Below are 112,273 nucleotides of genomic sequence, written 5' to 3'. Positions count from 1 at the left end.
GCTTCGGCCCGCGAGGTCGTTGACGTCGGGATATCTGTCCGGATCGTGTCGATGACCTCCCTGCTCGCCCGTCGCCTCCTGCTCGTCGCGGGCCTTGCCGCGGCGCTGCCCGCTTTCGCCGAAGATCCGATCGCCACCGATCGCCCGGACTTCGTCGAGTCCAGCTCGACGGTCGGGCATCACGTGCAACTCGAAACCAGCGTCGCGGCAACCGCCGACGAAGGCGTTCCGCTGGAGCGCTCGATGCCGACGTTGCTGCGTATCGGCATGGGCGATGCGTGGGAGCTTCGCATCGAGACCGAAGGTCGCGTCAGCGCGGCGGGCGAGTCGGATTGGAGCGACGTCGGCATCGGCGTCAAGCACCATCTGCAGGATCGCGAAGGCATGCCGTCGATGGCCTGGATCGCGGGCGCGGAGCTGCCGACCGGCGTGGGTGCACACGGTCGCGGCGTGCGGCCGTCGCTGGAGTTCGTCGCCGAGTGGGAACTCGCGCATGACATCGGCGTCGGCGTGATGCCCGGCCTCTCGTACGAACGTGGTGATGGCGACGAGGGTCTCGCGGGTCTGTTCGCGGTGGTGGTCGGCAAGTCGTTCGCCGATGGCCATGCGCGCGTGTTCGGCGAAGTCGCGGCGCAGCGCATTCCGATGCATGGCGACGACGGCCCGGAAACCACGCTCGATGCGGGCGCGAGCTGGCGCTTCGGCGAGGACACGCAGGTCGATGTCGCCTACAGCTACGGCTTGAGCGACGCGGCCGCAGATCGCGCGTGGACGGTCGGGCTTTCGCAGCGCTGGTAAGCGATAAGGCGCGCTGTCAGTACGGCGTGCCGTCGACGTGCGTGTAGCGCTCGCCGGTCCACCGCATGTCGATGTCGGGGTAGTGGCACATGCGCGTGGTCGGTTGGCCGATCGCGACGAATACGCAGTCCACGTCGCCGTCGTTGCGCAGGCAATGACCGTTGCCGTCGCCTTTCGGGAATGCGAGTACGTCGCCGGGTCGCAAGCGTGTTTCGCCCGCGTCGTCGACCAGCACCGCTTCGCCTGAAATCATCACGACGAGCTCGTCTTCGTCCTCGTGCCAGTGACGCTGCGCGGACCATGCACCGGGCTTGAGCACGACGTGGCTGGCGCCGAAGTCTGTCAGCCCCGCGACCGGCGCAAGGCGCCGACACCAGCGTCCTTGCACGTCCTGCGCGTAGGGCTGCGGATAACCGGTGGCGTTGACAGCTGGGATGGCTTCGAGATCGATGCGCGGCATCGCGGTGCTCCGTTGGCGTCGGCGTATTGAAGCGCGATGCGCGCTGCGGTGCACACCTGTCGTCGGGAGCGAGCGTTCCGCTCAGTCGATGTCTTCGTCGTCCAGCCAGGCCTCGTCGTCGGGCGGTGGCGGAATGTCGTCCGGGCCTGCGGGCTCGAGCAATGTGTAGTCGTCGGCGTCGCGACTGCGGATGGCACGCGAGACGGGATACGCGTCGAGTTCGGGCTGCCGCATCGTCGACAGAAAGCGTTGCGCGAACCACGGGCCGGCGATCCAGTCGGCGACCTTCGATGCCGGAGTGAACACCGGGCCGTCAGGCACGAGCGGCGCCGGGATCGCGTCGTTCGGCATCGTCAGCACGGTGAAGCTCAGCATCTCCGGCGCGTCGGCGGGCCAGCGATCCCACAGCCCCGCTGCGAACAGCACCTGCCCGTCGCGCGACTGGATGAAGTACGGGCGCGCGGGCTTCACCGTGCGGTCCCATTTGTAATAGCCCGTCATCGGGACGACACAGCGACGCTTTTCCCAGGCGCGCCGATAGATGCGGCTGGATGGCGCGCGGTCGAGGCGCGCGGTCACCGTCGTGTACTTGGTTTCCGGCGTCTTCGACCAGCTCGGGATCAGACCCCACGTCGCGTCGCCGACGTCGGGGCCTTCACCCACGTCGAGAATCACGGCGGCCGGCTTGCGCACCGCGATGTTGTAGCGCTCCGGCGAATCGGCGAGCGCGTCGGCGACGCGCCCCGGAAGCCCCGGTGGCAGCGCCTCGGGCAGGAAAGCCTGGGCGAATCGACGCATGGCGCGATGGCAGCGGAAAACGATGCTGATGCCATGCGGCGTGTCGCGATGATGTGCGCGCGGACCAAGCGGCGGTGGATGACGCGAGCGTTTGTCGTCGTCGTGCAACGAAAGCACGGCCGCGATCGACGTGATCGCGGCCGTGCGAAACGATCAGCGCGCGAGCTGGTACAGGTAGTCGACGAAGGACATCACGGCGCCGTCGTAGCCCTGCACTTTCGGGTTGCTGGACTCGATGACGTAGAACTCGTCAGGCGAATGCGCGCCGCCACCGGTGCCGAGCCCGAAATGGCCCGACGCCAGGCTCAACGGCGGGTCGGTGAACACGAAGCCGGGATACGAACCCGCACCACGCGGCCACAGCAACGGCTCGATGCCGAGCGACTTCAACGTCGCGACCTGCGCGCGGATCAGCGGCGCATTCGCATCGGTGCTGGTCGGGTTGTAGCCGCCGCTCACGTTGACCTCGATGTCGCCGAAGCCGTGCTTCGCCAGGTGCGACTTCAGCGCGGCGACTGCTCCGTCCTTCGTCATGCCCGGCACCAGTCGCATGTCGATCTTCGCGACTGCGCGATGCGGCAGCACGGTCTTGCCACCAACACCCGTGTAACCCGCGACCAGGCCTTCGATGTTGATGGTCGGCTGCGAGACCAGTCGCTCCTGCGCCGCCTGCCACGGAAGGTCGCCGATCCAGTGCTGCACACCGAGCTGCTTTTTCGCCGTCGCCTCGCCATCTGGCGACGCCTTGACCGCGGCGGTCACCATCGCGCGATGCTCGGCGCTGATCGCGGGCGGCTTCGGATAACCCTCGACCGTGATCGTGTTGCCGTCGTCGGACACCAGCGTGTCCAGCGCCTTGACCAGATGCCAGGCCGGGCTGTCGACCATCGCCTTCAGCGACGAATGCACGTCCTTCGATGGACCGCGTCCCCACTTCTCGCCGCTGCTGACCAGCTCGAGTTCGACCACGCCCTTTGCGCCGAGCGTGACCGTCACGGTGCCATCGGACTCCTGCTCCGCCGACGGCATGAATACACCGACGCTCTTCTTCAGCGCGGCCGCGACGTCCGGGCGACGAACAAGCTGCGCGATATGCGGCGAGCCGATCTCCTCCTCGCCTTCCGCGACGAGCACGAGGTTCACCGGCATTTTCTTGTTGGCGCCGCGGATGGCATGCAGCGCGGCAAGGAATGCCGACTCCGGCCCCTTCTGGTTCACCGCACCGCGGCCGACGATCGCCTTGCCGTAGTCGGGCTTGTCGACGATGCGGCCTTCGAGCGGCGGCGACGACCATTCGGCAGGGTCGAACTGCTTCACGTCGTACATGAAGTACAGGCCGACCGTTTTCGCGGCGCCGGCGTCGAGCGTGGCGAACACGCCGGGCTTGCCGTCGGTCTGCACCACTTCGACTTTCTGGAAGCCCGCATCGCGCGCGAGCTTCGCCATGTACTCCGCGCCCTCCTTCGAGTTGCGGCCCTCGGCCGCGATGGATGGCAACGCGATCCAGTCCTGCAGGCGTCTCACCGACTCATCGTGGCGACGCGTCACCTCGGCGTGGATGTCGGTGCGATCGTCCGCCGCAGCGGTTGCGGCGATCGATCCCAGCGCGAGGCCGAGTGCGAGCGCGAGGACATGGGGGGAACGACGGTCGGACATGGCGGGCTCCGCGATGGATGGCCGGCCGATCCTACGATGCTGCAGAGCCTGTCTTAGCGAGTGAGCCGACGTGCGGTCGGCTAGCGCTGCATTGCATGGCTTTGCGCGCGTGGGTGCATCGTTCCTGTGGCGGCGCAGCATGCGTTGCATGCGGTTGCGCGCGCGTACGTACGAGTTACCGAAGACGGCTGGACGAATGCGTCAGCCATCGAGGTGCGCGAGTTCTACGTACGTGGCTCGCCCGCAGGCTGCGCAAGATCGCCCGCCGTCCACTTCGTCTTCTCCATCACCGCCCACATCAGCGCGATGAAGATGACGAGTCCGCCGACCGCGACCGCCCACCACATCCATGCGCCGCGAACGCGCGCTGGCGAATAGCGACGACGCTCGCGTTCGCGCATGCGCACCGGGTCGCGACGCATGGCGTCGCCATAGCGCGACGCCGGGTCGTCATCGGGTGCCGTCACGACGCGTCAGCTAGACGCTGCGGCCGTCGGAACGTGGCCTAGCAGCGCGGCCAGGCGCTTGCCGAGATCCTCGACGCGGTAGGGCTTCGCGATGAAGTCGCAGCCGTCGGGAATCGTGGGCAGCTGTCCGCGTGCGTAACCGGATGCGAGCAGCACGCGCAGCTCCGGACGAATGCGCAGCGCTTCGCGGAACAGGTCTACGCCGCTCATGCCCTTCGGCATCACCACGTCCGTGAACAACACCTGGATTTCAGGATCGCGCGTCAGGATCTCCAGCGCGGCTGCGCCTTCGTCCGCGGTCAGCACCGAGTAGCCGAGGTAGCGCAGCGATTCCACCGCCATCGCCTGCACGTCCGCATCGTCCTCGACCAGCAGCACCTTGATCGGCGCGCCGCTGTCGCCGTCGCCGAGGTCGCCATCGCGATGGTCCTTGGTTACGGGCAGGTAGAAGCTGATCGTCGTGCCCTTGTCGACGTGGCTGTCGATCGCGATGTCACCGCCCGACTGCACGGCGAAGCCGTACACCTGGCTCAGACCGAGGCCGCTGCCCTTGCCGACGTCCTTCGTGGTGAAGAACGGTTCCATCGCGTGTTCGATGACCTCGGGCGACATGCCCGTGCCCGTGTCTTCCACGGTGACGAGCACGTAGCGCCCCGGATTGCGGCGACCTTCGCGCTCCCGTTGCAGGTGCTCGCGCGTGCCGATGGTGATGCGGCCGCCCTCGGGCATCGCGTCGCGCGCGTTGACGACGAGGTTGAGCAGCGCGGCTTCGAATTCCGGCGCGTCGACGTTGACGTCGCCCAGGCCGCGGCCCAGCGACAGCTCGATGTCGATGTTCTCGCCCACGCCACGTCGCAGCACCGACTCGCCGGCGTAGATGAGGCTGTTGAGGTCGTGTACTTCCGGCCGCAGCGTCTGCTTGCGCGAGTACGCGAGCAGCTGGCGCGTGAGCAGCGAACCACGCTCGGCGGCACGCTGCGCACCTGCGATCAGCCGGCGCGTGCGCTGCGGATCCGAACTGTCGACGCCCAGCAGATCAAGGCTGTTGGTGATGACGGTCAGCAGGTTGTTGAAGTCGTGCGCGACACCGTAGGTGAGCTGGCCGATCGCTTCCATGCGGTGCGCCTGCAGCATCGCCTGCTGCGCGACTTCCAGCGCGCGTTGCTGCTCGCGGCGTTCGGTGATGTCGCGCGTAATCTTGGCGAAGCCGATGTGCTTGCCGTCTTCGTCGTACACCGGATCGATGATGACGTTCGCCCAGAAGCGCGTGCCGTCCTTGCGCAGGCGCCAGCCTTCCTTCTCGTAGCGGCCTTCGGTGCGCGCGGTCTGCAGCGCACGCGCGGGCTCGCCCGAGTTGCGGTCGTCGTCGGTATAGAACTGCGAGAAGTGCTGGCCGATGATCTCCTCGGCCTTGTAGCCCTTGATGCGCTGCCCGCCGGCATTCCAGCTCGCGATCCGCCCGTCGATATCGAGCATGTAGATCGCGTAGTCGGTGACGCCCTGGACGAGGAGACGGAACTGGCGTTCGCTCTCGCCCAGGCCAGCCTGCCGATGCGGCACCTGTTGCACGCTGCTCTCGGCCGCGCCCTCTTGCATGGTCAACCCCTGATCACTGCGACTGCTTCATGCGGATTCTGGTGACGAATCCGTGAATGCCTCGCGACGGAGTTCATTATCGCGCACGCAGCGTGAGGCGCCCTTCAGCTGGGGTTGACCCTGCAGCTCAGTGCGGACGATCGATCGTCGCGCGCACGAAGCCCACGACTTCGCGGAGCTGCTCGGGCTTCTTGAGCACGGTGCAACCGTAGCGTTCGGTGAGGCGCTCGATCGAGGCGAGGTCGCCCAGCGAACTGAAGATGATGACCTCGGGGCGTTCGGGCATCTGCTCGACCGCGGCCAGGACCTGCCAGCCATCGACGTCCGGCATCATCAGGTCGCAGACGATCAGCCGCGGCTGCAGGCCGCCTTGAAGCAGTTGCAATGCCACCTGCCCCGTCTCCGCCTGGAAGACGACATGTCCATCGAGTTCGAGCAGGTCGGCCAGCATTTCGCGCACGCGCGCGTTGTCGTCGACGACGAGGATCCGCGTTTCCATCGGGGTCCGGGGTGGTGGTGACGGCCCTGTCTAACCGACCGGAGATTCAACCGGCGTGAGGCCGCGTCCGCCCGGAAGCCGATCGTCGGAAAAAACGCGGCGCCCAAACGACGACCGGCGCCACGTGGGCGCCGGTCGAAGTGCGATCGATTTAGCGATTACCAGATGCGGACGCGGTCTTCCGGAGCGATGTACATCGCGTCGCCCTTGCTGATGCCGAACGCGTCGTACCAGGCGTCGACGTTGCGCAGCGGCGCGAACGCGCGGATCTGGCCCGGCGAATGCGGGTCGCCCACGAGCTGCTGGCGAAGCGCGTCATCGCGCATCAGCGTGCGCCACACCTGGCCCCAGCCGAGGAAGACGCGCTGGTCGCCGGTGAAACCATCGATCACCGGTGCCGGCTTGCCGCCCAGCGAACGGTGATAGGCCTCGAGGCCGAGCGTGATGCCGCCGAGGTCGCCGATGTTCTCGCCCATCGACGCCTTGCCGTTGATGTGCACGCCGGGCAGCGACGCGAAGTCGTAGCCCTCGTACTGGCCGCCGAGCTTCGCCGCCTGCGTCTCGAATTTCGCCGCGTCGTCCTTCGTCCACCAGTCGCGCAGGAAGCCCTTGCCGTCCGACTTGCGGCCCTGGTCGTCGAAGCCGTGGGTGATCTCGTGGCCGATGACGCCGCCGATCGCGCCGTAGTTCACCGCCGGGTCGGCGTCGGGATCGAAGAACGGAGGCTGCAGGATCGCGGCCGGGAACACGATCTCGTTCTTGACCGACGAGTAGTACGCGTTGACGGTCTGCGGCGTCATGCCCCATTCGAGCTTGTCGGTGACCTTGCCGATGCGCGCGCGGTCGTAATCCCACTCGAACTGCTGCGAGCGCTGCGCGTTGCCGAACGTGTCGCCGGCGACGACCTTCAGCCCGCTGTAGTGGCGCCACTTTTCCGGGTAGCCGATCTTCAGGCCGAAGTTGTCGAGCTTGGTCAGTGCTTCGGCGCGCGTGGCATCGCTCATCCACGTGAGCTTGTTGAGTCGCGCGCGCATCGCTTCCTTGATGTTCGCGACCAGCGCGTCCATCTTCGCCTTCGAATCGGCGGGGAAATACTGCGTGACGTAGTCGCGACCGATCGCCTCGCCCATCGCGTCGTCGGCGAATGCGACGGCGCGCTTCCAGCGCTCACGCTGCTGCGGCTGGCCCGACATGAACTTCGAACGGAATTCGAAGTTGGCGTCCGCGAACGACTTCGACAGCAGCGGCGCGGCCTGGTCGGTGACCTGGAACGCTTCCCACGCCTTCAGCGTATCGAGATCGGTCTCGTTGAAGATCGCGGCGAGCTTCGGCAGCGCGGTGTCCTGGCGCACGACGCCGCGCTTCGTCGCATCGACGCCCGCAGCCTTGAAGAACGCCGCCCACGGGAAGCCCGGCGCCTTGGTGTCGAGATCGGCGAGTTCGACCGGGTTGTAGGTCTTGTCGCGGTCGCGGCTCTGCGCGCGCGTCCAGTGTGCGTTCGCGATCTTGGTTTCGAGCGCCATGATCGACGCAGCACGATCGGCGGGCTTGTCCCAACCGGCGAGCTGCAGCATCTGCGCGATGTACTTCTGGTAACGCTCACGCTGCGGCGCGAACTTCGGGTCGAGATACAGATCGCGATCGCCGAGGCCGAGGCCCGACTGGCCGAGGTAGAGCGCGTAATGCTCCGGATCGCGCGCGTCGTCGCCGACCGACAGGCCGACGAAGCTGCGACCGAAGCCGCCCATCGAACGGCCCATCACTTCGGCCATCTGCGTCTTGCTCGACACCTTGCGCAGCGCATCGATCTGCGGCTTCAGCGGCTTGCCGCCGAGCTTCTCGATGCTGGCCTCGTCGAGGAAGCCCTTGTAGAGCGCGCCGACCTTCGAGGCGTCGTCGCCCTTGGCCGGGTCGGCCGGATAACTCTCGACGAGCTTGTGCACGCGCGCCTCGGACAGGTCGCGCAGCACGGCGAAACCGCCGTAGCTGGAACGATCCGCCGGAATCTGCGTGGTCTTGGCCCAGTTGCCGTTGACGTAGCGGAAGAAGTCGTCGCCCGGCTTGACCGAACGGTCCATGCCGGCGAGGTCGATACCCCACGTGCCCTGGCGCGGCGCGACCGTCGCGTCGGCCGCAGCCGACGGCGCGGACGTGCCGCTGTCGACGGGCAGCAGCGCTTGCAGGCTGCAGGTGTCGTCGAGGCAATGCGCGTCCTGCGCGTGGAGCTGGGGGGCGATGGCGAGCGCGAGGGCCGCGGCGAGCGGGAGCAGCGTGGTCTTCAAACGGGATCTCCGGGTGGCACCGGGAAGCGCCGGTGCGTTGCGACTCCGGAGCATACGACCGCGCCGCGGGTGGCCTTCTAGGCCGAAAGTCCCGGTTGGCCTGCCGCGAAGGTGACCGCGTTCACCGTCGCGACATTAGACCGCGCGCGTGCCGAAGATGCGGTCGCCGGCGTCACCCAGCCCGGGAAGGATGTAGGCGCGCTCGTTGAGGCGCTCGTCCACCGACGCGGTGACGATGTCCACGTCCGGATGCTTGGCTTCGACCGCACGCAGGCCTTCCGGCGCCGCGACGAGGCACAGCGCCTTGATGCGCGTTGCGCCCGCGGCCTTGAGCAGGTCGATCGCCGCGATCAGCGAGCCGCCGGTAGCGAGCATGGGGTCGAGGATCAGCGCGATGCGGTCGGACATGCTGCCGACCAGCTTCTCGTAGTAGCCGATCGCCGCGTGCGTGTCCTCGTCGCGCTGCACGCCGACCACGCTGACCTTCGCCGCCGGCACCAGTTCGAGCACGCCGGGCAGCATGCCGAGCCCGGCGCGCAGGATCGGCACCAGCGTGACCTTACGGCCCTTGATGCGCTGCACCTGCACCGGGCCGGCCCAGCCGTCGACGGTGATGGTTTCCGTCGGCAGGTCGGCGGTCGCTTCGTAGGTCAGCAGCGTTGCGACTTCCGATGCGAGGTCGCGGAACTCCTTGGTGCTGAGGTCGGCGCGCCGCATCAGGCCGAGCTTGTGCTGCACGAGCGGATGGCGGACTTCGATGACCTTCATGGCGTTCCCGGTGCGTGGCGAAAGCGCGAGTGTGACCGATGCGCGAAGCCTGGCGCGACCACCGCATCACTTCGCGTTCGGCAGCATCGTCTCGATGACGAAATCCCTCTCGCTGCCCGCGACCAGTGAACTCACCGAGTCGGCCGACTACGCGTTCTCGTACGCGACGATGGAGCCGAAGCCGGAAACGCCGCAGTCGTTGCTCGTGCTGCTGCACGGCGTCGGCGGCGACGAGAAGCAACTAGTCGCGCTCGGCGAGCGCGCACCGCCGGGCACGCTCGTCGTGCTGCCGCGCGGCCATCGCTCGATCGCGGGCGGACGGCTCGGTTGGTATCGCATCGGCCTGAGCGAAGACGGCCTACAGATCGTGGAGAACGAGGAAGCCGAAGCACGAGGCCGCCTGCTCGACTTCATCGCGCAGCTGCAGTCGCACTACGACATCACACCGCAACACACATGGATCGGTGGCTTCAGCCAGGGCGGGATTCTTGCGGCGAGCGCGGCGTTGTCAGCGTCGGACCGTGTCGCCGGATTCTTCATGCTCGCCGGTAGCCTGCTGCCCGATGTCGAGCCGGATGACGCGAAACGCGTGCGCGGTCTCGAAGCGCTCGTCGTGCACGGTCGCGACGACGACACGTTGCCAGTCGACGATGCACGCGACGCTGCGTCCCGACTTGAAGGCTTCGGCATCGACACATCACTTGTCGTGCATAACGGCCCGCACGAGCTGACGGACACCATGGTCGACACCGCTTCGACGTGGCTCGACGCGCGTTTGCGTCGCCCATAAAAAACCCCGGACCCGAGAGAAGTCCGGGGCTCAAGCCCTCATTGGAGAGACGCGACCTCGACCCAGTTCGGACGCGCTGCGACCCATCCCGGGACGCACGCTGAATACATCAGGTTCGTCGTTTCGCCGTCGTGATGCGGATGTTCCGGATGCGTAGCCGGCGGCGTATGCCGATGAACGGGCGGCCGTGTATGCGGCTGCTGGCCGACCGGCTGCGCTGTCCGGCGGCCGTGGCTGGCGTATAACGATCGCCACTTCGATCCGCCACACGGGACCACGCCATGAATGCCCTGACTCGCGCCACGTTCGCCGCCGTCGCCACTCTCGCGCTCGCCTCGCCCGCTGCGGCGGCACTGAAGACCGGCGACAAGGCGCCCGACTTCAAGGCGCAGTCGTACCTCGCGGGCAAGCCGTTTACGTTCGAGCTGTCGAAGGCGCTGAAGAAGGGCCCGGTCGTCGTCTACTTCTTCCCCGCCGCGCATACGCCGGGCTGCAACATGGAAGCGCACCTGTTCTCTGAAGCCAGTGACAAGTTCAAGGCCGAAGGCGCGACGGTGATCGGCCTCAGCGCCGGCAATACCGACCAGCTGTCCGCGTTCTCGACCGAGACCGAGCATTGCGGAGGCAAGTTCGCTGTCGGTGCCGACCCGGGCGCGAAGATCGCGAAGACCTACGACGCCGTGCTCGACAAGAAGCCTGAATGGTCGAACCGCACGTCGTACGTGGTCGCGCCGAACGGCACGATCGCCGCGGTCTATTCGGACCTCAATCCGAACCAGCACGTGCAGGCGATGCTGGACGGCGTCAAGGCCGCGAAGGCCGCGCCGAAGAAGTAAGCATTACGCCGGACGCGAAACGCTCACCCACGGCAAATGGGTGAGCGTTTGCACATGTGCGGCCAGCGATGGATGTCGGAGCTTCGCGAGTCCGTAGAACGCAAGGTGATCGCAGAGCGCAACGAGATGCAGGCCGAGATAGTTCGGCCTGTCGCCGAACACCGAAGCACGCGCGTCCAGCCAGTCCAGCCCTGCTTCGATCACGCCGCGCATCTTGTCGAACCGCGGATGCGTGACGTCGAGTCCGGTACGCGCGGCGAGCACCAGCTCGACTTCGGTCGCCATCATTCCGTTCAACACCGCACGCGCGTTGAGCACGTCGGGATCGTTGGTCAGAACGTCGAAGCGATCATCCGGATCATGGCGACGCACGAGCCACGCGGCAATGTGGTCGGAATCGAATACGACCTGCGCGCCGTCGACCAGCGTCGGCACTTTCATCAATGGGTTCGGCCCGAAGATCGCGGGATCGACGTCGGCCACGTTGCCGACGTCGACCAGTTCCAGCGCGATGCCGAGGCCATCGGCGAGCAGACGCACCTTGCGCGAGAAGTGCGAGCGCGGCGTCATCAGCAGGCGTGGCGGTGTCATGGATGAACTCCGCGCGCCATGCAGATCAAACGCTGTGCATCAACCGATGACGGCGAGTTCCGACCACAGGCCCTGCAGGTAACGCGGCGGCACGCGATAGAACACGCCCGGCTCGACGCTCATGCGCAGGCGCACGCTCCACTGCGCGGGGTCGATGCTCGCAAGGCCGATCCAGTCGAGCTCGGTTTCGTTCGGCAGGCCGCCGGCGTGCAGGCGCAGCAGGTAATCGCCATGCGCGCTGACGAACACGTCCGCCAGCACCGGCGTCGAGCGACGACGTACGGGCGGCTGCACCGTTTCGATGACGGGCATCGGCCGCAGGTAACGCAGTGCTTCTTCCGCGCTCGACGGCTTGGCCAGGCGTGGACGATCGCGGAACTCGCTCGGCAACGTCCACGACTCGTACGCCGTCCAGAACACGAACGGGATGCGACGCGCTTCGAGTGCGGCCGCGACCGGGAACACGGTCTCGCCCGCCAGGTTGATGTCGAGGATCGCGCCGTCGATGTCGGGGTCGCTGTCGAACAGCGACATCGCAGCCGCAACGTTCGGCACCGGGCCGATCACGCTGGCGCCGAGCGCCTCGAGATCGCGACGCATTTCGTCGGCGATGAGGTACTCGTCCTCGACGACTAGCAGCCGTCCGGGAGCGCGGGATGTCGCGAGTGAAGATGTGACCATATGCCCAATCTATCGATGCTTTGCGCCTGTGTCGACCGGCCGCGCTCGCTTCACCCGACGTGCACAACAATGACTCGTTCAAGCTGACGGGCTCGACATCGATCCTGCATCGAATCGACACCGTGAAACCCCTGCGCTAAAGCACTTCATGCGGCGAATGCGCCGTGCACCTGCGCTTCGCCCAGCGCTAATGCGACCACGCCGAGCATCGATCGCGTTCCCCGGGGCTGCGCTGCGGAAGGACGTGGTGGAAGGCGGACCCGAGCGGGTCATCGCGCAGCCCCCGGGAACCCTCGACCACTTCGATCGACGCGACGTGTCCATGGGCGCGCCGGCGGTCGCCTCTACCCCGGAGACACCCCGATGGACCTCGACACCCAGACCCCGGCGCCGCGTGGCGGCTTCAACCGCATGGACCCGAACCGCCAGCGCGAGATCGCGTCGATGGGCGGCCGCGCCGCTCATGCCCGCGGCAACGCCCACGAGTTCAGCGCCAACGAAGCCCGCGACGCCGGCCGCAAGGGCGGCCAGGCGGTGAGCCGCAATCGCGACCACATGGCGGCGATCGGCCGCAAAGGCGGCCAGGCGGTGAGTGGCAACCGCGAGCACATGGCGGCGATCGGACGTCGCGGCGGCGAAGCGACCCGCGGCGTCATGCGCACCGCATCGACGGTGGCCGCGCAGTAGGCACGGACCGGCGTCGCACATGGGCGGTCGGCCCGAGTCCAAGCCGATCGGCCCGCCGGCGCCGGCCCCGATGCGACATCCCCCAACAGCGACATGGAGAGGCTTATGACCACACTCGGATACAAGAAAGCGATCACGGTCGCGCTGACGCTCGCACTGGGCGCGTGCGCGACGACGGGAAGCGATAACGGCACCACCGGCAGCAGCGGAACCTCGGGCGGCATGGCCGCGTCGTGGAGCCCGCAGTCGACGACGTCGGGCGGAACGAGCGGCACCAGCGGATCCGGCTCATCCAACTCGACGGCGGCATCGACCGGCGTATCGACCGCGGGTAACGGCGGCACGTCCGCTTGGAACGACACCGGGTCGTCGTCGACTGGCACGTCGTCCGGCACGTCATCCGGCTCGAACACGAGCATGTCGGATCGCTACTCGGGCACCCAGCTCGACACGGGCGATACCGGCGACATGGGCGGCAGTTCGTCGACGGGACAGTCGACCGGCAGCGGCACCTCGGGCCGCAACACGACCACCGGGGCGTCGTCGACCTCGACCGGCGGTTCGACCACCTCGTCGACGCGCGCAACGTCCTCGTCCGGCCGCAGCGCGTCGAGCGGCGCGTCGTCCACGACGGGTACGGGGTCGGCGAGCGCCTCGACCAGTGCGGGCGCAGCGCCCGTCGCGCATTCGCAGGCCGAGGCGCTGGCGATGGTGGCGGCGGTCGATGACCACGAAATCCGCGCCGCGCGGCAGGCGATCAGCAAGAACGTGAGCGGCGGTGCGCGTCAGTACGCCGACATGATGATCGCCGAGCACACGCCGCACCTGGCGGCCACGCGCAAGCTCATGGGTGGCACGTCGGGTAGCGGCACGTCGTTGCAGCAGCTGACGACGATGGCGCGACAGGGCGAGCAGCAGCTCGCGTCGCTGAGCGGACAGGCCTATGCGCGTGCCTACATCGAGCGCATGGTGATGGACCACCAGATGGCGCTGCAGATGCTCGATGCGTCGATGGGCGTGGTGCGCGACGCCGCGGTGCGCACGCACCTGACCGCAACGCGCGCGACGGTGCAGAAGCATCTGGACCACGCACGCCAGCTGCAGACGCAACTCGGCACCGGCTGATGCCACGCATCGATGACGGCCGCAGCGACATCGCGGCCGTCATCGCATCGGCGACCGCATCGCACGACATGGAGCCACCATGACCACCAATCGCGACGACAACCCGCCGGGCCGCGTCAGCCGGCCCGACCGACCCGATCGTTCGCCGCAGGCGCACGAACTCGAATCACAGACCGGCTACCGCAACGCCGAGCAGCTCAATCCGCGTAACGATCGCGGGCAAGGCCCCGAGCGCACGCAGCAGCAGGGCCGCGGCAACGACGACGACCGTCGCTGACGCGGCCTGCGCGTTACATCAGACGACGACGAGCTCGACGTCGATATTGCCGCGCGTGGCATTCGAATACGGACACACGCCGTGCGCCTTCTGCACGAGTTCCTCGGCCTGCTCACGCGGCATGCCGGGCACGTGCACGCGCAGCGTCGCGTTGATGCCGAAGCCCGCCGGAATCGGGCCGATGCCGACGCTGCCATCGACTCGCGTGTCTGCCGGCAACGCGATCTTCTGCTGGCCGGCGACGAACTTCATCGCGCCGAGGAAGCACGCCGAATAGCCGGCGGCGAACAGCTGTTCCGGGTTGGTCCCCTCGCCGCCCGCACCGCCGAGCTCGCGAGGCGTCGCGAGGCGGACGTCCAAGACGTTGTCCGACGAGGTGGCGCGGCCGTCGCGGCCACCGGTGGCGCTGGCGTGCGCGGTGTAGAGAACGTTTTCGAGCGACATGGCGGTTTCCATCGAAAGCGCGGGCTGCGCCGGATCGGTGCGCAGACTGCAGGCTGGAGCGGCTTGCGTCACGACATTTCTGTCGATTGCATCGATAGCCATCTTCTATGCGTCAAACGAAACCGCTTGTTTCAAGGCACTCTCGCGCATCGCACGTCGATAGGCACCGCCGGTGAAACGCAGCGTGCACGCCACCACGACTGTGGCGCCACGCCCGCGGCCCCAGTGTTCGTAGCCCGACGAATCATCCAGGCCTCGCATGTCTTCCTCTGCCGTCCAGCCCGCTCGCGACACGCAGGCACCGTCGCTGTTCGATCCGGTGCGCATCGGCGCGCTCGAGCTCGCCAACCGCATCGTCATGGCACCGCTCACGCGCAGCCGCGCGGTCGAAGGGCTGGTGCCCTCGCCGCTCGCAGTCGAGTACTACGGCCAGCGCGCAACCGCCGGGCTGATCATCACCGAGGCGACGCAGGTCAACCTGCTCGCGCAGGGCTACATCAGCACGCCCGGCGTGTTCACGCCCGAACAGATCGAAGGCTGGCGCAAGGTCACGGACGAAGTGCATCGCCGCGGCGGGCGCATCGTCGTGCAGCTGTGGCATGTCGGGCGCATCTCGCACACCAGCCTGCTGCCGGCGGGCGAAGTGCCGGTCGCGCCGAGTGCGGTGCGTGCGAACACGAAGACGTTCACGCCGGAAGGCTTCGTTGATGTCTCCGAACCGCGTGCGCTGCGCCTCGACGAGATTCCCGGCATCGTCGCCGACTTCGCCACCGCCGCACGCAACGCGATCGAAGCCGGCTTCGACGGCATCGAGATCCATGCTGCGAACGGGTATCTCGTCGATCAGTTCCTGCGCGACAAGACCAATCATCGCGACGACGAATACGGTGGCAGCATCGAGAACCGCACGCGCTTCCTCCACGAGGTGGTGAAGGCCACCGTCGATGCCATCGGCGCGGATCGCGTCGGTGTGCGCATCGCGCCAGTCACCCCATCGAACGACATCGCCGACTCGAATCCGCAGCCGTTGTTCGAGCGCGTGGTGGAGCGCCTCGATGCCTTGAACGTGGCGTACATCCATGTGGTGGAAGGCGCGACCGGCGGCCCACGCGATGCGCAGCCGTTCGACTACGACGCGCTGCGCTCGCGCTATCGCGGCGCGTGGATCGTGAACAACGGCTACGACCTCGACATGGCGCAGGCCGCCATTCGGGAAGGCCGTGCGGACGCGGTGGCGTTCGGTCGCCTGTACATCGCGAACCCCGACCTCGTGCGTCGCTTCCGCGAAGGCGCACCACTTGCCGAGCCCGACCGCGACACGCTGTACGCCGGTGGCGCCAAGGGCTACGCCGACTACCCGACGCTGGCGGACTGACCGCCGATCGGCACGCCGCGCACCGCGTCGTTGAGGCGCGGTGCGCGGCGTATGGTCGCGTCGTCCCTTCGGAGCGACGCGATGCCCGGGCACGACGCGAACTTCGCCACCGGCATCGCGGATATCTACGCGCGGCTTCTGGTGCCGATGCTGTTCGAACCGTTCGCGCGTGATCTCGCTGCGCGTGTCGATGCGTCGGCGCACGACGTACTGGAAACCGCGGCGGGCACCGGTGCGCTGACCCGCAAGCTCGCCGCGCGACTTCCGGACGCGCGAATCATCGCCACCGATCTCAACGCACCGATGCTCGAAGTCGCGGATCACGAACCGGGCACCGCTAACGTGCGCTGGCGCGTGGCGGACGCGCAGTCATTGCCCTTCGATGACGATGCGTTCGATGCCGTGCTCTGCCAATTTGGCGTGATGTTCTTTCCGGACCGCGTGCTGGGCTACACGGAAGCACGGCGCGTACTACGCGACGGCGGCGTGTTCCTGTTCAACGCCTGGGATGCGATCGAGGCCAATCCGATCACCGCGACGATTACCGATGCGCTGGCGCAGCGCTTTCCGGACGACCCGCCGACGTTCATGGCCCGTGTGCCGCATGGCTATCACGACGCCGCACGCATCGAAGCCGACGTGCGACGCGCGGGGTTCGTCGATATCCACATCAGGGCCGTCGACGCTACGGCCATCGCTTCGAGCGCCGAGGACGCGGCGACCGCGTTCTGCGCCGGCACGCCGCTGCGTCATGAGATCGAAGCACGAGATCCCGGCGGCGTGGACGATGCCATCGTGCACGTGACGTCCGCTCTTCGTAAGCGCTTCGGCGATGGCCACATCGAAGCGCCGATGCGCGCCTTGGTCGTCGAGGCACGCGGCTGACGCGATCAATCGCGTTTCGCTTTGTCGTCGCCGTCGTACATGCCATGGCGACGGTCCCAGTCCTCGAGCGACTCGTCCGGATACTCGTCGAAGTGCATGTCGTGCGCGCCGCTCGGCACGCGCACCCAGTTCGCCTTCGAGCCCAGCATCATGTGCACGCGATCCGGCGGCTCCGGTAGCGCCGTGTCGATCGCCGACGCATGCGGGTGCACCAGCTCGGGCCATTCGGGATCGAACAGCCACAGCGCACTGCCGCAGCCGGTGCAGAAATTGCGCTGTCCGCTGCTGGTGCGGATGCTGCCGTCGTCCTGCTGGATGCGCGCGTTGTAGACGCCGATGTGGTCGCGGCCTTCGACCTGCAGCGTATCCATGCGCGCGCCAAGGTTGATCGCGCCGCCGCTGCCGCCGGCCGTCTTGCGGCAGATCGAGCAATAGCAGATCTGATACGGCACGGGCGACGGTGCTTCGCACGAGAAACGCACGTTGCCGCAGTGACACGATCCTTCGATGCGCATGTCGATATCCATGAGTGAAAGCGGCATGGTCGTCCAGCGGCAATCAGCACGGCATCAACGCGTCAAGCGACGTATCCGCGCACGCTCGCTTATGCATCCGCTGCACGACTACGCGCTTACGGTCGCGACGCCGTCGACATTCACCGCGACGGTTACGGCCGTTGCGCGCATGCGCCCGCACGGCGGCCGACTTGAACAGGCCGGGCGCGAAGGAGTTCCATGCATGCGCGCCCTCGTCTACAACGGCCCGCGCGACGTAAGCGTCGTCGATCGGCCCGACCCGAAAATCGAAAAGCCGACGGACGTCATCGTCCGCATCACCACGACCAACATCTGCGGCTCCGACCTGCACATGTACGAGGGCCGCACCAGCGTCGAATCGGGCAAGGTGTTCGGGCACGAGAACCAGGGCGAAGTGATCGAAGCCGGCCCGTGCGTGACGCGCGTGAAAGTCGGTGACCGTGTCTGCTTGCCCTTCAACATCGGCTGCGGCTTCTGCGAGAACTGCGAGCGCGGCTACAGCGCGGCATGCCTGACCGCGAACCCCGGCAAGGCCGGCGCGGCGTACGGCTACGCGGAGATGGGCCCCTTACGACGGCGGCCAGGCCGAATACCTGCGCGTGCCGTTCGCCGACTACAACTGCCTTGTATTGCCGGAAGACGCGGCGGAACGAGAGAACGACTACGTCATGCTCTCGGACATCTTCCCGACCGGTTATCACGCGACCGAACTGGCAGGCGTGCAACCGGGCGAAAGCGTGGTGGTGTACGGCGCAGGCCCGGTCGGCCTGTTCGCGGCGTATTCCGCGATGATCCGCGGCGCGGCGCAGGTGATCGTCGTCGACTCCAATCGCGATCGACTGAAGTTGGCCGACCAGATCGGCGCGATCACCATCGACGACACTGAAGGCGACGGCGCGAAGCAGGTGGTCGAGCTCACCAAGGGCGGTGCGGATCGCGGCTGCGAATGTGTGGGCTATCAGTGCTTCAACTGCGCCGGCCACGAAGTGCCGGGCCTGACCATGAACAACCTCGTGCAGGCGGTGAAGCCGACCGGCAGCATCGGCGTGGTCGGCGTGTTCATGCCGAAGGATCCGGGCGGCGCGACCGAACTGGCCAAGAACGGACAGATCCCGTTCGACATGGGCGAGTTCTTCAACAAGGGCCTGCGCGTGGGCAGCGGCCAGTGCAGCGTCAAGAAGTACAACCGCAAGCTGATGAAGCTGATCGAGGCCGGCAAGGCCAAGCCGTCGTTCCTCGTCTCCCACGAGCTGCCGCTGGAGCAGGCGCCCGAGGGTTATCGCAACTTCGACGCGCGCAAGGAAGGCTGGACCAAGGTCGTGCTCAAGCCGGGAACCTGACCGGCGCTGACTCGCAACCTTCGCCTGTCGCTAATGCGGCCGGGACTAGCGTGGATGCGGCGTCGGGATTTCGCCCGGCGACCGCATCCGGAGGCTCCCCATGCGTGCGCAACGCCTGCTCCTTCCCGTCGTGCTCGCGGCACTGGCCGCCTGCGCGACCAACGAGACGACATCCGGCAACACGCCGCCCGCATCCAACCCCATGACCGGCGCCAACGCGCGACCGAATCCCAGCCCGCTCGCGGTCGGTGCCTACAGCGCGACCGGTACGTCGGACGACGTGCGTGGCCGGTCGAGTGGTGGCGGCGCGTCGATGCTGACGGGGCGCGCGAATCTGGCGGGTTCGGATTCGGGCACGTCCAGCACCTCGGACACGTCGGACACCTCGAGCGATGACAACTCGAGCAGTTCATCGTCCACAGGCGCTACGTCGGGCAAAGCACCGCCGCATCCCTGATCGAACCCCGTCGGGTTCGACGAGCTAACGCGTTGCGATGCAACGCGCGCAGCCGTCATGCCTGCGATCAAACAACCAAGACTGCTCGACGGAAGCGCTGAAACGCGTCGGTCGTGTTTCGGTTGACGCCGCGTTCGATCGCATTGCGCCCAGGCTTCAGCGCGTCGACCGCCGCCTGAACCGGCGGTACGCAGGCCCGTTTTGTTCAGTTTCGATAAGGCCGTCTTTGCGGAAGCTTCACCTGCGATCCCCGCACCGAGAGACCGAACGAGATGAGCAAGATCACCGCACTGGGCGCCGCACTGCTCTTCGCGACTGCATCCGCCGTCGCCTTGCCCGCTGCCGCGCAATATCACAACGACCGCGGCAACGACCGCTATACCTCGCACGACTACAACCGCGACAGCCGTGGCGACGATCGCGACCGTGGCCACGACCGCGATGACCGCGGCCGCGACGAACATCGCGGCGACGACCGTCGCTACACCCAGTCGTACCAGTACGACCGTCGCTACGACAACCGTTACAACAACCGCTACGTGCCGCAGCGCGTCTACCGCCCGAACGTCGTCTACGTGGCGCCGCGCGGTTACTCGGTGCAGCGCTGGCATGTGGGCACGCGGATGCCGCCGCCGTTCTACGTGAGCCAGTACTACGTCGATCCTTATGCGTACCAGCTGCGCCTGCCGCCGCGCGGTTACCGCTGGGTGCGCGTCGATGGCGATGCGTACATGGTGTCGATCGCGTCCGGCATCATCGCGGACGTGCTGTACGGCATCTTCCGCTGATCCAACGCGTGATCGCTTGACCCGAAGGGCCGGTTCCCCGGCCCTTCTTTTTTGGTCGATGCGGGCGGGATGCTGCGGCCCCGTGGCGTCGTCGCAACGTAACGCGCGGCAGCGTAACCTTCGGCGCTTCGTCCATCCCCCGGGATCGCCATGTCCGTCAAAGCCTACGGTGCCCACGCCGCCGACCAGCCGCTCGTCTCGCTCGATATCCAGCGCCGCGCGCCCGGCCCGCGCGATGTGCAGATCGAGATCGCCTACTGCGGCGTCTGCCATTCCGACCTGCACACGGTGAGGTCCGAATGGTCGGGGACGCTGTATCCCTGCGTGCCGGGCCACGAAATCGTCGGCACGGTCAGTGCGGTGGGCAGTGACGTCAACGGCTTCGCGGTTGGCGATACGGTCGGCGTCGGCTGCATGGTCGACAGCTGCCAGCACTGCCCGTCGTGCGCGGAAGGCCTCGAGCAGTACTGCGAGAACGGTTTCGTCGGTACCTATAACGGTCCAACACAGGATCCGCCGGGTCACACGCTCGGCGGCTACTCCGAGCGGATCACCGTCGACCAGCGCTTCGTGCTGCGCATCAACCATCCCAAGGATCAGCTCGCCGCGGTTGCGCCGCTGCTGTGCGCCGGCATCACCACCTACTCGCCGCTGCGCCACTGGAACGTCGGGCCGGGTAAGAAGGTCGGCATCGTCGGCATCGGCGGTCTCGGCCACATGGGCATCAAGATCGCGCACGCGATGGGCGCGCACGTCGTCGCGTTCACCACGTCCGAGAGCAAGCGCCAGGATGCGCATAACCTCGGCGCGGATGAAGTCGTGGTGTCGCGCGACGCCGCCGCCATGGCCGCGCACGCGCGCAGCTTCGACTTTATCCTCGACACCGTGGCGGCGACGCACGTGCTCGACGCCTTCACCACCCTGCTCAAGCGTGACGGCACGCTCTGCCTGGTCGGCGTGCCGGCCGATCCGCATCCGAGCCCGAACATCGGCGTGCTGATCTTCGGTCGACGCTCGATCGCGGGTTCGCTGATCGGCGGCATTCCGGAGACGCAGGAGATGCTCGACTTCTGCGCGGAGCACGGCATCGTGGCCGACATCGAGATGATCCGCGCGCAGCAGGTCAACGAGGCCTACGAGCGCATGCTGCGCAGCGACGTGAAGTACCGCTTCGTCATCGATATCGAATCGCTCAAGGCGTGAGCGACGCGGGTCGGCGGATAGAAATGTCCGCCGACCTTTTTTGTTGCGCGACCTAAACCGTCTCGGCCGCCCGCCTGCGGTCGCAGCGTCCACGCGTCGACAGCTCGCGACGCAGTTCGTCCAGCCCCAGCGCGCCGCCTGACAGCTTGATCAGCGCATAGCCTTCGAACGCGGCGTCCATGACGTCGCTGCCGAGCGCGGCGACCGTGTCGTCCAGCCGCGCGGCCAGTTGCTGCACGCGCTCCAGCACGGGACGCAATTGCTCGACGGCGCGAAGGTCCGCCTGCGCCGCTGCGACGTCGAAGCCCGGCGGCACGATCTTCGGGTTGTGTTCCAGCACGCGCAGCGCCTGCCGCGCGAATGCTTCCGACTTCGGCCCCATCGTCACCAGCAACCGGCGTTCGGCCGGGTCCAGTGCGATCAATGCGGGCAGTGCGTCCTCGATGCGGTCCAGTGCGGACCGCACGGCATGCAGGTAATCGTCGCCCAGTTCCATCGCGATCGGTTTCTGCGACACGTCCATCTCCTTATGCGTCCATGTGTGTACTTGCGCGGATCCGGCCCGCGCCTCCGTGCCCCGCCCGTCCGTGGCGGCCATCCTGCCGCACGCGGCCAGAGCGGGTCGGAGTGTGGCAGAGGTCGAGCACATTCACGCGCCGCCGGCCGGACGATCGACGGCGCGCAAGCGATCGAGCGCGACCGTCGCTGACCGCGTTCGACGTCGCGGGCACGCGCGCTGTGCGTCGATTCCCTGCAAGCGGACGGTCTGAAGCGTGCGATCGCAGGTCCGACTGAGCTAACGTCGCCGGGCCGGCGCGACACGACGCAGCCGATCGCGATGCCTTCAGGATTTCCATGCCGCACCGTACGCCGCTGTCCGAACACGACGATCCCGCCGCTTTTCCGCTGCTCGGCAACCTGCGCGCCACGAGCCGCGACATCCGCCGCGCGAAGATTCTGGTCGGTGTGCTGCTGGCCGCGTTCGTCGCGACTGCGCCGTTCGCCACGCGCCAGTGGCCGATCATCCCGGTGTTCCTGCCGACGTACGACGTCGCGGTCGCGTTCCTTTGCCTGTTCACCGCGGTGCTGGTGCACGCCCAGTACCGCGGCCTGCGCTCACCCGCCTACATCTGGCTCGCGGGCGCTTACGTCTTTGCAGCCGTCACCTCGCTGGCGCACGGCCTGAGCGTGCCGAACGCGTTCGTCACCGGCCCGTTGTTCGGCGGCGCGCAGACGTCCGCGTGGGTGTGGATGGCCTGGCACGGGATATTCCCGCTGCTCGTGCTGGGGTTCTTCTGGACGGCATCGCGCCCCACATCCCCACGCACGCCCGCTCGATGGACCGCGCCCGTCGCGTACGCGGCGATCGTTGCCGTCGCGGGCGCGATCATCGTGATCGCCGCAGACGAGTCCCGTTGGCTGCCACCCCTGGTCAGCGGCCAGCGCTACCGGCCGATCACGATGCAGATTCTCGGCGTGGCATGGTTGCTGCATCTGGTCGCGATCGCCTTCATGGCGCGCCGCACGCGCGAGCGGCGCCTGATCGACGTGTGGATCGCGGTCGCGCTCACCGCCGACGCGATCGAACTCGCGCTCAGCGGCCTGCTCGTCAGCGAACGCTTCCAGCTCGGCTTCTACGTCGGCCGAATGTACGGGCTGGTCACCGCGGTTTCGGTGCTGGCGCTGCTGTTGCTGCAGACGTTCGAGCTGCAGCGGCGCTTCGTGCAGGCGCGCGACGACCTGCGCATGCACGAGCGCCGCTACGGCGATCTGTTCCGAAGCATGTCCGAGGCGTTCTACGTGGTGAAGGCCGTGCGCGACGACGACCGCGTGGTCGACCTGCGCTACGTGGAGCGCAACCCGGCCGCGGAAAGCGTGGTGGCCGACGCTGCGCTCGGGCATACGGCACGCGACGTCGACTCGGACTTCGATGCGCGCTGGCTCGACGTGGTCGCCGAGGTGCTGGGCACCGGCGAGCCGCAGGAATTCGAGTGGCCCGCACCGCATACCGACCGCGTCCATGCGTATCGCGTGTTCCGCGCCGAGCACCATCACGATCTCGCGGGCGTGCTATTCAACGACGTCACCGACGCGCGCCACGCCGAGCACGCACTGGCCGAGAGCGAAGCGCGACAGCGCATCCTGGTGCAGGGCATTCCGCAGCTGCTTTGGCGCAACGACGCCAATGGCCAGACGACGTGGGTCGGCCCGCAATGGGTGACGTACACCGGGCAAAGCACCGATGACGCATTGGGTGCCGGATGGATGGACGTCGTGCATCCGGACGACCGCGACGCATCGCATGCGTCATGGCTCGCCGCGCGGGAAACCGGACGCCTCGACGTCGAGCATCGCCTGCGTGCGGCCGACGGCACCTATCGCTGGCACCACAGCCGTTCGGAACCGCATTTCGCCGCAGATGGAAAGCTCGAATCGTGGCTGGGTTCGAGCACCGACATCCACGAACTCAAGTCGTTGCAACATCGCCAAGCGGTCCTCGTCGCTGAGTTGCAGCACCGCACGCGCAACCTCCTCGCGGTGGTGCGCGCACTGGCCGACCGCACGTCGCGCGACAGCGAAGGCCTCACCGACTTCCGCGCGACGTTCCGCGACCGTCTCGATGCGCTCGCACGCGCACAGTCGCTGCTGTCGCGGCTCGACAACACCGATCGCGTGACGTTCGAGGAAATCATGCAGGCCGAAATGTTCGCGATCTCCGGCTTGCGCGCGGCGCAGGACGACGGCCGTGTCGTGCTCGACGGACCGCCGAACGTTCGGCTGCGTTCGAGCACCGTGCAGACGCTGGCGCTCGCATTGCACGAGCTCGCGACCAACGCGTTGAAGTACGGCGCATTGTCCGCCGCGAACGGCCGGCTCGACGTGCGCTGGGCGCTGCTGTCCGATGCCGACGGCACGCCGCGGCTCAACGTCGTCTGGAAGGAAAGCGGAATGCGCATCGACCCCGACGGGCCCGTGCAGGGCGGCGGCTATGGGCGTGAACTCATCGAACGCGCCCTGCCCTACCAGCTCGGTGCGAGCACGGTGTACGCGATCGAACCCGACGGCGTGCGCTGCGAGATCGTGATGCAGGTGTCGGCGCAGTCCCCGACGGACGTGGAGAGCGCGCCGGTCGCGTTGATGCAGGCACGCTAGCACCCGAAATTCACCACGCAATGCAGCAATTTCCGGCGGCCCTCAGCGCCGTGCTCGGCCGTGCCCGAAAGGGAATCGACCGGTTCACCAAGTATCAATGGCGTGGCCTCGGGGGCTGCGCGAGGCTTCCGCTGCGTCCACGGCCTCCGCCGCAGCCAGGCGCGACGCCGCTGCATACGCCTGCGGGCGTCGCACCGGGCGACGTCGACCGGCACCTGCCGGCAGGCCGTGCAGACACACCGCATCCCCGAACCAGCCAGAAGGGCACCGCCATGACTACCAGCAAGCGTTCGAAGTACGTGATGCTGATCACCGCACTCGTGGCCCTTCTGGCCGCATTGCCGGTGTTCGCATCGGGCCAGGAAAGCACCATCAAGGGCATGATCACCGCCGTGAACGGCAACACGATCACGGTGCGCGATTACAGCAAGGTCGACCACACGATCACGGTCACGCCGGCGACGAACTACAAGGAAAAGAAGGGCCTCACGGGCGTCATCCACAACAAGGTGACGCAGGGTTCGCTGATGCCCGGTCTGCCGATCACAGCGGACCTCGTCGCCGAGGGTTCCACGCAGCGCGCGACCGGCATCTCGTTCACCGCCGATGACCTCAAGACCGCGCAACAGGTTCGCGCCGGCACCGGCAAGAGCATGGAGTCGATGAACAACCGGATGAACGACTTCGGCACGTACGAAGCGCTCGCCACCGTCGACGTGCTGTTCGATAGCGGCAGCGCGAAGCTGTCGTCGAAGGCGCAGTCGGACCTTCTCGCGTTCGCGTCGAAGGCGAAGCAGACCAACGCCTACGAAGTCGTGATGCAGGGCTTCACCGATTCGACCGGCGACGCGAAGAAGAACCAGAAGCTCAGCACCGCGCGCGGCCATGCCGTCGCGAACTTCCTGCAGCAGAAAGGCGGCCTGATGCCGGGCCGCGTGCATGCGCCGGACGGGATGGGCGTGCACGCCGACGCGGGTTCGGGCAGCAATGCCAACGCTCGCAAGGTGCTGGTGAAGCTGGTAGTCGACAAGGGCACGCAGGGCGGCTCGAAGTAACGCGAGCGTCAGCGGGCAGATCTCGAAAAGCCCCGCTCCGGTGGGGCTTTTCGCTTTCGATTCGCGGCTTCAGCGATGCGCGAGCGCGTAGTCGAGCGCCGCACAGACGGCCACCGCCTGCGCATCGTTGCACTGCTGCGGCGTCGCGCGCGGGCTGTCGGGATACACCTCGGTGGTGGTGACGTACGGCGCGTCGGTGATGCCGGCGCACAGTCCCAGTTGCTTCAACGGATAGTTGATGACGCCATGACCCACGACCGGCGAGCCGATGATCTGGTCGTTACTGTCGGGCGGTGCGATGTGGGTGACGCGCGCAACGGCGTCGATGATCGCCTGCTGGAACTCGGGCTGCGGATTTGCCGTATCGCCGACGACGTAGAAGCCGTCCGGAACGCCTTCGGGCTCCGACGTCTTGCCGTCGCGAGCAGCAAGCGCCGGGCGGAATTCGGTCTCGTCGGTGTCCGTGGTCTCGTGCAGGTCGATGTGCACCAGCACGCGATCGCGGATCGGCGCGATGAGCCGCATCAGCGCCGCGGATTCCTCCGCCGGGCTGCCTTCACGGAACGAGCGGGTTCGGATCGGTCGCGTGCACGTTCCAGCGATGGATACGCTCGTAGGCCCACGGGCTGACGCAGGGCGCGACCAGCAGGTTGATGCGCCCGGCGTAGTCCTGGGCATGCCGGTCGACGAACTGCAATGCGCCATGCACGCCGCTGGTCTCGTAGCCATGCACGCCGCCGGTGATGAATGCGATCGGCAGTTCGTCGCGCCAGTCGCGGCTGCGAATCGCCAGAAGCGGGAAATGCTCGTCGTCGTAGTCGAGCGCGCCGTAGGCCTCGACGTCGAAGCGCGCCCGCAGCCCATCGATGACCGATACCACCTCGTCCGCATAGCTGCGCTTGCGCGTCTGCGCCGCACGCCATTGCGCGACTTCGGCCTCGCCCCACGGGCGCCCCGGGGTACCGATCGGATACGGCGAATTGCTCATGTCGACAGGGCTCCGGCGGCGTCGAATGGAAGGCGATCGACTCTAGCAGCCCGCGCCGCGCGGCTCATCCGGCGATCGTCGCGAATGCTGACGCTGTTCACTGCGCTGTTCGTGCTGGCGCCGTTCGCCCGTGCGCAGGACATTGAGCCCCGTGCGTATTCGAATGCTCCGATCGGCGTGAACTTCGTGATCGTCGGCAACGTGGTGACGCGTGGTGGACTCTCGTTCGACCCGTCCCTGCCAATCAGTGATGCGCATCTGGAAACCAACAGCCTCGTCGCGGCGTATGCGCGCGTGTTCGACTTCGGCGGACGCTCCGGCAAGTTCGACGCGATCGTTCCGTACACGCATCTGGAAGGCAGCGCGATCTACCAGCAGCAGCGGGTCGAACGCCGCGTGACGGGTTTCGCGCGGCCGGCGTTCCGCGTGTCGATCAATCTGCTGGGTGCGCCGGCGCTCGACACCGCGCAGTTCCGCACGTGGAAGCAAGACTTCATCCTCGGCGCGAGCGTGCAGGTCGCGCCGCCGTGGGGGCAGTACGACACGGCGCGCGTGGTCAACATCAGCAGCCATCGCTGGTCGATCAAGCCGGAGATCGGCCTCTCGAAAGCGTTGGGTCAATGGACGCTCGAGCTCCAGGCGTCGGGTACGTTCTACAGCGACAACGACGAATTCTTGGGCGACCGCACACGTTCGCAGCAGCCGGTGTACGCGCTGCAGGGCCACGTGATCTACGGCTTCGCGTCGGGCACGTGGATCTCGCTGGACGGCACCTTGTTCGCCGGCGGCCGCAGCGAGGTCGACGGCGTACTCAATGACGACCTGCAACAGAACTCGCGCATCGGCTTCGTGCTCGCGAAACCGCTGAACAGGCGCAATTCGCTCAAGGTCAGCGCCAGCAGCGGCGTTTCGGCGCGCACGCATAACAACTTCGACGCTTACGGCGTGGCCTGGCAGTACCGTTGGGGCGCCGGGCTGTAACGTGCGCGGCGCTTCGTCGCGCATCCGCCTACCATTGCACCGCGCTCGCCTGGTCCCACCTAGATGCCCGTCCGTTTCGCCATTTCGTCGTTCATCGCCGTCGTGCTGCTCGCCTGCGGCTGCCAGCGCGACGCCGCGGCGCCTGCGGTCGTGGCGCCGGTGCACGCGGTGACACCATCGCGGGCGAACGTCGCGAAGCTCACCGACGCACAACGCCTTGCGCGCGTGCTCGACACCGACAATATCGGTCGCCGCCTCGACATCTTCGAACGCATCACGGGCGAACCCGAAGATGCAACCGCGACCACGTCGACCTACCGCGTCGCGGGCTGCACCGTCGACGTCGAAACCGCGGACCGTGCCATCGTCTGGATCAACGTCGAGATCGATGCGCCGACCTGCACGGTCGACCTGTCGCCGGTGCTGCATCGCAAGCGCGTCGTGGGCCCCGGCAACCCGCTGACCTACGGCGAGCTCGAGCGCCTGATGAACGGCGAAGCGCAGTACGAGGTGCTCTGCCTCGCGTCGACCTGCGGGCCTGATGGCCAACCGGATTTCGAAGCGGTGTTCCCCGGCGTCGAGACCAACAACTTCATCGCGATCGCCGGCGCGTCCGATCCGCTGAGCCCCGGCGCGCAGCGACAGGTCCGGGACTGGGTGCGCACGCTGACGGCCGGTCGCGGCGACTTCCATGTGCTCACCGAACTGCGGTGCACGCGTAGCTATGACGCGCTGTCGCGCAAGGCGCTAGCGTCCGCGGTAGTCGAAAAGATCGGCTTCGGCGAAAACGACGATGCCGACTGCGATCCGGACGACCAAGACGGCGACGACGAGGGCGCGGAACCTTCGGTCGAGAACACCGGCGGCGTGCACGTCTGACCGCGCCATTTCGCGCGTCCCGCCCGGATGCGCGGCGGAAAGCGCGCGTCCAGCCACCCCAAGCGGCCGCTCGTCGCCAAACCCTGCCCTTTGGTGCAAGCCGGCTCACGGCCGCGATGCATTGGCACAGACTGCCTGCGGGGCGACACGGTGGTGGCGTTCGTACGCCGCTCCGTCGACGCAGCGATATCGACCGATGGATTGGGGATTCGGCTGTGCTATTGCCGGAAGGACGACTTCTTCCGCACGTCACCGACCTGGGCGGCTGCATCGCCAGCCACCGGGTGATGGTGCAGCGCGCGCCGATCCGATGGATGTACCGCTCGCACCCGGTGTGGCCCGGCGACTCGGGCTGGCGCTTCTTCGCGGGTGACGAGGACGACGCGGAGATGGTCGACCCCGACTGCTTCGGCATCTATTCGGTCGATGCGATCGCGGCGCTGGATCCCTCGATCGTGCCGTGGTTGTTCCAGCCGATCGGCGCGACGCTCGAACGCAACGAGGCGACGCATGGCTTCGCCGAGGCGGTCGCCTGGCGCGCGGTGCGCACACGCGGCTAGCGTCACTCGCATCGCGACATCCGGTTTCGCCCGCTTGCCGCTATCGTGTCGCTCCCACGGCGCCGCTCGCGCCGCATGCCCGATCCGGATTCCGACGTGCCCCACTACACCGGCCCGCTGCTGACCCGTCCCGATGCCGACGCGATGCTGCGCGCACGCGATTCGCGAAACACCGAGTGGACCGGCTCGCTCGACCTCGGCCGGTCGACCGGCACCGCGACACTGTCGACCGATCACTGGAGCTGGCGCGGCATCGGCTATCCGTATCCGCACAAGCTCAAGGACCGCACGATCTACTACTGGGACGGCGACGCGTTCGAGCCCGTGTCGCGCTACGCCGGCTCGCTGATCAAGCTCGTACCGACCGACTGGGGCGTGCCGACCTTCGAGATCGACGGCATCAAGATGCTGGTGTCGTCGAAGGTTTCGCCGCTGGACGATGCGCGTCGCAAGGTCTCGCTGGTCGAACCGCGCGGCAAGGTCGTTCTCGATACGTGCGGCGGGCTCGGCTATTTCGCAGCGTGCTGCCTGGATGCTGGCGTCGCGCGCATCCGATCGTTCGAGAAGAACGAGGACGTGCTCTGGCTGCGCACGATCAACCCGTGGTCGCCCGAGCCCGATGCACTTGAAGCAGGCGGTCGACTCGAACTCGCGCATGCCGATGTGTCGAACGCGATCGCGGATATCGGCGACGCATCGGTCGACGCTCTGCTGCACGACCCGCCGCGCTTCGGCATCGCCGGCGAGCTCTACTCCAAGTCGTTCTACGACCAGCTCGCCCGCGTGGTGAAACGCGGCGGCCGGTTGTTCCATTACACCGGCTCGCCTAATGCACTCACCAGCGGTCGCGATGTGCCGCGCGAAGTGGCGAAACGCCTGGAAGCCGCGGGCTTCCGCGCGGAGCTGGCGCTGGACGGCGTGCTCGCGGTACGACGCTGACGTCGCGTCGTAGCCGCGCTTGCGATCGACGCCCTACTTCGCGATCAGCAAAACCACCGACCGCGCCTGCAGCCCGTACACCGTGTTCTCGCCGCCGATCAGTGCTTCAGCACCGGGCGCAGCGACCGTGTTCGCGCCTTCGTTCCACGTCGCGGTGTCCGTCACCCGATACCAGCTCTTGCCCGTGCCCGGCCATGGCAGGGCGAAGTTCACGTCCGCAGACCAGCCGTTGTAGGCGACGTAGATCGCGCTGGCGCTGTCGCCGAATTCGCTGCCGTCGATACGCCAGGCGAGCGCGTGGTTGTTCGGGTCGGTGAAATAGGTGCTTGTGGCCTGCTGTCCGTTCGGCATGAACCAGCGCAACTGCTCCATGACGTTGCCGTTGTTGTCGACGCCGGAATACTGGTTTGCCGGACGCAATGCCGGATGCGCCTTGCGGAACGCAATGAGTCGCTTCGAGAACGTTTCGTGGTTGGCCTCGATCGTGCTGCGCGTCCAGTACAGCCAGTTCGCCGCCGAGTCGAGGTTGTAGGCATTGTTGTTGCCGAACTGCGTGCGCAGCACTTCATCGCCGCCGGTCATCATCGGCACGCCCGCGCTCAGCATCATCAGCGCGAAACCGGTGCGAACACCGCGACGTTGCGCCAGCACATTGCCACCCTGGTCCCAGCTGTTGTTGTTGTCCTCGCCACCGTCCGACGGGCCGTAGGGCCACGGCTGGCTGTTCTGCTTGGTGTTGAAGGTGTACAGGTCGTTGAGCGTGAAGCCGTCGTGCGCGACGAGGAAGTTCACCGAATTCCACGTCTTGCGCCCGTCGTCCCCGTAGAGGTCCCACGAGCCGCCGAAACGCGTTGCGAGTTCACCGGTGGTGATGGCGGCGACGCCGAGCTTGTTCTGCGCCTTGCGCACGTCATCGCGCCAGACGCCGTTCCACTCCGACCAACCGGCCGGGAAGCCGCCGACCTGGTACGAATTGCCGCCGATCGCCCATGGTTCCGCGATCAGGTCGATGCCGGAGCCACCGCCCGCCGCACGCGGCGGAAGTTCGCGAACGATGCGGTTGAGCGCATTGTTCGAATCCATTTGTCGAAGTTGTAGCAGCCGTGTTCGCAGGTATTGCCGAGCACCGATGCGAGGTCGAAACGGAAACCGTCGACGCCGAGCGAATCGCGCCAGTAGGCGAGCGAATCGATGATCAGGTCCTGCGCGACCGGGTTGTGCGTGTTGTAGTTGCCGCCGACGCCGGTGTTGTCCCATGACTGCTGGAAATCGCTGGTCAGCGAGTAATACGTCGGGTTGTCGAGGCCGCGCCAGCTCTGCACGTTGTAGACCGTGCGGCCATCGGTGCCGCCCCATGCGCCGCCCTCGCCTGTGTGGTTGTAGACCACGTCGATGTAGACCTTGATGCCGGCGTCGTGGAACGCCTTCACCATCGCCTTGAACTCGCGCGTCGGCCCGCCGGCGCTCTTGTCGGACGAATAGCGACGATCCGGCGCGAAGTAGCCGAGCGTCATGTAACCCCAGTAGTTGTCGCCGGTGTCCGAATTCGGGTCGACGTCGTTGCTGTCGTTCTGTGTCTCCTGCACCGGCAGGAACTCGACGGCGGTGACGCCGAGTCCCGCGAGGTACGTAGCTTTAGTGGCCGCGCCCGCGTACGTGCCGCGCACCGATGCGGCCAGCGACGTATCGCCCATCGTCAGCCCGCGCGGGTGCACTTCGTAGATCACGTCGTCCTTGAACGCGCGCGTGGGCTTGGTGCCGACGCTGGTGGAATCCGTTGCGAGCACGATGCCCTTCGACGCACATGCACCGCTGTCCTTCGGGCGATTGGTCGCGCCGCTCGCGTAGATGGTGCCGTCGCGACATGTCGCGGTCTGCGGGTCCTGGCTGACCTCGCGTGCGTAGGGGTCGAGCAGCAGCTTGTTGGGATTGAAGCGATTGCCTGCGCTGTCGACGTCGCTCACGAAGCCCGTCGACGTGCCCTTCGTCCACGTGCTGCTGTACGTCCAGTTCGGGCCCCAGGCGCGGTAACCGTAATAGACCGGCCCGGTGATGCCGTAGGTGCTTTGCAGCGTGGACACCGCCACGGTCTTCGACCAGACCTGCGTCGTGCTGTCCTTGGTCATGACGTACTTCGTGGCTTCCTGCGCGCCCGATGCCGTCTTGTAGATCCAGACCTCGATGCGCGTCGCGCGCGAGGAGTACACGCGGAAGGTGATGTTGGCCTTGGTCGCGTCATAACGGGCACCGAGCGTGCGGGCATCGATCGCGCCATGCGCACGCGTGAATGGCGCGAGTGCGAGCCCCAGTGCGAGGACGAGCGAGACAACGACGTGGAATCGCGACTGCGTCATGGGTGCACGTCCAGCAGGGAGGCCGGACGACTATCGCGGCAGGTGCACATGCACAACGGTGCGCTGCATACGTATTCATGGCACGCGATTGGCCGGTAAGCGGCCGCAGTGCGTGGCAACAGGCGACTTCAAGTTGGCCTCACACAAGCGCCATCGTCGCCTCGCGCGGCCGGTCGATCCTGCGTCGACTGCAGCCACGCGAGCGCCATGTCTTCGTCAACCGATTTCGATGCCGACGTCGTCATCGTCGGCGCCAGCTTCGCGGGCGCGGCCTGCGCACTCGCGGCCGTGCAGCGCGGGCTGCGCGTCGTCGTACTCGAGCGCAAGCGCGACCCCGGCGAGAAGCTGCACACCACCGGCATCATCGTGAAGGAAGCCGCGGAGCAGACGATGCTCAACCGCGTGCCCGCGTCGATGACGCGGCGCGTCGAACAGGTGCGCCTGTACGCACCGAACCTGCGGCAGGTGGCGCTCGCCGCACCCGGTTACTACTTCCTGACGACCGATACGCCGCAGGTGATGCGCTGGCTGGCCGAGCAGCTGCGCGAGCACGGAGTCGACCTGCGCCTCGGATGCGCGTTCACCGATGCTGAGCGCGTTGACGACGGATGGATGGTCGACGGTGTCGGTCGCACGCGCTATCTCGTCGGTGCGGACGGCGCGCGTTCGCGGGTGGCGCGCCGGTGCGGCCTCGGCGAAGTGCGGCAGTTCCTTTATGGCGTCGAGTACGACTTTCCCGGCGCGCGGCTGTCGCAACCCGACGCCCTGCACTGCTTCATCAGCCGGCGATACGCGCCCGGCTACATCGGCTGGATCGCGCAGAGCCCGACCGGCATCCAGGCGGGCCTCGCGCTGCGACACGACCCCGCCAATGCACGCGTGCCCGACATCGAAGGCTTCCTGCTACGCGTCGGCGCCGCCGGCGGCCTGCCGCGACATCTCAAGCCAGGACAGACGCGTGCCGGGCTCATTCCCTGCAGCGGTCCCGTGCTCGACATGGCACGCGATGGCGCGATCCTGGTCGGCGACGCCGCGGGTATCGTTTCGCCCGTCACCGCGGGCGGCATCCATTCGGCGTGGGAGCACGGCTGGGCGGTCGGGCGCGCGATCGCCGGGCGCGTTCGCGATGACGGGCCACCGCCGGAACAGGTCGCGGTCGAGGTCGCACCGCGCTTTCGCGCCAAGCGCGCACTGCGCTGGGCATACGACCGCCTGCAGTTCGACTGGCCGTTCGACCTGCTGCTGTATTCGCCGCCGCTGCGATGGGCCGCGGAACAGGTGTACTTCCACAAACGCAGGGTGTGACGGGCGTTGTTTCCGCGGCGGAAATCCTTCGAGTTGCACGGGCGCAGTCGCCTGCCGCTGTCGCATACTCGATCATCGGCTCACGGACGGCCGCCTACGGGATGGCCCATGTCCGCGACGCTGCCACCGCTCGACGAAGTGCTGGACCTGCTCCCCGACGCGGTCTGCGTCGTCGATGCGGACGGCCACTATCTGCACGTCAGCGCGGCGTTCGAACGGATCTTCGGTTACACGCGCGACGAGGTGATCGGCCGTCGCATGATCGAGCTGGTGCACGCCGACGATCGCGAGTCGACGATGGAAGCCGCCAAGCGCGTGATGACCGGCGCGCTGCAGCGCCACTTCCGCAATCGCTACGTGCGCAAGGACGGACGCACCGTCGACGTGCAGTGGTCCGCGCGCTGGCTGCCGGAGTACGGCGTGCGCATCGCGATCGGCCGCGAGATCACCGACCTGCGCCGCGCCGAAGCGGAACTCGAATACCTGGCACGCCACGATCCACTGACCGAGCTTCCCAACCGCTACCACCTGCAACGCGAGCTGCGCATCGCGCTGGAACGCGCGGCGGAAACGAGCACGGGGCTGGCGGTTCTGTATCTCGATCTCGACGGCTTCAAGAGTGCGAACGATCGTGCCGGCCACGCGGCCGGCGATCGGGTGCTCTGCGACGTCGCGCGGCGGCTGCAGAACGCGCTGCGCCAGGGCGACCTGCTGGCGCGCGTCGGTGGCGACGAGTTCGTCGCACTGCTGCCGGGTTGTCGCGACGCCGCTTCCGCACGCGTCATCGCCGATGCATTGCGCGAACGCGTGCGTGCGCCCTACGAACTGCCCGACGGTGAAGTCCATCTCGACGCCAGCGTCGGCATCGCCTGCTTCCCGGACGATGGCGCGAGTGCCGAAGCACTGCTGGTGCACGCCGATCGCGCGATGTACGCGGTCAAGCGGGAGCGGCCGCATCGCTCGGTGGATCGGCCGGTGGGCCTACCCGTCGCCGATTGAGTACCGGTGTCACGCGGCATCCACGCTGCAACGCCGCACTGACGCGTTCTGGACATGTTGCTGACTAGGTTGGGCGTCGGCCGGCTCGCGCTTCGCGAGTCAGGCATCAATCCGTCGCGAGGCCGCCATCCATGGCAACTCCTGCAGCGCCGCGCTCCGGCGTGGCGAACGCGCTTTTTGCGTTGCTCAATCCCATCCCGTTCGGCTGCTTCGTCGCCGCGCTGATCTTCGACATCACCTACGCGCGCAGCGCCGAGATCATGTGGACGAAGGCGGCCGCGTGGCTGATCGTGATCGGCCTGCTCGCCGCAATCATTCCGCGGCTGGTGAACCTGGCGCAGGTGTGGATCACCGGGCGCCGCTGGTCGACGGGCGCGGACCGCATCGATTTCTGGCTCAACCTCTTGGCCATCGTCGCCGCGATCATCAACGCCTTCGTGCACAGCCGCGACGCCTACGCCGTGGTGCCCGCCGGTCAATGGCTGTCGATCATCACGGTCGGGCTGATCGCCATCGGCCATGTCATCACCGCGATGGATCGCAGCTCGACGCGGGAGATCGCCAATGGCTGACGTCCGCTACAGCCGCGTCCTCGCACTCGCGCTCGCGACGCTCGTCGCCGGCTGCCAGCAGCATGCGCAGCTCGATCCGTCGCAGCAGTCCGGTGGCAATCCGCCGCTGCCGAGCGCACGCAACTTCCTCATGCCGCCCATGCAGGTGCCGAAGGGCGTCGGTTGGACGCAAGGCGCGATGCCGACCGTCGCGCCGGGCCTGCGCGTCGACAAGATCGCCGACGGCCTGAAGCATCCACGACAGCTGCTCGCGCTGCCGAACGGCGACGTGCTCGTCGTCGAATCGAATGGCCCCGGCACCGAGCCGGTGACGACGCCGAAGCAGTGGATCGCGGGCAAGGTCAAGGCGCAGTCCGGCAAGGGCGCGAAGGGCGGCAACCGCATCACGCTGTTGCGCCCCACCCCATCGGGTACGTGGGAACAGCATGTGCTCGTCGACAAGCTGTACTCGCCGTTCGGCCTGCAGATGATCGGCGACGCGCTCTACGTCGCGAATGCCGACGCGATCGTGCGCTTCCCATTCCATGTCGGCGATACGCGCATCACCGCGCCGGGTGTCGCGCTGGCCGACCTGCCGGAAACGATCAACCATCACTGGACGAAGTCGCTGCTGGCGAGCCCGGATGGAACCAAGCTCTACGTCGGCGTCGGCTCGAACAGCAACATCGGCGAAAACGGGCTCGCCGTCGAATACCGTCGCGCGACGGTGCTCGAAGTCGACGTCGCGACCGGCGCGAGCCGCATCTATGCATCCGGCATCCGCAACCCGACGGGCCTCGGCTGGAACCCGTGGACGCATCAGCTGTGGGCGATCGCGAACGAGCGCGACGAGATCGGCGCGGATCTCGTTCCGGATTACCTGACATCGGTGCAGCCCGGCGGCTTCTACGGCTGGCCCTACAGCTACTACGGCCAGCATGCGGACAGCCGCGTCGTGCCTCAGCGGCCCGACCTCGTGCAGAAGGCGATCAAGCCCGACTATGCGTTGGGCTCGCATGTTGCGGCGCTGGGCCTGCTGTTCTCCGAGACCAACGCGCTGCCGACGCAGTACCAGGGCGGCGCGTTCGTCAGCGAACACGGCAGCTGGGACCGTTCGCCCTTGAGTGGCTATGCGGTGGTGTTTGTGCCGTTCAACAGCGGACGCCCCGACGGACTTCCGAAGACGATCGTCAGCGGCTTCTACTCGAAGGACGAGAAGCAGCTCTACGGCGCGCCGGTCGGTGTCGCGCAGGACCGCGACGGCGCACTGCTCATCGCGGACGACGTCGGCAACACGGTGTGGCGGGTGACGTCCGCACGTCCTTGATGTCCGCGCGAGCGCTTCACGGGCGCTCCACGCGATGCGTCGAAGATCGACCGCGGACCCGCCGACCCGAGGTGTAGCGTGCTGCAGACTGCCGCGATTCTGCTGGTGATTACCGCGCTCGGCGGGCTTGTGATGGCGGGCATCCGCTTCGTGTCCAAGCACAATCCGCCGGCGTGGCTGGCGATGGTGCATGGCTTGTTCGCGGCGTCGGGCGTGACGCTTCTCGCGTATGCGGTGTTTACCGGCGCGGCGCCAGCGATGGCATCGCTCGGACTTCTGCTTCTGTTGCTGGCCGCAGCCGGCGGCGCGGTGATGAGCCTCGTCTACAAGTGGCATGACCGCCTGCTGCCGGGCTGGCTCGTCGCCGCACACGCGACGCTGGCGGTGTGCGGCTTCCTCTGCGTGCTGGCTGCCGCGTACGGCTGACTGGCCGTCAGGCTGCCGTTTTCGACTTCTTCTTCGGCGGATTCAGCGCGATTGCTGCGCGTACCAGCGCCTTGAACGCCTTGGCATCGATCGCTTCGCCTTGGCGGATGTCGATCGCGCGACGCGCGTTGCCATCGAGGCTCGAGTTGAACAGCTTGGCCGGATCGATCAGCGACGCGCCCTTCATGAAGGTCAGCTTCACCACCTGCTTGTAGGTCTCGCCGGTGCAGATGATGCCGTCGTGCGACCACACCGGCACGCCGCGCCACTTCCACTCTTCCACGATGTCCGGGTCGGCCTCGTGGATCAGCTCGCGAACACGCGCGAGCATGTCACCGCGCCAATCGCCGAGGTCCGCGATGCGTGCATCGATCAGGTCCGACGCGGACTCACCGGGCGCCTGTGCTTTACCGTTCTTGATCATGACTTCGACTCCTTGATTGCGATTCACTGACCGCGGATTCGCCGCGGCCCAACCGCGCAGCGCGACGTCAGGCAGGCACACGACGCGCCTCGATCATCTTCCAGCCGTTGCCGGAAGGATCGCGGAAGCCGGCGTCGACCGTGCCGTAGCGATCGGTCGGCTCCTGCGTGAACTCGACGCCGCGCTGGCGCATGAGTTGGCAGGCGGCGCGGCAGTCGTCGACGACCAGCACCAGCGGCGGCATCGCGCCCTTGGCGACGAGCTCGCGCATGGTCTGCGCTGTGCCGGCATCGAGCGTCGGCGGCTGCGGCGCGAAAAGGCCGAGCTGGAACGACGGCTGCTCCGGGTGCTGCACGGTGAGCCAGCGGTAGTCGCCGTTGCGCGCGTCTGTATGCACGCGGAAACCCAGCTTCTCGACGTAGAACTCGACGGCCTCGTCCTGATCGCGAACGTAGACGCCGACGACTGCGACTCCCTGGCTCATGGCATTTCCTCCGGTTGTGTGGAGACCTTTATAGCCACGCCCTCGCGGCGGCGCTTCTCCGAAACTGCGATGGTGAGGTCGGGCCGGTGCGCGGCGCTGAGATAGCAGCCGGGCACGGATTCCAGCGCATGCGACGCCGCCCGCTGGCGTGCGCGCAGCTCGCTCGGGCTTTCACCGGTGACGTCGCGGAACGTGCGCCCGAACGTACCGAGGCTGTTCCAGCCGGTCTGCAGCGCGATGTCGAGAATGGGCATGTCGGTATCGCGCAACAGTGCCGTCGCCCGCTCGATGCGTCGCGTCAGCAGGTAGCGATGCGGAGGCACGCCGAACGCGTCCTTGAACGATCGTGCGAAATGCGCTTCCGACACGTCGCTGACGCGCGCCAGCCGTGTGATCGGCCAGGCCTCGTGTGACGCGGCATCCATGCGGTCCTTCGCGCGCAGGAGCCGACGGAGCAGGCGCGGATCGGCGCTGGTGTTCTCGGTCGACGCCGCGTCGAGCACGTCGTTTGTCTTCTTACGAGAGCGCGTCACGACTTCCCCGCGCGTGAGCCGTATTCCCAGTCGAACGGCACGCCGGTGTCGCCGAGGATGAAGTGCACCAGATCGGCGAAGCCTGCTTCCGCGCGCACGTCGTTCGCCATGATCAGCACGCAGCGACGGTGCGCCTCGATGCAGACCATCGTGTTGCCGGTCTGTTCGTCGTGGCCGCCCTTGAAGAAGCCATGGCCTTGCGGGCCATCGAACACGACGACGCCGAGCCCTGCCGCGAGATCCTTGCGTTGCTTCTCGACAGGCAGCTCCGGCTGCAGCGTCGGGAACTGGGTGGCTGTGCCGATGTGCAGCTGCGGCTTCACCATCTCGGCCCGTGATTTCGGCGAAAGACCCGTGCCGCTCACCAATGCAGCGGCGAACTTCGACAGGTCGTCGATCGTCGCATCCATGGAGCCCGCGGCGCGCACTTTCGAGCGTTCGTCGTGCGGCTGCACCTTGCCCTCGTCGTTCCAGCCGTCGGCCAGGTTGGTCGCGAAGTCCGGACGCCACATCAGCGAGGTGCGCGTCATCCCCAGCGGTTCGAACACGTTCTCGCGCACGAGCTCGCCGACATCGACACCGAGCCCACGATCCTTGCGGCCGTTGTCGATCGCGAACTGCAACAGGATCATCCCTTCCCCGGAATACGCATAGCGCGTGCCGGGGTCGAAATGGATGCGCAGCTTCTTGTCGGGCTCGAGCCAGGCGAAGTTGAGAAAGCCCGTCGAATGCGTCAGCACCATGCGCGGCGTGATCGAACGCCAGCGCTCGTCGCCTGCGAGGTCCTTGTAAGGGCCGTACTTCTCGGGATGGATCGCTTCCGTGTCGTACTCGGGCAGCGGCTTGTCGAGGTCGTCCGCGATCGGGACGTCAAGGTCGATGCGCCCCTGGTCGACCAGCCGCATCACCGTGTACGCAAAGACCGTCTTGGTGATCGACGCGCCGTACATCACGGTGTCGGTTTCCAGCGGCTCGCCGTTGGCGTTGCGCTTGCCGAATGCGTTGACGTGCACGACCTTGCCGTCGTCGACCACCGCGATCGCCATGCCCTGCGCGCCGGTGCGTTTCATCGCGGCCGCGACTTCGCGATCGATCGTCGCAGCCGACGGCAGCCGGGGCGCTGCAGGCAACGTCGCGGGGACAAGCATCAATACAAGCAGCAGGCGTCGCATCACGGCGTCACTCCCGGCGTTTTCGCGCAGCCTAGCGCGCACGGCCGGCAGCGCGGTCGCCGGCCGTCATGGCGGCCGTCGTGCGTGTGTCATCCGGTTGGCGTCGAGCTGAAACATTCGGCGGCGACGCTTCCGCGATCCCCCACCCGTGAGACCGCCCATGCGCACGATGCATCGCCTGTCATCCGCCGTCGCCCTGTTGCTCGCGGCCGGCGCCGCTTCCGCCGAAGTGCGGCTCGTCGCGATCGACGGCCTGAGCGCACACGACGGCGACCGCAGCCGCGAAACCGCCGCGCCGCTGGAGAGCGGGGTCAGCGGGAACCTGCTCGGCGGCATCGGGTCGGGCCTTGCGTACGCCGGCAGCGATGTCTTCCTCGCCCTGCCCGACCGCGGCCCGAACGCGGTGGCCTACAAGGCCGCGGTGAGCGACACGACCTCGTACATCCCGCGCTTCCAGACGCTTCAACTGCAGCTGCGTCCTGCGCCGGCGGGCGACGCCCTGCCCCTCCGCCTCGAGCCGCGACTGCTCGCCACTACGCTGCTGCATGCGCCCGATCGCCTCGTCTACGGCGATGGTGCGGCCGTGGGCCTGCAGAGCGGCGTGCCGGCGCTCAATCGCCTGCGTCATACGCACTACTTCACCGGTCGTGCCGATGCATTCGACGCGACCACGCTGTCGACCAGCGCGCTGGACGGACGACTCGACCCCGAAGGCATCCGTGTCAGCGCGGACGGCATGCATGTGTATGTCACCGACGAGTACGGCCCGTTCGTGTATCGCTTCAACCGCATCACCGGCCGTCGTGATCGCGCGTATGCGCTTCCGGCGGCGTTCGCGGTGCCGCACAAGAGCGCGGTTGGCGATGACGAAATCTCGGGCAACACGGTCGGCCGCGTGGCGAACAAGGGCATGGAAGGCCTGGCCATCTCGCCCGACGGCCGCACGCTGTTCGGCGCCATGCAAAGCCCGCTTGCGCAGGACGGTGGTACGAACGCGCCGTACGTGCGCATCGTCGCCATCGACACCGCCAGCGGCATGACGCGGCAGTACGCGTATCCACTGAGCAACCTCGGTACCGCGGCGAAACCGAAGTATCCGACCGTCAGCGAAGTGCTCGCGATCAACGATCACGAACTTCTCGTAGACGAACGCGACGGCAAAGGCTTCGGCGACGGCAGCAGTGCCGCGTACAAGCGCGTTTATCGCATCGACCTGACGGGCGCGGCCACCGTGGACACGCTGACCGGCGCCGCCGCGCTGGCACCGCGCGCCATCGCGAAGACGCAGTTCCTCGACATCGTTGCTGCGCTCACGGCGCACGGCATTCCCGCGACCGACATTCCGGCAAAGCTCGAAGGCCTCGCATTCGGGCCTGACGTCCGCACCGACGGCCGCTTGCGCCACACGCTGTTCATCGCGAACGACAACGACTTCGTGCCGACAGTTACCGACGCGCTGCACCCGGCAGGCGCCGAAAACCCGAACATGTTCTTCGTGTTCGCCTTCGACGCCACGGATCTTCCAGGCTACGTTCCGCAGAAGCTGCCGGGCGCGCGTTGAATCGAATGTCGTAGAGCGTCATGCACGGCGGGCCGATGCGCCCGCCGTGTTGCTAACGATCAATCGCGATCGGGCGCGCCCAGCGGGAAATAGGCCCGGTACGGACGCGCTTCGTCGACCGCACGCGCGAACGACGGCCGCGCGAGCAAGCGTGCACGGTACGCGCTGACCGTCGGGAACGCGTCGCCGATCGGATGCACCCAGTCGGCGTAGAACAGCGACGGCGCGGCCGCGCAATCGGCCATGCTGAAGGTGTCGCCGGCCGCCCAGGTGCGGCCCTGCAGTCGATGTTCGAGCCAGGCATAACTGGTATCGAGTGCAGTCGCGGTACGACGCAGTGCATCTTCCGTGCGACCGTCCGGGCGCAGCGCTTCAGCCACCGGCTGCTGCATCGGCGTCATGACGTGATGGTCGAAGAAGCGATCCATGAAGCGCACTTCGAGCGCATCGACGGGATCGTCCGGCAGCATCGGCACTGATCCGCGGTGATGCAGATGCAGGTGCTCGATGACAATGCTCGACTCCACGACGGTTTGGCCACCATCGACCAGCACCGGCATCTTCTGCAGCGGCCACAACGCGGTCCATTCGGCGGCGATGTCCGGGCTGCCCGGGTCGATCACGCGGTAGTCGAACTCGATCGCGTTCTCGTACAGCGCGATCAGCACCTTCTGGCAGTACGACGAGAACGGGTGTCCGTAGAAAACGAGCGACATGGTGGTCCTTGGATGACTACGACGGTCGGAGATCGATGAGTTGCGGCCGTGCGAGCGTACACCGGCACGCAGCAGGCCTAGCCGCGCCAGTTGGCGTGATTGCGCCAGAACTCGCTGCTTCGCAGGTAGGCCTCTCGATCCAGCGGCACACCCGAGCCGCCTTCTTCCACGCCGAGCGCGTTGCGCATCATCGTGATCGGCGCCATCGGTGTTTCGATCGGCTCCGCCGTGTACATGCAGCCGACGATGCCCCAGTCCGCATCGATCGGCGTGCCTTCCTTCGCCATCTGCTCGCGGCTGTAGAGAATCGGAATGAGGTAGTTCGCGACGGGTGGTTCCAGGCCTTCGAACCAGCGTACGAGCACAGGCAGTTCGTCGCGCGTGCGTGCCTCGTAGTCCGACTTCAAAAGATGCCGGTTCGCTTCGGTGATCGGCACCGCGAGGCAGCGTGTCGACGTCCAGTTGCGATGCACGTGCAGCTTGCAGAACGGCGCATAGCCGTCGAGCACGGCGACAGGCTCGACGTCATTGACATGCCGCTCGAACTGCTCGGGCGCGCAGTCCTGGATGGTGTTGCGCCGCGGCTCGCGCGGAAACAGCCGCGCGCGGGCGAAGTCGGTAAGGACGATGGACATGTTTGAAGCCGAAGGACGTTGCGACGGATTATTGCGCGACTGCTTCGTCCTTCGGCAGCACTACGTTCGCCACCCATGCAGCGAACAGCGCGCCACCGATCTGTGCGACGACGAATCCCACCACGTCGTCGGGCCGAATGCCGGCAAAGGTTCGCGTCATCGATCGTGCCAGCGTGACCGCAGGATTCGCGAACGACGTGCTCGCCGTGAACCAGTACGCCGCGAAGATGTAGGCGGCGACGAGGACCGGAATAGCCGCCGGCCGCTGGCGCACGCCGAGCAGGATGGTGAGCACCAGCCCGAACGTCGCGACGCCTTCGCTCAGCCATTGCGCACCGCCGGAGCGGATGTGGTCGCCGGGCTGCACGATGTCGAGGCCGAACATCGCATGCGCGAGAACGACGCCGGCCACCGCGCCCGCGACCTGCGCGAGCACGTAGCCCCCCAGCTCCCGTGATCGAAGCTCGCCGCGCAGCCGCATCACCAGCGACACGGCGGGATTCATGTGCGCGCCCGACACCGGCCCGAACAGGACGATCAGCACGTACAACATCGTGGCCGTCGCACCGGCATTGGCGAGCAGCGCGACGCCCTTGTTGCCGCCCGACAGATCCATGCCCATGACGCCCGAACCCACGACCGTCGCGAGTAGCAGCGCGGTGCCGAGGAACTCGGCCAGCAGTCGACGCGGCAGCGGCATCACAGCGATGCCAGCAGGGCTTTGACCCGCGCCTCGATCTCGTCGCGAACGGCGCGATAGCCGTCGTCGCCCATGTCGCGCGGATCCGGCAGCGCCCAGTCTTCGCGGCGCTTCGCTGGCACCCACGGACAGTTGTCGCCGCAGCCCATGGTGATCACCGCATCGAATTCGCCGCTTATGTCGTCGAGCGACTTCGATGCATGCGATGCGAGGTCGTAGCCGCGTTCGGCCATGAAACGCACCGCTTTGGGATTGACGCGACCGGATGGTTTGGACCCTGCGCTCAGCGCCTCGACCGCATCCCCGCCGTGCATGCGCGCGAACGCTTCGGCCATCTGGCTGCGATTGGAATTCTCGACACAGACGAAAAGGACGCGATGGCTCGCCGATGCGGTGGTCACGCCGTGGCTCCTTCATTGCGGGGCTTGCAGCGGCCCGCCACCGGAGCACACGCGGCGCCCTGGCAGCAGTTCTCGGTGAGATAGGCGATGAGCGCGTCCATGCGCGCGTAGTCGGCGCGGACGCGGATGACGCGGCCTTCGCGGGTGTCGCCGGCAAGCCCGGCGCCGCGCAATACGTTGAGATGCGCGCTCAGCGTGGCGGGCGCCAGACCGAGCGCATCCCGCAATTCGCCCACGGCCAACCCGTCGGGGCCGGCCCGCACCAATGCGCGGAACGCAGCGAGGCGGCTTTCGTGGGCCAGCGCGCGGAGCGCAGCGAGAGTCTCGTCGGTATCCATATTTCCATTATTCTGGAACTATGGAATCGCGGCAATGGCCGACGCGCCTGAGCCGATGGGCGGCCGCCGTCGCAATGGTCGCGAAGTCGCGATAGCCACAAACGAAACAGGCCGCACATGGCGGCCTGTCCGTTACGCGATGGTTCGCATCACCACACTTCGCAGCGATCCGCGTCCGGCCGCACCATCGGGTCGCCCGCCTTGCACTGGAACGCCTGGCGGAACTCGGGCAGGTTCGACAACGGCCCGTTGACGCGGTACTTCGCGATCGGATGCGGGTCGCCCTGCACCATCGTGCGCTGCGTCTCCGGCCGCGTTTCGTCGCCACGCCACTGGCCCCAGGCGATGAAGAACTGCTGCTCGGGCGTGTAGCCGTCGATGGTCGGTTCCGGGCCCTTCCCTTCCCGCGACTTCTGGTACGCGCGATACGCGATCTTCGCGCCGGCGAGGTCGCCGATCGATTCGCCGAGCACCAGCTTGCCGTTGTGATGGATGCCGGGCTCGATGAAGTAGTTGTCGAACTGCTTCACCACGCACTGCCCGCGCGTCTGGAACTTCGCTTGGTCCGACGGCGTCCACCAGTTCGACAGGCGTCCCTTCGCATCGAACTGGGCACCCTGGTCGTCGAAGCCGTGGCTGATTTCATGGCCGATCACCACGCCGATCGCGCCGTAGTTCACGGCGTCGGTCGCGGTCACGTCGAACGCGGGCGGCTGCAGAATGCCGGCCGGGAACACGATCTCGTTGAGCAGCGGGTTGTAGTACGCGTTCGACGTCGGCGGCGTCATGCCCCAGCGCGTGCGATCGACCGGCTTGCCGATCTGCGTGCGGTCGTCGACCACGTTCCAGCGCGCGGCCGCAACCGAATCATCCCAGTACGACGTGCGCGACACCTGCACGCCGGCGTAGTCCTTCCACTTGTCGGGGTAACCGATCTTCGGATTGAAGGTCGCGAGTTTTTCGAGCGCCTTCGCCTTGGTTTCGGGCGCCATCCAGTCCAGCGTGTCGATGGTGTCGTGCATCGCGAGCAGGATGTTCTTGACCATGTCCTGCATGCGCGCCTTGGCTTCCGGCGGGAAATACTTCTGCACGTAGGCATGACCCAGCGCGTCGCCGAGCTGGTTGTCGGTGGCTTCGGCGCAACGCTTCCAGCGCGGCTTCATTTCCGTCGCACCGCTCAGGTAACGGCCGTAGAACGCGAAGTTCTCTTCGACGAAGGGCTGCGGCAGCGCGTCGGCGGATGCACTCAACACATGCCAGCGCAGGTAGGTGCGCCACTGATCGATCGGCGTCGCGGCGAGCTCCTTGTTGACGGCCGTCATGTAACCCGGCTGACTGACGTTGAGATCGGCGCGCGGCAGGTGCGCGGCATCGAAGTAATGCGCCCAGTCGAATGCGGGCGCGGACTTCTGCAACGCGGCGAAGGTGACCAGGTGATCCTGCTGTTTCGGATCGCGCAGCGCCACGTTGTCCAGCTGCGCCTGCGCGAGGCGTTTCTCGACATCGAACACGGTCTGCGCCGCGGCCTTCGCCTGCGCCGGTGTCGAGCCCGCGAGCTTGAACATGTTGGCGACGTGCTCGAGATACTTCGCACGCGCGTCGACGAAACGCTTGTCGGGCTTGAGGTAGTAGTCGCGGTCCGGCATGCCGAGGCGGCCGGGGTCGACGTACGCGATCACGCGCTCGGGGTCGTGCAGGTCCTGCCCGGAATGCACGAAGAACGGCACGCCGATGCCGACGTCGTGCAGGTTGGAAACCGTGCGCTGCAGGTCGCCGCGCGTCTTGATCGACGAGACCTGATCGAGCCACGGCTTGGCGGGCGCGAGGCCGAGCTGGTTGATGCGCGATTCGTCCATGCACGCGGCATAGAAATCACCCGAGAGCTGCTCGGCACTGCCCTTCGGCCAGTCGGACTTCGCGGACACCTCGGTGAGGATGTCGCGCACGTGCTCCTTGTTCACTTCGCCGGATTGCCATCGGCGGCTCCAGCGATCCATGTAGTCCGGGATCTTGTTCTGCTGGCGCCACGCGCCGTTGGAATACGCGAAGAAATCGGTGCAGGCGTTCGCGTTGCGATCGATGTCGCTGGTGGCGATACCGTGCAGGCCACCTGCCGAAGCGGTTCCGGCGGCGACGAGCAACGCGAGCGTGAGGCGGGATCGGATCACGGCGACATCCTTCTGCGGCGAGGTCGGCCGACTATAGACCGGCCGCTTGCGATGCTTACCGTGCCGAAAGGTGGTTGCCGACGAGCGTGTCTATTCCGGGGGCGCATCTATGGTTGATGCACTGCGGCAACGCACGATTTCACTGATGCATCCGCGTCTCGGGAGCTGACAACATGCGCATCGATCGTCGGCATGACCCATGGACGCGAGCCACGTACGCGTCAGCCGACCGCCTCGGCCGCACGTCGATGCCACGCCGTTTCGTTGACGCCCTTGATCGTCAGCCACAGCGCGAACGACAGCTCGGCGATGAACACGGGCAGCATCAGCACTGCGAACAGTCGGCCTTCGACTTCCGGCGCGAGCAGCAGCAGCGTGGTGTTGATCAGGTAGCACGCGCCCGCGACCTGCATGAGCACGCCAATGATTTTCGGCAGGAAGCCCGAGCGGCGGATCAGGTAACCCTCCACGAGGCAGACCCAGCCGAAGAAGATCAGGCCGACGCCGAAGCCGTGCTCGTGCAGGCGGATCGCCGCGTACGACAGCGCCTGCAGCTGCGGCAGCGAAAATGCATGCAAGTACGGCGAGCCGTCGAGGAGAAGCAGCGGCACCAACAAAAGGATCTTGTTAGCGACGAGAACCGCCGTCTGGATCAGGTTCAACAGCAGGACGAGCTGCGCGAGGCGCCGGCTCACCGGTCGCAACAGGATGTAGATGCCCCACATCACGAACACGTCGCAGACATGCATGAGCAGGTCGAGTGCGATGCCGATCCGCCAGCGCTCCGGCGACGCAGCGATGCGTGCGGCCGTCGCAGCAGCATCGCCGCTGACCACCATGCTGCCGCGAACCGCGAGTTCGCCATACATGCCGGCCGCGATTATGACGAGGTACAACAGACCGGCGAGGCGGGCGTAGGGCTGGGGCGACGTTGCGTTCGTCATGGGTTTCGATGCCGGTCTGGTGACCGAACGATTCCACGGCACGCCCGATGTCGAGCGTGCCAGTGGTCACCGTGCCATGCGATGTCGCGCGGGTGCTACGACACATGACAGCCGTGCGTCATGCGGTGCTGCGCTGACGCGCGTCGCGCTCGGTGCAGAGCCAATCGCGGCGACGAGTGCGCGTCGTCCCGCCCCGTGCCGCTGCGCCGCGACGTTTCTCAGCTATCAACGCCCGCGACCGCCCGATCCAACGCAGCGATGTCGATCTTCCCCATCTCCATCATGGCCGCAAATGCGCGCGTCGCTTTCTCACCGCCCACGGACATCAATTCGGTGAGCCGCTTGGGCGTGATCTGCCACGACAGCCCGAAGCGATCCTTGCACCAGCCGCAGGCGCTTTCCTGCCCGCCGTTGCTGACGATCGCGTTCCAGTAGCGGTCGGTTTCCGCCTGGTCGTCGGTCGCGACCTGAAAGCTGACCGCTTCGTCCAACTTGAACTGCGGCCCTCCGTTCAACATGAGGAACCGCATGCCGAGGATCGTCGCCTCGACGAGGAGCACGTCGCCCTGCTGGCCGGACGGATAGTCACCCGGCGCGCGATGCACGGCGTCGATGCGGCTGTCGGGAAACGTCTCGGCATAGAAGCGCGCGGCATCCTCGGCGTTCTTGTCGAACCAAAGGCACGGCTGGATCTTCGGGATCATGGTGCGCCTCCTGCGGTCGGTAGGAGGCGTGACGGTACTGCGCGCGGGTTATCGGTAGATGAGTTCGACCGCCCTCCCGTCGGATCGCCTCGTCGCACGTGACAGGCACAGCGGGGCCGCGACGTGCGGCCCCGGCAGCACCTCACTTACGCAACCGCCGACTCCGCCGCCCGCGCCGCCGGCTTGTACGCACCACCAATCGTCCGCGCCGCGATGTTGATGCGGTTCCAGCTGTTGATCGCGACGACGAGCAAGGTCAGGTCGACCAGTGCGTCTTCGTCGAAGTGCTGGCGCGCCTGTTCGTAAAGCGCGTCGGATACGGATTCGTGCGAGGGCAGTTCGGTGAGCTCCTCTGCCCACGCAAGCGCGACCTTCTCGCGGTCGCTGTACACCTTCGTCTCGCGCCATGCGGGTAGCAGGTAGAGGCGCTGTTCCGTTTCGCCGGCGGCGCGTGCGTCCTTGCTGTGCATGTCGAGGCAGAACGCGCAGCCGTTGATCTGCGATACGCGCATCAGCACGAGTTCGATCATCGCCGGCTCGAGTCGACCAGAATCGTGGATGCGCTCGCCGAGTGTGACGAGCGGCTGCATGGCGGGGTAATGGCGCTGGATGGAGAAACGGGTCATGGCAGGCTCCTGTTCGAAGCGGCCGGAATCAGCCGCCTTCAATACAAGGACGCCGCAGGCTCCGGTTTCGTGACAGGCCACAGCCGCGCGAGTTTCTGCGGATGACGCAGCGCGTGGATGGCCGTGATGTGCTCGCCGTCGCTCTCGATCCACATCGCGCTTGTGAGTTGGTCGCCATCACGCATCAGCAATGCGGGTGCGCCATTGAGCGTGGTGGCCTCGAAATGCACGTCGTCGCCGAGGTGCTGTGAGAGCTGCAGGTACAGGCGTGCGAGGCGCTCGGCGCCGTGCAGTGGTCGCAACGTGGCGCGTGCGACACCGCCGCCGTCGCTGATATGCACAGCGTCGTCCGCGAACAGAGCACGTAGCGAGTCGAGCGTCGGTTGCGCCATCGCGGCGACGAAACGCTGCAGCAGCCGTTGCTGCGCGGCAGTGTCGACGTGGAAACGCGGGCGGCCTTCGCGCAGACGCGTCTTCGCGCGATGCACGCGCTGGCGACAGGCGTCTTCCGCGATCTCGAGGATGCGCGCGGCTTCGGAATGGCTGTAGTCGAACACCTCGTGCAGAAGAAACGCGGCGCGCTCCTCCGGGCTCAGGCGCTCGAGCAGCAGCAGGAACGAAAGAGTCAGTGTTTCGCCGCGCTCGTGCTCGACGTCGGGCTGCTCGCTCTCGGGCGCGAGAGGTTCGGGCAACCACGGGCCCGTGTAGTGCTCGCGCTCGGCCTTCGCGCGACGCAGCCGATCGAGCGCGAGGCGCGTCGTCACCGTGACCAGCCACGCCTCGGGGTCGTCGAGCGCGTCGAGGTCCTGCGCATGCAGGCGCAACCACGCGTCGTGCAGCACGTCCTCCGCGTCAGCCGGCGTGCCGAGCATGCGATACGCGAGGCCGAACAGGCGCGAACGGTGCTGCTGGAACAACAGGGTCTGGCGATCCATGGACATCTCCGGTCTACGGAGGAAGGACGCATGAGCGGGCTCGAACGTGACAGGCCGCAGCACGCTATCCGCGTCGCCCCCAGTTTCGCGCGTCGTAGCGCGCAACTCCAACCTCGACCGTGGTCATCCGTGCCCCGTCCGGTTCACAGCGGCTTAATGACAACGGGCATCTAGTCGCTTGGCCAGGGGCCATCGTTTCTTCCGCGCGACATGGGAGTCGGCGTCGTGAATTTGAGACCGCACTGGGCGTTGTCCTCACTTCTTTTCGGCACGCTGGCGATCGCCGCGGCCGACGAGCACGCGCCGCACTGGGGCTATACGGGTGCCGCGGGACCGTCGCACTGGGGACAGCTCGAACCCGACTTCGCGACCTGTGCGCACGGCCACAGCCAATCGCCCATCGACCTGACGCATGCGATGGATGCGCCGCATACGCCAATCGCTTTCGACTATCGCGACGGCGGCTATCGCGTCGTCAACAACGGACATGCGATCCAGGTCGACTTCAACCCCGGCAGCCACATGCGCGTGGACGGCACCGACTTCACGCTGAAGCAGTTGCACTTCCACGTGCCGAGCGAACACACCGTCAACGGCAAACGGTTCCCGATGGAAGCGCACCTGGTGCATGCCGATGCGCAGGGCCACCTCGCGGTCGTGGCGGTGCTGTTCGGCAAGGGCGTCAGCAACCCGTGGCTCGAGCGCGTCTGGCCATACGTACCGGCGAAGGTCGACGGGACCACCGCCATCGCGACGCCGGTTTCGGCCGCCGACCTGCTGCCCGCGAACCGGGCCTACTACCGCTACGACGGCTCACTCACTACGCCTCCGTGTACGGAACACGTGCGCTGGATCGTGATGAAGCAGCCGGTCGCGGCGAGCGATGCCGAGGTCGCGCTCGTGCACCGGGCGATCGGCCATGACAACAACCGGCCCGTACAGCTGGCGGGAACACGCAGCACCGGGAAATAGCGCCGGGACACGCGCCTCGCAGCCGCCCCGCTACACTGCGCGCCCGTTTCCCCGGCTTTTCCGATGACCGAACCGGTTCGCCTTGCCCGTCGTGTCGCCGAGCTGATGCAGTGCTCGCGCGCGGATGCGGAGCAGTACATCCGCAACGGCTGGGTGTCGGTCGACGGACGCATCGTCGAGTCGCCGCAGCATCTGATCGACGCCGAAGCGGTCGCGATCGATCCCGAAGCGCGTCTGGATGCGGTCGAACCGGCGACGATCCTGTTCAACAAGCCGGCCGGCTTCGACGCGATCGAAGGCCGCAAGCCCGCGCTCGAACTGGTGACGCTCGCGACGCGCTGGGCGGACGATCCGTCCGAGATCCGCCCGCTGCAGCGTCATTTCCATCGGCTCACGCCGCTGGTGCCGCTCGATCGCGAAGCCAGCGGGCTGATGGTGTTCTCGCAGGACGGCCGCGTGTGGCGTCGCCTCACCGAGGATGCGGACGAGATCGAGCACGAATACCTCGTCGAGATCCATGGCGACCTCATTCCGTACGGCATGAACCGGCTGGCACACGGCATGGAGTACCAGGGACGGCGGCTGCCGCCATGCAAGGTGAGCTGGCAGAACGAGGATCGCCTGCGCTTCGCGATCAAGGGCGTGCGCGAGGGGCAGTTGCGCTACATGTGCGCGGAGGTCGGGCTACGCGTGGTCTCGATCAGGCGCCTGCGTATCGGGCGCATCGGCATCGGCAAGGGCCCGAACGGCGCGATGCCGCCGGGTGCGTGGCGTTACCTGCCGGTCGGCGAGAAGTTCTAGCCGCAGAGCGCGTCGTCAGACGGCCGCGGCCGAACGCTCGGTGACGTTGCCGAATACGCGCAACATCGCATCGGCACTTCTGTCGACGTCGTCCTCGCTCGTGGCCCAGTTCGATACGGAGATGCGCATGGCGGCGAGACCGTGCCATGTCGTGCCACTCGCCCAGCACGTGCCCTCTTCCTGCACGCCGGTGACGACCGCGCGTGTCATCGCGTCATCGTCGCCGAAGCGCACCAGCACCTGGTTGAGCACGACATCGTTGAGGACGCGAACGCCGGGCGCGTCGCCGAGTCGCTTAGCGAACCGTCGCGCATGCGCGCAGCAGCGTTCGACCATCTCGGCCACGCCATCGCGACCCAGCGCGCGCAACGCCGCGTAGACGGGAATGCCCCGTGCGCGACGCGAGAACTCGGGCACCCAGTCGACCGCATCGCGCTCGGCGCCGCGCGTCTGCACAAGGTAGGCCGCGGACACGGTCATCGCCGCACGATGGTCTTCGACATTGCGCACGATCGCGACGCCGCTGTCGTACGGCACGTTGAGCCACTTGTGCGCGTCGGTCGCCCAGGAATCGGCGAGATCGATGCCGTCGGCAATGGCACGGCGTTCGTCGCCGGCACGCGCCCACAACCCGAACGCTCCGTCGACATGCATCCACGCGCCGTGTTCTCGCGCGATCTCCGCGATGCCACGTAAAGGATCGAACGCACCGGTGTTCACGTTGCCGGCCTGGGCGCAGACGATGACGGGGCCGTCGAGCTTGGCCATCACCTCGCGCAGCCGGTCGAGCCGCATGCGGCCCTGCTCGTCGGACTCGACACGCACCAGTGCGCGCGTTCCGATGCCGAGGTAGCGCAGCGCGACATCGACAGTGACGTGCGCTTCGGCCGATGCGACCACATGGATGCGCGGCGCGCCATTGAGGCCGTCGGCTTCGACATCCCATCCGGCGCGACGCAGCACGCCATGTCGCGCCGCCGCGAGGCAGGTGAAATGCGCCATCTGGCAGCCGGTGACGAAACCGACGCCGCTGTCGCGCGGCAGATCGAACAGATCCAGCAGCCAACGACCGGCGACTTCCTCGACCGCTGCGGTGAGCGGCGAAATGATGTGGATACCGGCGTTCTGGTCCCAGGTCGACACCAGCCAGTCGGTGGCCAGCGCGACCGGCACACTGCCGCCGATGACGAACCCGAAATAGCGCGGCGCCGCGCAGGCCTGCGTGCCACGCGGTGCGTTCGCTGCGAGCAGGTCGAGCACGGATTCGGCGGACTCACCGCGCGTGGGCAACGTGCCGTCGAACGCGGCGATCATTTCGCCGCGGCTCGCGCGTGCGCCGACGAAGCGCTCGGGAAGCGCGTCGAGGTACTGCATCGCGTGCGCCTGCGCGCGGGTCAGCAACGGAGCGAAATCGTCGAACGTCATCGCGCAACCCCGAGCATTCGCGGGCAGGAACACCCGTTGGGATTATGCGTCTGCGTCGATATTCGCAGCGGCCGCGTGTCGGCGAAGCGCGCGCGTACGGACGCTTGCGTCGCGACGTCTTGGCCTCCGTCAGACGGCCAGCGACGCGCACGCATCGCGCACAAAAAAGCGGCGGCCGAATCCTCGACCGCCACCCGTGTTTCAGCCCTCAAACGATTACCAGATGCGAACGCGATCTTCCGGTGCGCGCCACATCGGCTGGCCCGGCTTCACGCCGAACGCTTCGTAGAACTCCGGGATGTTCGACATCGGGCCGAGCACGCGCCACTTCGCCGGCGCATGCACGTCGGCCAGCAGCCGCTGGCGCAGTTGCTGCTCGCGCTGCTGCGTCATCCAGCCCAGCGCATAGCCGAGGAAGTAACGCTGCGTCGGCGTCAAACCGCCGATCGGCTGGCCCTGCTTGTACTGGTCGGTCTTCTTGAACGCTTCGAGGCCGAGCAGCAGCCCGCCGTAGTCGGCGATGTTCTCGCCTAGGCTCGCCTGCCCGTTGATGTGCAGGCCCGGGATCGGCTCGTACGCGCTGAACTGATCGGCCATCTTCTTCGCCGCCGCGTTGAAGCGCTCGGTGTCCTGAGCCGTCCACCAGCCCGACAGGTTGCCCTGCGCGTCGAACTGACGGCCTTCGTCGTCGAAGCCGTGCGTGATTTCATGACCGATCGTGCTCGCGGCGACGTAGCCGTACGCGACCGCGTCATCGACCTTCGCATCCGGCACGCCCGGCACCATGAAGATCGCCGCCGGCAGCACGATCTCGTTGTTCGACGGGTTGTAGTACGCGTTGTACGTCTGCGGCGTCATGTCCCATTCGGTGCGATCGACCGGCTTACCGAACTTCGACAGGTTGTCGTCGAACTTCCAGCGCTCGGCCTTCTTGAGGTTGTCGGCGTACGACTCGCGGCCGACGACGAGCGCGGAGTAATCCTTCCAGTGATCGGGATAGCCGACCTTCGGCGTCACCGCGGCAAGCTTGGTCAGCGCCTTCGCCTTGGTGTCCGCGCCCATCCAGTCGAGGCGTTCCATGCGCGCGCGGAACGTGTCGCGGATCGCTTCCACCATCTTTTCGTAGCGCTGCTTGGATGCAGCCGGGAAATACTGGTTGACGAAGATGCGGCCCAGCACCATGCCCATCGCGTCGTTCTCGACGTCGAGCGTGCGCTTCCAACGCGCTCGCTGTTCCTGCTGGCCCGACATCGCGCGGCCGTGGAAGTCGAAGTACTCGTTGTCGAACGCGGTCGACAGGTACGGCGCGTAATCGTCGACCAGGTGATAGCGCAGGTAGTCCTGCAGCACCGGCACCGGCGTGTCGTGCAGCAGCTTGTCTTCGGCCGCGAAGAACTCGGGCTGGCCGACGATCACGTACGACGGATGAAGATTCCACGCAGCGAGTCGCGCGGTCCAGTCGATCGACGGCGTGTACTTCGCGGTGAAGTCCGCCGGCGACATCTTGTTGTAGTTCTTCTCCGGGTCACGCAGGTCGGCCAGCTTGCGCGAGGCCTGCGCGAGCGCCGTCTCGAACGCCATCACCTTGTCGGCGGACGCCTTGGCCGACGCCGGATCACGACCGAGCAGCTCGAAATCCTTCGCGATGTGCGCGACGTACGCGGCGCGAATCTTCGCGACACCGGCTTCCGGGTTGAAGTAGAAATCGCGCTCCGGCAGGCCGAGGCCGCCCTGGTGGATGTCCACCGCCATCGTCGCGCTGTCCTTGCTGTCCTGCGAGATGCCGAAGCGGAACAGCGCCCGCGCGCCGATCGGCTTGAACGCGAACGCGGTGTCGAGCACGTCGTTGGTCGATCGGATCGCATCGATGCGCGCGAGTTCGGCGTCCAGCGGATGCACACCGAGCTTGTCGGCCTTGGCGACGTCCATCGCGGTCGCCCAGAAATCGCCGATCTTCTGGTCGTCACTGCCGGTGGCCGCCTTCTTCTTCGCCGCCGACTCGCTGATCGTGCGCAGGCGCGTGTAGAGCTCGTCGTCGACCTCGTTGCCGATGCCCCAGGACGATTCGGACTTCGGGATCGGATGCGCCTTCAGCCACGCGCCGTTGGCGTACTGGAAGAAGTCGACGCCCGGGTCGACCGAGGTGTCCATGTGCGAGGCGAGGAAGTCCTTCGACGGCGCCGCGGCGAGCGCGCCGGTGCACAGCACCAAGCCGGCGGTGAAAAGAGCGACACGCAGGGAAGACGCGAGGCGGCCCATCGGGCACTCCGTGAGGGGGATGACCGCGGACTGTGTGGGCTGCCCGGCGTGGCGCCAAGCGCCGAAGGTCATGGCGCGCCGATCGCAGTGTCGGCATTCATGGGGCGGTCGGGCCGCGGCGCGCGACTCTCGCCGGACACCCCGCCGGAAACGAAAACGCCCGGCAGGTGCCGGGCGTCTCCGTGGTCGGATGAGGTCTCGCTTCAGTGGGCGGCGGTGCGTCGGCACCGCGGGCCGCCACATTCCGCCCGCGTCTTCGTCGACTCATCGGTCGCCGATTCGGCGGCCGACGAGGTCGCACCCGGCTGCGCGCCATACGACAGACGCAGCCCGATGCTGTTCGCGTCGGTCGAGCCTCGCGCCTGCTCGTGGCCGAACGCCAGCGACAACAGCCAGCTGCGGCCGAGCGATACATCCATACCGAGGTTCAGCGACAGCGCGTTGTCGTTGTAGCTCGACATGCGCAGGCGGTAGTCCGTGGCGTTGGGGACGATCACGTAATTCATCGTCGCCTCGCCGCGGTCGTCGATGGCCTCGCGGTACTCGACGTTCCAGAACGGCCGCAGATGCCCGGCACCGCCGACCAGCCAACTGCCTTCGAGCCCGAGCGCGACCGTGCTGCTCTCGATCGCCTGGCGGCCGTAGCGGAGGTCGTAGATGCCGAGGCCGGTCTCGCTGTAATCGTCCAGCGACGTATGGCTGGCATCGACGCGCCCGTACCCCGTGAGCGTGAGCGCGGCGCCGCGATGCTCGTAGCCCATCGACATCGACGCGAACCATTGGTCGCCGTCGCGCTTCGCCGTGCCGAGCGCATTCGCGTCGTGGCTCCAGCGCTCGATGTCGAAGCCCAGCGTGCCCGTGCCGAGCATGCCGTCCACGAACAGATGGTCGCCCGCGCGCCAGAGCCCATAAAGCGCGAGCGAGTGCTGGTCGGCATCGAGATGTGAGCTGTCGTCATCGAGGTCGCTGTTGTTGCGCGCGATGCTGCCGGCGACACCGATCAACACGCTGTCGCCGATCGCGTGGTCCATGCCGAGCGTGATGCCATCGGTGTGGAAGTCGAACGCGCCGGCACGGCCACTGCTGCCGAACGTCGCCGTACCAGAGAGCCAAAGCCCCCAGCCGTGCGGCATCGACGGCCACGCGTTGCCCGCGTTCAACGGCACCGACAGACCCGGCGCGTTCGCACCGCCTTCGTAAGCGAGCGCGACATTCGCGGACGATGCATTTCCGCCGCTGCGCACCTGACGCAGACGGTCGCGGATGTTCGACTGTTCTACGTTTGCGAAACGCACGCTCGCATCGACCTGTGCCTGCAGAAGGCCGGTCACGGTCGTATCACGCGTCGGATCCGGACGCGCGGCAACCACGAGCTGCATCTGCACACTGCCGGCGGTGTAGTTGCCGTTCGCTGCTTGCGTGGCGGTGATGATCGTGGTGCCCGCCCCGTGCAACGTAACGGTGCGACCACTGATGCTCGCGACCTCCGGCTGGCTGATGGTGAACGTGAACGCGCCAGAGCTCGGGCTCTGCGGGTTCGCGAGATCGAACGCGGGCTCGCCGAGCACCTTCGATACCTGCGTCGGCCACGTGAGCACGGGAACCGCAGCGGCAATGTCGACATCCAGACGCGCCTGCGGGGCCGCCGTATAACGCGCATCGCCGGCCTGGTCGGCGGTGAGGCTGCAACGCCCGGCCGCGCGCATGGTGACGTTGGCGCCTGTGACTGTGCAGACCGCCGGCGTAGTGCTCGCGAACACGATCGGATTGCCCGATGCACCGCCCTGCGCACTGACCGCGAACGTGCCGTTCGGTGCGAACACCGGTGCGGTCGGGTTGGCGACGAACGCGCTGATCGACTGCGCAGCCTGCGCGATCACCAGCTGGAACGCATGCGCAGCATTGAAACCATTCGCATCGCGCACTTCGACGGTGACGTCGAACGTGCCGGTCTGCGTCGGCGCACCGGACAGCACACCCGCGCTCGACAACGTCACGCCCTGCGGAAGGACGCCGTTGGTGATCGCATACGTGTACGGCGCGGTGCCGCCGCTCGCCTGCAGCGTCTGCGCGAGCGCGATGCCGAACGTCGCCGCCGGCCATGCGCCCGTGCTGAACGCGATCTGCGGTACGTCGACGACGAGCGTAAAGCCGCGCTGCGCCGCGAACGGGCCGGTCCCGGTGCTGTGATCCGTCGCCTGCACGGTGAAGTTGAACGTGCCCGCCTGCGTCGGCGTGCCACCAAGCACACCCGCGGACGACAGCGTCATGCCGTTCGGCAATGCGCCGCCGCTCAACGCGAACGTGTACGGCGCCGCACCACCGCTCGCGGTGAACGCATGGTTGTAGGCGCTACCGCCGACACCGTTCGCCAACGTCGCTGCGTCGACCGACACGGTCGCGTTCGACACCGTGATCGTCACCGTGGCCGGCGCGGTGGTGGTCATGCCATCGGTCGCGACGTACGTGAAGCTGTCGCTGCCCGCGTAACCCGCGGCGGGCTGGTACGTGATCGTCGTTCCGCTGGCGACGGCCGTCCCGTGCGCCGGCGCTGCGCCGATCGACACCGCAGTCGGAGTGCCGACGATGTTCAGCGCCACGGGCGTCGCGCCCGCTGCGTAAGGCACGGTCGCGCTGACCGGCGACGCTACGAGCGGCGGCGCGGGCATCACCGCGTTCGACGGCGCGGAGGCCGCACCCGTACCCGCGCTGTTCGTCGCCGTGACGGTGAACGTGTACGACGTGCCGTTGGCGAGGCCGGTCACGACGATCGGGCTCGCCGCACCGCTCGCGCTGATCCCGCCCGGGCTCGACGTCACGGTATAGCCGCTGATTGCAGCACCGCCTGCGGTGACCGGCACTGCGAACGAGATCGTTGCCTGCGTATTGCCTGCGACGGCCGTGACCGACGTGGGTGCGCTCGGCACGTTGGCATTGACGATAAAACTGCGGCTAACCTGCGGTGCAGGCTGGTGGCTCGCGTCACCTACCTGGTCGGCGTCGATCGTGCATGCGCCTGCGGCAACGAAGGTCAGCGTACCGCCGCTGGTGATCGTGCAGACCGATGTCGTCGACGACGAGAACGACACCGGCAGGCCCGCGTCGGACGTCGCGCTCAGCGTCGGCGACGTGCCGAACAACTGCGCGCCCGGATTGTTGAAGGTGATCGCCTGGCTGGACTTCGGCGTGACCGTGTTCGACGCCGTCGATGCGGCACCGGTGCCCGCCGACGTCGTCGCGGTGACGGTGAACGAATACGCGACGCCGTTGGTCAAACCCGTCAGCGTGATCGGCGAACTGGCGCCCGTCGCGGTAATGCCGCCCGGCAGCGATGTCACCGTGTACGCGGTGATCGTCGCACCGCCGTTGGACGCAGGCGCGGTGAACGTGATCGTCGCTTGCGCGTCGCCCGCCGTCGCCACGCCGATCGTGGGGGCCGCGGGGAGCACGGTGTTGATGTTGAAGCTGTGGGTTACCGTCGCAGCCGCGTTCGTTGCGGCGTCGCCCGCCTGGTCTGCGCTGATCGTGCACGTGCCGGAGGACACGAAGGTCAGCGCGCCACCGGATGTGATCGTGCACACGCCGGTCGTCGTCGAACTGAAGTTGACCGTCAGGCCCGAGGTCGATGTCGCGGTCAGCGTTGGCGACGTGCCAAAGTTCTGGGCGCCCGGGTTGGCGAAAATGATCGACTGATCGGCCTTCGGCGTGACCGCGTTCGATGCAGCCGACGCCGCGCCCGTACCCGCCGAATTCGTCGCAGTGACGGTGAACGTGTACGACGTGCCGTTGGTGAGACCGCTGACCACGATGGGCGACGACGCGCCGCTCGCGCTGATGCCGCTCGGCAGCGATGTGACCGTGTAACCCGTGATCGTGTCGCCGCCGTTCGACGCGGGCGCCGTGAACGTCAGCGTCGCCTGCCCGTCGCCGGCCGTTGCGCTGCCGATAGTGGGCGCATCCGGCGCAAGCGGGACGACTGCATGCGTGGCGCCGGCAGCGAATGCGGCAGGCGGGCCGTTGCCGGCGCCGTCGACGATGTTCGTGCCGGCGTTCAACGTCAGGCCGAGCGTTCCGTTCCCGCTGATGCCACTCACGGTCACGTCGAACGCGGAGCCGCTCGCTGCGGAAACGCTGGCGATCGTGCCCGACGCCGTTCCGGTCGTTACGAGCGCGAAGTCGTCGACCGATACGTTCGACACGCTCTCGCTGAAAGTCACGTGGAAGCTGATCGAACTGGTGTTTCCGGCGGGCGTGCCGTTGACGACGATCGCCGACACCGACGGTGCCGTAGTGTCGATCACCAGCGCCTTGTTCGCGCCCAGCGAGCCCGAGGCGCCAGGCGCGGCAAGCGTGAGCGCCGCGTCGTTGCCCGCAGCGTCACGGATCGTGCCGCCGTTCCGTGCAAGCGCTGTAGTCGAGACGTAATCGAGATCTGTCGCCGTGTCACCGGCCTGCACGGTGTACGTGAACGTCAGCGTCGATGTCCCGCTGCCGCTTGCGTAATTCACCACGCGGTCGGTCGTGCCCGTTTCAAGCGTGATCTGCGGCGTGCCTGTGACGGTCACCGCCTCGCTCATGCTGACCCGAATTGCGATGACGTCGCCGGCCTTATACGTGCCGTTCGCGGTCGATGAGGAAACGGACGAGATCGTCGGAAAAACGCCGTCGATCACGATGTTCTTGTTGGAGCCGAGCGATCCAAAGCCGCCCGGCGGCGGTAGCGTCAGCAGGGCGTCGACTGCGCTGGAGTTGCGGAGAGTGCCGCCATTGAGTGCAAGCGCTGTCGAGCCGACATAGTCGAGATCTGTCGCGGTGTCGCCGGCCTGCACGATGTACGTGAAAGTGAGCGCTGTTGTGCCGGTGCCGCCCGTGTAATTCGCGACACGATCGGTTGCTCCAGTTTCAAGCGTGAGCCGCGGCGTGCCGACGACGGAGATCGCCTGGTCGAATGCGACCTGCAGCAGGATTACGTCTCCGACCTTGTACGTGCCGTTAGCGGTCGTGCTCGTTACCTGCGTCACGCGCGGCGCGGGGGGATGCACGTTCTGAACATTGATATTGTCAATGCCGAAGTAACCGGTCGGCGGGCCGACGGTGGTGATGCGGAACTCGTCGATATCGTCGAACGCCGGGTTGCTCGATACGTCGACGTTGCCGGCGACGGTGTCGTCCGGGAACGAAACGTCCGCAGTAGCGCCGGTTACCGGTGCGCCATACCTGTAGCCAGTAACGCGGAACTGCAGCACCGACCCGCCCGTCGATGAAGTGAACTGGAACCCTTGCAGGTCGAACAGGCTCTTGTCAGACGACGCGACGTTGAAACTCCCCATCGTCAACGTGTAGCCGCTGGTCTCCTGGTAGTAGATCCCGTCGCCGCCGGTGCTGACGAAAAGATCGCCCGCAAACAGGCCTACCTGGTTCGCCTGGGTAAGGACGACCTGGATGTCCCACCCACTGCCGCGCGCGTTGTAGGCCGTGGCACCACCAACGCCGGATCCGACCGACTGGTCGCCACCGCCGGATCCGAAGGTGGTTACGCCGTTGACCGGCCCAGCGACGGCCGGCAGCGCGACAACCATCATCGCGGCCGCCATCAAGCCCGCGCCAATGCAATGCCGCGCGCGCGCGGCCAGGCGGGCGCATAGCGCCTGCACGAGAGTGCTCATCCGGAATTTCCCCTGGTGGTGCGGCGACGGCGCGCTGGACGGCGCACCGAGTCAACGGCATCTGCATTCGATGCGTACGTCAGCCACCCCATGGCCCCCGCATCGACGCGGCGGATTCTCGGGGGTCGCCCGCTACCGGCACAAGTGCCCATACCCCGCCGTGCGGTCGCGCGACGCGACCGGCGTGTATGGGACCCGATGGCAAACGCTGGCTAGTCGACAGCGAGCAGGTGTCGCCGCAACCGTGGCGACGACGCCCTGACTCCTCAATTCGACTCGACAAACGCCTTGAGGCTGCCGAGCGCGACATCCCACTGCTGCCCGATCACTTCGAGCGTGCGACGCGCTTCCTCGATCTGCGCGGGATCGAGTCGCCACAGACGTTCGCGGCCGGAACGCACGTCCTGCACCACACCCGCCTGCGCGAGCACCTCGAGATGCTTGGTCACGCCCTGCCGGCTGATGTGCGTGGTCGCGGTGAGCTGCGCGATCGACAACGCACCGCCCGCACACAGCAGCGCGACTAGGCGAAGTCGCGTGGGGTCACCAAGCGCGGCGAACACGCGGGCCAGCGCTTCGCTCGATCGCTCGACGTCAGGCAGGGCGGCGATGCCCTGCCCTGCGCGGTCACGCTTAGCCGACATGGCGCGCGATGCTTTCCAGCTGGGCCGTCCATCCGCGGCCGTTCATGCGGAACGCTTCGAGGCGACGGGTCGGCGGAACCTGGTCGAAGCCTGATTCGACGACGGTCAGCAGCGTCGCGTTTCCGGGCGCGTCTTTCAGCGTAAACGTCACCAGCGTCGGCGTTTCGGCGTCGTAGTCGACCGTCGGATCGATCGGGTACGGATGCCAGCGATACGCGAACACGTCCTGCGGGTCGAGGCGTTCGACGACCACGTCGAAATTGATGTGCTCGTAGCCGCAACTGGTGATCGGGCCGCGAACGCGCTGCCCGAGCCCGAAATTCTGGCCCTGCACCTTCGCGCCGAACCACGTGCCGAATTCGGTCGTGTCGGTGAGTGCGCGCCAGACACGATCGCGCGGTGCGTTGATGACGATGCTGCGTTCGATGGCGTCGGTGGTGGCTTCGATGTCCATGGCGTCCTGGTGATCGTTGCGCGCGGATGCGCGGGGCGGGTCCGTGTTCGGAACGCGCAACCTTCAGGTTGCGCGACACACAGTACTCCCGGCCATCGCGATAAAGCAACCGCTTGGTTGCCGTTCGTCTGAACTACCCCGGCGGAGCCGTGCTGGCCGGGGTCGCGCCCGACCCTGAGTCCCCGCGTGTTGCTCACCAGACGCGCAAAAAGAAGGGCCGCCGACGGCAGCCCTTCCCGGCGGTTCGACTCGACCGTCGACCCGTTCAATGCTCTCGAATCAGCGACCGGGGCCATGCATCCGGCCCAGCACCGCCGCCATCGCCATCGCGCCGATCGACTTCACCAGCACCGGGTGCTGCGCGTAGAACTGGCTCATCTGCCCGACGATGCCCGGGTTCGCCTGCTGCGCCTGCTGCGCGATCTGCTCGACCTGCTGCGTCGACATCTGCGGCGCCTGCTCGGGCGTCGCGTTGATACCGGCCTGCGCGAGCGGCGGATGCGATCCACCGCCGAGGCCGCCGAGCAGCGCGCCGAGCATCCCGGTCTTCTGCTGATCGTTCGCATGCCCGAACAGGTGCCCGACCATCTGCGCGAACGGCGGGGTCTGCTCGGAATTGAATGCGTCCTGCAAGCCCTGGCTCACCACCTCGGGCGGCGCGGACTGGACGATCTGATGGAACTGTTCCTGCGCCGCGGGCGGCACCGGCGCGTTTCCGTGATTGGCGAGCTGCTGAAGCAAGCCGTCGACTGCACTGTTCATGGCTGTCCTCTTCCGCCGGAAGGAGCGGAGCCCGGCGAGCATTCGCCGGCGACCGTGGACAGCGTGCGAACAGTGGCGGGCTCGGGCGTGCGGATGTTCAGCGCTGCGGCATCGACGTCGTGCGGAACATGCGTCTGCACGACATCTCTGGCGTATTCGCCTCGATCAGGGCGAGGCGCGCCATCTGCATTTCAGCGGGAAGCATGCGCCAAGCGCTCTCGTTGACTGCTCGCACCCGCGTGCGCCAAATCACGTGCGAACGCGTCGCGCTCCCGATCAATCGATGTCGTCGAGTTCGCACTTCGAGCGCAACGCGGCGACCGTCGCAACGCCGTCCGCACTCGCGGGACGCGCGTTGTACGTGCTCGAGAACATGAAGCTGTCGCCGTAGCGACTGACGTTCACGCCGTCGTAGCCGTCGACGCTGACCGTTGCCCATGCCGGGCTGTCATTGCGGAGGCCGCGCACCTTGAACGTGTCGCCGCGCGAGGTTTCGCCCTGCCCTTCGTCGATGCGGTAGAAGCGGCTGCCGAGGGCTTCCTGGTAGCCCTTTTCGCGCAGCGCGTCGATCAGGCATTGGGCCTTCGCGTCCTGCTCGGATCGGAACTGGCGCACCGCGCCCTGCGCCGGCTCGTAGCCCGCGCGCGCCATTTCGTCGATCGTGTCCAGGCCACCGACGACATCGCGCATCGTCCCGTAGCCCGATACGCGCATCGTCGCGAACTGGAACTTGGCATCCACATGGCCCCAGTCGGCCGCAAGCGCCATCCAGTGGGCCGCCTGCTTATCGTTCTTGAGGATGTTCTGGTTCACCACCGCCAGCATGTAGGCGATGTCCGGATCCTGACCCAGCTGCGCCGCCTCTTCGTACAACGGGAGCGCAGCGCGCGAGTCGGTCTTGCTCAGAGCCTCGGCCTGCTGGAACTTCGCCCCCGATGCATCGAGCTCCGCTTTCGTGGGCGGCGCGGCGTACGCGGGGGCGATAGCGATCAAGGCAAGCAACAACGCGGCGGACAAACGCTTCATGGGTCAGGTCACGGACGAACGGATGCCGGTGTTATCGGCCGCGCTTTGCCTTCATTGACCCGGTTCGCTGAACTGGTCGGTTTCGTGCGCTACGCCGCGTTTCAAGCGCTCCCGGACCGCGAGCGTCGATCAATCGTCGTCCTGCGCCTCGCGCCCCTGCTGGCGGATCAGCGCGAGTTCGCGTGCGTCGTTGATCGCATCGCGCACGCTGTCGAGGTCCACGCTGCGGTGGTCATGCGTGAACTTGCCGGTCAACGGCGTATCGGGTTGCAATTCGCCAGCTTCGTACAGCGCCCACATTTCCTCGCCGTACCACGTGTCGAGCAGTTCCGGCGCCCAGCGGCCGAGGCTCGCGGTGAGATTGTTGACGTCGCGAAGCAGCATCGTGCGCGCGGCGTTGTTGCCGGCCGCGCTCACGACCTGCGGGAAGTCGATGACCACCGGGCCGTCCGGTCCGACCAGCACGTTGTATTCCGACAGGTCGCCATGGATCAGGCCGCAGCAGAGCATGCGCACAACCTGCCGCATGAGAACGGTGTGGAACTCGCGCGCCTGGTCCGCTTCGAGTTCGACCTCACCGAGTCGCGGCGCGGAGTAACCGTCGGCATCAGTGACGAGTTGCATCACCAGCACGCCGTGGAAATACCCATAGGGCGTCGGCACGCGAACGCCGGCGTCGCGCAACGTGTACAGCGCTTCGACCTCCGTGTTCTTCCAGGCCGTTTCCTGCTGCTTCTTGCCGTACTTGCTGGCCTTGCCGATGGCGCGCGTCTCGCGGCTGCCGCGCACCTTGCGACCTTCCTGGTACTGCACGCGCTGCTTGAAGCTGCGCTGCGCCATGTCCTTGTAGACCTTCGCGCAGCGCACGTCGTCCCCGGCACGCACCACGTACACGGCGGCTTCCTTGCCGCTCTTGAGCGGACGCAGCACTTCGTCGATGACACCGTCGTCGATCAGCGTCTGCAGGCTTGCGGGGGTTTTCAGAGCGGAGTCCAGAAGATGGGCGCGGGCGGGCCGCAGCGTGTGGTGCGTAGTGTTGCAGGTAAGCCGGTGCGGCGCCGGTGCCGCTCGATTGGGCGGTTGGATGGGGCGCGATCAGGCGCTGTAAGGCCTCACTGCGCCAGAAGTCGCGCGATCTCTGCGTCCTTCTCGTGCCACAGGGTGTTCATCCACTTCTGGAACTGGACGCGGAAGCCGCGATCGTTCTGGTAATCGCCGCCGAGCAGCTCGGCGGGAATCGGACGCTCGCGCACGCTCATGCGCACCTCGCGAATCCGTCCGCCGAGCAGGTCGGCGAGCGTCGGCCGGCCGCCGGGGTACGCGATCGTGACATCGAGGATCGCGTGCAGGCCTTCGCCCATCGCATCGAGCACGAACGCGACGCCGCCCGACTTCGGCCGCAGCAGGTGCACGTAGTCCGCGCCCTGCCCCGCGTGCTTGGCCGGCGTGAAGCGCGTGCCCTCGACGAAGTTGACGATGGTCACCGGAATCGAGCGGAACTTCTCGCAGGCGCGCCGCGTGGCCTGGATGTCGCGACCAGCCAGCTCGGGACGCTGCTTGATCTGCTTGGGCGTGTAGCGGCCCATGAACGGGAAATCGAGCGCCCACCACGCGAGCCCAAGCAGCGGCACCCAGAACAACTGGCGCTTCAGGAAGAACCGCATCAGCGGGATGCGACGGTTGAACACCTTCTGCATCACCACGATGTCCACCCAGCTCTGGTGGTTGGCGAGCATCAGGTAATGGCCGTCCTTGCGCAGCGCTGCGTCCACCCGCACGTCCACGCGCGTCGGCGTGAATCGATCCACCGCCCAGGTGTTGAACGCGATCCAGCTCTCGGCGATGCCGGTCAGCAACGAATTGGTCGCGCGACGCAGGCGCTCGGACGGCAGCACCGCCTTGACCATCGCGACGACGAGCAACGGCACGACGTGCAGCACCGTGTTGAGGGTGATCAGCAGGAAGACGAAGGAGAGGCGGAGCGAGGCCATCGAGTCGCGGTGTGTCGGTGAGGCGCCTATTGTGCCGGGCGCGACCGTGCGGGTCCGTGTTCAGGCGTCGCAGATCGGGTTGCAGACCGGTTCTGACGCTCGAAGTGACGGGCGCGACCTCGCGTCAAAGCGTCTGCCGCTGAGCGGGCGCGTTACACGAAGCCTAGCCGTAGCGCGCCCGATGCCGGCCGAGCGTCCTCGACACCTTCGCCAGCGCCGCCTCGACTTCGCGCGCGAAGCCGCCCTCGGCCAAATGCCGCACCCCCGAGTGCGCCGCGCAGACGATGCGCGTGTCAGACCAGCGCGAAGCCAGCTCACGCGCCCACGCGGCATACGCGTGCGCGGCGCCGGGTTCGCGCTTGAGGGCTCGGCCCAACATCGGATGCATGCGCAGCGACGATTGCGGCAGCACGTCCTTCAATGGGCCCTGCCCGGCCAGGACATTGAGCGTGTCGTCGACATGCACGATGCCGCTCCGTCGATGCCGCACCAGCACAGACGCCACGTGCACGCGCTCGTTGGCGCAGACGAAATCGACACCGTCGGGCACTGAGAGATCGAACACGTCGGCGAACGGATTGTCGGTCGTCCACCTCTCGATCGGTATCGGCGACCACGGCAGCGACGGAAAGCGCTTCTGATGACGCTCCGTGCCGTGCAACGCCGCTGAAGGAAACAGGCGATGCGTCGCGTCGACATGCATCGTGTGGAACGGGTGCACATGCACGACCGCGTCCACCTTTTCGCCGTTGTCGGTGAGCGCCATCACCGCCGCACGCTGGGCATCGTCGAGCCCGCAGCCGTCGATGACGACGAAGCGGCCGTCGCTTCGCTGCACGAGCGACATGTGCGTGCCGATGTTGAGCACGCCGGCAACCCGGTAGGTGCCGCGGAGGTTCCAGAAGGTGTCGGCGAGCTTGTGCATCGGCGAAGCATAGGCCGCGGCGGCGAAGCCGCGCGTATCCGCTGGTCAGACGAGCGAAACCTGCGCGCGCCGGCTCAGACCGCCGACCTTCGAACGTTGCGCTCGAACTTGTCCCAGCCTTTCTTCCCTTTCAGGAAATCGAGGCTGCCTTTGAGGCCGGCGATCAGGATGATGGGCTTGAACAGGGCGAGATCGAGAAGCGAGTACAGGCTCATCATCACGAGGTCGCGCGTGCGGTAGTCGCGGTGCTGGCGATTGTCGATGAGCACCGCCAGCATGCTCGGCATCGCGACGAGCAATGCCGTCGAAAGCAGGATAGCTGCGGTCGAAACGCCTGCGAGAACGCCACGAGCAGCCAGCCCTGCGAGCAGAAGCAGCGAGAGCGCCTGCATCAGAGGCGACAACGCCTCGAACAGGATGTTGTAGGGAAGCGCCACGAGACCCACGGCACCGTAGCGGTGGTTGAACCACATTCGCCGATACGCCCAGACCGTTTCGAGAAGAACCCGCTGCCAGCGCGCGCGTTGCTTGATGAGGTCGCGAATGTTGTCCGGCCCTTCCGTCATCGCGATCAATCGCGGGAGCGATGCGATCTGGTAAACGAGCTTGTGTCGACGGAAATGCTCGTGGACACGATACGTGAACTCGATGTCCTCGCACGAAAAGCGCGGGTCGAATCCGCCGATCTCGGCGAAAAGATCCTTGCGCCAGATCGCGAACGCACCCGGGCTGCACATCATCGCGCCTATCGCACTGAAGGCCAGCCGGTTCACCAGGAACGAACGCATCAGGTCGATGTTCTGCAGCGCGCTCAGCCAATTCGAGTCGACACGGCGACGTGCGCCGGCGGCACTCGCTTCCGGATGGCGACTCGTGCCGAAGTAACTGGTTACGCCCACGACCTTCGCGGGGTTCTTCAGCACGATCGCCATGCCATCGAGCAATGCGTTGCCGCTGTAGATCGTGTCGCCATCCACGCAGCACAGGTAGCGGTAGGCCGCGAAGTTCATGCCGCAGTTGACGGCATCCGCCTTCGACCCGCGGTTGATCTTGCGGACCACGCTCAGTCGCGAATCGCTGCGGCTGCGGTAGAACGTCGTCACTTCGCCGGATTCGAACGTCGCCTTGACGCGGATGTCGGACGGTACGAGGTCGAATGCGGCATGGAGGGTGGCGATCGTGCCATCGGTCGATCCGTCGTCGATGAGGATGACTTCGAACTCCGGGTAGTTCTGGTTGAGCAATGACTGCACGGCCGCGACAACCACACGCTCCTCGTTGAGCGCGGGCGCGATGATACTCACCGGTATCGACAGGCTGGACTGCACGATCGGCGCGGGGTTCTCTACCGCTTGCTGCGCCAGCAACCGCAGCGCGTATGCGAGCGAGAGCACCAGCGTGACGAGCAGCGCGATGACGAAAAAGCTCTGGTAAGCCGCGACGAGCTCGGCCAGGAAGGAAAGCACTTGACCGTTACCGAACATCCGACATCTCCGCGGTGCCCTGCATCGGCGACGTCGGCACCTTGTTCGCTGCGGATGGTGTTGATGATCTCCGGAATGCGGGTACGTGCGCTTTCGTTGAGCGAGTCGCCGGCCGCGGGCAGTACGTCCAGCGTGACCGTTCCCAACTCCACCAGCGATCGCTTGACCGCCAGCTGCACGGCATCGCTCTCGTCGGACAGCCGAAGCGCGAGTGACCGCACGACCTCAGGCGCGGGGAACCGCACGAGGATGCGTGCCGCCTGCGTGCGGACGAAGAACACCGGGTCCTCAAGGCACCGTTGCGCATGCACCGCGAGCTGCGGTGCATCCAGCGCGGACAGTGACGACAGCGCGATCTTCCGCACGTCCGCTGCAGGATCAGAGAGCAGCCCTTCCAGGATTGACGCGGTCCGCTCCGTGTATTGCGACTTGCCGAGCAGATACGCCGTCCAGTAGCGCGACTTCTCGTGGCCACCCTCGAGCCACGAAACGTAGAGATCGATCAGGTCGACGTTGAAATGCTCGAGGTGCGTCGACACGCGGGACGCCGGCAGCACGCCGCTGTCGAGCGCGCGCAGAAGCACTTCCGCAGCAACGGGGGTGCCGTGTATGTCGAGCATGTCCAGAGCTGCATAGGCGACCACCTGCCGCCGGCTAGCGAGCGCGCGTTCGAGCAATGGAAGCACGGCGGGATCGGACGTGCGCGACAGCGCATAAAGCGCGACGAGCTGGCGCGCGCGTCGGCGCGATCGGAAGTCGGACGCATGCGCCATCAACGTCGCGGTATCGGCGCGCTGCCTGTAAGCCTCGGCCGCGATGCGTGCGGGCTCGGGGTGAGAGCCGGCATTGCTCAGGTAGCGCGCGAGATAGCGCGTCTTCGCCTGCTGCATGTGTGCCCCGATCGCCGCCCATCCCGCGTCGGAGGCGCCATCGCGGCGCTCGATCGCCTCCAGCACGGTCAGGAAATGTCCATAGGTCCCGCGATAGATGAAGTGGTCGAGCATCGTGAAGAGGAACAGCGTCAACCAGAGGCACAGCGCGGCCAGCAGAAGCAGGACGAGCAGCGCCTCGACGCTCATCGGGTGTATTGCAGGGATATGGCGATCAGGTGCTGGCGGAATGTGTCGGTCTCACGACCCTCGCCAAGCTCGAATCGGATCCTTGTCGACTGTGTGATCGTCCGCGCGTACGCGACGTTCGCTGACCAGCCTGATCCACTACCGCCCGGAATGCCCAGGGCGTCGAATAAATAATCGCCGCCGGCGACATAGACGCCGAGCTGGTTGCGTCCGCTTTGCGTCACGCCGTGCAGCTGCAGCACGCGGATGTCGTGGTCGAGTTGCGGATTGCGCCCGAAGCGGTAGTCGACGCCGAACTCGCCATCGCCGCGGTAGAAGGTTGCGTGCGCGGAAGCAAGGTTCACGCTGCTGTCCTTGAACAGCAGGCGTCGATAACCAAGGCCCGCGCGGCGATTGGCACCGGCTGCGCGCTCGGCACGCAACTCGTAACCCCACTGCGCGAGAAAGTTTGCGTCCGGCGCAACCTGCACCGTGGCGCTGGTGTCCCACGCGCCGATGCGCGTACCCGCCGACAGCTGCGCCTCGTCGTCGACCAGGCCATTGCGATCCTGTCTCGCCACGGCGGCATCGAACCAATTGCCGGCTTGAGTGCTGCGCCCGCCGGCGATGCTCCAGACGTCCCACCGGCCGTCGTTGCCGTTGATGGTGACGTTTGAATGCTCGATCCGAGGAACGACATGCCAAGTAGCTTCGACAGCCTGCGCCGACGCCGCGCCTGCCCAGAGGCAGGCGACAAGCGCGACGGTGGAACGCGCGTTACGCGAGCTGGGCGCCATGGAATTCCGCAACGGCATCAATGATTTCCTCTAGCGTCGTTCGTGGCGCGAAGCCGATCGCCTCGCGAAGCCGCGTGCAGTCGGGATAACGGTCTACCGTTTCCTCGAACTCGGGGCCGAACACGGACTCGTACGACTTGAAGCGGATTTCGGATCGGCTATTCAACTGGTTCTTGATGCGGTTGGCCAGGTCGAGCACCGACACCTGCTCGCCCGATCCGACGTTGAACACGCGACCGTAGCAGTCCTCGCGACGAATCAGCTGGCGCAGCGCCCAGGTGACATCGTTGACGTAACCGAAGCAGCGACGATGGCTGCCATCGCCGTACACGGTGATCGGACGATCTTCGAGCGCGGCCGAGACAAAGCGGGGAACCACCATGCCGTACTTGCCGGACTGTCGGGGCCCGACTGTGTTGAACAAGCGGACCACGACGATCTTGAGACCCTGCTCGCGGTGGTAGGCCAGCGCGTGGAACTCGTCCAACGCCTTTGCGCAGGCGTAGGACCAGCGACCGATATGGGTTGCGCCGAAGACGAGGTCATCGTCCTCGCGGAACGGCAGCTTCTCCGACTTGCCGTACACCTCGGACGTCGAGGTGAACAGCACGCGCTTGCCCAGCTGATGCGCCAGCGACAACACGACATGCATGCCGTGCCCGCCGGTCTCGATGGTGCGGATCGCGCTTTCGACCACGCGCTGCACGCCCACGACCGAGGCGAGGTGGTAGACGTAATCCGCGCGCTCCATCAGCTCGCGCATCAGAATAGGGTCGGAGACGCAGCCGCGATGGAACTCGAAGTGCGGGTTGCCGAGGTGGTGCGCGAAGTTGTCGCGCGAGCCGGTCGACAGGTTGTCGATCACGAGCACACGATGACCCGCGTCGAGCAGCTCGTCGCACAGGTGCGAGCCGATGAACCCGGCGCCGCCGGTGATCAGATAGGTTTCCATGGTGGTCATTCCGACGCTCTGTGAATGGAGTGCGGAAACGTCGGCCCCGGCACGCATGCTGTCCTGGCTCGCGGGTCGCCTGCCATGGCGTGCCCTGCCCGACCGTTTGGTCAGGCGCTGCGTGGATGAGATGTCCCCTGTGACGGTGTTTGCAATTCGCGTGCCCGGCGTTCCCCAACGCCTGCAGGCCCTTGAGACAGGCTGTAGAGCGGAAATGCCCCGATCAGCGCGCCCGAATGCCGCCGTGCGTCACATTGTAGCGTGTGCGGGCGTCACGTTATGGCGCGGGGTGTTCGCCTGCGCAGTCCGTTTAGCGCGACTTCGCGGAACCTCGGGCGCGCGGCAACGCGCCTGCGAGAACAGCGCAGGTCGACATGCCTCATCGGTAGAGGTCGCGCGGTGTGGCGCTACTTCGCCGCCACCGCCGGCTTGACCTCCGACTTCACCTCCGACCAGCTCGTATCGGGGTCGAACTGCTTGATCGACTGCGCGACTTTCTCGGAGTCCGGCCCCAGATCCTTCTCGAACACCCGGCCATCGCGACTGATCATGAAGCTCATCACCCCGGTGTCGTCGTACTTGGCGGGCCATGCGACCGCGGCGAAACCGCGGGTCATGTCGTTGCCGATCCTGTAGCTGTGCGCACCGCGCGGCGCGGACGGGCCCTGCGCGTCGAGGATGCGGAAGTGGTAGCCGTGCCAGTCGCTGCCCGCGGTCGCGTCGCCGAACAACGGACCGAGCGGGCTGACCTCGCCGCTGTCGTCAGCCGCCCAGAACAGGCCGTCGTGCAGCCCGTCGGCACTCATGAACTTCTGCGCGTACTCGAGCACGCCGTCGTCGTCGTGATCGAGCTCGGCGTAGTCGATCTGTGCATCATCGTAGGCGCGCAGCGACTCTTCGGCGGCGAGTTCGTTGCGACCGATACGACGGACGCGAATGACGTCCGCGCCCGCCTTCGTATCGAAGGCCCAACCGCTGCCGCCCTTGGCGAGTGGAATCGGGAACGTGAAGGGATCAGTGCCGACGCTGAGCATCGACTTGCCGTCCGCGCCTACCTCGAATGCATGACGCTCGCGATACTTCGCGAGGAACGCGTCCACATCCGAACGACCGACACCTTCCAGCGGGATGTAATCGCGCCAGTTCGAGCCCAGCAACGATGCAAGCGCCGTGGCGTCGGCACGTTGCGTGCCCAGCGCCTTGACCAGCGCTTCGGCGGCGGCGTCCGGCGTGGCGAACATCGATTGCGCTGCGGCGGGAGTCGACGACGCCACCGCCGCAACAAGGGCCAGCGCGAGCGAACACATGAAAGTTTTCACGGGATCCTCCTGATCAACGACGACCGCCGGCCTGGCGTTCTCCGCCGGACTGACGTTGCGGTGCCTGCCGCTGTGAAGATTGACGTTGCGACGACTGTCGCTGCGCTTGCTGTCCCGACGATCGCGACGACGAGGAACGTCGTGCCGACGCATCGCTGGCCTGCCCACGCTGCGCCGACGCACGCGACTGCTGCGGGCTGCTTGCACCGGCGAAGGCGTTGTTTCTGGGCGACTGCCGCGTCTGCTGCTGACGCGCCGCCGACCGTGCCTGCGTATTGCTCTGCGACTGCTTGTGCCGCGCCGGCGCTTGCGCCCTGTTCTGCGCGCTGTCGCGCGTCTGCGGGCGTTGCGCACTCGACTGTGCACGATTACGTGCCTGGTCACGATTCGCGCTCTGCGCGAGATCGGCCTGCGCACGGTCTCGCGTCTGCGCCTGCGCACGATCGCGGGCCTGGTCGCGGCTGGCCGCCTGTGCGCGATCGTTCGTCGCGGCCTGCGCACGGTTACGCGCTTCCTGGTTGGTTCGCGCCGGCGAATCGACGCCACGCTTTTCCATCGACGCCCGCGCCTGCTCGCGCGACTGCGTGCGTTGCGCGTCTTCGCCGCGATACTCCGAACGGCGATCCGCACCCTCCAACCGTTGATTGTTGTTCTGCCGGTCGTACTGGTCGCGATACGGCACGCCGTCCCGATTGGCCGCGTTGTGGTTCCAGTTGTTCTGGTTCGCGTTGATCTGGCGATTGCTGTTGATGTTGTTGTAGCGGTCGACGTCGATATCGATGTCGTCGTCGTTCCAGTTCATGCCGCCCCAGAGCGAATCCGTCACCGCCAGCCCGACACCGAACATCAGGCCCGTGGCAAGCGCACCACCCATCGGGTAGTAGTTCGGCTGCGGCGGGTAATACGGCGGCGGATAGTCGGGGTAGCCCCACTCTCCGTAGGCGGTGTTCGGGTCGTAACTCGGCACGTACACCGTCTGCGGGTCTGACGATTCGATGACGATGTTGTCGCTCATCACCGGCGCCGGCGCCGTCTCGTAGCCACCCGCGGCCTGCTCGACCGGCGCAGCGGATGCGACCGGCGCGGCCTGCGCGCTCGCAGCAACCGGTTGCGAACTCACCTTCTGATATTTGTTCGAATCCAGCGTGCCGTTCGCCTTCGCCTTGTGGCGCAACTGCTGGATCGCGTCCATCACGTCATCGGGTTGCGCGAGAAATGCGTCGCCGAGGCGCTGCACCCACGGTCCCTGGGCTCCCATCGCCGCGAGCACCTGCGGGAACGCCGCGAGCGATTGCACGCTCGGGTCCCACGGTTGGCTTGCGACCTGCTTCACCGCATCGTCGCCCTTCGCATCCGGATGCGCTTTCGACCACGCCGCCGCATCGGCGACGTCCCCCGGATACGTGGCCGCCATCAACACCTGCGCCACCAACGAATCGGGATACAGCGCAATCGGCGCGACCATCTGCATCAACTCGGGCGCGGTGAAGATGACTTCCTTCGGCCGCGCGGTCGGCGTGGATGCAGGCGCCGCCGCCGAAGGCGCAGCAGCGGTCGCAGTTGGAGGCGTCGCCGCAGCCGGCGCCTTGTCGCGCGAACAGCTCGTGGTCAGCAGCAACGCCGCGGACACCACGCAAACGAGGGGAATGCGCATGACACCTCCCGCTGAGCAAGCAATCGAAAGGCCGGCCGACGGCCAACCCCGTTTCCTTAATCGCTACAGCTCGCGGTTGGCGGTTCGTGTCGAATCGACTATCCGCGGTGGGCGCCAGGCGTCGAAGCGCTGGCGCCCGCTTCGTGCGTGCTGCTCAGTCGTAACCCCACACCTTCAGTGTGGCGGTCGGTGCATTGCCGACGATCTTGTAGTGCACTGTTACGGACTTCAGCCGACCCTTGCGACCCGGTGCGTCTTTCGCTGCGGTCTGTCCGCCGGCCTTCAAGGTGCCGACGTTCGTCATCGTGTCATCGGGGCGATTGTCCCAATGCAACATCAGCGAGGTGATCTGCACATCGGCGCCTTCCGCCGACAACTTCACCTGCTTGACGTCCTTCTTCCAACGCCCGGCCTCGCTCTTGATTTCGACGCTCGCGTCCGTCTCGTTGACCGCGTGTTGGCCGAGCACGAACCAGTCGTCCGCCTGCGCACTGCTCGCGCTGCCGATAAACAACACGGTGGCGACTGCGAAGGACGACATCAGCGCTTGCGTGTTCGTCTTCATTGACTTTCCTCTCCAGCATTCCTGGCGATTCCAGGAGCGATGCCCGGCGACTGATGCGGTTCGCGTTGCGGGCAGCGGCGAGATCGGACGTCGAAGCGTCCGCACCGCAAGCGAGCAGGCTAGACCTCGATTTGTAATTGCAAGGTCAGTGCGAGGTGCGTTGCAGCTAACGAAGAAATCACGATCGACGCAAGCGAACACGAGCTTGATGTCGTGCACGTGCGGATGTGTTCGCTGCCACGCTCGAGTCCGCAAACACGCGCGGCGAACCACGCGTCTATCATCGGATTCCCTTGGGAGAACCGCCATGCCGCAGTATCTGATCGAACGTGAGATTCCCGGCGCAGGCAACATGTCGGGCGAGCAGCTTCGCGATGCATCGAAGCACTCCAACGGTGTGCTGGCCGAGCTCGGTCCGGACATCGAATGGGTCAACAGCTACGTCGCCGGCGACAAGATCTATTGCGTGTACAACGCGCCGAGCGAAGACCTGATTCGCTCGCATGCGGACAAGTCGGGGTTTCCCGCGAACCGGATCACCCCGGTGTCGGCGGTGATCAGTCCGGCTACTGCGAGGTCCTAGGCGCCGGTCCGCTCGACCGTGTAAAGCCGAGCCCCGCTGCACGGAGCCGGCTTGAATCGGGTGACGTCGAACATCAGCGGAGACCGCCGATCACGTCGGGAATGTCGACGTGATCAGCAACGCCGCGAGCGCGTTGTTCAGTGCATGCAATGCGATGGACGGCCCGATCGATCCGGTGCGCTTTACCAGCCAGCCCGAAGCGAGCCCGAGCACGAAGTAGAAGAGGAAGCGCGGCGGGTCGCCATGGCCGAGCGCGAATGCAGCGGCCTGGACCGTGTTCGCCCAGCCGAAGCTGATGTGTCGCGACAAACCGCCGAGCAGCATGCCGCGGAACACGAACTCCTCGACGATCGGCGCGAGCACGGCCATCACCAGCAGCGTCAGCGGAAGTCCGTACGCCTGCATTCCGCCTGCGGCCAGCGCCTCGACCGCACGCGTCTGCGCGGTCGGCGCGCCGCCGCCCATCGCCGCATGCCACGCGCCGATCGCCGCGCCCGTTCCGAATGCAAGCGCCCACGCGGCCGGTACGCGCCACCGCGCCGCGCGCCACGCAGCGCGATCGCCGAACAACTGCACCCGCGGAATGCCGCGCGCCAAGGGCAGCAGGCAGAGCAGCGATGCGAGCATCCCGACGAACACCGTGCGGAACATCGCCCGTTCGGCATCGGGCCCCACCGCGCTCAGGTCGAGAAAGCCCTTCGGCGCAACAACAAGCGCAGCCAGCAGCGGCACGATGAGGAACAGTGCCGCCGCGATCCACGCGCGTCGCAGCCCCGACGGGAACACGGCGACGCCGGCGCGCCCGTTCAAACGACGCATGAGCCCGCGGTAGTGCGCAGGCACCAGCACCAGCCCGGGCAGCAGCGCGATCAACGCGACGAATAGCGCGACCCCGAACACGCCCGGCCACATGGACGGCCTCAGCAGCGACGACGGCATCGCATGGGCGAGCGTCGCGAACCGCTGCATCGCCGTGCGGATGTTCTTGACGTCAGCGAAGTGCACCGCAGCTGCCGCGGTGCGTGCGTCACCGAGTGCGATCGCGGTATCGAAACGCGCCTGTTGCACGCTGGCGTAATCGCCCTCGGCCTTGTCGAGCTCGCGCTTGGCGGCGCGTGCATCGCCGGCGCGCAGGTATGCGCGCGCTGCGATGTCGGGCGAGACCGCGTCATCCGGCGCGTGGTACCGACCGAGTTCGCGAAGCGCGGCGCGGTGATCCGGAAGGGCGAGCGCCGCCGTGATGCGCCGCTCAGCAGACCAGGACCCCTTGGCCGGCGGCGCCGACGTCAGCAGGCGCTCCGCTTCGGCATAGCGCTTGTGCTCGACGAGGTAGTCGATCGCGGGCGCGACGTGCTCCTCGTCACCGAGCTGCACAGCCTGCAGGGCGAGTTCGCCCGCGCGCTTCGTGTCGTGCTGACTTGCGTAAGCCGATGACAGCTTCGCGTACAGATCGCGGCGCAATGCCGGCGGCCACGTCGCGGCCTGCTTCGACAGTGCTTCGCCACGCTCGACGGCCTCTTTGCCCCACAGGCGCTGCATCGCGAACAGCTGCACCGCCGGCGCGTTGCTCCAGCGCGTTTCGACGTCCGACTGGCATTGGTCGAAGTCGTCGACTGCGGACTCGATCCATGTCCCACTTTCGTCGTCGGTGAACTGATCGATGAAGCGACAGCGATCGAGCGCGAGATCGACGTCGGTCGGCGCCGCCGCGGATGCGCGATCGAACGTCGCAAGCACCGCTCGATATTCGGAAAGCTTCTTCGCCTCGACCTGCTGCACGCCGGCTTCGGGCGTCGGCGGCGCGTCTACTGCGGCCCACGCCGTGTTGGTTGCAATCAGCAGCACGGCCGCGACCAGGCGCAGCCCATAGCACCACTTCATTCGTGTATCCCCTGGCGCCGGGGCACTGCGCGGCGTGGCCCATTGTGCCGGAGGGCGCGCGGGACAGCGCTGCCCTGCGCGCCATGTCACGGTCTAGGCGCGTTCGCCGAAAAACCTGATTGACGCCGCTCCGAGCGGCCGCCCAGACTCGCCGCCGGGGATAACGGTTCAAACAGGGGAACACACATGGCTGCTCGCACCGCCGCGCTGGTCACAGCGCTTCTCGTCGCCGTGTCGGCTGCACCGGCCGCGGCCGCCGATCGCGAAGTCGAGACCTTGTACAGGAAGACGCTCGACATGCACGGCTGCAGCGAACAATTCGCGACGGACGACGTCGTCGAACGTTGCCGGCAGGTCATCGCCGCGTACCGCGCGGCCGAAGCGGCGAGCGACGCGACGCCGGACGATCACGCGTTCCTCGCCGCGAAACGCCTGCAGTACCAAGCGACGCTGGTCGGCGTGCTACGCACCGAAGCGGATGATCGCGACGCGGCGCGCAAGGAACTCGATGCCGCGTTGCAGGAACTGGACGTGATCGCACCCGACAAGAAAAGCGCCTTCGTGCGCGTGCAGACGCTTGACCTGCAACGCCAGGCCGCGCTGCTGGAACTCGATGGTGGCAGCTCCGAACGCGCGGACGCGGCGATCAGGAACTACCGCGAGTACGCGCAGGGTTTCCTGTCGGTGGTCGATCAGTTTCGCGACAACAAGAAAGCGATGAACCAGCAGCGCGTGAATGCGGTCGACGCCACCAACTTCGAGATGGAACTGGGCGATCACTACGCCAAGATGCTCGAAGACCGCGACGCCACCAACAAGGACGAGACGCGTCGCAAAGCCGTCGAGGCCTACGAAACAGCGCGCCAGTGGGCAATCGCCCGCGCCAATAACGACTGGAACGGATTTGCGCAGAAAACGCCGGCCGCGATGTATAGCGATGCGTCGCTCGCGCTCGCACAGCTGGCGCACGGCGTGAACGACACCACTGCGTTGGCGACCTACGTCAGCGAGGCCAAGGCCGTCGCGTGTACCGAGATCGACGCAAGTAACGGCTACGACGACAGTGAGCTCAAAAACCGCTGCCTTCGCACCATGCTGATGGAAGGCTGGGTGACCGGCGTCAACCAAGCCCTGATGCGGAAGATTTCCGCCGACAACGAAGCCCGGCTGCAGGCGGTCATCGACACGCTTCGCAAGAAGGACTGACGCGGAGTCTGCCGGCGCGATCGATTGTCGCGCCACGCCTCACGTCACCCGCTCGCCTTCCGCGACGCGAGCGGGTGTCACGTCGTCGGCCACGTCGCGAATGCTGAGCCGCCAACGCCCGGCCTCGCGACGCAGCCGCAGGTCGCGATGCTTCATTAGGTATGCGAGCGCGATCCCGGCGGCCGCGATTCCCGACAGCGCACCGACGCCCATCGCCCAGCGCGCGCCGAACCGGTCCGCGACCCAGCCCACCAGCGGCGCTCCGATCGGCGTGCCGCCCATGACGACGGCGATGCGCAGCGCCAGCACGCGCCCGCGCATGCCGCGTTCGGTGGTGAGCTGCATCATCGAATTGCTGGCCGTCATGAACGTCAGCGCCGCGAGCCCCACGACCACCAGCATCAGCGCGAACAGCCATGGGCCCGGCATGACGGCGGCGAACAACGCGGCGATGCCGAACACGGCCGCGGAGCCACCCATCAGCCGCATGCCCGGCACCGGCCGTCGCGCCGACAGCAACGCACCTCCCATCGTCCCCACCGCCATTGCGGACGTGAGCAGGCCGTACTGGCTGGCGTCGCCATGGAACACGGTGACCGACATCGTCGACACGAAGATCGCGAAGTTGAAACCGAACGTGCCGATCAGCGCGAGCATGCCCAGCACCGCCATCAGGTCGGGTCGCTGCCGGACATAACGGAAGCCCTCGAGCATGCCGCCGCGCGCGCGGTCGGATCGGGCCTCCCCATACAACTCGTGCACGCGCAGGCAGAACAGCGAGATCAGGACGGCCGCGTACGACGCCGCGTTGATCACGAACAACCAGCCCTCGCCCACCGCCGCGATCAGTAGACCCGCCACCGCCGGCCCGACCATGCGCGCGCCGTTGAACGACGTCGAGTTGAGCGCGACGGCGTTGGCGACGTATTCGTCGCTGACCAGGTCCGACACGAACGTCTGCCGCGCCGGCGCGTCGAATGCGGTGACGCAGCCGAGCAGCAGCGCGAAGCCGTACACATGCCAGAGCTGCACGACGTCGGTGAGCGTGACCACGCCCAGCCCGAGTGCGAGCAGCCCGGAGAGCGCCTGCGTCCACATCAGCACCTTGCGGCGATCCACGTTGTCGGCCGCCCAACCGGTCAGCGGCAGCAGGAGCAGCGGCGGCCCGAACTGCAGCGCCATCACCCAGCCCACCGCCGTCGCGCTGTGATGCGTCAGCACGGTGAGCACCAGCCAGTCCTGCCCCACCCGCTGCATCCACGTACCGACGTTGGACACCAGCGCGCCCGCGGCCCAGACGCGGTAGTTGTAGATCCGGAGGGAGGAAAACGTGCCGCTCATCGAGCGGCGCAGGTTAACGGGGTGCGCTTGTCGGCGACGTCAATGCGTCTGCACGACGTCGCACACTGCCCAGGCTTTGAAGCGGCTACAGCACTGGACTGCGCATCGGCGCATGCTGCTGGGCGAGATGCTCAGCGACGAGCGTCCGGGATTCGATGGCCCGCGCCGCCTGCCGGCTGCTCGCATCGAGCGGCTGATTGACCGCGCGCGCGACCTCGATAGCCGTCGAGATGCGATTCGTCGCGGGGTCGTCGACACCTCGCATGTATTGGACCGCCTGCACGTGCACGCGATCGCGCCCGATTTCGACGCGATCGACATGCGTCAACCCCGAACGTGCCGCTTCCGCGGCGGTGACACCTGCCAGCGCGATCGTATGCGCGCCACCCGGAATACCCATGCGGCGATCGAGTTCTTGCACCGCGCTGAGCGACTGGCGATACAGATCATGCGCGGGGTGCGTGCTGCTCGCCATGGTGCGGTCTTCCGCTGCGAGTCGTGCTTGTGTGTGCGCGTCCAGATGGCCAGTCGCCGGCAAGCCGTGGTCGCGTTGAAACTGCTGCAGGGCGTGGTGCGAATGCGCTCCAAGCACACCGTCGACCTGCAGCGGCCGACCGTTGGCACCGGTATAGCCCAGATGGTTCAGTGCGCGCTGGGTTGTCTTCCAATCGTGCGCCTTATCGTGCACCGGCTCGAGCTTCGGCTGTGCGTCGGCCACCGGAGCATGCGGGCGTCCTGCATCACGACGCTGCGCCGGAACCGTGCCGATCGCAATGGCGCCGCTGTCGATATCGCTGAAGTAGCGCTTGAAGTCTTCGAGCCGCGCCGTATTGAAATCGACATGCGTGTGCGTTCCATACGCATGGGGCTTCCCGCCGCCGTATCCGCCCTGAAAGCCGAGCGGCTGCCCATAGGCGACTGTCTGGCCCTCATGCAGGCCCGACCCGGCCAGCTCCATGTGCCGCACCTGTGCAATCAGCTCGCCGCCCTTGTGATCGTAGATGCAGACAAGCCCGTTGCGCGCATCGACGGTTCCGACGTACCCGGCCGCCGGCGACGGCACGCGAACGTGTGTCGATCCCTGCTCGTCCGTCAGGATGAAGTCTTTCGACACCATGAGTTGGCCGGACGAGGTGCGCGCTTTCAGCACTTCCTCACGGTGTCCATCCACGTCGGCATAGTGCCGACCGGGTTGATGTCCGTGATGGCTCGGGTGATGGATCTCGAGGTCGCCGTAGCCGTGCACGCGTTCGATGCCGTGCTCCGCGCTCTCTAGAATGCTGTAGCGGCTCATATGCCCTCCTTGGCTTGGTGCTATGCGAATCAATCGGCGGACGCGAATTTCCAGCAGTCGCCGGCATAACTGAAGTGGTAGGTGCGCTGCGCGCCCAGCGTCTTAACGACCTCGTCGTTTTCGTCGCGCTCGACAGGCTGCGTCTTGACCTCGAAGGTGTCGCCGGAGCGCGTCTCGTCGATGTCGAGCGATGTGTTCTCGTCGGACTTCAGCACCCAGCTGTAATCGCGCAGTGCAACGTCAAAGGTAGAAACCGGCGCGCCGGGCAGCGCCAGCGCAGCGCGCCGCTCAGGCTCGCGAACGAACGCTTCGAAAAACTGCTCGTAACCGTCGCGGGTGCACGCGCTGGCCGGCAGGCCAGGTCTAGCCGGGATGGGCGCTTGTGCGGGAGTCACGACCTTCGGCGGCACCACTGCCTGTGGGCTGCTCGTCGGCGACGTACAGCCGGCGGCAAGGATGAGCGGAAGTACGAGTGTGTAGCGGGCCATGCGGGTGCTCCTTGTTGCTGCATGGCAGTGGAACATTCCCTGTTCCATGCAGTTGCTTGACTGGAATGGACCTTACCGTTCGACGCCCGCACGCTCAAGACTTGGCATCAACGGCGCAGCTGACGTCGGCGAAACGACCGCGCACTTGCCTTTCAGCGATCTTGGTTCCCTCGATGCAGATGTGTGGAATGGGTCGCGCGACCCGCCACAGGCATCGCCCGGCGCTAACACGCGCGACGCTCTGGGAGCCAGAGAGGTCATGCATGCCAATGCGACGTTGCCAGCGACCGCTTTGACGAAGAACGACGCCGCTTCAACCCGCCTGCGCGAAGGCACGCGCGATCATCATCGCGCACCGTCCGCCCGCTGACCAGCCAGGCACGCCTTCACCCAAGGCTGTTCTTCCAGTGTCGTCAGCTGCGTGCCGGGTTCAGCACTGCGCCGGTAGCGCGCATTGCACTCGCTGCCAGACGATTCGGCGAGCTTGCCGTCGCACAGTTGCAGCGGCTTGTCGATCGACTGCCAGCCCGAAGCGCACTCGGTCTGCGTCTCACTGCCAGGACGCCCGCACACCTTCGTGCGTCGTGCGGTCGTGGCCGACAGCGCCTTGGCCTGCAACTGGCCCTCGTAGTAGTCCGCCGTCGCGACATACGACCACGTCCCGCAGATGCGATCGCCATGCTGGACGAGCACGTAGCGGCTGCAGTCGTCGGGGGAGCCGCCTTCGTCGCAATCTTCCCAGACGCCAGCAAATGAGCCGCCGTCTTCCAGGGGCTTCGACGCGGAAGGAGTAGCTGGCACTGCGGGTCTATCCGCGGTCGCGATGCTGGTCGGCGCAGATGCCGAGGTTTGTGTAGCGACGGGTGCATGGGCGTTCGGTGCCGAGCATGCCGCAAGTCCGATGAGCACCGTCAAGCCGAGCAATCGCATGGAACATCCTTGTTCTGTGTAGACAGAGCGCTTTGTGCCGTAGCCGTCCAAGGGATGCAAGCTTTTGCCGAACGTTTGGTTCGGGAGCGTAAATGTCGCCGGCGCGGTGAGGGGCTCGCGGACGGTATGCATAAACTGCGCGATGTCCAATGCGGCTCGCGGATGCGTTCGACGCCTTGGACGTGTAGCGAGGCATCAGCGACACCGCGCGTACAGCGGTCTACCTCAGTCGCAACGACTGCCGTGATATCCATCGTCGACGCGCCCGGGGCTGGGAGACGCGGACAGCTAGGTCCGCCACGGGGCCCCGCCGCCGCCAAGGCGGGCGTACACAGCGACGGCGTATCGTGGGGGGGCCCGTCCTGGACCGTCCCCCATGCCTACCGCCACCAGCACCGAGCACGACGTCGCGGCGATCCAGCGGATCGAGTCCATTCCCCGCATCCTGAGGACGGTCGCCGAGATCACCGGCATGCGCTTCGCTGCGGTGGCGCGCGTCACCGATACGCGCTGGACTGCCTGCGCGGTGCTCGACGAACTCGGCTTCGGGCTCAAGCCCGGTGGCGACCTCGACCTCACGACCACGATCTGCAATGAGATCCGCGACCACCAGCAGCCCGTGTTGTTCGGGCACGCCAGTGAACATCCCGTTTACTCGCACCACCACACGACCAAGCTCTATGGGCTCGAGAGCTATGCGTCGGTGCCGATCTTCCGCGGCAGCGGCGAGTTCTTCGGCACGCTGTGCGCAATCGACAGCCGCCCCGCCGATCTCGAATCGCCCGGCCTGTTGAAGACGCTCGAATTATTCGCCCAACTCATCGGCATGCAGCTGGAACTGATCGACGACCTCGACAGCGCGCACTCGCGGCTGCACGACTCGGAGTTCCGCGAACAGTTGCTCGCCACCAGCGAGCGCGAGATCCGCGACCTGCTGCAGCCCGTGGTGACGAACCTCTACCTGTTGCAGTCATCGCCGACGTTGGGCGCCGAGGACCGCATGCTGCTGGCCGACATGGACGCCAGCTGCAAGGAAGTCGCACGACTGCTGCGCGAGAAGCTGGACCGCGCGCTGGACGACACAGTGCCGAGCGCGCATTGATCGACGCTTCCGAACGCGGGCGCAAACGGGTCGTCGTGGTCATTGAGCGCCACCGAACGTCGTGCCACGTTCTCCGCAACAGATATGGAAAAGGCCGCCCGGAGGCGGCCTTTGTTCGATGACCAGATTATTTTTTCGTGCGACGGTTTTCGTCCGACGCGATCCACGCCTTGCACTTGTCGAACTGTTCGATGGCGCCCTGCAGCGGAATGTCCTCGACGACTGGCTCGATCTTGTTCGTCGCCAGGACCCTGCGCATCACGCGCAGGTTGCCGCCGTTGGCGCGGATCTGCGCAATGAGCCCGTCGACCGTTTTTTGCGGTGTCTCCAGAACTCCGCCATCCAGCGCCGGGTTGGAATCCACCTGCAACTTGAGGTCGAGCGGCATCACGTCCATGCCCTCGACAGACATCAGCGCCAGGCGGCGTTCCAGGTAGAACATCGGATAGAGACCAGGCTTCAGCGGGAACACGCTGCAGTTGCGTATGTGCCGCGAGTCGTCATGACTCGGGTCCGAGGTCCACTTGACGCTCACGGGCGCGGCCGCAGCGCTCGCGTCGGGCGGGGCAGGTTCGTCAGGCGTGGTCTGCGCAAGCGCGATGCAAGGGAGTGCGGTGAGCGCGACAACGACGGAGTACAGAGCAGTAGGTAAGGTCATGGCTGGGCTCGAAGTGGAAAGCGGGTTGCCGGTGATCTAGGTGCGAGGTTTATACGAACGAGTGGGAGAACGCATCGATCAGAAACCAGTGCCTTCGGTCTTGCCGCAGGATAGGCGCAGGAATTCCATGCGTAGCCGACTCGCTTTGCGAGTGCCGCATTCGGTAGCGTGAAGCGCTGATACATCGATTCCCCGCGCATCGCGGAATCCGTCGGAAAACGCGTGGTCACCTCCACGTTGCGTCCAGCGACGACGACACTCGCTATCACGCTCCAGCTGAGGCTTTCGGGCTCTCCGGGATATGTTCCATCCGGAGTCGTTACCGTGTGTTTGAACTTCGTTTCACAACGGTAGGGCGACTCGAATTCCGTCGCTGGAGATGACGGTATAGCGAACGTGCGCTGGACTTCCACGTCGCCGGAATAATCGATGTACCCGACCTGGTCATAATCGGAGCCGTCAAAGCGCTGCAAGTACTCCATCTGACCGAGTTCGCCAAGCTGAGCGAGGAACTTCTTGGCGTTTTCAGGCGCCTGCTCCTGCGCGCCCGCCGGGCCAGTGAGGGCACGCGCGGCGAGCGTAATGAACGTTCCCACGAGTCGATTCATGCGGCGCGTCCCATTGACAGATCGTACGCGCGCGCGTCGCGCCACTTCGTGGAACAACTAAGATCGAGTGCCGCCTCAATCGCTAAATGCCGGTGCCTTCGGTCTTGTCGCAGGACAGCCGCAGGAACTCCATGGCGTAGCCGACGCGCTTGGCAAGTGCCTCGTTGGGTAGCGTGAAACGCTGGTACAGAGATCGACCTGCAAGCTCGCCCGAGAAGTGCGTGGCGAGCTCCACTTGGCGGCCAGCGACAACGACGCTCGACACTCCTTGCCAGATGATGTCCTGAGGTGTCCCGGGATACGTCCGATCCTCGGTGGTTTTGGTGTACTTGAACTGCGTATGGCACGGGTTCGGGGCGTCGAAATCCGTCGCCGAAGATGGCAGCTTGGCGTAAGTGCGCGCGACTTCCACGTCTCCCGAATAGTCCATGTGCCGACCTACGTCGTAATCCGAGTTGTCGTAGCGCTGTGCATACTCCATCTGGCCCAAGCCGCCAATCTGCGCGAGAAATTTCTGCGCATTTTCCGGCGTCTGCTCTGCGCGGCGACTGAACCAGCAATGGCGCAAGCCACGACAGTTATACCAATCTGCCAAATTCGGTTCATTGAAGTCCGTTCCCCCGTAAAAGGTGTGGATGTTGAACGCGCCATCGTTTTCACTGGCACGCTGCGGAACAACCGCCTCGCGCGGACCTCGATGTGCGACCGTTAGAGTTACTGCTTGGATCCTGTTGCTGGCCGGTTATTTGCGCCGCCGCACGATTCGACGGTGTCGACGCAGGTGGCGATCGGCGCGCAGTACCAGTACGGCGTCGTCTTGGTCCCGAGCACCTTGCCGTTATTCATTGCGACTTCCTTGTGGTCGTCGCTGCGGCAGTTCAGATTGATCGATGCCGCGCCTTTCACTCCGCAGGCATTCGCGACCTTTGACTTGGCGGTGGCTTGCGCGGCTTCCAACGTGGGGAACGACGGCGTAAGCGGGCTGACCCGGCGCGGCACTTGCTTGCATTCGGGTTTTGGTCGCTCGGGTGTAGAGGCGTGCGGCGCTGCCATGCCCGCGGCCTCGCGCATTTCCGCGAGTCGCCGCAGCTCGGCCTCGCGAGCCGGCGACATGTTCATCGTCTTCATCAGATCCTTGACCTCCGCGTTGCGCCTCTGCCGTGCAGCTTCTGCCGCACGCGCGTCGGCCGCAGCCTGGGCGGCACGCTGTTCATTGCGCTGCTTCTGCATCTGCTCGTATCGCTTGCGAAGGACGGGGTCGGTGCAGAACTCGGGCGAGTCCACCGAGCACTGGTAGCCGACGTAAACCTCATCGGCCGCGGCAGTCGCGCAGAACATCGCGGCGCAGAACCCTGCGAGCGTCCGACGACCGCAAGTCGTCGGACGGGGTACAAGAGTCTGGACATGGTGTCTCCGGAGCAAGCAGATAGGCGCGACGCGAGATTCCCCGGCGATATCGGCGTCGCCGGCAAACACTGAATGGGCACACGACCAGTTTGTGACCGAGCCGGCGGCGTCCAGGTGTCCCCACACCCGACGTCAACGCAGCTGACAGCAATAGGCTGCCAAGGTCTTGACTGTCCAGAAGCCTATCTAACGTCCGCTATTGGCCGAAAGCAGACAGTGGGGCGTTGCTCCCCGTCTGGAGTTAGGAAGAGCCTTGCAATGCATGACGGCTCAGGGGTAATCCGCCGGCACCGAGTCGTCTGCCGCCGCAACTCGGCCGGAGAAGATCCCCGGCAGCACATGCCACGCGAACAGCCATACCGAGCTAGCGCCGATCGCAATCCCTAGCAACGGTCCCCAGACGGCGACGGGGATAGCCAAGGGCCAGTAGCGTCTCAACGGCGAAGGCGGTGAGCGGCAAGCTGATGACAAGCGCCGCCACTTGCGGGGACCGCCGGCTCAACACCAGCGTTGTCGTCGGGCCACCTGCAGATGCTGCGCCCCGTTGGAGCGCGAAATAGCAACGCGCACCGCCCGGTACGCTGTTCAAGTACCGCATCCAGCCCAAGGCGGACTGAGGATCGAACTTGATTGCCGCCGGAAAGAAATGCCGAGTCAGGTTTTCGAAGATGCCGAGCAGTAAAACGCACACGAACAAGCCGCACGGAATTGCAACCAGATGGGTCAGCTTCATTTTTTCTACCGACGGCTCCTCCAGCCGGCTCAGATTCTATCGCGGACGCTCCTGACGGGCGGGTCGCCGCGTGCTTTGGAACGCTACCGACACTCGCTACGCGCGCGTGGGGTTGGAATTTCCGATCCAAACTGCGACTCGCGCTTAGGCTTGTGGCTGAGCTTGTTGCGGTGCGTGTCGCACGCTCAAACCGAGCCTAACAATTCGTCCAAACCGACGCCCCTTTGCGGCGCCGCTCAACCCAGGTGCCACGGGCCACATCATCGTTCGGCGTCCTGTGAGACAGGTAGACCGGACCGACGTCCTCTCGTCTGAGTCACGCGAGAAGCCCCGCGCTAACGGGGCATTTTCTACTTCCGCCAGCGACCTGCCCGCGAGGCGAACTCACGTCATGCTTTTGAGGTCGCTAATTGGAGATTACGGCCTCGCCCACGGTGGGTATCGCGACGGCTCGGAAACAACCGTTCGATTGTCGGCTCTCGGCCCAAAGCGGACGTATCACTGGTTACAAGGCTGCAGGGCGCTATGTAGCCACCGCGTGCAGCGGCGGGCCGGCTTGCGGCTGCGGGCGCAACTCTTGCGCGATGCGACCGGCGTCCATGACCAACACCCGATCGGCGCTAGCAATGGTCTCGGGGCGATGCGCCACGATGACCTTGGTCAGCCGCAGTTGCTTCACCGCATCGTTAACCAACCGTTCCTTCGTGACGTCGAGATGGCTTGTCGCCTCGTCGAGAAACAAGAGCTTGGGGTTGCGATACAAGGCGCGGGCGAGAATCACGCGCTGCTTCTGTCCACCTGAAAGCGAGCTGCCCATGTCGCCAATGAGGCTGTGATAACCCATTGGCATGGCTATGACCTCGTCGTGCACCGCGGCGAGCCTTGCTGCCGCTTCAATGCGCGCTTGGTCAAAGTCCGGATCGAAGAAGCTGATGTTGTCCGCGATGCTGCCGGCGAAGAGTTGATCGTCTTGCATGACCGCGCCAACGATGGCGCGCATGTTGCGCGGGCCGAGTTTATGCAGGTCATGCCCGCCGATGCGGATCGCGCCTTCGGTCGGCGCGAGCAGTCCCAGCAGCAGCTTCAGCAGTGTGGTCTTGCCGCACCCGGAGGTTCCGACGATCGCCACCGACTCGCCTGGCTCAATGGTCAAAGTGCAGTCTCTTAACACCCACGGCTCGCCTTCCCCGTAGCGAAACGACAGCTTTTCCACTTCGATGCGAACATCGACTGGCGGCAGTGCTTCAAGACCACCGTGCCCATCCTCAGGGGGCGTAAGCACGATGTCGGCCAAGCGCTCGCCGTGCAGGCGCAGCATGCGGAAGTCGATCCACTTGTCGATGAGTGCACTGGTGCGCTGCGCGAACTGGTCCTTGTACGCCAGGTAGGCGATGAGCATGCCCACGGAAAATACGTTTTGCAGCGCCAACGTGGCGCCAATCCAGATCACCGCGATGCGCTCGATGCCAAACACCACCTGGCTTGCGGTGTTGAAGCCCAAACCCATTCGAGCCAGGCGCACGTCCTGATTGACGGTGTCGGTCATCAGGTTGTCGTAGGTGGCTCGGCGTTGCGCTTCCTCGCCCGCGACTTTTAGGCTCTGCATGCCCCGCAACGATTCAAGCAGATGCGTCTGCTGGCGCGAGGCTGCGATGAGCTGCTGTTCCGTGCGATTGCGAACCGGGTGGTAGGCAATGGCCCGAATACCCATATAGATGGCCACCGCCAACACGGTAACCAGCGCCAGCTTCCAGCTGTAAACGAGCATGAGGCCGAAGGTAGCGACGGCCATCAGGCCATCAATCAAAGCTTCGACGAAGCTCGTAGTCAGCGTGCGTTGGATGGTCTGCACCGATCCCATGCGCGACGTGATGTCGCCGAGGTGGCGCTTTTCAAAGAAGTCCAGCGGCAGGCGTAGGAGATGGGCGAATACATTCCCCATCCATTGCAGGCCCAAGCGCGAGGACAGAAACACCACCGACCAGCCGCGCAAGAAACCAATGCCGATTTGCAAAAGCAGCGCAACGCCAAAGCCTAGGCCCAACACTACGAGCAGATTGCGGTCGGCGGAGACCAAGACTTGGTCCACCACCCACTGCATGAAGAAGGGTGCAAGCACCACGAACACTTGCAGTGCCAGCGATAGCGCAAGGATCTGGCTGAGCGAGCGCCACAAACCACGCATGGGGCCGGTGAGTTGCCGTGCCGAGACGGACGGCGTGGCTTTCTGCGGTTTGAAGTCGGCCGTTGGGGTCAGTTCGAGCGCTACGCCAGTGAAATGTTTCGACACTTCGTCAAGCGGCAACTTGCGCTCGCCGTGGGCGGGATCGAGAACCGTTGCAGTAGACTCGCCGACTTTGGTCAGCACGACAAAATGGTTCAGGTCCCAATGCAGGATGCACGGGAGCGTGAGCTTGCCAAGGTCGTTTAGGTCCACTCGGAGTGGACGCGTAGAAAATCCTAGTCGATGTGCGATCTGGATCAGATGGTGGAGCTTGGCGCCTTTGAGCGACAGCGGGAAACGAATGCGCATCTCAGGCATGCCAACGGACATGCCGTTCGCGGTCGCCACCATGGCTAAACACGCGAGGCCGCACTCGGCGGCCTCGGACTGGCGAATGATCACGTGAGATCCACCTGCATTATTCGCGCCCGCGCCTCGATTGGGGCGCGACCGCAGTCCTCTCCGGCCGCTAAGGAGTTGCTCCTATCTTTAGGAACGGCAAGCGGCCCCCAAAGCACTACATTTTTCGCTTGCGAAAATAAAGTCGGACCGCGATGAGCGAGACTACGACGCCGACCGCGGCGGCGATCGCCCGATCCTGCGCGGGCATCGAAGCCGTCGAGCTGTTTGCAAAAAAGAACATTACGATGCCGACCGCCACGACGGCGCTCGCGGCGTTTACTGCGACCTTTCGCTTGGCGTCATCATCCACAGCTGCAACCTCTCAGTAGTCGAGCTCATCTTAAGCCAAAGCAGGGCTTGGCTAGCGCTGTTGCCAGCCAAGCCCCGCGCGCATTGCTACTTACTCGATGCAGTTTTCGTAGATCGCGGTGCCGATGGCCCAGCCAACGCACCACGACGCCACGAGCGCAGCACCCACTGCCGCACCTGCCGCCGCCGCAGCGCCGACCGCCGTGGCACCGGTAGCGCTGGACGCGGCAACACCGCCGCCAATGCCCGCGCCGATGGCGATTGCATCGCCAGCGCCAGCGCCGTCGACCTGGGAGATTTCTTCGAAGGTAAGTTCACGCATTTCTACTTCTCCATTTAAGTGACACGCAGTCCCCCTGCGCTACGGGGCCAGTTACCTGGCAAAAGCGCTATGTGTGGTCGAACACGCGACCCTTGATGGAGTAAAGCGGCTCGAACACCCATTCGATGAGGCTTCGACGTTCGCCGATGACGTCTGCATCGAGCACCATGCCGGGCTTCAACGGTTCGAGCTTTCCGTAGGCCCTGATCGCTTGGCTACTCAGCGCGACGGTTACCCGATACAGGGGCTCAGTGCTTTGAGCAGCGCCCAGTAGCGACGCCAACTCGGCGGGGGTCAGCGCGCTGCGACTGATGCGCGCGACGCGACCGCTTTGATGGCCGAACTTTTGATAGGGGTAGGCTTGATAGCGCAGCAGTACCGTGTCGCCGGGCTCGATGAAGCCAATGGCACGGCTAGGCACCAGCAATTCCGCCTCAAGCTTTCCATCGCCCGGCAGAACGCTGAGAAGCGGCTGGCCTTGCTGCACGGATTGGCCACGTTTGACGGTTTGGGTGGCGATCACGCCGTCGACGGGCGCGCTGAGCATCACCGCACCACGCGCTTGGGTTTCGACCTGCTCTTGTTCAAGGGCCGCCAAGTCGCGTTCGTAGCTGGCCTTCGTCGCCTCGCGCTGCCCGGGCAGTTCTTGCATGGCCTGTTGCAACTGCACGATCGTGCGTCGCGTGTTGATCGCTTGACGCTGCAACGCCTGCATTTCGCTGACTTGTTCCAGCGTCGCGGACTCTTGCTGCTTGATCTGCAGCAAGCTGACATAGCGGTCGGCTTGCAGCTGCCGCAGCCGACTGGTCGTTTCGTTGGCTATCCGGATCTGCTCGTTGCGCGTGGCAATTTCCGCTTCGACCTGTGCCAACTCCCGCTGCGCATTGGCCAGCTGCGCAGAAACGCCCTGGCCTTGCGCTGCGAGCAATTGCCTTTGCGCCGAATACCCTGAGGCAAGCCCACCTTGACGGCGTTGCAGACGCTGCTCCAACGCATCGATCGTGTCGCCATTAGCCACCGTGGCCTGAGGCACGGTGATCACCGCAAGAGCTTGTCCCGCAGCGATGCGACCACCCTCGGTTGTGTTCAACGTGCTCACCACGCCGGTGGCGGGTGCTACGACGGTTGCCAAACCACTGGACGGCACGAGCTGTCCCACGACCGTGGAGCGGCGTGCGTAGGTGGCAAAGGTGAGGAAAAGCACGACCGCGAGTGCGGTTATTATGGCAGCCAGCGTGAGCACCCAAACACGAACCGGTTGCGCCAGGGAAATTCCACCCAGCCAACTCGCGCGCTTGGCGTCGAACACTTCCTTGCGAAACAGATCCTGCGACATCGTCCTTGACTACCCCTCCCTCCCCCCGGGAGTGGAAGCATTGGATCAGCGGACGGACGCGCCCGTCAAGCGAAATGCGACATTTGGCTTTCACGAAAATAAACGCGGCGACCGGCCACGTTTAGGTGGACGGGCTACTGCCTAGGTGGGAGCGTGAGGCCTGGTTTCGCGCTGATCGTCGCTGGCGCAGTTAACAGTGGCTTTAACATTTGGCTACGCATACATCCGCCAATGGCCAAAAGCCGACAACGGGCGACGCGTGAATCGGCCCAGCGCCGGGAACGCAGACAACCGGATCACGTCCCCAGGTCCAGATGAGTCAGGTACAGGCGCAGGTCGAACTCGAGCTGGTGGTAGTCGGGCGCCATATGTGTGCACAGGCGGTAGAAGGCCCTGTCGTGCTCGGGCTCCTTCAGGTGCGCCAGCTCATGCACCGCGATCATCTTCAGAAATTCGGCCGGTGCGTCGCGAAACACGGTCGCGATGCGAATTTCGCGGCTCGCCTTCAGCCGGCCACCCTGCACGCGGGAAATACTCGTATGGGTGCCCAACGCGTGTTTCATGACCTGCAGCTTGTTGTCGTAGACGACCTTGGCGAGTGGAACCGACTGGCGTAGGTGCCGCTCCTTGAGGGCTTGCACATAATCGTAGAGCTGGCCGTCCGTACGCACCGAGTGCAGTTCGTCGTATCGGGCTTTCAGTACATCGCCCAGCCGCCCCTGCTCGATGAGCTCATTCACGCGCGCGAGCACGTGCAGTGGGTAGCCGCCAAGGTATTTCAACGGTTGCATCGGGCTCGGCGAAAAGTCGTCATGGACCGCGAGTATGGCGAAGCGCTTCGTCTGTAGACCGAAGGCCAGCGCGCGTGCGTAGCCACGAACAAGCGGCCGTTTGCATCAAGCGGCGCTAGGCGCGGGTCGGCGGTCGACGCTCGTGTATATGCCCACACGTAGGTGCTGCTCGGCACTGCGTCGATGCCCTCGAGGCCAAACATATCGGCGGATGCACCGGCCACTAACGAGCAGGCCCAATGCGCTCCAGCATGCGCAGCAACGTCGGCATGTCGGCGGGTTTGACCAAATGCTCATCGAACCCTGACGCGCGTGAGATGACGCGGTCGTGCGGCTGGCCGTAACCGGTAAGTGCAATGAGCGTGGCGTGTTGCGCCGCGGCGAGCTGCCGGAGTTGCGGGGCCAGTTCGTAACCGGTGATGTCCGGAAGACCAATGTCGAGAATGCAGACATCCCACGCGGACCCGACCTGCGCGGCGGCGAGCGCTGCCTGACCCGTCTGGGCTGTTGCGACAACGTGCCCGCTCAATTCGAGCACGTCCGCCAGCGTCTTGAGGGCGTCCGCGTTGTCGTCGACGACAAGAATGCGCAACGCGACGGCGGGTGACGCAGTGTCGCCCGCGGCCTGCGTTACCAACGCGTCCTCGACAAGAGGCAGGGTGACCGCAAACGTCGCACCCTTCTGCAGGCCGGCGCTGCGCGCGCGGACTTCACCCCCGTGGAGTTGGACAAGGCTTCGCACCAGCGAGAGTCCGATGCCCAGCCCACCCTGGCTGCGGTCAGGCGTCCGCTCGGCCTGCGTAAACAGGTCGAACACCCTGTCGAGCATGCTCGCTTCGATGCCGACGCCGTTGTCGCTGACCGTGAGGCACGCACGTCCGTCGTCCGCAGCGAGACGAACTTCAATGACGCCGCCCTGGGGCGTGTACTTGGCGGCGTTGTTGATGAGGTTGGAGACGACCTGCACGAGTCGATGGAAGTCGCCGCGGACGACGAACTGCCCTGTGCCGATGCTGGTATGGAGCTCGTGCCGGCGCGATTGGAGAAGCGGTTGCGCCTGTTCGATCGCCGTCGACACCACCGCGCGAAGATCGACCGGCACCCGTTCGAGCTCGACGAGGCCACGAGTTACCCGCGAGACGTCGAGAAGATCATCGACGAGGCGCGTCATGTGGCGGACCTGGCGCGAAATCACTTCGCTCGCCTCACGGATCGGGCGCGAGTCACCTGCCGAGAGCTTGAGAATGTGCGATGCGGTATTGATGGGCGCCAAGGGGTTGCGAAGCTCATGCGCAAGCATCGCGAGGAATTCGTCCTTGCGCTGATCCGCTTCGCGCAACGCATCGAGCATCTGCTTGCGCTCGGTGATATCCACGCTGGTGCCGACAAGCCCCATCACCTCGCCGGCGGTATCGCGCAGGGGCGCCTTCGTAGACCACCAGATCGTGGTCACGCCGTCGGGCCGGTGGATCGGCTCTTCCTGCTGCCGTGTCGTGCCTGACGCCATGACCTCGCGGTCGCATTCCATCAGCGCTTCGGCTTCCGTCGCGTTGGCCAGAACTTCGGTGTCGGTGCGCCCGATCAGTTCGTCGGGCGTACGCCCCATCGCTTCAGCAGCGCCGCGATTAGCCAACAGATAGCGCCCGCTTCGATCCTTCGCATACACGGCGCCCGGAACGGCACTGATGAACGTGGAAAGCAGGGCGGACGTGCGATCACGCTCTTCTTCGATACGCCGGCGGTCCTCGACGTCCATCAGCACGCCCGGAAAGCGCACCGGGGTGCCCGAACTGTCGAGCTCCACGCTGCCCGCAGCTTCGACCCATCGGTAGGTGCCATCGCGCAAGACGCGGTATTGGCAGCGATACCGGTTGCCGCGGTCGAGGGCGTCCGTGATTGCCGACTGGACGCGCGCTTGGTCGTCGGGGTGGATGGTTGCGAACGCCGTTTCGATGGGTACGCCGGACGCCACTGCCGCAGGGTCGAGACCGAAGTTCACCGCGAATCGCTCGTCGCCTAGAACGCGATTGGACTGTACGTCCCACATCCACGTGCCGAGGATCGCACCCGCGTCCAGTGCGAGCTGCACGCGCTCAAGAGCAGCGTCCGCGTCGGCCTGGAGCTGTTTGCGACGCGTCACGTCGCGGAACAGAGCTGCCAAGCCATCGCCGACCGGAAAGCATCGGACCTCATACCACTTCTCGCGACCATCGGGATATCGGTACAAATGCTCGAGCGACCGTGGCTGCCGATCAGCCAAGGAGTCGCGATACATCTGGCCGATCGTTCCTTCGAAAGTTCCGGGAAAGAGCTCCCAATGGTTGGCGCCTATCATCTGCTTGCGTTCGAGATGCACCATCGCCGTAGTCGCTTCGTTGACCTCAACGATGCTGAACTCCCGGTCGAACAGGGTGAATCCTTCATCCATGTTTTCAAGCACGCTTCGATAGCGCGCTTCACTCGTCGCCAATCGGCGCTCGGCAAGGATCTGCGCGGTGATCTCGTTGCAGGCGCAGAAGAATCCCCCGACGTCCCCTGACTCGGCGCGCACCGGTGCGTAGAAGAATGAGAAGTGCGCCTCTTCGCGATAGCCGTGGCGCTCCATCCACAGTTCGATGTCGTCCATCTGACTGGGCTCGCCGCGATAGGCTGCCTCGACGATCGGCTGCAGATCGGCGCGGATCTCGGACCAGACTTCCAGGAAGTCGCACGCCAGCGCATCCGGGTGCTTGTTCCCGAGGATCTCGCCGTATGCATCGTTGTAGAGAAGTGTGCGCGCCTCTCCCCACACGATGAACATCGGCTGGTTGGACGCAAGCATGATCGGCACAAGCGTTTTGAGCGCCGTGTCCCACTGCTCCGGTGGCCCGATCGGCGACGTCGACCACGCGAACGCGCGGTGGCGCTCCGCCATGGCGTTGCCACCGGAAAAAAGGAAGGGAACTCGCTTCATGCAGCCGGCCTCTGTAGAACGTTGATGGTAGCCACATGGCGTGCACGCGCCGAGCAGGAGCGTCCTTGGGACCGTTTCCGCGAGGTCACGGCGCAAACACCAGCGCGTCTTTATGGTGCGACCACTGCGTCCGCTTCTAGCGCTTGCCGGCGCTCGCCCGGCACTCGTGTCCGGCTGCTGATCCAGCACAAGGCTTCCCTTCGTCAGCGATTCCACAGGTCGCCAGAAATGCCGATTCTCACCGTCCTTCATGCCCGAGTTGATGCTTGGGCGGACCTCAGTGCTTCGGCTGTGAAGACCCGCGACGCGCTTCAGATGCTGGTCGACTACCCGCATCCGATTACCGAATATCGGTTCGAGGACGAACTGCGCGAGCGGCGCTCGCCGTGGCAGATGCCGATGTCAGCTTCTTTCGCGATCGGCTCGACCAAGCAAAGCGCCAGTACGCAACGGCCGAACGCGCACTATCTGCTCCTGCGGCGGCGGCCCACGCCGCCCCCGGCCGTTAGTGCGCAGCGGGACGCTACCGTCTAAAAGAGGTTCGCGGCGCTCGTGCGAGACCATACCCATGCGCGATCCGCCGGCCTGCTTGCCTGAGCTGACTGGCTACCAGCATGGTTCTCTAGCCAATCCGTCGTTGCGACGGGCAGCGCCGCAGAACTCCTGTCGTCGGCTTATGGTTGACAGCCGACGTTCACGCCCGACGGCGCCGCAGCAGCACAATATCCGCGGCAACGATGGGCGGGGGCTTTGCAGTGTCGGCGCAGGACCAAAACGGGGACGGGCTGCTCTCGCGGGCGGAGCTGGAGATCGAACTCGCTCGCCTCGTGCTGGCGGTGGAGCGGAAGCACCCCGTTGCCGAAGGCGACGCTCCGGTGTCGGACACGTTCGCGACGTGGTTTGAATCGGCAGCGGTTGACCTGCTCGGTCGCGTGAGTCCGGAGATGCGACCGTTCTGCCTCGAGCGCTTGCAGCAGATCGCCCAAAGCAATGCCGGGCTCTCACTGGTCAAGCTCGACCTGGAGGCGGTAGACGTCAGCTTCGCGCCTTCTGCAGACGTGGACGGCTCGAACGGCGCTCCCTGATCGGTGCTGGGAACGGCGCCGTTGTTGCAACCCTGACCCTACGAAGCTACGCCGCGCCCGAGGCCGGGGGTATTGCGGCCGGGTACCGGCTCGTCGCGGTGTTCATCAGGTCGATCCGACTCTAGCTAGGCAGACATCCCTGCCGCGCCATGCGCCACGGCCAACAGCCAACAGCCAAAACGCGCATGCAAGGTGCGTAGCGTTTTAGCTAACCAGCCGATCTGAGTTGAGGTCTGAAGAACCGACCTCGTCAGAAATCGACGCCGTGAAACTTCCAGCGCCAAGGTCAGTTCGGGACCGCAAGGTGATCAACCCGATGGGTGCGCGCTTTTCGGCTCATCGTGGATTACGCGCCGCCGCAGCCGCGGCCTGCAGCACGCGCACGTACGCGTCGCGCTTCCTGTCAGCGTGACTTACGGCGTTCTCCAATCCCTCGACATACGCCGCGATCAGCGATTGTGCGTTGTACTGGTCGCGCAGCTCGTTCATCGTGCTGGTCACGGCGTCGCGCACGTGCCAGTCGACGTTGATGCCCTTCTCGGCCTGGTTGGCGAGGTCGACGACGCGCAGCAGATGCGGCGTCACGAGACCGACGACGGTGGCATTCATTTCTTCGTCCCTGTTTGGAGCATGCGGAAAGGGTAACGCGGCGCGCTGGTCCGGAGCGCGGAAACGAGTCGCAGTCTGCGTTCTTTGCCGTAGTCGGATCAGCGGTCCCGGGCAAAACGAGCGCGCCGGCGCCAGGAGAGGTGAATCGCCAGCGCCGACTTCTCCAACGAACCTATAATGGAGTGCGCGTACAGGGGCTGTCCGCGTTGCCAATTCACTACGTTGCATGCGCCGGTTAACGGCGGTGCCGTCGTGCACTTACGTTCAACTCAGGACTCAACATGCTCAGCAAACGGATTCGCACGGTCGCCGCAGCGACGCTTCTGGTTCTTACGGGCGCGGCCCATGCCGAGGTGCTCACGTTCCACTTCACCGGCACGGTAACGGAGACGCTCGATGCGTCGGTAACGCCAGTGGGCTCACACGTCGAGGGCAGCTTCAGCTACGACGACGACACTGCGGCGGGCATCAACCTGCCGGGCTACGCGGCCTACCAGCCCGCCTCGTTCATGGCCGGCACGGTAAGCGGGCACTCGGTGGTCTCCGACGAGCTCGGCGTCGAGGTGTTCGACAACTCCGCCGGTAACGTCGAGGACGTGGTGGTCCTGTCGGGCCATTCGATCATGGTCGACGACGCGCTCTACGTGGACGGCTCGTTCGGGCTCAGCCTCGCCAGCGCCGCAGGCAATACCGACGTGCTGCACGGTACGGGCCTGCCTTCCTTCTACCCCCTTGCCGACTTCGACGGCAACGCGAACGGCCAGCAGGTCACCTATGGCTGGGTGCAGAAGGACGGCTCGCAGACGGGGCTGATCGCCCATTTCCGCATCGACTCGATCAAGGGGGGCCACGAGCCATGCACCAACCCGCACGGCAAGCCTAAGAAGTGCAAAAAGGCCAAGCCGACCCGGTGATCGCCAGCCGCCGCTCGCGGTGAGCGCATCGACTTATGAGGAGACGGGTTCGAACGAACCCGTCTTTTTTGTTGGAACCGCCGCGACACGAAGAACAAAACCTGATCCCATTCGTTGCGTTTCCAACACCGCGCCTTTCAGCGGCCTGCGTGTCGCGACCGTCGCCCATCGCCGCCTTGCGCACTCGCATGACTTTCGGCGAATTCCGGGAAGGTCTCGGCGATCGTCTGCTTGTCCGGAAGGATGTAGAACAGCCCACCCTTCTCGAACGTCGGTTTGACGACCGCCTCGTAGAACTCGGGCGAGACGTTGATGCAGCCGTGCGTGACGCGGTTGTCGTCCGGCGTCGGCGATGCGAGGCGTTCAGCGCGCTTCTCGGCCGGGACGTTGGTCGCCGTGGGATGGATGGAGACTGCGGAGTCGTAGTCGACCCAGAGCACGCGGCCCGCGTCGATCGACGGGCCGAAACCTCCGACGAAGCGACCTGCGGGTGTCGTGCGATCACGGCCGGGAATTTCGCGAAGCGCGAGGCCGGCGACGCCGGGTGCGGAATGATCACCGGTCGCCGAGCCCAGCAGCGCAGGTGCTGCGCCGCGAAGGCGACCGTCGCCACCGAACACCAGGATCTGTGCGGCGGCCTTGTCGATCACCGCGAACGGATAGCCCTGGCTGTCCTTGCTTGCGACGACCCAACCGGCAAGGTCGGTCACGGTGCTGGATACATCTTGTCCGGGCGGAAGCTGGTCGGTGGCGTCGGCCGGTGGCGCGTCGGCCTCCTTGGCGTTGACCACGCCCGAACTCGCGAAGGCCAACGTCAGTGCCAGCGCAACGCCCCGGATTGCAGGGTAAGTGCAGGTACGGATGGGACGACTCCTTGGAACGGACGCTAGGTACGAATTAGGGAGCCCGGCGGCCAGCGAAGGCCACCGGGCGTACTTCAGGTCGTTCGTTGCGAATGGTGCAAGAGCGACTTAACCGCGCGGCTTGCGACGCGGCGCCGCTTCCAGCTGCTGGACGCGACCTTCAATCTGATCGAGCCGCTGATTCGCCCGCGTTGCGGACTGATTAGCGGCTTCGGCGCTCTGTGCTGCGCCCTGCACCCTCGTGTCGAGTTGATCGAGGCGCGAATTGATCCGCGCGAAATCGTCGTCGTACGTAGCGCAGGCACTAAGGCCGATGGTTGCAACGATCGCCACGCCAAGCGTGCGTGCGATCGACAGATGTTGCTTGGACAGATTCATGCCAATCCTCCTTCCTTTGGGGGTAGCCGGAATATAGCGGCCTTTGCGCCGCGGTCAGGGGCGCGCATACAGCTGGCGTTCGCGCATGTAGACGGCTTGTGAAATATGGCAACCGGTCGTCAGCGCATGCATCGCGGTAGGCGGATCAACGTTTTGGCGAAGGCAGCGAGCTCATCCATGGAGTGCTTGCTCGCCTGACAGTCGATGCGCATCGACGACGCACAACAGCTCCCGGGATACGACGGCTAGCGCACGTGATGAACCGAAACGGACGACGAGCCGATGCCGTGGAAATGCCCATGGGTGACGCGTGTTCTACAAGTCGCGCCGCCGTTTGGTTTGTGCAGACCGTCGACCACGCTCCGATCTCGCGCTACAGGACATCGACTCCGACCCCTGCTTCGGTGCGGGGTGAAATCGAACCTGACCCATTTCGTCGCGACGCATTTATCCACCGCCGCGACGCAACGGCGCTCATCACCTCACCCGCGCCACCAGCGGCCGCCACGCGCCCACCAGCAATGCAGCTGCCAGCGGCAACGCCACCGCATGCCCCATCAACATCGCGCCGGGATTCGTCAGTGCGTTAAACACGAGAGCGCCCTGCACGCTCACGTAGGCGCAGGCGATCAGCACGAGTTCGAACGGGCGCGAGTTGCGGAACAGCGCACCGAGCGCGAGGCCCCAGAGCGCGATCGAGACGCCGGCCATCGCCACGGCCAGCGCGGCCATCGGCTGTTGCACGCCTAGGCGCAGCAGCGCGGGCAACGTCACCAGCCACGCCATGACGATGCCCACCACCACGCGCGCGGCGAGCAGGCGGTTGCGCATGTTCGACGCGGTGAACACCAGCGCACCGGTGTGGGTGTCGTGCTCGCGCAGCACGGCGCGTGAGAACAGCTCCATCGACAGCAGCCAGCCGGCGAGGATCGCCACCACCAGCCCGACGTCCTTCGCGAACATCTGCGCGATGAAGATGCCGAGCATCGCGAAGAACCACAGGCGTCGACGCGGCCGCAACGCGAGCCGCACTTCCGCGCTCACCAATGCACCGAAGCGGCTCCAGCCCAGCGGGATCATCAGGCCGTCGAGCCAGCGCAGGCTGCGGCCGTCGGTCGAGCGCGAACGTGCACTGCCGCGGCGTGCGGCGCAGCGATCGAGCAGCGGCGTCGCCGCGAGCAGCACGATCACCGCCAGCGCGAGCCAGAAGCCGCGCGCGGCCAGCACGTCCGGGCCCACGTCCCAATGCGTCCAGTCGAACAGCACCAGCGGCTTGCCCTGCAGCGACTCGCCGCCGATGCTCACGCCGCTCTTGATGAAGTTGGCGGGCAGGCCCGCGCCGCGCTTGAGCGACTGCTCGACCGCGAGCAGTCCCTGCGGATCACCGGGCCAACTGCCCGAGCCGCGCGCGACGTTGCCGGTCATCACGAAGATCCACACGAAGAAGTACGCCACGTTGCCGGCGCTGCGGCGCAGCCACGGCAGCAGGTCGAACCACACCGCGCAGGTAGCACTGAAAGCGAACGCCGGCAGCGCGACGATCACGACGGGCTTGAGCAGTTCGACGACATCCAGATGCGGCACTTCACCGCGCACGAACTGCGCCGCCACACCGACCACCACGCCGAACGCCAGCATCAGCGCGAACACGGCGATGTGGCTCAGCCACTTCGCGAACAGGTAGCCCGCACGGTTCATCGGCGTGGACACCAGCAACTGCCACGTTCCGGTGTCGAAGTCGCGTACCACCGTGCCGCGCACCACGTAGAAGCCGATCAGCGAGAGCAACCCGCCGTACACCAGCGAGATCACCAGGCCGATCCACGCGCTCGAGTAATGCGCGCGCGCACCCGCACCGAACCAGACGGTGAGGTAGCCGGCATCGGCGGGCGGGAAGCTCCACCACGTCGCCACCGCCAGGGCGCCCAGCAGCACCCACGTGCGTGGCGTGCGCAGGCGCTGGCGCAGGTCGGCCATGCAGATCGCGGCGACGATCCGCAGCGCGTTCATGCCGCCAGCTCCGCGCGGTGCAGGCGCCACAGGTAGGCGTCTTCGAGATCGGGCGCGATCGCCGTCGCGTCGTTCGACGGCGTGCGTTCGCCGACCACGCGGATCTCCACGCCATCGGCGCGTCGCTGCGCGCGGCTGATGCGGTGCGCGACGCGCATCTCGGCCAGGCGATCCGACGGCACCGTCCATGACCAGACGTGCCCCTGCGCATCGGCCATCAATGCTTCCGGCGTGCCATGGAAACGCAGTTGCCCGCCGACCAGCACGGCCAGGTCGCCGGCGCTGGCTTCGATGTCCGAGACGATGTGCGTGGACAGGATCACCAGCCGGTCTGCGGCCAACTCGGCGAGCAGGTGGCGGAAGCGCATGCGCTCGTCGGGGTCGAGGCCGACGGTGGGCTCGTCGACGATCAGCAGGCGCGGGTCGTTGAGCAGCGCCTGCGCGATGCCGACGCGCTGACGCATGCCGCCGGAGAACCCGCCGAGGCGACGGTCGGCCACGTCGGTCAGCCCCACCCGGTCGAGGCACTGCGCCACGCGCTCGCCCACCCCGCGCGAAGGCAGACCCTTCACCGCGGCGAGGAAGGCGAGGAATTCCCGCGCCGACAGCGCGTCGTACACGCCGAAATCCTGCGGCAGGTAGCCCAGTTCGGCGCGCAGCGCGTCGGGCGACTTCGCGATGTCATCGCCGCGCCACGTCACGCGGCCGCTGCTGGCGCGCGCCAGCGTGGCCAGCACGCGCATCAGGCTCGACTTGCCGGCGCCGTTCGGCCCCAACAGGCCCACCACCCCCGCGCCCAGCCGCATCGCCACCCCGTCCACCGCGCGGTGCCCGCCCGGATAGGCGAACCCGACCGACTCCATCACCAGTTCGACGCCCATCCCTGCACTCCACACCCAGATTGTGTTGGTAGTGTAGTGATGTAGTACACCTAGCGTACCGTGCCGATGGTCAGGGGCTGATCTCGGGCGGCTGCGACGGGGACGGGGCCGCCAGCGTTCCGGCGCCGATATCAGAAGCGTCGATCGCGGCTACCGACCTCGGGCGCAACGCAGAACGGTCAGGTCACACCGTTGGGAATGAACCTGACCCCGCTTCTCTCCGTTGCCGTCGCCAATCGCGCTCACGCGCGGGCGTCGCGCGAGTGCTCGACTGGCGGCGAACCCGCGTGGAAGCCACGGCGGATCATGCTGCGCAGCTCGGGCGTGTCGTGTTCGCCGTGTGCAGCCACTGCGTGGTGCACGGCGGCGTCTTCGAGCTCGCGGTCCGAGTCGGCGGCGATCGCCACGGTGCATCCGGATTCGCTCGGCATCTCGCGGCAGTCGATGTACTTGCGTGTCATGGCGTCCTCCCGTCACGGCGGCCAATCCGCGAGCCCAATCTAGGCCGGTGTTCTTGCCGACGGCAAGCACGACCGTTGCTATCACGTGCGTGGCAAACCGCGCGTGCTGGTTGTTCTTCGCCCAGGCGGCGCGAGAGCTCCGCACACGCCGGACGTAACCGCCGGTCGGCCCAGTCGCGAAGTGCCTGGTACCCTGGCCCGACGCGCCCGGGGACGCCATGACCAACGCCGTATTCACCGCATCCGACAGCTCGATCTATGACGACTTGATCGAGGAGCGGTATCACTTCCCCCGGACCTATCTCAGACAGGTGGAAGGTGCAGTTGGCGACTGGATCGTCTATTACGAACCCCGGCGAACCACCGGTCCGCATAGCGCCACTGGGCGTCAAGCATATTTCGCAATTGCGCAGGTCACTGCGATTGTTCCGGACAGCGCTCGCAGCGACCACTTCTACGCACTGATGCACGGTTACATGGCGTTCGACACGGCGGTGACCTTTCGTGACGACAGCGGCTATCGCGAATCGAAGCTCTTGCGGGAAGACGGCAAGACGAACAAGGGCGCGTTCGGCCGCTCAGTGCGTGAGCTATCCCAAGGGGAGTTCGACGACATAGTGCGTCGCGGTATCAGTCTTCATGCTGAGCCCTGGGAGCAAGCGACGCGGGTGGCAGAAGACGTGCCCGAATATGTTTACCGACCGATCGTCGAGACAGTCACGACACGTAAGGTGCGTGACATCGCATTCCGTCGCCAGGTCCGCGCTGCCTACGGCAACACTTGCGCTGTCACGGGCCTTCGCTTGATCAATGGCGGCGGCAGACCCGAGGTGCAGGCGGCCCACATCCGATCTGTTGAGGCCGACGGCCCGGACACCGTGCGTAACGGCATTGCCTTGACCGGCACAGCCCACTGGCTCTTCGACCGCGGCCTCATGACATTCACCGACGACTACCACGTACTCCTTTCGCCTCACGGCGTGCCGCACGAACTCGACAAACTGATTCGCCCGGAGCGATCACTTCTCCTGCCCGACGCGCTAGACCTTCGGCCGCATCCCACCTATTTGCGGTGGCACCGCGAAACCTGCTTCAAAAGCTGAGAAGACCAACCATGGCGCGCAAGAAGGAATCCGGGCTCGATGTCCTCGCGACGCTCCCGTGGCCCATGGGCATTGCACTAGGCGCGCTTGGCTTCTGGGCAGTGCGTTACGGCCTAGGCTGGTACTTCAGTCACAACGGTGGGCCGCTGACCGCCCAACTCGGCAAGCAGCTCAGCAACGGATCACTCGCGCCTCTGGCTTGGCTGTTGCTAGCCATCTGTTGGCTCGCGGCGGGCGTGTCGTATCTCCGGCGTCGCCAACGCGCCCAACTTCTGCAAACACGCACTGACCTCGACAGCATTGCTTCACTGAACTGGCGCCAGTTCGAGCAACTGGTCGGCGAGGCGTTCCGTCGCCAAGGCTATCGAGTTGAAGAAACCGGACAAGGCGGGGCGGACGGCGGCATCGACCTCGTTCTTCATCGAGGTGGCAAGACGACTCTCGTGCAGTGCAAGCAGTGGCGCCAGCGTCAGGTCAACGTGTCGACGGTGCGCGAGATGTGGGGCTTGCTCGCTCACCACGGCGCGGACGCGATCAAGATCGTTTGCGTTGGCGACTACACCGCCGACGCCGGACGCTTCGCGTCCGGCAAAGCAATCGAACTAGTCACTGGAGTGGACCTAACTCGTCTGGTCGCCGCTGCGCGAACAGTCGGAACCGTACCTACTGCCGGGCAGGCGGGGCCGACACAAGACACAACCGAGCCGATGAACACGCTTCTAGACGAGGCCGTCCCGGCCTGCCCAAGGTGCTCTACCCAAATGGCAATGCGGACGAATCGTCAGAACGGTCAGCAGTTCTGGGGATGCGTTCAGTACCCGCGATGTCGCGGTACGCGTCCTAGGTGAGAAATGGAACCTAACCCCATTTCTGCTCTGGCGTGGAAACGGAACCCGACCGGATTTCCAGGCCCCATTTCCAACCGTCGAGTTAAAACGCTGAGGACTCGCGCCGGCGCGGCGACATGATGTAGCCAATAGGCAGCGGCTTGTACTCGTCCGAAACTGACTGGTCTCGCTGGTACTTGCGCAACGCGCCAAAATCGATCGACGCAACTACGTAAAAATCCTCGTCGCCGCCTTTGACCTGCACAACGTCGCGGCGCCATGACTTATCGAACGGCATCCGGATTCGACTGTCCCCGTAAGCACGGTTGTTGACCTGCACTACCGCAGCGTGCAGATCATGAGCAGTTGATTCGACGAGAAACTCAAAGGTGCTGAGGTCCTTGTTCCACTCCAAAACGAACAGGGCGTCAACTTGACCTTGGAAATGGGCACGATTCGCGATGGTAGTCAGATCACTGCAGATCAAAACGCCGATACTAAGATCACCGTGGACATAAACTGGCCGCGCGCTCTGCGGGCATCCCGGAACGAATCTCTTCTTAGCGTCATTGCACCCGATCGACTCGTGGTGCGCGAGTGCGAGCTTCGGCTGAATGAAACAGATAGATCCCTGCCGCCCGAAAAAATTGCTACTTAGCGACACCAACGCCTCATTGGTGTAGGACGCCCCCTTCCCGCGATTCTCGAGTCCGGCCAAGAACGACACCCCGCGGAGTCCGAGTTTCTGTGCGATCTGAAGTGCCCAGTCATAGCGGATACTACATTCTGGTAGCGCTATGTATCGAACATCTGGCGACTCCCGAAGTATTCGATTAATCAGGCGGCGAATGCCTACGTACCGGGCAATCGAAGCATCGCCCTTACCGCCGAATGCTGCCTCCCATTGTGAGTCAGACGTCAAATAGCTGGGCACCCCAATCTTGCGCACGCCAGACTGTTCACTCGGCACGTGCACAACCACCCGATCTTCAGAATCCGTCGATATAAAGCGCCACTGCGTGTACTTGCGGTTGACCATCGACCCGCGCGTGGCCCACAACATCTTCTCGAGGCCGCCCCTTACCGACATCAGCTCTGGCGCCGAGATGCAGAGACTCCAAAGCGGAATAGGTCGCGTCGCGAAGGCAATTGCCGGCCAGTACGGCGCTCTGCGGCCCCCACCCGAGCCGCCCGGATACTTTTTTGTAAGCTTTAGAACACGACGGACTGACAGGTCCATAGGCAGCGCCGGTTGCTTCGGCTCACGCTTATTTTCCTTGAGCCAGTAGTCGTAATACGGCCGCCGCGCGAGGTCCGCTTTCAACAAGGCTACAGCCGACGCGCGGAGCGACGTCTTGCTCGGCACAGTCCTCTTACCCTGCACTCTCCGCATCACATCTCGAACCGACAACGTGATTGTCGTAGAGCTGCACGCCGCCAAAGCAACCTGAGCGAAGCCACGATAGTAGTGACGGCGAGACTCTAGAAACTTCGGGCGCTGAGTCGTTCCTGCGGAGCTAGTCGCCATCAGTACGCGTGACACTTCATCGAGACGGTCTAACAACGCACGGGCCTGCTTCAGATCGCCGCAACTGATCATGAGCCCAAAGACACGAACGATATAGGTCAAGTAGTCAAAGACGCCGGTGGGAGTGAGCACATAGCGTGACACCAGCCCGTAGAACCTGTGCCGCTTGCTCCGCCACTGCCCCGGAGCGAGGTCCCGGGCATACGATTCCACGTCACTCAAGATCATCGAAAATCCGAGACGCCGGATGGAAACGGCCTCGGCCTTCCTCAACGCATCGGCTTCTAGAGTCGCATCTGTTGAGGCCAAGAGCGCCTGAGCTGCCATCTGGCTTTCTGAATCGGGCAAGTCGGGAAGGTCACGATACTCGGAAGACTGCTGCCGGATCTTCTCGACAATCTGATCGACGAGATCGATGCCATGCGCACCGTCCAGATAAAAAATCTTCTGCTTTTTGCTGGCGAAAACGATGCGCGAATCTTTCGCGTAGTTGAGCTTTAGTCGTAAGCCGGCGCCACCTTTTGTCTGACTGAGCACAAGCCAGCCCTGCATCGTCTTACGGAGCCAACTGACGAAGTGGTCTCCGGTCTTCAGGCCGGCTTTGCGCTTTACCACCAAAAAGATGTCATCCGCGTAGCGCCCGTAGTAAATGGCCTTCGTCCGCTTGGCAAAAGTCTTATCAAACTCAGCAAGCAAAACATTCGAAATTACACGCGATGCCGGAAGACCCACTGGGATGCCTCCTTCGGGTCGCTCCTTGTAGTCCGGAGTCGATCGGTACCAAGTCTCCAAGCTGCGCACAAATGCGTCATTAAATGCTCGCTCTTGCGCGGACAATGTCACGTTCAGCTTCTTTTGGAATTCGGCGTTCGAGAGGAAGTTAGGTGAGACGGAGTGGTAGAAGCGCTCCACATCCATCGTGACCGCTACGATCGACTGTTTGGCGTCCAGAGCCGAGCGCATTGCATCAAGGCCTTTCGACCGCCAACGACGATATCCGTAGATGTAGTGCTCAAAGAGGTTGTGCGCTTCTTCTGCTACCGGCCCTGCTCTGCCGACTCTGCGAATCACGTGCGCGTACGCGTAACGCCTGTCGAGTGAACCGTCGAACTTGCTACCGATCTTCATCACCCAGAGCGCGGATATCACCAGGTAATTTACGGTTGGTAAGATGATCAATCGAAAGCTAGCATCCATCCGCCGACGCTGCGCTTTGCACTGATCTTGCCAATCCTGTGTCGGATTAAGAGTCGCGTAGTGCGTATCTCTCGCGCCGCCAATGTCTGGGGCCTCAATACTCTTAGGCATGAACGAATAGCCGCCGATGAACTTCAGATCTGCGCTCCAAGCACTGGAGCCGTCCTGGAGCCGCGCGAGCAGACGTCCGAGATTCTTTTCGAGTCGTTGCTCGTAGGCTGCGAAGGCCAAGGCATTGAAGTGCGTCGTGTCTCGAAACGCCTCGTACTTCGCCTTGCGGTATGCCTTGTACAAGTCAGACATCTCGATCATAGGCAGATCGTCTATCGCGCTGGCTTCCATAACCCCCCCCTGCTCGCTGGCTTCCCCTTGAGGAAGCCGCACCAATGTGACGCTTCACGGCAACAACACTGCTTTCGTACGAAGCGTTTGTGGTACACGTTCAACTGCTAAAGGCACACTAGCCATAAAGCATTGCAACACTAAAACGCCCGCTCGAAGGCGGGCGTTTCGATTGCGGATCGTGATCGGTTACATGTTGCGGCGGTATTCGCCGCCGACTTCATACAACGCATGGCTGATCTGGCCAAGGCTGTGCGTCTTCACCGCCTCCATCAGCGCCTCGAACACGTTGCGGCGCTCGCGGGCGGTCTTCTGCAGGAAGCGTAGGCCGTCCCCTGCCCTTGCGTTGCGGTTGCCTTGGTAGCCGGCGACGTTGGTGATCTGCTGGCCCTTCTCTTCTTCGGTCGAGCGGATCAGTTCGATCTCGGTGGCGACGTCGGAGTGGCCGTCCTTGCCGAGGAAGGTATTGACGCCCACCAGCGGCAGCGAGCCGTCGTGCTTCTTGTGTTCGTAGTAGAGCGACTCTTCCTGGATCTTGCCGCGCTGGTACATGGTGTCCATGGCGCCCAGCACGCCGCCGCGCTCGCTGATGGCTTCGAACTCCTTGTAGACGGCTTCTTCGACGATGTCGGTGAGCTTGTCGACGATGAAGCTGCCCTGCCAGGGGTTCTCGTTGAAGTTCAGCCCCAGTTCCTTGTTGATGATCATCTGGATCGCGACGGCGCGGCGCACGCTTTCTTCCGTCGGCGTGGTGATGGCTTCATCGTAGGCGTTGGTATGCAGGCTGTTGCAGTTGTCGAACAGCGCGTACAGGGCCTGCAGCGTGGTGCGGATGTCGTTGAACTGGATCTCCTGCGCATGCAGGGACCGGCCGCTGGTCTGGATGTGGTACTTCATCATCTGGCTGCGTGCGGATGCGCCGTAGCGCTCGCGCATGGCGCGGGCCCAGATGCGGCGTGCGACGCGGCCGATGACGGTGTACTCCGGGTCCATGCCGTTGCTGAAGAAGAACGACAGGTTGGGCGCGAAGTCGTCGATGTTCATGCCACGCGCGAGGTAGTACTCGACGATGGTGAAGCCGTTGCTGAGGGTGAAAGCGAGCTGGCTGATCGGGTTCGCGCCGGCTTCGGCGATGTGGTAACCGCTGATCGACACCGAGTAGAAATTGCGGACCTTGCGGTCGACGAAGTACTGCTGGATGTCGCCCATCATGCGCAGGGCGAACTCGGTGCTGAAGATGCAGGTGTTCTGCGCCTGGTCTTCTTTCAGGATGTCGGCCTGCACGGTGCCGCGCACGGTTTGCAGCGTGTTCGCCTTGATGCGCTCGTACACCTCGGGTTCGACGATCTCGTCGCCCGTCACGCCCAGCAGGCCGAGGCCGAGGCCGTCGTGGCCTTCGGGTAGCGCGCCGTCGTACGTGGGGCGCGCGCGGCCTTCGAACAGAGCGTCGATCTTTTCGCGCGCGGCGAGCCAGCGTGCGTCGTCCTCGCGCAGGTACTTCTCCACCTGCTGGTCGATCGCGGTGTTCATGAACATCGCGAGGATCATCGGCGCGGGGCCGTTGATCGTCATCGACACCGACGTGGTGGGCGCGCACAGGTCGAAGCCGGAGTACAGCTTCTTCATGTCGTCGAGCGTGGGGATGTTGACGCCCGAGTTGCCGATCTTTCCGTAGATATCCGGGCGCGGCGCCGGGTCTTCGCCGTACAGCGTGACGCTGTCGAACGCGGTGGACAGACGCGCGGCCGGCTGGCCGACGCTGAGGTAATGGAAGCGGCGATTGGTGCGTTCCGGCGTGCCCTCGCCCGCGAACATGCGGATCGGGTCTTCGCCGGTGCGGCGGTACGGATACACGCCGCCGGTGTACGGGTATTCGCCCGGCAGGTTTTCCTTCTGCAGGAACGTGAGCAGCTCGCCCCAGCCCTTGTAGGTGGGCGCGGCGATCTTCGGGATCTTCTGGTGGCTCAGCGACTCGCGGTAGTTCTTGACGCGGATGACCTTGTCGCGAACGGTGTATTCGTTGACGTCGTCGGTGATCGACTTCAGGCGCGCCGGCCACGCGCGCAGCAGCTTGAGCGCTTCGGCGGTGAGCGACTGCACGGCGTCGTTGTAGCGCTGGCGCAGGATCAGCAGCGTGCGGTCGACGGGGCGCTCGTTCGGCACCGTCACCACCGGCGACGGGCTGTCGGGCACGTTCATGCCGGCCGGCTGCACGTCGCTGGTCGCGGTGAGGTCGTTGCTGTCGTAGAGGTCCAGCGCCTTCGGTAGCTTGGCGTCGCCGAGTTCCTTCAGCGCGTCCCACATCGACTGTGCGCGGTCCGCGGTTTCGGCCTGCGTTTCGATCTGGCGATTGATGCCGCGGCCCTGCTCGGCGATCTCGGCGAGGTAGCGCACGCGGCTGCCGGGAATCAGCACGGTGGCGCGCGGTTCGCGCAGCGAGGTGTCGATGTCGGGCGTCCACTTCTCGCTCGGCAGCTGCAGCTTTTCGCGCAGCAGGCGGCAGAGGTTGGCGAACATCCAGCTGACGCCGGGGTCGTTGAACTGCGATGCGATGGTGGGATAGACCGGGACGTCCTCGTCCTTAGTCTGGAACGCGACGCGGTTGCGCTTCCACTGCTTGCGCACGTCGCGCAGCGCGTCTTCGGCGCCGCGCTTGTCGAATTTGTTGAGCACGACGAGATCGGCGAAGTCGAGCATGTCGATCTTCTCGAGCTGGCTGGGCGCGCCGAAGTCGGAGGTCATCACATACATCGGGAAATCGACGAGGTCGACGATCTCCGAATCGCTCTGGCCGATGCCCGCGGTTTCGACGATGACGAGGTCGTAACCGGTGCCCTTGAGGAAGCCGATGCAATCACGCAGCACGAGGTTGGTGGCGGCGTGCTGGCGGCGCGTGGCCATCGAGCGCATGTACACGCGGTTGCTGCGCAGCGAATTCATGCGGATGCGGTCACCCAGCAGCGCGCCACCGGTGCGGCGACGCGTGGGGTCGACCGAGATCACCGCGATGCGCATGCCGGGGAAGCTGGCGAGGAAGCGGTTGAGCAGCTCGTCGGTGACTGACGACTTGCCGGCGCCGCCGGTGCCGGTGATGCCGATGACGGGCGTCTTGCTGCCGGCCAGCTGCCACTGCTTGCGCAGGTGTGAGAGCTGCGCTTCGTCGAGCGCGCCCTCTTCGATCGCGCTGAGCATGCGGCCGAGCGAGATTTCGTCGTCGATGGCGGGCGTCGTGGTGTCCGGCGCGCTGTCGAGGCGCGCGGCACCGGCACGGCGCACGACGTCCTCGATCATCGCGACCAGGCCCATGTGCATGCCGTCGTTCGGGTGGTAGATGCGCTCCACGCCGTAGGCCTGCAGCTCGCGGATCTCCTCCGGCGTGATGGTGCCGCCGCCGCCGCCGAACACGCGGATGTGGCTGGCGCCGCGCTCCTTCAGCATGTCGACCATGTACTTGAAGTACTCGACGTGGCCGCCCTGGTAGGACGACAGCGCGATGGCGTCGGCGTCTTCCTGCAACGCGGCGCGCACCACGTCCTCGACCGAGCGGTTGTGGCCGAGGTGGATGACCTCGGCGCCCTCGCCCTGGATCAGGCGACGCATGATGTTGATGGCGGCGTCGTGCCCGTCGAACAGGCTCGCGGCGGTGACGAAACGCAGCGGCGTCGCGGTTTCCGTGGCGGTGGCGGTGGATTCGGGCAGGCGGTCGGCTGGCGAGCTCATGGCGGTCGCACATCTATTTCTAAGGATGGCCCGATTGTAACAAGGCGACCGTACGGCTCCTGAGACGCGCGTAGGGTCGGTTACGCTGCGCGCCATGAACGATTCGAACGATCTCGCCGCGCTGCGCGCGAAGGCCGCCAGCGGCACCCCCGACGACCTCCACCGACTCGCCGCCGGCCTCGTCGCCGAGCTGGAAATGGAGGAGGCCTACGAGGTCCATACGAAGGCCGCGGCTGCGGGGCATGTGGGGTCGATGGTCGAGCTCGGGCGGATGCGGATGCACGGCATCGGCACCGACACCGACGTGCCGGGCGCGGTGCAGGCCTTCGAGCGCGCCGAGGCCGCGGGCCAGCCGATCGCCGGCTATTTCCTCGCGCTGATCGGGCTGGGCAATACCGCCGTGCCGCGCGATGAGAAAGTCGGCGCGCGCCTGCTGGCCGCCGTGCAGGCCGGACACCCGCCCGCGCTGCGCGCCGCGGCGATCCATTTCGGGCGCAAGCCCAACCTGCAGGACCAGTCGCTGGCGATCCAGCTGCTGGACCATGCCGCCGGCCGCGGCGATGCGGTGGCCGCGCAACTGCTGGCCGAGCGCCTGCGTCGCGGCGAAGGCGTGGCTGCGAATCCGGAGGCGGCGTCGCAACTGAAAGCACGCCTGCGCGAGAGCGGCTTTCCGGATCTCATCGAAATCGTCGCGGTGCCCGCCGCGCCCAAGCGCCTCGTTCCGCCGTCTACGCTGACGCTGGAGGAAGTGCTCGATCCGCCTGCGCCGACCGTTCTTTCCGAAGCGCCCGGCATCGCGCAGTTCGACGGGCTGTTGTCGGTCGACGAATGCCGACTGCTGGTCGCGAGCGCGCATCCGATGCTTCGTCCATCGCACGTGCATTCGCCGGATGGCCGCGACGTGGCGCGTGAATCGCTGCGCACGAGCAGCGATGCATCGTTCGACCCATTGATCGAAGACTTCGCGCTGCGCCTCGTGCAGCTGCGCATGGCCGCGGCCGCGGGCGTGGAACTCGTCGACGCCGAACAACTCATCGTGCTGCGCTACGAACCGGGCCAGGAATACCGCCCGCATCGCGACTACCTGCCGCCCGACGCGATCGAACGCGACGGCCCGCAGGCCGGCAATCGTCGACGCACGATCTGCGCGTATCTCAATACGCCGGCGGAAGGCGGTGCGACGGAGTTTGCGGCGCGTGGGATTCGCGTCGAGCCGGTGGCCGGGCGTGCGGTGGTGTTCGACAACCTCGATGCGGATGGAAAGCCCCAGGCCGATTCGCTGCATGCCGGACTGCCGGTGGGACGCGGCGAGAAGTGGCTGGCGACGCTCTGGCTGCGCGAGCGGGCTTATCGGGCTTATTGATGCAGCGCTGCGCGACGGTCGAGTCGTGCGCGGGCGCCTCTTCTTCAGATGCCACGTCGCAAACCGCGGAAAGGCCAAGCGTGACAGTGGCGCCTAGCCACGCCTCCGCGCTAGGCCTCGCGCTGAAACGCTCGTCATAACGCCGCGATCAAGCGGCCGTACGCCTGCGCACGGCGCGGTCGCAGCTTCCCGTGGCTTCCAGGTGGAGGCCCCGATAACGCGAATGGACTAAAATCCCGCTTCTGTGTCGGGCGGGTTCGCGCCGGGCACGCGGTGCCACTCCTGTCGTATCAACGACTTAACCAACCCAGTCGGCCGGAAAGCGCGGAGCGCGTTTCGTCAGTGCCGACGCGGAGCCCGAGATGATCTTCGAAACCCTCGACACCACCGGCCACGAGCAGGTCGTTTTCTGCCACAACAAGGACGCGGGCCTCAAGGCCATCATCGCGATCCACAACACCGTGCTCGGCCCG

At 65.8% G+C, this 112,273-nt stretch carries 106 protein-coding genes and 4 pseudogenes (1 of these 110 only partly in view); 38 read left to right on the top strand and 72 right to left on the bottom strand.

Translation table 11 applies throughout. From position 1 onward, the window contains the following. The first annotated feature begins 51 nt into the window (after window positions 1-51). Entirely contained in the window at window positions 52-798 is a 747-nt protein-coding gene (locus ACVWWW_RS07200) for a transporter (protein ID WP_027082813.1), read from the top strand. Between the two features lie 16 nt (window positions 799-814). Here the strand turns inward: ACVWWW_RS07200 and ACVWWW_RS07195 are convergent, their stop codons facing one another. From ACVWWW_RS07195 to upp, 9 genes and pseudogenes are all read right to left on the bottom strand, one after another. Then, the gene (locus tag ACVWWW_RS07195) at window positions 815-1,258 is read right to left on the bottom strand and encodes a cupin domain-containing protein (RefSeq protein ID WP_027082812.1); all 444 of its coding nucleotides are present in this window, start codon (window positions 1,256-1,258) and stop codon (window positions 815-817) included. An 81-nt stretch (window positions 1,259-1,339) separates the two neighbouring features. Continuing rightward, window positions 1,340-2,056 carry an SOS response-associated peptidase gene (locus ACVWWW_RS07190; RefSeq protein ID WP_027082811.1) on the bottom strand — a complete coding sequence of 239 codons (717 nt, stop codon included), beginning with the start codon at window positions 2,054-2,056 and terminating at the stop codon, window positions 1,340-1,342. 153 nt (window positions 2,057-2,209) lie between these two features. Then, on the bottom strand, window positions 2,210-3,712 hold the full coding sequence (locus tag ACVWWW_RS07185) for a M20/M25/M40 family metallo-hydrolase (RefSeq protein WP_036141874.1): 1,503 nt from the start codon (window positions 3,710-3,712) through the stop codon (window positions 2,210-2,212). Between the two features lie 224 nt (window positions 3,713-3,936). Continuing rightward, window positions 3,937-4,179 carry a hypothetical protein gene (locus tag ACVWWW_RS07180; protein ID WP_027082809.1) on the bottom strand — a complete coding sequence of 81 codons (243 nt, stop codon included), beginning with the start codon at window positions 4,177-4,179 and terminating at the stop codon, window positions 3,937-3,939. Between the two features lie 6 nt (window positions 4,180-4,185). Next, window positions 4,186-4,545: pseudogene (locus ACVWWW_RS07175) on the bottom strand (response regulator); the annotation flags it as partial. Window positions 4,546-4,605: 60 nt separating this feature from the next. Continuing rightward, window positions 4,606-5,775, bottom strand: a pseudogene (locus ACVWWW_RS07170) (PAS domain S-box protein); the annotation flags it as partial. A gap of 127 nt (window positions 5,776-5,902) precedes the next feature. Beyond that, complete coding sequence (locus tag ACVWWW_RS07165) at window positions 5,903-6,274, bottom strand: response regulator (RefSeq protein ID WP_051235043.1); 372 nt, start codon at window positions 6,272-6,274, stop codon at window positions 5,903-5,905. Window positions 6,275-6,432: 158 nt separating this feature from the next. Continuing rightward, window positions 6,433-8,556 carry a M13-type metalloendopeptidase gene (locus tag ACVWWW_RS07160; RefSeq protein ID WP_027082808.1) on the bottom strand — a complete coding sequence of 708 codons (2,124 nt, stop codon included), beginning with the start codon at window positions 8,554-8,556 and terminating at the stop codon, window positions 6,433-6,435. A gap of 135 nt (window positions 8,557-8,691) precedes the next feature. After that, the gene (upp, locus tag ACVWWW_RS07155) at window positions 8,692-9,324 is read right to left on the bottom strand and encodes a uracil phosphoribosyltransferase (protein ID WP_027082807.1); all 633 of its coding nucleotides are present in this window, start codon (window positions 9,322-9,324) and stop codon (window positions 8,692-8,694) included. Between upp and ACVWWW_RS07150 the strand changes: the two genes are divergently transcribed. Together ACVWWW_RS07150 and ACVWWW_RS07145 are read left to right on the top strand one after the other, a co-directional pair. Next, entirely contained in the window at window positions 9,314-10,114 is an 801-nt protein-coding gene (locus ACVWWW_RS07150) for a hypothetical protein (RefSeq protein WP_081672040.1), read from the top strand. The two genes, upp and ACVWWW_RS07150, sit on opposite strands and share 11 nt — an antisense overlap. A 281-nt stretch (window positions 10,115-10,395) precedes the next feature. After that, a complete protein-coding gene (locus tag ACVWWW_RS07145; protein WP_036141871.1) occupies window positions 10,396-10,950 on the top strand; it encodes a peroxiredoxin in 555 nt (184 codons plus the stop codon). A gap of 3 nt (window positions 10,951-10,953) precedes the next feature. On the opposite strand, the gene ACVWWW_RS07140 is transcribed toward ACVWWW_RS07145, so the two are convergent. Continuing rightward, entirely contained in the window at window positions 10,954-11,541 is a 588-nt protein-coding gene (locus ACVWWW_RS07140) for a glutathione S-transferase family protein (RefSeq protein ID WP_027082805.1), read from the bottom strand. A 39-nt stretch (window positions 11,542-11,580) separates the two neighbouring features. Then, the gene (locus ACVWWW_RS07135) at window positions 11,581-12,222 is read right to left on the bottom strand and encodes a response regulator (RefSeq protein ID WP_196804356.1); all 642 of its coding nucleotides are present in this window, start codon (window positions 12,220-12,222) and stop codon (window positions 11,581-11,583) included. A 363-nt stretch (window positions 12,223-12,585) separates the two neighbouring features. On the opposite strand from ACVWWW_RS07135, the gene ACVWWW_RS07130 reads away from it, so the two are divergent. From ACVWWW_RS07130 to ACVWWW_RS07120, 3 genes are all read left to right on the top strand, one after another. Further along, window positions 12,586-12,909 (top strand): con-10 family general stress protein, encoded by a 324-nt coding sequence (locus tag ACVWWW_RS07130; RefSeq protein ID WP_081672038.1) that lies wholly within the window; start codon window positions 12,586-12,588, stop codon window positions 12,907-12,909. A gap of 105 nt (window positions 12,910-13,014) precedes the next feature. Continuing rightward, window positions 13,015-14,034 (top strand): DUF4142 domain-containing protein, encoded by a 1,020-nt coding sequence (locus ACVWWW_RS07125; protein ID WP_027082804.1) that lies wholly within the window; start codon window positions 13,015-13,017, stop codon window positions 14,032-14,034. A gap of 79 nt (window positions 14,035-14,113) precedes the next feature. Further along, window positions 14,114-14,311, top strand: a complete 198-nt coding sequence (locus ACVWWW_RS07120; RefSeq protein WP_027082803.1) for a hypothetical protein — start codon at window positions 14,114-14,116, stop codon at window positions 14,309-14,311. Between the two features lie 18 nt (window positions 14,312-14,329). Here the strand turns inward: ACVWWW_RS07120 and ACVWWW_RS07115 are convergent, their stop codons facing one another. Continuing rightward, window positions 14,330-14,755, bottom strand: coding sequence for an organic hydroperoxide resistance protein (locus ACVWWW_RS07115; RefSeq protein WP_027082802.1), 426 nt, complete (start codon window positions 14,753-14,755; stop codon window positions 14,330-14,332). 259 nt (window positions 14,756-15,014) lie between these two features. On the opposite strand from ACVWWW_RS07115, the gene ACVWWW_RS07110 reads away from it, so the two are divergent. Both ACVWWW_RS07110 and ACVWWW_RS07105 read left to right on the top strand, forming a co-directional pair. Then, window positions 15,015-16,130 carry an alkene reductase gene (locus ACVWWW_RS07110; protein ID WP_036141868.1) on the top strand — a complete coding sequence of 372 codons (1,116 nt, stop codon included), beginning with the start codon at window positions 15,015-15,017 and terminating at the stop codon, window positions 16,128-16,130. Between the two features lie 81 nt (window positions 16,131-16,211). Further along, on the top strand, window positions 16,212-17,015 hold the full coding sequence (locus ACVWWW_RS07105) for a class I SAM-dependent methyltransferase (RefSeq protein ID WP_027082800.1): 804 nt from the start codon (window positions 16,212-16,214) through the stop codon (window positions 17,013-17,015). 5 nt (window positions 17,016-17,020) lie between these two features. Here the strand turns inward: ACVWWW_RS07105 and ACVWWW_RS07100 are convergent, their stop codons facing one another. Beyond that, complete coding sequence (locus tag ACVWWW_RS07100) at window positions 17,021-17,557, bottom strand: GFA family protein (protein ID WP_456998663.1); 537 nt, start codon at window positions 17,555-17,557, stop codon at window positions 17,021-17,023. Here ACVWWW_RS07100 and ACVWWW_RS07095 point away from each other — a divergent pair. The 5 genes and pseudogenes from ACVWWW_RS07095 to ACVWWW_RS07075 form a co-directional block, all read left to right on the top strand. Beyond that, a pseudogene (locus ACVWWW_RS07095) lies at window positions 17,523-18,086 on the top strand (alcohol dehydrogenase catalytic domain-containing protein); the annotation flags it as partial. The gene ACVWWW_RS07100 and the pseudogene ACVWWW_RS07095 sit on opposite strands and share 35 nt — an antisense overlap. Before the next feature lie 64 nt (window positions 18,087-18,150). Beyond that, entirely contained in the window at window positions 18,151-18,891 is a 741-nt protein-coding gene (locus tag ACVWWW_RS07090) for a zinc-binding dehydrogenase (protein WP_456998662.1), read from the top strand. A 100-nt stretch (window positions 18,892-18,991) separates the two neighbouring features. Further along, window positions 18,992-19,348, top strand: a complete 357-nt coding sequence (locus ACVWWW_RS07085; RefSeq protein WP_027082797.1) for a hypothetical protein — start codon at window positions 18,992-18,994, stop codon at window positions 19,346-19,348. A gap of 272 nt (window positions 19,349-19,620) precedes the next feature. Then, window positions 19,621-20,136 (top strand): RcnB family protein, encoded by a 516-nt coding sequence (locus ACVWWW_RS07080; protein WP_027082796.1) that lies wholly within the window; start codon window positions 19,621-19,623, stop codon window positions 20,134-20,136. A gap of 150 nt (window positions 20,137-20,286) precedes the next feature. Next, a complete protein-coding gene (locus ACVWWW_RS07075; protein ID WP_027082795.1) occupies window positions 20,287-21,339 on the top strand; it encodes an NAD(P)-dependent alcohol dehydrogenase in 1,053 nt (350 codons plus the stop codon). Window positions 21,340-21,391: 52 nt separating this feature from the next. Here the strand turns inward: ACVWWW_RS07075 and ACVWWW_RS07070 are convergent, their stop codons facing one another. Then, a complete protein-coding gene (locus ACVWWW_RS07070) occupies window positions 21,392-21,856 on the bottom strand; it encodes a hypothetical protein (protein ID WP_027082794.1) in 465 nt (154 codons plus the stop codon). Window positions 21,857-22,194: 338 nt separating this feature from the next. Between ACVWWW_RS07070 and ACVWWW_RS07065 the strand changes: the two genes are divergently transcribed. Both ACVWWW_RS07065 and ACVWWW_RS07060 read left to right on the top strand, forming a co-directional pair. Then, on the top strand, window positions 22,195-24,492 hold the full coding sequence (locus tag ACVWWW_RS07065) for an MASE4 domain-containing protein (protein WP_051235036.1): 2,298 nt from the start codon (window positions 22,195-22,197) through the stop codon (window positions 24,490-24,492). Between the two features lie 272 nt (window positions 24,493-24,764). Beyond that, window positions 24,765-25,547, top strand: a complete 783-nt coding sequence (locus ACVWWW_RS07060) for an OmpA family protein (RefSeq protein WP_027082793.1) — start codon at window positions 24,765-24,767, stop codon at window positions 25,545-25,547. A gap of 69 nt (window positions 25,548-25,616) precedes the next feature. On the opposite strand, the pseudogene ACVWWW_RS07055 reads toward ACVWWW_RS07060, so the two are convergent. Further along, a pseudogene (locus ACVWWW_RS07055) lies at window positions 25,617-26,535 on the bottom strand (M14 family metallopeptidase). Window positions 26,536-26,619: 84 nt separating this feature from the next. Between ACVWWW_RS07055 and ACVWWW_RS07050 the strand changes: the two are divergent. The 4 genes from ACVWWW_RS07050 to ACVWWW_RS07035 all read left to right on the top strand — a co-directional run bounded on the left by ACVWWW_RS07050 (window position 26,620) and on the right by ACVWWW_RS07035 (window position 29,894). Then, window positions 26,620-27,516 (top strand): transporter, encoded by an 897-nt coding sequence (locus ACVWWW_RS07050; RefSeq protein WP_051235035.1) that lies wholly within the window; start codon window positions 26,620-26,622, stop codon window positions 27,514-27,516. Window positions 27,517-27,579: 63 nt separating this feature from the next. Next, complete coding sequence (locus tag ACVWWW_RS07045) at window positions 27,580-28,395, top strand: hypothetical protein (RefSeq protein WP_027082790.1); 816 nt, start codon at window positions 27,580-27,582, stop codon at window positions 28,393-28,395. 215 nt (window positions 28,396-28,610) lie between these two features. Beyond that, on the top strand, window positions 28,611-28,955 hold the full coding sequence (locus ACVWWW_RS07040; protein WP_027082789.1) for a DUF2185 domain-containing protein: 345 nt from the start codon (window positions 28,611-28,613) through the stop codon (window positions 28,953-28,955). 75 nt (window positions 28,956-29,030) lie between these two features. Continuing rightward, a complete protein-coding gene (locus ACVWWW_RS07035) occupies window positions 29,031-29,894 on the top strand; it encodes an SAM-dependent methyltransferase (RefSeq protein ID WP_196804355.1) in 864 nt (287 codons plus the stop codon). Window positions 29,895-29,927: 33 nt separating this feature from the next. Here ACVWWW_RS07035 and ACVWWW_RS07030 read toward each other — a convergent pair whose 3' ends face one another. Together ACVWWW_RS07030 and ACVWWW_RS07025 are read right to left on the bottom strand one after the other, a co-directional pair. Continuing rightward, complete coding sequence (locus ACVWWW_RS07030; protein ID WP_196804354.1) at window positions 29,928-30,977, bottom strand: alpha-amylase family protein; 1,050 nt, start codon at window positions 30,975-30,977, stop codon at window positions 29,928-29,930. After that, complete coding sequence (locus ACVWWW_RS07025) at window positions 30,896-32,248, bottom strand: alpha-amylase family glycosyl hydrolase (protein WP_196804353.1); 1,353 nt, start codon at window positions 32,246-32,248, stop codon at window positions 30,896-30,898. The genes ACVWWW_RS07030 and ACVWWW_RS07025 overlap by 82 nt, the downstream gene beginning before the upstream one ends. Window positions 32,249-32,455: 207 nt before the next feature. Between ACVWWW_RS07025 and ACVWWW_RS07020 the strand changes: the two genes are divergently transcribed. The 5 genes from ACVWWW_RS07020 to ACVWWW_RS07000 all read left to right on the top strand — a co-directional run bounded on the left by ACVWWW_RS07020 (window position 32,456) and on the right by ACVWWW_RS07000 (window position 36,856). Further along, window positions 32,456-33,553, top strand: coding sequence for an FAD-dependent oxidoreductase (locus tag ACVWWW_RS07020; protein ID WP_027082787.1), 1,098 nt, complete (start codon window positions 32,456-32,458; stop codon window positions 33,551-33,553). A 108-nt stretch (window positions 33,554-33,661) separates the two neighbouring features. Beyond that, window positions 33,662-34,552: a diguanylate cyclase domain-containing protein gene (locus ACVWWW_RS07015; RefSeq protein WP_027082786.1), complete on the top strand. Its 891-nt coding sequence runs from the start codon at window positions 33,662-33,664 to the stop codon at window positions 34,550-34,552. A 131-nt stretch (window positions 34,553-34,683) separates the two neighbouring features. Next, window positions 34,684-35,124 (top strand): DUF2231 domain-containing protein, encoded by a 441-nt coding sequence (locus tag ACVWWW_RS07010; protein ID WP_027082785.1) that lies wholly within the window; start codon window positions 34,684-34,686, stop codon window positions 35,122-35,124. Next, complete coding sequence (locus ACVWWW_RS07005; RefSeq protein ID WP_027082784.1) at window positions 35,117-36,430, top strand: PQQ-dependent sugar dehydrogenase; 1,314 nt, start codon at window positions 35,117-35,119, stop codon at window positions 36,428-36,430. Before ACVWWW_RS07010 ends, ACVWWW_RS07005 begins: the two co-directional genes overlap by 8 nt. A gap of 78 nt (window positions 36,431-36,508) precedes the next feature. Continuing rightward, on the top strand, window positions 36,509-36,856 hold the full coding sequence (locus ACVWWW_RS07000; RefSeq protein ID WP_051235031.1) for a hypothetical protein: 348 nt from the start codon (window positions 36,509-36,511) through the stop codon (window positions 36,854-36,856). Between the two features lie 7 nt (window positions 36,857-36,863). Here ACVWWW_RS07000 and ACVWWW_RS06995 read toward each other — a convergent pair whose 3' ends face one another. The 4 genes from ACVWWW_RS06995 to ACVWWW_RS06980 form a co-directional block, all read right to left on the bottom strand. Beyond that, on the bottom strand, window positions 36,864-37,280 hold the full coding sequence (locus ACVWWW_RS06995; protein WP_036141864.1) for a DUF1801 domain-containing protein: 417 nt from the start codon (window positions 37,278-37,280) through the stop codon (window positions 36,864-36,866). A gap of 67 nt (window positions 37,281-37,347) precedes the next feature. Beyond that, window positions 37,348-37,764: a VOC family protein gene (locus ACVWWW_RS06990; protein ID WP_027082781.1), complete on the bottom strand. Its 417-nt coding sequence runs from the start codon at window positions 37,762-37,764 to the stop codon at window positions 37,348-37,350. Beyond that, complete coding sequence (locus tag ACVWWW_RS06985) at window positions 37,761-38,189, bottom strand: helix-turn-helix transcriptional regulator (protein WP_081672223.1); 429 nt, start codon at window positions 38,187-38,189, stop codon at window positions 37,761-37,763. Before ACVWWW_RS06985 ends, ACVWWW_RS06990 begins: the two co-directional genes overlap by 4 nt. 104 nt (window positions 38,190-38,293) lie before the next feature. After that, a complete protein-coding gene (locus tag ACVWWW_RS06980) occupies window positions 38,294-39,469 on the bottom strand; it encodes a serine hydrolase domain-containing protein (RefSeq protein WP_456998661.1) in 1,176 nt (391 codons plus the stop codon). 160 nt (window positions 39,470-39,629) lie between these two features. On the opposite strand from ACVWWW_RS06980, the gene ACVWWW_RS06975 reads away from it, so the two are divergent. Next, window positions 39,630-41,030, top strand: a complete 1,401-nt coding sequence (locus ACVWWW_RS06975; RefSeq protein ID WP_036141861.1) for an esterase-like activity of phytase family protein — start codon at window positions 39,630-39,632, stop codon at window positions 41,028-41,030. A gap of 59 nt (window positions 41,031-41,089) precedes the next feature. Here ACVWWW_RS06975 and ACVWWW_RS06970 read toward each other — a convergent pair whose 3' ends face one another. The 10 genes from ACVWWW_RS06970 to sigJ form a co-directional block, all read right to left on the bottom strand. Continuing rightward, on the bottom strand, window positions 41,090-41,746 hold the full coding sequence (locus ACVWWW_RS06970) for a glutathione S-transferase family protein (protein ID WP_027082779.1): 657 nt from the start codon (window positions 41,744-41,746) through the stop codon (window positions 41,090-41,092). A 77-nt stretch (window positions 41,747-41,823) separates the two neighbouring features. Beyond that, window positions 41,824-42,381 carry a DUF3228 family protein gene (locus tag ACVWWW_RS06965; protein WP_027082778.1) on the bottom strand — a complete coding sequence of 186 codons (558 nt, stop codon included), beginning with the start codon at window positions 42,379-42,381 and terminating at the stop codon, window positions 41,824-41,826. Window positions 42,382-42,409: 28 nt separating this feature from the next. Then, complete coding sequence (locus ACVWWW_RS06960) at window positions 42,410-43,081, bottom strand: MIP/aquaporin family protein (protein ID WP_036141858.1); 672 nt, start codon at window positions 43,079-43,081, stop codon at window positions 42,410-42,412. Next, a complete protein-coding gene (locus ACVWWW_RS06955) occupies window positions 43,081-43,482 on the bottom strand; it encodes an arsenate reductase ArsC (protein WP_027082777.1) in 402 nt (133 codons plus the stop codon). The genes ACVWWW_RS06960 and ACVWWW_RS06955 overlap by 1 nt, the downstream gene beginning before the upstream one ends. Beyond that, the gene (locus ACVWWW_RS06950; protein ID WP_027082776.1) at window positions 43,479-43,820 is read right to left on the bottom strand and encodes a metalloregulator ArsR/SmtB family transcription factor; all 342 of its coding nucleotides are present in this window, start codon (window positions 43,818-43,820) and stop codon (window positions 43,479-43,481) included. The genes ACVWWW_RS06955 and ACVWWW_RS06950 overlap by 4 nt, the downstream gene beginning before the upstream one ends. A gap of 149 nt (window positions 43,821-43,969) precedes the next feature. Further along, window positions 43,970-45,988 carry a M13 family metallopeptidase gene (locus ACVWWW_RS06945; RefSeq protein ID WP_027082775.1) on the bottom strand — a complete coding sequence of 673 codons (2,019 nt, stop codon included), beginning with the start codon at window positions 45,986-45,988 and terminating at the stop codon, window positions 43,970-43,972. A 221-nt stretch (window positions 45,989-46,209) separates the two neighbouring features. Continuing rightward, window positions 46,210-46,932: a DUF4386 domain-containing protein gene (locus ACVWWW_RS06940; protein ID WP_027082774.1), complete on the bottom strand. Its 723-nt coding sequence runs from the start codon at window positions 46,930-46,932 to the stop codon at window positions 46,210-46,212. A 218-nt stretch (window positions 46,933-47,150) separates the two neighbouring features. Beyond that, window positions 47,151-47,636, bottom strand: a complete 486-nt coding sequence (locus tag ACVWWW_RS06935) for a VOC family protein (protein WP_036141855.1) — start codon at window positions 47,634-47,636, stop codon at window positions 47,151-47,153. A 146-nt stretch (window positions 47,637-47,782) separates the two neighbouring features. Beyond that, window positions 47,783-48,262, bottom strand: coding sequence for a carboxymuconolactone decarboxylase family protein (locus ACVWWW_RS06930; RefSeq protein ID WP_027082772.1), 480 nt, complete (start codon window positions 48,260-48,262; stop codon window positions 47,783-47,785). Window positions 48,263-48,300: 38 nt separating this feature from the next. Further along, on the bottom strand, window positions 48,301-49,197 hold the full coding sequence (gene sigJ / locus ACVWWW_RS06925) for an RNA polymerase sigma factor SigJ (RefSeq protein ID WP_027082771.1): 897 nt from the start codon (window positions 49,195-49,197) through the stop codon (window positions 48,301-48,303). A 225-nt stretch (window positions 49,198-49,422) separates the two neighbouring features. Between sigJ and ACVWWW_RS06920 the strand changes: the two genes are divergently transcribed. Further along, window positions 49,423-50,169, top strand: a complete 747-nt coding sequence (locus ACVWWW_RS06920) for a carbonic anhydrase family protein (protein WP_196804351.1) — start codon at window positions 49,423-49,425, stop codon at window positions 50,167-50,169. A gap of 63 nt (window positions 50,170-50,232) precedes the next feature. Beyond that, the gene (locus ACVWWW_RS06915) at window positions 50,233-50,970 is read left to right on the top strand and encodes an rRNA pseudouridine synthase (protein ID WP_027082769.1); all 738 of its coding nucleotides are present in this window, start codon (window positions 50,233-50,235) and stop codon (window positions 50,968-50,970) included. A gap of 15 nt (window positions 50,971-50,985) precedes the next feature. On the opposite strand, the gene ACVWWW_RS06910 is transcribed toward ACVWWW_RS06915, so the two are convergent. The 17 genes from ACVWWW_RS06910 to ACVWWW_RS06830 all read right to left on the bottom strand — a co-directional run bounded on the left by ACVWWW_RS06910 (window position 50,986) and on the right by ACVWWW_RS06830 (window position 73,951). Then, a complete protein-coding gene (locus ACVWWW_RS06910) occupies window positions 50,986-52,395 on the bottom strand; it encodes an aminotransferase class V-fold PLP-dependent enzyme (protein WP_027082768.1) in 1,410 nt (469 codons plus the stop codon). Between the two features lie 216 nt (window positions 52,396-52,611). Continuing rightward, complete coding sequence (locus ACVWWW_RS06905) at window positions 52,612-54,654, bottom strand: M13 family metallopeptidase (protein ID WP_027082767.1); 2,043 nt, start codon at window positions 54,652-54,654, stop codon at window positions 52,612-52,614. 203 nt (window positions 54,655-54,857) lie between these two features. Further along, complete coding sequence (locus ACVWWW_RS06900) at window positions 54,858-60,320, bottom strand: autotransporter domain-containing protein (RefSeq protein WP_051235027.1); 5,463 nt, start codon at window positions 60,318-60,320, stop codon at window positions 54,858-54,860. A 266-nt stretch (window positions 60,321-60,586) separates the two neighbouring features. Beyond that, the gene (locus tag ACVWWW_RS06895; protein ID WP_081672028.1) at window positions 60,587-60,964 is read right to left on the bottom strand and encodes a metalloregulator ArsR/SmtB family transcription factor; all 378 of its coding nucleotides are present in this window, start codon (window positions 60,962-60,964) and stop codon (window positions 60,587-60,589) included. Then, window positions 60,954-61,418: an SRPBCC family protein gene (locus tag ACVWWW_RS06890; RefSeq protein WP_036141850.1), complete on the bottom strand. Its 465-nt coding sequence runs from the start codon at window positions 61,416-61,418 to the stop codon at window positions 60,954-60,956. Before ACVWWW_RS06890 ends, ACVWWW_RS06895 begins: the two co-directional genes overlap by 11 nt. 279 nt (window positions 61,419-61,697) lie before the next feature. Then, the gene (locus tag ACVWWW_RS06885; protein WP_051235025.1) at window positions 61,698-62,180 is read right to left on the bottom strand and encodes a hypothetical protein; all 483 of its coding nucleotides are present in this window, start codon (window positions 62,178-62,180) and stop codon (window positions 61,698-61,700) included. Between the two features lie 276 nt (window positions 62,181-62,456). Beyond that, window positions 62,457-63,206 carry a sel1 repeat family protein gene (locus ACVWWW_RS06880; protein ID WP_027082762.1) on the bottom strand — a complete coding sequence of 250 codons (750 nt, stop codon included), beginning with the start codon at window positions 63,204-63,206 and terminating at the stop codon, window positions 62,457-62,459. Between the two features lie 129 nt (window positions 63,207-63,335). Beyond that, on the bottom strand, window positions 63,336-64,190 hold the full coding sequence (locus tag ACVWWW_RS06875) for a PA4780 family RIO1-like protein kinase (protein ID WP_027082761.1): 855 nt from the start codon (window positions 64,188-64,190) through the stop codon (window positions 63,336-63,338). Between the two features lie 128 nt (window positions 64,191-64,318). Next, the gene (locus ACVWWW_RS06870; protein ID WP_027082760.1) at window positions 64,319-65,197 is read right to left on the bottom strand and encodes an acyltransferase; all 879 of its coding nucleotides are present in this window, start codon (window positions 65,195-65,197) and stop codon (window positions 64,319-64,321) included. Window positions 65,198-65,360: 163 nt separating this feature from the next. Continuing rightward, the gene (locus tag ACVWWW_RS06865; protein ID WP_027082759.1) at window positions 65,361-66,122 is read right to left on the bottom strand and encodes a hypothetical protein; all 762 of its coding nucleotides are present in this window, start codon (window positions 66,120-66,122) and stop codon (window positions 65,361-65,363) included. A 74-nt stretch (window positions 66,123-66,196) separates the two neighbouring features. Then, entirely contained in the window at window positions 66,197-67,426 is a 1,230-nt protein-coding gene (locus ACVWWW_RS06860; RefSeq protein WP_456998742.1) for a glycosyltransferase family 2 protein, read from the bottom strand. 41 nt (window positions 67,427-67,467) lie between these two features. Next, complete coding sequence (locus ACVWWW_RS06855; RefSeq protein ID WP_456998660.1) at window positions 67,468-68,685, bottom strand: HEAT repeat domain-containing protein; 1,218 nt, start codon at window positions 68,683-68,685, stop codon at window positions 67,468-67,470. Continuing rightward, entirely contained in the window at window positions 68,682-69,461 is a 780-nt protein-coding gene (locus ACVWWW_RS06850; protein WP_027082756.1) for a YaiO family outer membrane beta-barrel protein, read from the bottom strand. The genes ACVWWW_RS06855 and ACVWWW_RS06850 overlap by 4 nt, the downstream gene beginning before the upstream one ends. Further along, entirely contained in the window at window positions 69,442-70,413 is a 972-nt protein-coding gene (locus ACVWWW_RS06845) for a GDP-mannose 4,6-dehydratase (protein WP_027082755.1), read from the bottom strand. Before ACVWWW_RS06845 ends, ACVWWW_RS06850 begins: the two co-directional genes overlap by 20 nt. Window positions 70,414-70,820: 407 nt before the next feature. Next, complete coding sequence (locus ACVWWW_RS06840) at window positions 70,821-71,732, bottom strand: DUF2950 domain-containing protein (protein WP_196804350.1); 912 nt, start codon at window positions 71,730-71,732, stop codon at window positions 70,821-70,823. A 13-nt stretch (window positions 71,733-71,745) separates the two neighbouring features. Beyond that, window positions 71,746-73,386 (bottom strand): DUF3300 domain-containing protein, encoded by a 1,641-nt coding sequence (locus ACVWWW_RS06835; RefSeq protein WP_081672022.1) that lies wholly within the window; start codon window positions 73,384-73,386, stop codon window positions 71,746-71,748. 154 nt (window positions 73,387-73,540) lie between these two features. Next, the gene (locus ACVWWW_RS06830) at window positions 73,541-73,951 is read right to left on the bottom strand and encodes a DUF2541 family protein (protein ID WP_027082753.1); all 411 of its coding nucleotides are present in this window, start codon (window positions 73,949-73,951) and stop codon (window positions 73,541-73,543) included. Between the two features lie 307 nt (window positions 73,952-74,258). Between ACVWWW_RS06830 and ACVWWW_RS06825 the strand changes: the two genes are divergently transcribed. Continuing rightward, window positions 74,259-74,534 carry a DUF4242 domain-containing protein gene (locus ACVWWW_RS06825; protein WP_027082752.1) on the top strand — a complete coding sequence of 92 codons (276 nt, stop codon included), beginning with the start codon at window positions 74,259-74,261 and terminating at the stop codon, window positions 74,532-74,534. Between the two features lie 90 nt (window positions 74,535-74,624). Here the strand turns inward: ACVWWW_RS06825 and ACVWWW_RS06820 are convergent, their stop codons facing one another. Beyond that, the gene (locus ACVWWW_RS06820) at window positions 74,625-76,415 is read right to left on the bottom strand and encodes a CPBP family intramembrane glutamic endopeptidase (protein ID WP_027082751.1); all 1,791 of its coding nucleotides are present in this window, start codon (window positions 76,413-76,415) and stop codon (window positions 74,625-74,627) included. 186 nt (window positions 76,416-76,601) lie between these two features. On the opposite strand from ACVWWW_RS06820, the gene ACVWWW_RS06815 reads away from it, so the two are divergent. Beyond that, window positions 76,602-77,621, top strand: coding sequence for a hypothetical protein (locus tag ACVWWW_RS06815; RefSeq protein ID WP_027082750.1), 1,020 nt, complete (start codon window positions 76,602-76,604; stop codon window positions 77,619-77,621). 39 nt (window positions 77,622-77,660) lie between these two features. Here ACVWWW_RS06815 and ACVWWW_RS06810 read toward each other — a convergent pair whose 3' ends face one another. The 3 genes from ACVWWW_RS06810 to ACVWWW_RS06800 form a co-directional block, all read right to left on the bottom strand. After that, complete coding sequence (locus ACVWWW_RS06810) at window positions 77,661-78,962, bottom strand: MFS transporter (RefSeq protein WP_036141846.1); 1,302 nt, start codon at window positions 78,960-78,962, stop codon at window positions 77,661-77,663. Between the two features lie 85 nt (window positions 78,963-79,047). Further along, complete coding sequence (locus ACVWWW_RS06805) at window positions 79,048-80,256, bottom strand: peptidoglycan-binding domain-containing protein (protein ID WP_027082749.1); 1,209 nt, start codon at window positions 80,254-80,256, stop codon at window positions 79,048-79,050. A 29-nt stretch (window positions 80,257-80,285) separates the two neighbouring features. After that, the gene (locus ACVWWW_RS06800) at window positions 80,286-80,744 is read right to left on the bottom strand and encodes a hypothetical protein (protein ID WP_027082748.1); all 459 of its coding nucleotides are present in this window, start codon (window positions 80,742-80,744) and stop codon (window positions 80,286-80,288) included. On the opposite strand from ACVWWW_RS06800, the gene ACVWWW_RS06795 reads away from it, so the two are divergent. Then, window positions 80,743-81,114 carry a hypothetical protein gene (locus ACVWWW_RS06795; RefSeq protein ID WP_155914260.1) on the top strand — a complete coding sequence of 124 codons (372 nt, stop codon included), beginning with the start codon at window positions 80,743-80,745 and terminating at the stop codon, window positions 81,112-81,114. The genes ACVWWW_RS06800 and ACVWWW_RS06795 overlap by 2 nt on opposite strands. Here ACVWWW_RS06795 and ACVWWW_RS06790 read toward each other — a convergent pair. Beyond that, the gene (locus ACVWWW_RS06790) at window positions 81,090-81,674 is read right to left on the bottom strand and encodes a hypothetical protein (protein ID WP_155914258.1); all 585 of its coding nucleotides are present in this window, start codon (window positions 81,672-81,674) and stop codon (window positions 81,090-81,092) included. The two genes, ACVWWW_RS06795 and ACVWWW_RS06790, sit on opposite strands and share 25 nt — an antisense overlap. Before the next feature lie 376 nt (window positions 81,675-82,050). Between ACVWWW_RS06790 and ACVWWW_RS06785 the strand changes: the two genes are divergently transcribed. Beyond that, window positions 82,051-82,776: a GAF domain-containing protein gene (locus tag ACVWWW_RS06785; protein WP_051235023.1), complete on the top strand. Its 726-nt coding sequence runs from the start codon at window positions 82,051-82,053 to the stop codon at window positions 82,774-82,776. Window positions 82,777-82,903: 127 nt separating this feature from the next. Here the strand turns inward: ACVWWW_RS06785 and ACVWWW_RS06780 are convergent, their stop codons facing one another. From ACVWWW_RS06780 to ACVWWW_RS06730, 11 genes are all read right to left on the bottom strand, one after another. Further along, window positions 82,904-83,248, bottom strand: a complete 345-nt coding sequence (locus ACVWWW_RS06780) for a hypothetical protein (RefSeq protein ID WP_155914256.1) — start codon at window positions 83,246-83,248, stop codon at window positions 82,904-82,906. A 182-nt stretch (window positions 83,249-83,430) separates the two neighbouring features. Continuing rightward, the gene (locus ACVWWW_RS06775) at window positions 83,431-84,042 is read right to left on the bottom strand and encodes a hypothetical protein (RefSeq protein WP_155914254.1); all 612 of its coding nucleotides are present in this window, start codon (window positions 84,040-84,042) and stop codon (window positions 83,431-83,433) included. Between the two features lie 82 nt (window positions 84,043-84,124). Next, window positions 84,125-84,637, bottom strand: a complete 513-nt coding sequence (locus ACVWWW_RS06770; RefSeq protein ID WP_155914252.1) for a hypothetical protein — start codon at window positions 84,635-84,637, stop codon at window positions 84,125-84,127. A 119-nt stretch (window positions 84,638-84,756) separates the two neighbouring features. Next, window positions 84,757-85,380: a hypothetical protein gene (locus ACVWWW_RS06765; protein ID WP_027082744.1), complete on the bottom strand. Its 624-nt coding sequence runs from the start codon at window positions 85,378-85,380 to the stop codon at window positions 84,757-84,759. Window positions 85,381-85,813: 433 nt separating this feature from the next. Then, on the bottom strand, window positions 85,814-86,182 hold the full coding sequence (locus ACVWWW_RS06760; RefSeq protein WP_027082743.1) for a hypothetical protein: 369 nt from the start codon (window positions 86,180-86,182) through the stop codon (window positions 85,814-85,816). Between the two features lie 523 nt (window positions 86,183-86,705). Continuing rightward, window positions 86,706-88,805 carry a peptidase domain-containing ABC transporter gene (locus ACVWWW_RS06755; protein WP_027082742.1) on the bottom strand — a complete coding sequence of 700 codons (2,100 nt, stop codon included), beginning with the start codon at window positions 88,803-88,805 and terminating at the stop codon, window positions 86,706-86,708. Window positions 88,806-88,923: 118 nt separating this feature from the next. Continuing rightward, on the bottom strand, window positions 88,924-89,118 hold the full coding sequence (locus tag ACVWWW_RS06750; protein WP_027082741.1) for a hypothetical protein: 195 nt from the start codon (window positions 89,116-89,118) through the stop codon (window positions 88,924-88,926). A 90-nt stretch (window positions 89,119-89,208) separates the two neighbouring features. Beyond that, window positions 89,209-89,439, bottom strand: coding sequence for a hypothetical protein (locus ACVWWW_RS06745; protein WP_051235019.1), 231 nt, complete (start codon window positions 89,437-89,439; stop codon window positions 89,209-89,211). Between the two features lie 67 nt (window positions 89,440-89,506). After that, window positions 89,507-90,775 carry an HlyD family efflux transporter periplasmic adaptor subunit gene (locus ACVWWW_RS06740; RefSeq protein WP_027082740.1) on the bottom strand — a complete coding sequence of 423 codons (1,269 nt, stop codon included), beginning with the start codon at window positions 90,773-90,775 and terminating at the stop codon, window positions 89,507-89,509. A 296-nt stretch (window positions 90,776-91,071) separates the two neighbouring features. Continuing rightward, the gene (locus ACVWWW_RS06735; protein ID WP_027082739.1) at window positions 91,072-91,566 is read right to left on the bottom strand and encodes a YgjP-like metallopeptidase domain-containing protein; all 495 of its coding nucleotides are present in this window, start codon (window positions 91,564-91,566) and stop codon (window positions 91,072-91,074) included. A 223-nt stretch (window positions 91,567-91,789) separates the two neighbouring features. Continuing rightward, on the bottom strand, window positions 91,790-94,519 hold the full coding sequence (locus tag ACVWWW_RS06730) for a PAS domain-containing protein (RefSeq protein WP_456998659.1): 2,730 nt from the start codon (window positions 94,517-94,519) through the stop codon (window positions 91,790-91,792). 228 nt (window positions 94,520-94,747) lie between these two features. Here ACVWWW_RS06730 and ACVWWW_RS06725 point away from each other — a divergent pair, with 228 nt between their 5' ends. Both ACVWWW_RS06725 and ACVWWW_RS06720 read left to right on the top strand, forming a co-directional pair. Beyond that, entirely contained in the window at window positions 94,748-95,053 is a 306-nt protein-coding gene (locus ACVWWW_RS06725) for a hypothetical protein (protein WP_027082738.1), read from the top strand. Window positions 95,054-95,274: 221 nt separating this feature from the next. After that, window positions 95,275-95,604 (top strand): hypothetical protein, encoded by a 330-nt coding sequence (locus ACVWWW_RS06720; RefSeq protein WP_155914248.1) that lies wholly within the window; start codon window positions 95,275-95,277, stop codon window positions 95,602-95,604. 336 nt (window positions 95,605-95,940) lie between these two features. On the opposite strand, the gene ACVWWW_RS06715 is transcribed toward ACVWWW_RS06720, so the two are convergent. Further along, window positions 95,941-96,213: a hypothetical protein gene (locus tag ACVWWW_RS06715; protein ID WP_027082736.1), complete on the bottom strand. Its 273-nt coding sequence runs from the start codon at window positions 96,211-96,213 to the stop codon at window positions 95,941-95,943. Window positions 96,214-96,494: 281 nt separating this feature from the next. Here ACVWWW_RS06715 and ACVWWW_RS06710 point away from each other — a divergent pair, with 281 nt between their 5' ends. Beyond that, on the top strand, window positions 96,495-97,127 hold the full coding sequence (locus ACVWWW_RS06710) for a hypothetical protein (protein ID WP_027082735.1): 633 nt from the start codon (window positions 96,495-96,497) through the stop codon (window positions 97,125-97,127). Between the two features lie 137 nt (window positions 97,128-97,264). Here the strand turns inward: ACVWWW_RS06710 and ACVWWW_RS06705 are convergent, their stop codons facing one another. The 5 genes from ACVWWW_RS06705 to ACVWWW_RS06685 form a co-directional block, all read right to left on the bottom strand. Next, window positions 97,265-97,945, bottom strand: coding sequence for a L,D-transpeptidase family protein (locus ACVWWW_RS06705; RefSeq protein ID WP_027082734.1), 681 nt, complete (start codon window positions 97,943-97,945; stop codon window positions 97,265-97,267). 153 nt (window positions 97,946-98,098) lie between these two features. Next, window positions 98,099-98,368 (bottom strand): membrane protein, encoded by a 270-nt coding sequence (locus ACVWWW_RS06700; RefSeq protein ID WP_027082733.1) that lies wholly within the window; start codon window positions 98,366-98,368, stop codon window positions 98,099-98,101. A gap of 477 nt (window positions 98,369-98,845) precedes the next feature. Continuing rightward, window positions 98,846-100,378 (bottom strand): ABC transporter permease subunit, encoded by a 1,533-nt coding sequence (locus ACVWWW_RS06695; protein ID WP_155914247.1) that lies wholly within the window; start codon window positions 100,376-100,378, stop codon window positions 98,846-98,848. Further along, window positions 100,375-101,259: an ATP-binding cassette domain-containing protein gene (locus ACVWWW_RS06690; protein WP_051235015.1), complete on the bottom strand. Its 885-nt coding sequence runs from the start codon at window positions 101,257-101,259 to the stop codon at window positions 100,375-100,377. Before ACVWWW_RS06690 ends, ACVWWW_RS06695 begins: the two co-directional genes overlap by 4 nt. Before the next feature lie 242 nt (window positions 101,260-101,501). Continuing rightward, complete coding sequence (locus tag ACVWWW_RS06685; RefSeq protein WP_027082730.1) at window positions 101,502-101,720, bottom strand: DUF1059 domain-containing protein; 219 nt, start codon at window positions 101,718-101,720, stop codon at window positions 101,502-101,504. A gap of 218 nt (window positions 101,721-101,938) precedes the next feature. Here ACVWWW_RS06685 and ACVWWW_RS06680 point away from each other — a divergent pair, with 218 nt between their 5' ends. Continuing rightward, window positions 101,939-102,823 (top strand): HNH endonuclease, encoded by an 885-nt coding sequence (locus ACVWWW_RS06680; protein WP_027082729.1) that lies wholly within the window; start codon window positions 101,939-101,941, stop codon window positions 102,821-102,823. An 11-nt stretch (window positions 102,824-102,834) separates the two neighbouring features. After that, entirely contained in the window at window positions 102,835-103,671 is an 837-nt protein-coding gene (locus ACVWWW_RS06675) for a restriction endonuclease (protein ID WP_027082728.1), read from the top strand. Between the two features lie 82 nt (window positions 103,672-103,753). On the opposite strand, the gene ACVWWW_RS06670 is transcribed toward ACVWWW_RS06675, so the two are convergent. Together ACVWWW_RS06670 and ACVWWW_RS06665 are read right to left on the bottom strand one after the other, a co-directional pair. Then, window positions 103,754-106,687 carry a reverse transcriptase domain-containing protein gene (locus ACVWWW_RS06670; protein ID WP_196804347.1) on the bottom strand — a complete coding sequence of 978 codons (2,934 nt, stop codon included), beginning with the start codon at window positions 106,685-106,687 and terminating at the stop codon, window positions 103,754-103,756. 219 nt (window positions 106,688-106,906) lie between these two features. Next, window positions 106,907-110,437, bottom strand: a complete 3,531-nt coding sequence (locus tag ACVWWW_RS06665; RefSeq protein ID WP_027082727.1) for a methylmalonyl-CoA mutase family protein — start codon at window positions 110,435-110,437, stop codon at window positions 106,907-106,909. A 94-nt stretch (window positions 110,438-110,531) separates the two neighbouring features. Here ACVWWW_RS06665 and ACVWWW_RS06660 point away from each other — a divergent pair, with 94 nt between their 5' ends. Together ACVWWW_RS06660 and ACVWWW_RS06655 are read left to right on the top strand one after the other, a co-directional pair. Then, complete coding sequence (locus tag ACVWWW_RS06660; RefSeq protein ID WP_027082726.1) at window positions 110,532-111,800, top strand: 2OG-Fe(II) oxygenase; 1,269 nt, start codon at window positions 110,532-110,534, stop codon at window positions 111,798-111,800. A 362-nt stretch (window positions 111,801-112,162) separates the two neighbouring features. Then, window positions 112,163-112,273, top strand: the beginning of a protein-coding gene (locus ACVWWW_RS06655) for a Glu/Leu/Phe/Val dehydrogenase dimerization domain-containing protein (RefSeq protein WP_027082725.1). It continues 993 nt past the right edge of the window; only the first 111 of its 1,104 coding nucleotides appear in the window; its start codon is at window positions 112,163-112,165; the stop codon falls past the right edge of the window.

The organism is Lysobacter sp. HA18 (assembly GCF_054057595.1).
The sequence above is the reverse complement of the archived record's forward strand: the minus strand, read 5'-3'. Positions and strand labels throughout refer to the sequence as shown.

What these genes read in the sequence shown, in the direction of transcription:
- ACVWWW_RS07110 (WP_036141868.1), top strand. Translation starts at nt 15,015, where the DNA reads ATGTCTTCCTCTGCCGTCCAGCCCGCTCGCGACACGCAGGCACCGTCG.
- ACVWWW_RS07015 (WP_027082786.1), top strand. Translation starts at nt 33,662, where the DNA reads ATGTCCGCGACGCTGCCACCGCTCGACGAAGTGCTGGACCTGCTCCCC.
- ACVWWW_RS06820 (WP_027082751.1), bottom strand. Translation starts at nt 76,415, where the DNA reads ATGAAGTGGTGCTATGGGCTGCGCCTGGTCGCGGCCGTGCTGCTGATT.
- ACVWWW_RS06885 (WP_051235025.1), bottom strand. Translation starts at nt 62,180, where the DNA reads ATGAACAGTGCAGTCGACGGCTTGCTTCAGCAGCTCGCCAATCACGGA.
- ACVWWW_RS06870 (WP_027082760.1), bottom strand. Translation starts at nt 65,197, where the DNA reads ATGGCCTCGCTCCGCCTCTCCTTCGTCTTCCTGCTGATCACCCTCAAC.
- ACVWWW_RS07010 (WP_027082785.1), top strand. Translation starts at nt 34,684, where the DNA reads ATGGCAACTCCTGCAGCGCCGCGCTCCGGCGTGGCGAACGCGCTTTTT.
- ACVWWW_RS06735 (WP_027082739.1), bottom strand. Translation starts at nt 91,566, where the DNA reads ATGCAACCGTTGAAATACCTTGGCGGCTACCCACTGCACGTGCTCGCG.
- ACVWWW_RS07140 (WP_027082805.1), bottom strand. Translation starts at nt 11,541, where the DNA reads ATGACACCGCCACGCCTGCTGATGACGCCGCGCTCGCACTTCTCGCGC.
- ACVWWW_RS06930 (WP_027082772.1), bottom strand. Translation starts at nt 48,262, where the DNA reads ATGACCCGTTTCTCCATCCAGCGCCATTACCCCGCCATGCAGCCGCTC.
- ACVWWW_RS06670 (WP_196804347.1), bottom strand. Translation starts at nt 106,687, where the DNA reads ATGATCGAGATGTCTGACTTGTACAAGGCATACCGCAAGGCGAAGTAC.
- ACVWWW_RS06845 (WP_027082755.1), bottom strand. Translation starts at nt 70,413, where the DNA reads ATGGAAACCTATCTGATCACCGGCGGCGCCGGGTTCATCGGCTCGCAC.
- ACVWWW_RS06745 (WP_051235019.1), bottom strand. Translation starts at nt 89,439, where the DNA reads ATGCGTGAACTTACCTTCGAAGAAATCTCCCAGGTCGACGGCGCTGGC.
- ACVWWW_RS06760 (WP_027082743.1), bottom strand. Translation starts at nt 86,182, where the DNA reads ATGAAGCTGACCCATCTGGTTGCAATTCCGTGCGGCTTGTTCGTGTGC.
- ACVWWW_RS06700 (WP_027082733.1), bottom strand. Translation starts at nt 98,368, where the DNA reads ATGAATCTGTCCAAGCAACATCTGTCGATCGCACGCACGCTTGGCGTG.
- ACVWWW_RS06940 (WP_027082774.1), bottom strand. Translation starts at nt 46,932, where the DNA reads ATGACGAACGCAACGTCGCCCCAGCCCTACGCCCGCCTCGCCGGTCTG.
- ACVWWW_RS06960 (WP_036141858.1), bottom strand. Translation starts at nt 43,081, where the DNA reads ATGCCGCTGCCGCGTCGACTGCTGGCCGAGTTCCTCGGCACCGCGCTG.
- ACVWWW_RS06815 (WP_027082750.1), top strand. Translation starts at nt 76,602, where the DNA reads ATGGCTGCTCGCACCGCCGCGCTGGTCACAGCGCTTCTCGTCGCCGTG.
- ACVWWW_RS07125 (WP_027082804.1), top strand. Translation starts at nt 13,015, where the DNA reads ATGACCACACTCGGATACAAGAAAGCGATCACGGTCGCGCTGACGCTC.
- ACVWWW_RS06985 (WP_081672223.1), bottom strand. Translation starts at nt 38,189, where the DNA reads ATGGATGCCGCGTCACACGAGGCCTGGCCGATCACACGGCTGGCGCGC.
- ACVWWW_RS07130 (WP_081672038.1), top strand. Translation starts at nt 12,586, where the DNA reads ATGGACCTCGACACCCAGACCCCGGCGCCGCGTGGCGGCTTCAACCGC.
- upp (WP_027082807.1), bottom strand. Translation starts at nt 9,324, where the DNA reads ATGAAGGTCATCGAAGTCCGCCATCCGCTCGTGCAGCACAAGCTCGGC.
- ACVWWW_RS06775 (WP_155914254.1), bottom strand. Translation starts at nt 84,042, where the DNA reads ATGAATCGACTCGTGGGAACGTTCATTACGCTCGCCGCGCGTGCCCTC.
- ACVWWW_RS06905 (WP_027082767.1), bottom strand. Translation starts at nt 54,654, where the DNA reads ATGGGCCGCCTCGCGTCTTCCCTGCGTGTCGCTCTTTTCACCGCCGGC.
- ACVWWW_RS07190 (WP_027082811.1), bottom strand. Translation starts at nt 2,056, where the DNA reads ATGCGTCGATTCGCCCAGGCTTTCCTGCCCGAGGCGCTGCCACCGGGG.
- ACVWWW_RS06830 (WP_027082753.1), bottom strand. Translation starts at nt 73,951, where the DNA reads ATGAAGACGAACACGCAAGCGCTGATGTCGTCCTTCGCAGTCGCCACC.
- ACVWWW_RS07100 (WP_456998663.1), bottom strand. Translation starts at nt 17,557, where the DNA reads ATGCCGCTTTCACTCATGGATATCGACATGCGCATCGAAGGATCGTGT.
- ACVWWW_RS07025 (WP_196804353.1), bottom strand. Translation starts at nt 32,248, where the DNA reads ATGACGCAGTCGCGATTCCACGTCGTTGTCTCGCTCGTCCTCGCACTG.
- ACVWWW_RS06935 (WP_036141855.1), bottom strand. Translation starts at nt 47,636, where the DNA reads ATGATCCCGAAGATCCAGCCGTGCCTTTGGTTCGACAAGAACGCCGAG.
- ACVWWW_RS06900 (WP_051235027.1), bottom strand. Translation starts at nt 60,320, where the DNA reads ATGAGCACTCTCGTGCAGGCGCTATGCGCCCGCCTGGCCGCGCGCGCG.
- ACVWWW_RS06980 (WP_456998661.1), bottom strand. Translation starts at nt 39,469, where the DNA reads ATGCGACGCCTGCTGCTTGTATTGATGCTTGTCCCCGCGACGTTGCCT.
- ACVWWW_RS07105 (WP_027082800.1), top strand. Translation starts at nt 16,212, where the DNA reads ATGCCCGGGCACGACGCGAACTTCGCCACCGGCATCGCGGATATCTAC.
- ACVWWW_RS06965 (WP_027082778.1), bottom strand. Translation starts at nt 42,381, where the DNA reads ATGTCCATCGTCCTTACCGACTTCGCCCGCGCGCGGCTGTTTCCGCGC.
- ACVWWW_RS07115 (WP_027082802.1), bottom strand. Translation starts at nt 14,755, where the DNA reads ATGTCGCTCGAAAACGTTCTCTACACCGCGCACGCCAGCGCCACCGGT.
- ACVWWW_RS06880 (WP_027082762.1), bottom strand. Translation starts at nt 63,206, where the DNA reads ATGAAGCGTTTGTCCGCCGCGTTGTTGCTTGCCTTGATCGCTATCGCC.
- ACVWWW_RS07145 (WP_036141871.1), top strand. Translation starts at nt 10,396, where the DNA reads ATGAATGCCCTGACTCGCGCCACGTTCGCCGCCGTCGCCACTCTCGCG.
- ACVWWW_RS06790 (WP_155914258.1), bottom strand. Translation starts at nt 81,674, where the DNA reads ATGCGATTGCTCGGCTTGACGGTGCTCATCGGACTTGCGGCATGCTCG.
- ACVWWW_RS06695 (WP_155914247.1), bottom strand. Translation starts at nt 100,378, where the DNA reads ATGAACGCGCTGCGGATCGTCGCCGCGATCTGCATGGCCGACCTGCGC.
- ACVWWW_RS06715 (WP_027082736.1), bottom strand. Translation starts at nt 96,213, where the DNA reads ATGAATGCCACCGTCGTCGGTCTCGTGACGCCGCATCTGCTGCGCGTC.
- ACVWWW_RS07080 (WP_027082796.1), top strand. Translation starts at nt 19,621, where the DNA reads ATGAGCAAGATCACCGCACTGGGCGCCGCACTGCTCTTCGCGACTGCA.
- ACVWWW_RS06835 (WP_081672022.1), bottom strand. Translation starts at nt 73,386, where the DNA reads ATGCGCATTCCCCTCGTTTGCGTGGTGTCCGCGGCGTTGCTGCTGACC.
- ACVWWW_RS06975 (WP_036141861.1), top strand. Translation starts at nt 39,630, where the DNA reads ATGCGCACGATGCATCGCCTGTCATCCGCCGTCGCCCTGTTGCTCGCG.
- ACVWWW_RS06950 (WP_027082776.1), bottom strand. Translation starts at nt 43,820, where the DNA reads ATGGATACCGACGAGACTCTCGCTGCGCTCCGCGCGCTGGCCCACGAA.
- ACVWWW_RS06665 (WP_027082727.1), bottom strand. Translation starts at nt 110,437, where the DNA reads ATGAGCTCGCCAGCCGACCGCCTGCCCGAATCCACCGCCACCGCCACG.
- ACVWWW_RS06810 (WP_036141846.1), bottom strand. Translation starts at nt 78,962, where the DNA reads ATGAGCGGCACGTTTTCCTCCCTCCGGATCTACAACTACCGCGTCTGG.
- ACVWWW_RS06850 (WP_027082756.1), bottom strand. Translation starts at nt 69,461, where the DNA reads ATGGCGCCCAGCTCGCGTAACGCGCGTTCCACCGTCGCGCTTGTCGCC.
- ACVWWW_RS07060 (WP_027082793.1), top strand. Translation starts at nt 24,765, where the DNA reads ATGACTACCAGCAAGCGTTCGAAGTACGTGATGCTGATCACCGCACTC.
- ACVWWW_RS06995 (WP_036141864.1), bottom strand. Translation starts at nt 37,280, where the DNA reads ATGATCAAGAACGGTAAAGCACAGGCGCCCGGTGAGTCCGCGTCGGAC.
- ACVWWW_RS07195 (WP_027082812.1), bottom strand. Translation starts at nt 1,258, where the DNA reads ATGCCGCGCATCGATCTCGAAGCCATCCCAGCTGTCAACGCCACCGGT.
- ACVWWW_RS07030 (WP_196804354.1), bottom strand. Translation starts at nt 30,977, where the DNA reads ATGGATTCGAACAATGCGCTCAACCGCATCGTTCGCGAACTTCCGCCG.
- ACVWWW_RS06765 (WP_027082744.1), bottom strand. Translation starts at nt 85,380, where the DNA reads ATGTTCTGCGCGACTGCCGCGGCCGATGAGGTTTACGTCGGCTACCAG.
- ACVWWW_RS07165 (WP_051235043.1), bottom strand. Translation starts at nt 6,274, where the DNA reads ATGGAAACGCGGATCCTCGTCGTCGACGACAACGCGCGCGTGCGCGAA.
- ACVWWW_RS06825 (WP_027082752.1), top strand. Translation starts at nt 74,259, where the DNA reads ATGCCGCAGTATCTGATCGAACGTGAGATTCCCGGCGCAGGCAACATG.
- ACVWWW_RS07135 (WP_196804356.1), bottom strand. Translation starts at nt 12,222, where the DNA reads ATGGTCACATCTTCACTCGCGACATCCCGCGCTCCCGGACGGCTGCTA.
- ACVWWW_RS07185 (WP_036141874.1), bottom strand. Translation starts at nt 3,712, where the DNA reads ATGTCCGACCGTCGTTCCCCCCATGTCCTCGCGCTCGCACTCGGCCTC.
- ACVWWW_RS06685 (WP_027082730.1), bottom strand. Translation starts at nt 101,720, where the DNA reads ATGACACGCAAGTACATCGACTGCCGCGAGATGCCGAGCGAATCCGGA.
- ACVWWW_RS06895 (WP_081672028.1), bottom strand. Translation starts at nt 60,964, where the DNA reads ATGTCGGCTAAGCGTGACCGCGCAGGGCAGGGCATCGCCGCCCTGCCT.
- ACVWWW_RS06690 (WP_051235015.1), bottom strand. Translation starts at nt 101,259, where the DNA reads ATGGGCGTCGAACTGGTGATGGAGTCGGTCGGGTTCGCCTATCCGGGC.
- ACVWWW_RS06805 (WP_027082749.1), bottom strand. Translation starts at nt 80,256, where the DNA reads ATGAGCCGCTACAGCATTCTAGAGAGCGCGGAGCACGGCATCGAACGC.
- ACVWWW_RS07200 (WP_027082813.1), top strand. Translation starts at nt 52, where the DNA reads ATGACCTCCCTGCTCGCCCGTCGCCTCCTGCTCGTCGCGGGCCTTGCC.
- ACVWWW_RS06890 (WP_036141850.1), bottom strand. Translation starts at nt 61,418, where the DNA reads ATGGACATCGAAGCCACCACCGACGCCATCGAACGCAGCATCGTCATC.
- ACVWWW_RS06990 (WP_027082781.1), bottom strand. Translation starts at nt 37,764, where the DNA reads ATGAGCCAGGGAGTCGCAGTCGTCGGCGTCTACGTTCGCGATCAGGAC.
- ACVWWW_RS06730 (WP_456998659.1), bottom strand. Translation starts at nt 94,519, where the DNA reads ATGAAGCGAGTTCCCTTCCTTTTTTCCGGTGGCAACGCCATGGCGGAG.
- ACVWWW_RS07120 (WP_027082803.1), top strand. Translation starts at nt 14,114, where the DNA reads ATGACCACCAATCGCGACGACAACCCGCCGGGCCGCGTCAGCCGGCCC.
- ACVWWW_RS07035 (WP_196804355.1), top strand. Translation starts at nt 29,031, where the DNA reads ATGCCCGATCCGGATTCCGACGTGCCCCACTACACCGGCCCGCTGCTG.
- ACVWWW_RS06675 (WP_027082728.1), top strand. Translation starts at nt 102,835, where the DNA reads ATGGCGCGCAAGAAGGAATCCGGGCTCGATGTCCTCGCGACGCTCCCG.
- ACVWWW_RS06800 (WP_027082748.1), bottom strand. Translation starts at nt 80,744, where the DNA reads ATGGCCCGCTACACACTCGTACTTCCGCTCATCCTTGCCGCCGGCTGT.
- ACVWWW_RS07005 (WP_027082784.1), top strand. Translation starts at nt 35,117, where the DNA reads ATGGCTGACGTCCGCTACAGCCGCGTCCTCGCACTCGCGCTCGCGACG.
- ACVWWW_RS06725 (WP_027082738.1), top strand. Translation starts at nt 94,748, where the DNA reads ATGCCGATTCTCACCGTCCTTCATGCCCGAGTTGATGCTTGGGCGGAC.
- ACVWWW_RS06865 (WP_027082759.1), bottom strand. Translation starts at nt 66,122, where the DNA reads ATGCACAAGCTCGCCGACACCTTCTGGAACCTCCGCGGCACCTACCGG.
- ACVWWW_RS06855 (WP_456998660.1), bottom strand. Translation starts at nt 68,685, where the DNA reads ATGAGCGTCGAGGCGCTGCTCGTCCTGCTTCTGCTGGCCGCGCTGTGC.
- ACVWWW_RS06710 (WP_027082735.1), top strand. Translation starts at nt 96,495, where the DNA reads ATGCTCAGCAAACGGATTCGCACGGTCGCCGCAGCGACGCTTCTGGTT.
- ACVWWW_RS07085 (WP_027082797.1), top strand. Translation starts at nt 18,992, where the DNA reads ATGCGTGCGCAACGCCTGCTCCTTCCCGTCGTGCTCGCGGCACTGGCC.
- ACVWWW_RS07020 (WP_027082787.1), top strand. Translation starts at nt 32,456, where the DNA reads ATGTCTTCGTCAACCGATTTCGATGCCGACGTCGTCATCGTCGGCGCC.
- ACVWWW_RS06970 (WP_027082779.1), bottom strand. Translation starts at nt 41,746, where the DNA reads ATGTCGCTCGTTTTCTACGGACACCCGTTCTCGTCGTACTGCCAGAAG.
- ACVWWW_RS06910 (WP_027082768.1), bottom strand. Translation starts at nt 52,395, where the DNA reads ATGACGTTCGACGATTTCGCTCCGTTGCTGACCCGCGCGCAGGCGCAC.
- ACVWWW_RS06795 (WP_155914260.1), top strand. Translation starts at nt 80,743, where the DNA reads ATGCGGGTGCTCCTTGTTGCTGCATGGCAGTGGAACATTCCCTGTTCC.
- ACVWWW_RS06680 (WP_027082729.1), top strand. Translation starts at nt 101,939, where the DNA reads ATGACCAACGCCGTATTCACCGCATCCGACAGCTCGATCTATGACGAC.
- ACVWWW_RS06915 (WP_027082769.1), top strand. Translation starts at nt 50,233, where the DNA reads ATGACCGAACCGGTTCGCCTTGCCCGTCGTGTCGCCGAGCTGATGCAG.
- ACVWWW_RS07150 (WP_081672040.1), top strand. Translation starts at nt 9,314, where the DNA reads ATGACCTTCATGGCGTTCCCGGTGCGTGGCGAAAGCGCGAGTGTGACC.
- ACVWWW_RS06785 (WP_051235023.1), top strand. Translation starts at nt 82,051, where the DNA reads ATGCCTACCGCCACCAGCACCGAGCACGACGTCGCGGCGATCCAGCGG.
- sigJ (WP_027082771.1), bottom strand. Translation starts at nt 49,197, where the DNA reads ATGGATCGCCAGACCCTGTTGTTCCAGCAGCACCGTTCGCGCCTGTTC.
- ACVWWW_RS07045 (WP_027082790.1), top strand. Translation starts at nt 27,580, where the DNA reads ATGCCCGTCCGTTTCGCCATTTCGTCGTTCATCGCCGTCGTGCTGCTC.
- ACVWWW_RS06660 (WP_027082726.1), top strand. Translation starts at nt 110,532, where the DNA reads ATGAACGATTCGAACGATCTCGCCGCGCTGCGCGCGAAGGCCGCCAGC.
- ACVWWW_RS07075 (WP_027082795.1), top strand. Translation starts at nt 20,287, where the DNA reads ATGTCCGTCAAAGCCTACGGTGCCCACGCCGCCGACCAGCCGCTCGTC.
- ACVWWW_RS07050 (WP_051235035.1), top strand. Translation starts at nt 26,620, where the DNA reads ATGCTGACGCTGTTCACTGCGCTGTTCGTGCTGGCGCCGTTCGCCCGT.
- ACVWWW_RS07065 (WP_051235036.1), top strand. Translation starts at nt 22,195, where the DNA reads ATGCCGCACCGTACGCCGCTGTCCGAACACGACGATCCCGCCGCTTTT.
- ACVWWW_RS06740 (WP_027082740.1), bottom strand. Translation starts at nt 90,775, where the DNA reads ATGTCGCAGGATCTGTTTCGCAAGGAAGTGTTCGACGCCAAGCGCGCG.